The organism is Methylobacillus pratensis, from assembly GCF_054072455.1.
Map to the genome: position 1 here is coordinate 57187 of NZ_JBSUSR010000005.1, position 115343 is coordinate 172529.

102 protein-coding genes (2 of these 102 only partly in view) are annotated in these 115343 nt (G+C 58.5%); 39 read left to right on the top strand and 63 right to left on the bottom strand.

Annotation, left to right across the window (positions count from 1 at the left end):
- From pqqE to gyrA, 10 genes are all read right to left on the bottom strand, one after another.
- Nucleotides 1–594, bottom strand: partial view of a pyrroloquinoline quinone biosynthesis protein PqqE gene (gene pqqE / locus ACW4YW_RS11230; RefSeq protein ID WP_457137623.1) — the beginning only. It extends 600 nt beyond the left edge of the window; 594 of the gene's 1194 nt are visible here — the first part of the coding sequence; it begins with the start codon at nucleotides 592–594; its stop codon lies off the left edge, out of view.
- 38 nt (nucleotides 595–632) lie between these two features.
- On the bottom strand, nucleotides 633–953 hold the full coding sequence (pqqD, locus tag ACW4YW_RS11235) for a pyrroloquinoline quinone biosynthesis peptide chaperone PqqD (RefSeq protein ID WP_457137624.1): 321 nt from the start codon (nucleotides 951–953) through the stop codon (nucleotides 633–635).
- Nucleotides 925–1677, bottom strand: a complete 753-nt coding sequence (pqqC, locus tag ACW4YW_RS11240) for a pyrroloquinoline-quinone synthase PqqC (protein ID WP_457137625.1) — start codon at nucleotides 1675–1677, stop codon at nucleotides 925–927. The genes pqqD and pqqC overlap by 29 nt, the downstream gene beginning before the upstream one ends.
- Before the next feature lie 9 nt (nucleotides 1678–1686).
- The gene (gene pqqB / locus ACW4YW_RS11245; RefSeq protein WP_457137626.1) at nucleotides 1687–2604 is read right to left on the bottom strand and encodes a pyrroloquinoline quinone biosynthesis protein PqqB; all 918 of its coding nucleotides are present in this window, start codon (nucleotides 2602–2604) and stop codon (nucleotides 1687–1689) included.
- An 87-nt stretch (nucleotides 2605–2691) separates the two neighbouring features.
- Nucleotides 2692–2763, bottom strand: coding sequence for a pyrroloquinoline quinone precursor peptide PqqA (gene pqqA, locus ACW4YW_RS11250; protein ID WP_081774944.1), 72 nt, complete (start codon nucleotides 2761–2763; stop codon nucleotides 2692–2694).
- A 485-nt stretch (nucleotides 2764–3248) separates the two neighbouring features.
- A complete protein-coding gene (hisC, locus tag ACW4YW_RS11255; protein ID WP_457137627.1) occupies nucleotides 3249–4358 on the bottom strand; it encodes a histidinol-phosphate transaminase in 1110 nt (369 codons plus the stop codon).
- 44 nt (nucleotides 4359–4402) lie between these two features.
- The gene (locus ACW4YW_RS11260; protein ID WP_457137628.1) at nucleotides 4403–5560 is read right to left on the bottom strand and encodes a diguanylate cyclase domain-containing protein; all 1158 of its coding nucleotides are present in this window, start codon (nucleotides 5558–5560) and stop codon (nucleotides 4403–4405) included.
- Nucleotides 5561–5702: 142 nt separating this feature from the next.
- Nucleotides 5703–6770, bottom strand: a complete 1068-nt coding sequence (pheA, locus tag ACW4YW_RS11265) for a prephenate dehydratase (RefSeq protein ID WP_457137629.1) — start codon at nucleotides 6768–6770, stop codon at nucleotides 5703–5705.
- Nucleotides 6771–6781: 11 nt separating this feature from the next.
- A complete protein-coding gene (gene serC, locus ACW4YW_RS11270) occupies nucleotides 6782–7864 on the bottom strand; it encodes a 3-phosphoserine/phosphohydroxythreonine transaminase (protein ID WP_457137630.1) in 1083 nt (360 codons plus the stop codon).
- 17 nt (nucleotides 7865–7881) lie between these two features.
- A complete protein-coding gene (gene gyrA, locus ACW4YW_RS11275) occupies nucleotides 7882–10440 on the bottom strand; it encodes a DNA gyrase subunit A (protein ID WP_457137631.1) in 2559 nt (852 codons plus the stop codon).
- Between the two features lie 237 nt (nucleotides 10441–10677).
- Between gyrA and ACW4YW_RS11280 the strand changes: the two genes are divergently transcribed.
- The gene (locus tag ACW4YW_RS11280) at nucleotides 10678–11280 is read left to right on the top strand and encodes a peroxiredoxin (RefSeq protein ID WP_407993619.1); all 603 of its coding nucleotides are present in this window, start codon (nucleotides 10678–10680) and stop codon (nucleotides 11278–11280) included.
- A 78-nt stretch (nucleotides 11281–11358) separates the two neighbouring features.
- Here ACW4YW_RS11280 and ACW4YW_RS11285 read toward each other — a convergent pair whose 3' ends face one another.
- The 23 genes from ACW4YW_RS11285 to ACW4YW_RS11395 form a co-directional block, all read right to left on the bottom strand.
- Nucleotides 11359–11580, bottom strand: coding sequence for a hypothetical protein (locus ACW4YW_RS11285; protein WP_457137632.1), 222 nt, complete (start codon nucleotides 11578–11580; stop codon nucleotides 11359–11361).
- Nucleotides 11581–11620: 40 nt separating this feature from the next.
- On the bottom strand, nucleotides 11621–11911 hold the full coding sequence (locus tag ACW4YW_RS11290; RefSeq protein WP_457137633.1) for a sll1863 family stress response protein: 291 nt from the start codon (nucleotides 11909–11911) through the stop codon (nucleotides 11621–11623).
- Nucleotides 11912–11989: 78 nt separating this feature from the next.
- A complete protein-coding gene (locus ACW4YW_RS11295) occupies nucleotides 11990–13162 on the bottom strand; it encodes an O-succinylhomoserine sulfhydrylase (protein ID WP_457137634.1) in 1173 nt (390 codons plus the stop codon).
- A gap of 201 nt (nucleotides 13163–13363) precedes the next feature.
- Entirely contained in the window at nucleotides 13364–14899 is a 1536-nt protein-coding gene (gene purF, locus ACW4YW_RS11300; RefSeq protein WP_457137635.1) for an amidophosphoribosyltransferase, read from the bottom strand.
- A gap of 58 nt (nucleotides 14900–14957) precedes the next feature.
- On the bottom strand, nucleotides 14958–15449 hold the full coding sequence (locus ACW4YW_RS11305) for a CvpA family protein (protein ID WP_457137636.1): 492 nt from the start codon (nucleotides 15447–15449) through the stop codon (nucleotides 14958–14960).
- Between the two features lie 2 nt (nucleotides 15450–15451).
- Nucleotides 15452–16129: an SPOR domain-containing protein gene (locus ACW4YW_RS11310; protein ID WP_457137637.1), complete on the bottom strand. Its 678-nt coding sequence runs from the start codon at nucleotides 16127–16129 to the stop codon at nucleotides 15452–15454.
- Between the two features lie 25 nt (nucleotides 16130–16154).
- Nucleotides 16155–17456 (bottom strand): bifunctional tetrahydrofolate synthase/dihydrofolate synthase, encoded by a 1302-nt coding sequence (folC, locus tag ACW4YW_RS11315; RefSeq protein ID WP_457137638.1) that lies wholly within the window; start codon nucleotides 17454–17456, stop codon nucleotides 16155–16157.
- A 15-nt stretch (nucleotides 17457–17471) separates the two neighbouring features.
- A complete protein-coding gene (gene accD, locus ACW4YW_RS11320; protein WP_457137639.1) occupies nucleotides 17472–18341 on the bottom strand; it encodes an acetyl-CoA carboxylase, carboxyltransferase subunit beta in 870 nt (289 codons plus the stop codon).
- Nucleotides 18342–18443: 102 nt separating this feature from the next.
- Nucleotides 18444–19250, bottom strand: coding sequence for a tryptophan synthase subunit alpha (gene trpA, locus ACW4YW_RS11325; RefSeq protein WP_457137640.1), 807 nt, complete (start codon nucleotides 19248–19250; stop codon nucleotides 18444–18446).
- Between the two features lie 13 nt (nucleotides 19251–19263).
- The gene (gene trpB, locus ACW4YW_RS11330; RefSeq protein WP_457137641.1) at nucleotides 19264–20466 is read right to left on the bottom strand and encodes a tryptophan synthase subunit beta; all 1203 of its coding nucleotides are present in this window, start codon (nucleotides 20464–20466) and stop codon (nucleotides 19264–19266) included.
- Nucleotides 20453–21076, bottom strand: coding sequence for a phosphoribosylanthranilate isomerase (locus tag ACW4YW_RS11335; protein ID WP_457137642.1), 624 nt, complete (start codon nucleotides 21074–21076; stop codon nucleotides 20453–20455). The genes trpB and ACW4YW_RS11335 overlap by 14 nt, the downstream gene beginning before the upstream one ends.
- A 77-nt stretch (nucleotides 21077–21153) precedes the next feature.
- The gene (gene truA, locus ACW4YW_RS11340) at nucleotides 21154–21939 is read right to left on the bottom strand and encodes a tRNA pseudouridine(38-40) synthase TruA (RefSeq protein ID WP_457137643.1); all 786 of its coding nucleotides are present in this window, start codon (nucleotides 21937–21939) and stop codon (nucleotides 21154–21156) included.
- Between the two features lie 128 nt (nucleotides 21940–22067).
- Nucleotides 22068–25208 (bottom strand): FimV/HubP family polar landmark protein, encoded by a 3141-nt coding sequence (locus ACW4YW_RS11345; RefSeq protein WP_457137644.1) that lies wholly within the window; start codon nucleotides 25206–25208, stop codon nucleotides 22068–22070.
- Nucleotides 25209–25365: 157 nt separating this feature from the next.
- Nucleotides 25366–26478: an aspartate-semialdehyde dehydrogenase gene (gene asd / locus ACW4YW_RS11350; RefSeq protein WP_457137802.1), complete on the bottom strand. Its 1113-nt coding sequence runs from the start codon at nucleotides 26476–26478 to the stop codon at nucleotides 25366–25368.
- A 57-nt stretch (nucleotides 26479–26535) separates the two neighbouring features.
- The gene (gene leuB, locus ACW4YW_RS11355; protein WP_457137645.1) at nucleotides 26536–27591 is read right to left on the bottom strand and encodes a 3-isopropylmalate dehydrogenase; all 1056 of its coding nucleotides are present in this window, start codon (nucleotides 27589–27591) and stop codon (nucleotides 26536–26538) included.
- A gap of 79 nt (nucleotides 27592–27670) precedes the next feature.
- On the bottom strand, nucleotides 27671–28309 hold the full coding sequence (gene leuD / locus ACW4YW_RS11360; RefSeq protein WP_457137646.1) for a 3-isopropylmalate dehydratase small subunit: 639 nt from the start codon (nucleotides 28307–28309) through the stop codon (nucleotides 27671–27673).
- 21 nt (nucleotides 28310–28330) lie between these two features.
- Nucleotides 28331–28441, bottom strand: coding sequence for an entericidin A/B family lipoprotein (locus ACW4YW_RS11365; protein ID WP_457137803.1), 111 nt, complete (start codon nucleotides 28439–28441; stop codon nucleotides 28331–28333).
- A gap of 26 nt (nucleotides 28442–28467) precedes the next feature.
- Nucleotides 28468–29874: a 3-isopropylmalate dehydratase large subunit gene (leuC, locus tag ACW4YW_RS11370; RefSeq protein ID WP_457137647.1), complete on the bottom strand. Its 1407-nt coding sequence runs from the start codon at nucleotides 29872–29874 to the stop codon at nucleotides 28468–28470.
- Nucleotides 29875–29944: 70 nt separating this feature from the next.
- Complete coding sequence (locus tag ACW4YW_RS11375) at nucleotides 29945–30439, bottom strand: YajQ family cyclic di-GMP-binding protein (protein ID WP_457137648.1); 495 nt, start codon at nucleotides 30437–30439, stop codon at nucleotides 29945–29947.
- A gap of 92 nt (nucleotides 30440–30531) precedes the next feature.
- Complete coding sequence (ppnP, locus tag ACW4YW_RS11380; protein ID WP_457137649.1) at nucleotides 30532–30843, bottom strand: pyrimidine/purine nucleoside phosphorylase; 312 nt, start codon at nucleotides 30841–30843, stop codon at nucleotides 30532–30534.
- 24 nt (nucleotides 30844–30867) lie between these two features.
- Nucleotides 30868–32091 (bottom strand): argininosuccinate synthase, encoded by a 1224-nt coding sequence (locus ACW4YW_RS11385; RefSeq protein ID WP_457137650.1) that lies wholly within the window; start codon nucleotides 32089–32091, stop codon nucleotides 30868–30870.
- Nucleotides 32092–32132: 41 nt separating this feature from the next.
- A complete protein-coding gene (gene argF, locus ACW4YW_RS11390) occupies nucleotides 32133–33053 on the bottom strand; it encodes an ornithine carbamoyltransferase (RefSeq protein WP_407993637.1) in 921 nt (306 codons plus the stop codon).
- Nucleotides 33054–33072: 19 nt separating this feature from the next.
- The gene (locus ACW4YW_RS11395) at nucleotides 33073–34251 is read right to left on the bottom strand and encodes an acetylornithine transaminase (protein ID WP_457137651.1); all 1179 of its coding nucleotides are present in this window, start codon (nucleotides 34249–34251) and stop codon (nucleotides 33073–33075) included.
- 439 nt (nucleotides 34252–34690) lie between these two features.
- Between ACW4YW_RS11395 and ACW4YW_RS11400 the strand changes: the two genes are divergently transcribed.
- The 3 genes from ACW4YW_RS11400 (at nucleotide 34691) to ACW4YW_RS11410 (ending at nucleotide 37506) form a co-directional block, all read left to right on the top strand.
- Nucleotides 34691–35815, top strand: coding sequence for an aromatic ring-hydroxylating oxygenase subunit alpha (locus ACW4YW_RS11400; protein ID WP_457137652.1), 1125 nt, complete (start codon nucleotides 34691–34693; stop codon nucleotides 35813–35815).
- Between the two features lie 66 nt (nucleotides 35816–35881).
- The gene (locus ACW4YW_RS11405) at nucleotides 35882–36757 is read left to right on the top strand and encodes a DMT family transporter (RefSeq protein WP_457137653.1); all 876 of its coding nucleotides are present in this window, start codon (nucleotides 35882–35884) and stop codon (nucleotides 36755–36757) included.
- Nucleotides 36758–36795: 38 nt separating this feature from the next.
- On the top strand, nucleotides 36796–37506 hold the full coding sequence (locus tag ACW4YW_RS11410; protein WP_457137654.1) for a hypothetical protein: 711 nt from the start codon (nucleotides 36796–36798) through the stop codon (nucleotides 37504–37506).
- A gap of 4 nt (nucleotides 37507–37510) precedes the next feature.
- Here the strand turns inward: ACW4YW_RS11410 and ACW4YW_RS11415 are convergent, their stop codons facing one another.
- From ACW4YW_RS11415 to ACW4YW_RS11425, 3 genes are read right to left on the bottom strand one after another with little or no spacing between them, the layout of a single operon-like run.
- Complete coding sequence (locus tag ACW4YW_RS11415; protein WP_407993642.1) at nucleotides 37511–38152, bottom strand: response regulator; 642 nt, start codon at nucleotides 38150–38152, stop codon at nucleotides 37511–37513.
- Complete coding sequence (locus tag ACW4YW_RS11420; protein ID WP_457137655.1) at nucleotides 38149–39867, bottom strand: PAS domain S-box protein; 1719 nt, start codon at nucleotides 39865–39867, stop codon at nucleotides 38149–38151. The genes ACW4YW_RS11415 and ACW4YW_RS11420 overlap by 4 nt, the downstream gene beginning before the upstream one ends.
- Complete coding sequence (locus tag ACW4YW_RS11425; protein ID WP_457137656.1) at nucleotides 39864–40853, bottom strand: integron integrase; 990 nt, start codon at nucleotides 40851–40853, stop codon at nucleotides 39864–39866. Before ACW4YW_RS11425 ends, ACW4YW_RS11420 begins: the two co-directional genes overlap by 4 nt.
- Nucleotides 40854–41004: 151 nt before the next feature.
- Between ACW4YW_RS11425 and ACW4YW_RS11430 the strand changes: the two genes are divergently transcribed.
- The 10 genes from ACW4YW_RS11430 (at nucleotide 41005) to ACW4YW_RS11475 (ending at nucleotide 47705) form a co-directional block, all read left to right on the top strand.
- Nucleotides 41005–41820: a hypothetical protein gene (locus ACW4YW_RS11430; protein WP_457137657.1), complete on the top strand. Its 816-nt coding sequence runs from the start codon at nucleotides 41005–41007 to the stop codon at nucleotides 41818–41820.
- A 198-nt stretch (nucleotides 41821–42018) separates the two neighbouring features.
- The gene (locus ACW4YW_RS11435) at nucleotides 42019–42555 is read left to right on the top strand and encodes a hypothetical protein (RefSeq protein WP_457137658.1); all 537 of its coding nucleotides are present in this window, start codon (nucleotides 42019–42021) and stop codon (nucleotides 42553–42555) included.
- A gap of 393 nt (nucleotides 42556–42948) precedes the next feature.
- Nucleotides 42949–43608 (top strand): hypothetical protein, encoded by a 660-nt coding sequence (locus tag ACW4YW_RS11440; protein ID WP_457137659.1) that lies wholly within the window; start codon nucleotides 42949–42951, stop codon nucleotides 43606–43608.
- A gap of 51 nt (nucleotides 43609–43659) precedes the next feature.
- On the top strand, nucleotides 43660–44058 hold the full coding sequence (locus ACW4YW_RS11445; protein WP_457137660.1) for a penicillin-binding transpeptidase domain-containing protein: 399 nt from the start codon (nucleotides 43660–43662) through the stop codon (nucleotides 44056–44058).
- Nucleotides 44059–44312: 254 nt separating this feature from the next.
- On the top strand, nucleotides 44313–44468 hold the full coding sequence (locus ACW4YW_RS11450; RefSeq protein WP_457137661.1) for a hypothetical protein: 156 nt from the start codon (nucleotides 44313–44315) through the stop codon (nucleotides 44466–44468).
- 5 nt (nucleotides 44469–44473) lie between these two features.
- Nucleotides 44474–45082, top strand: a complete 609-nt coding sequence (locus ACW4YW_RS11455) for a DUF2238 domain-containing protein (protein WP_457137662.1) — start codon at nucleotides 44474–44476, stop codon at nucleotides 45080–45082.
- A 9-nt stretch (nucleotides 45083–45091) separates the two neighbouring features.
- Nucleotides 45092–45592: a hypothetical protein gene (locus tag ACW4YW_RS11460; protein WP_457137663.1), complete on the top strand. Its 501-nt coding sequence runs from the start codon at nucleotides 45092–45094 to the stop codon at nucleotides 45590–45592.
- A 53-nt stretch (nucleotides 45593–45645) separates the two neighbouring features.
- Nucleotides 45646–46329 carry a hypothetical protein gene (locus ACW4YW_RS11465; protein ID WP_457137664.1) on the top strand — a complete coding sequence of 228 codons (684 nt, stop codon included), beginning with the start codon at nucleotides 45646–45648 and terminating at the stop codon, nucleotides 46327–46329.
- 113 nt (nucleotides 46330–46442) lie between these two features.
- Nucleotides 46443–47045 carry a M15 family metallopeptidase gene (locus ACW4YW_RS11470; protein WP_457137665.1) on the top strand — a complete coding sequence of 201 codons (603 nt, stop codon included), beginning with the start codon at nucleotides 46443–46445 and terminating at the stop codon, nucleotides 47043–47045.
- Between the two features lie 48 nt (nucleotides 47046–47093).
- Nucleotides 47094–47705 (top strand): hypothetical protein, encoded by a 612-nt coding sequence (locus tag ACW4YW_RS11475; protein ID WP_457137666.1) that lies wholly within the window; start codon nucleotides 47094–47096, stop codon nucleotides 47703–47705.
- A 25-nt stretch (nucleotides 47706–47730) separates the two neighbouring features.
- Here ACW4YW_RS11475 and ACW4YW_RS11480 read toward each other — a convergent pair whose 3' ends face one another.
- Complete coding sequence (locus tag ACW4YW_RS11480; protein ID WP_457137667.1) at nucleotides 47731–49596, bottom strand: PQQ-dependent dehydrogenase, methanol/ethanol family; 1866 nt, start codon at nucleotides 49594–49596, stop codon at nucleotides 47731–47733.
- 249 nt (nucleotides 49597–49845) lie between these two features.
- Here ACW4YW_RS11480 and ACW4YW_RS11485 point away from each other — a divergent pair, with 249 nt between their 5' ends.
- The 4 genes from ACW4YW_RS11485 to ACW4YW_RS11500 all read left to right on the top strand — a co-directional run bounded on the left by ACW4YW_RS11485 (nucleotide 49846) and on the right by ACW4YW_RS11500 (nucleotide 54004).
- Complete coding sequence (locus tag ACW4YW_RS11485) at nucleotides 49846–50526, top strand: PEP-CTERM sorting domain-containing protein (RefSeq protein WP_457137668.1); 681 nt, start codon at nucleotides 49846–49848, stop codon at nucleotides 50524–50526.
- Nucleotides 50527–50736: 210 nt separating this feature from the next.
- Nucleotides 50737–51321, top strand: a complete 585-nt coding sequence (locus tag ACW4YW_RS11490; RefSeq protein WP_457137669.1) for a tetratricopeptide repeat protein — start codon at nucleotides 50737–50739, stop codon at nucleotides 51319–51321.
- Nucleotides 51322–51365: 44 nt separating this feature from the next.
- Nucleotides 51366–52202 (top strand): hypothetical protein, encoded by an 837-nt coding sequence (locus ACW4YW_RS11495; protein WP_407997090.1) that lies wholly within the window; start codon nucleotides 51366–51368, stop codon nucleotides 52200–52202.
- Between the two features lie 167 nt (nucleotides 52203–52369).
- Entirely contained in the window at nucleotides 52370–54004 is a 1635-nt protein-coding gene (locus tag ACW4YW_RS11500; protein WP_457137670.1) for a Na/Pi cotransporter family protein, read from the top strand.
- Here the strand turns inward: ACW4YW_RS11500 and ACW4YW_RS11505 are convergent.
- On the bottom strand, nucleotides 54001–55134 hold the full coding sequence (locus ACW4YW_RS11505; protein ID WP_457137671.1) for a methyltransferase: 1134 nt from the start codon (nucleotides 55132–55134) through the stop codon (nucleotides 54001–54003). The two genes, ACW4YW_RS11500 and ACW4YW_RS11505, sit on opposite strands and share 4 nt — an antisense overlap.
- Before the next feature lie 113 nt (nucleotides 55135–55247).
- Between ACW4YW_RS11505 and ACW4YW_RS11510 the strand changes: the two genes are divergently transcribed.
- The 3 genes from ACW4YW_RS11510 to ACW4YW_RS11520 all read left to right on the top strand — a co-directional run bounded on the left by ACW4YW_RS11510 (nucleotide 55248) and on the right by ACW4YW_RS11520 (nucleotide 57990).
- Nucleotides 55248–56564, top strand: coding sequence for a PQQ-dependent sugar dehydrogenase (locus tag ACW4YW_RS11510; protein ID WP_457137672.1), 1317 nt, complete (start codon nucleotides 55248–55250; stop codon nucleotides 56562–56564).
- A gap of 125 nt (nucleotides 56565–56689) precedes the next feature.
- Nucleotides 56690–57235 carry a DUF3828 domain-containing protein gene (locus ACW4YW_RS11515; RefSeq protein ID WP_457137673.1) on the top strand — a complete coding sequence of 182 codons (546 nt, stop codon included), beginning with the start codon at nucleotides 56690–56692 and terminating at the stop codon, nucleotides 57233–57235.
- A gap of 131 nt (nucleotides 57236–57366) precedes the next feature.
- Complete coding sequence (locus ACW4YW_RS11520; protein WP_457137674.1) at nucleotides 57367–57990, top strand: HD-GYP domain-containing protein; 624 nt, start codon at nucleotides 57367–57369, stop codon at nucleotides 57988–57990.
- Nucleotides 57991–58101: 111 nt separating this feature from the next.
- On the opposite strand, the gene glnE is transcribed toward ACW4YW_RS11520, so the two are convergent.
- Nucleotides 58102–60846 carry a bifunctional [glutamate--ammonia ligase]-adenylyl-L-tyrosine phosphorylase/[glutamate--ammonia-ligase] adenylyltransferase gene (gene glnE, locus ACW4YW_RS11525; RefSeq protein ID WP_457137675.1) on the bottom strand — a complete coding sequence of 915 codons (2745 nt, stop codon included), beginning with the start codon at nucleotides 60844–60846 and terminating at the stop codon, nucleotides 58102–58104.
- A 99-nt stretch (nucleotides 60847–60945) separates the two neighbouring features.
- Here glnE and acs point away from each other — a divergent pair, with 99 nt between their 5' ends.
- Nucleotides 60946–62910 carry an acetate--CoA ligase gene (gene acs, locus ACW4YW_RS11530; protein ID WP_457137676.1) on the top strand — a complete coding sequence of 655 codons (1965 nt, stop codon included), beginning with the start codon at nucleotides 60946–60948 and terminating at the stop codon, nucleotides 62908–62910.
- Nucleotides 62911–62978: 68 nt separating this feature from the next.
- On the opposite strand, the gene ACW4YW_RS11535 is transcribed toward acs, so the two are convergent.
- Both ACW4YW_RS11535 and mtlD read right to left on the bottom strand, forming a co-directional pair.
- Complete coding sequence (locus ACW4YW_RS11535; protein ID WP_457137677.1) at nucleotides 62979–63329, bottom strand: TIGR01244 family sulfur transferase; 351 nt, start codon at nucleotides 63327–63329, stop codon at nucleotides 62979–62981.
- 75 nt (nucleotides 63330–63404) lie between these two features.
- Nucleotides 63405–65591 (bottom strand): bifunctional mannitol-1-phosphate dehydrogenase/phosphatase, encoded by a 2187-nt coding sequence (gene mtlD, locus ACW4YW_RS11540; RefSeq protein ID WP_457137678.1) that lies wholly within the window; start codon nucleotides 65589–65591, stop codon nucleotides 63405–63407.
- Nucleotides 65592–65991: 400 nt separating this feature from the next.
- On the opposite strand from mtlD, the gene ACW4YW_RS11545 reads away from it, so the two are divergent.
- Nucleotides 65992–66687: an MBL fold metallo-hydrolase gene (locus ACW4YW_RS11545; RefSeq protein ID WP_457137804.1), complete on the top strand. Its 696-nt coding sequence runs from the start codon at nucleotides 65992–65994 to the stop codon at nucleotides 66685–66687.
- Nucleotides 66688–66769: 82 nt separating this feature from the next.
- Nucleotides 66770–67486: a Crp/Fnr family transcriptional regulator gene (locus ACW4YW_RS11550; RefSeq protein ID WP_457137679.1), complete on the top strand. Its 717-nt coding sequence runs from the start codon at nucleotides 66770–66772 to the stop codon at nucleotides 67484–67486.
- Nucleotides 67487–67507: 21 nt separating this feature from the next.
- On the opposite strand, the gene ACW4YW_RS11555 is transcribed toward ACW4YW_RS11550, so the two are convergent.
- Genes ACW4YW_RS11555 through ACW4YW_RS11570 form a run of 4 tightly spaced genes read right to left on the bottom strand, consistent with a single transcriptional unit; the run spans nucleotide 67508 to nucleotide 71323 of the window.
- Complete coding sequence (locus ACW4YW_RS11555; protein ID WP_457137680.1) at nucleotides 67508–68164, bottom strand: hypothetical protein; 657 nt, start codon at nucleotides 68162–68164, stop codon at nucleotides 67508–67510.
- An 11-nt stretch (nucleotides 68165–68175) separates the two neighbouring features.
- Complete coding sequence (locus tag ACW4YW_RS11560; protein ID WP_457137681.1) at nucleotides 68176–68541, bottom strand: response regulator; 366 nt, start codon at nucleotides 68539–68541, stop codon at nucleotides 68176–68178.
- A gap of 15 nt (nucleotides 68542–68556) precedes the next feature.
- Nucleotides 68557–70728, bottom strand: a complete 2172-nt coding sequence (locus ACW4YW_RS11565; RefSeq protein WP_457137682.1) for an ATP-binding protein — start codon at nucleotides 70726–70728, stop codon at nucleotides 68557–68559.
- Complete coding sequence (locus ACW4YW_RS11570) at nucleotides 70703–71323, bottom strand: biliverdin-producing heme oxygenase (RefSeq protein WP_457137683.1); 621 nt, start codon at nucleotides 71321–71323, stop codon at nucleotides 70703–70705. The genes ACW4YW_RS11565 and ACW4YW_RS11570 overlap by 26 nt, the downstream gene beginning before the upstream one ends.
- Nucleotides 71324–71579: 256 nt before the next feature.
- Between ACW4YW_RS11570 and ACW4YW_RS11575 the strand changes: the two genes are divergently transcribed.
- From ACW4YW_RS11575 to ACW4YW_RS11585, 3 genes are read left to right on the top strand one after another with little or no spacing between them, the layout of a single operon-like run.
- Nucleotides 71580–73154 (top strand): peptide chain release factor 3, encoded by a 1575-nt coding sequence (locus ACW4YW_RS11575; RefSeq protein WP_457137684.1) that lies wholly within the window; start codon nucleotides 71580–71582, stop codon nucleotides 73152–73154.
- A 6-nt stretch (nucleotides 73155–73160) separates the two neighbouring features.
- Nucleotides 73161–73553, top strand: coding sequence for a YchJ family protein (locus tag ACW4YW_RS11580; RefSeq protein WP_457137685.1), 393 nt, complete (start codon nucleotides 73161–73163; stop codon nucleotides 73551–73553).
- Nucleotide 73554: 1 nt separating this feature from the next.
- On the top strand, nucleotides 73555–74718 hold the full coding sequence (locus ACW4YW_RS11585) for a glycosyltransferase family 4 protein (RefSeq protein ID WP_457137686.1): 1164 nt from the start codon (nucleotides 73555–73557) through the stop codon (nucleotides 74716–74718).
- Between the two features lie 123 nt (nucleotides 74719–74841).
- Here ACW4YW_RS11585 and ACW4YW_RS11590 read toward each other — a convergent pair whose 3' ends face one another.
- Together ACW4YW_RS11590 and ACW4YW_RS11595 are read right to left on the bottom strand one after the other, a co-directional pair.
- Nucleotides 74842–76239 (bottom strand): ATP-binding protein, encoded by a 1398-nt coding sequence (locus tag ACW4YW_RS11590; protein ID WP_457137687.1) that lies wholly within the window; start codon nucleotides 76237–76239, stop codon nucleotides 74842–74844.
- A gap of 2 nt (nucleotides 76240–76241) precedes the next feature.
- Entirely contained in the window at nucleotides 76242–76928 is a 687-nt protein-coding gene (locus ACW4YW_RS11595; RefSeq protein WP_407993677.1) for a response regulator transcription factor, read from the bottom strand.
- A gap of 167 nt (nucleotides 76929–77095) precedes the next feature.
- Between ACW4YW_RS11595 and ACW4YW_RS11600 the strand changes: the two genes are divergently transcribed.
- Both ACW4YW_RS11600 and ACW4YW_RS11605 read left to right on the top strand, forming a co-directional pair.
- Complete coding sequence (locus ACW4YW_RS11600; protein ID WP_457137688.1) at nucleotides 77096–77644, top strand: Spy/CpxP family protein refolding chaperone; 549 nt, start codon at nucleotides 77096–77098, stop codon at nucleotides 77642–77644.
- Nucleotides 77645–77867: 223 nt separating this feature from the next.
- On the top strand, nucleotides 77868–78470 hold the full coding sequence (locus ACW4YW_RS11605; RefSeq protein ID WP_457137689.1) for an EF-hand domain-containing protein: 603 nt from the start codon (nucleotides 77868–77870) through the stop codon (nucleotides 78468–78470).
- A gap of 76 nt (nucleotides 78471–78546) precedes the next feature.
- On the opposite strand, the gene ACW4YW_RS11610 is transcribed toward ACW4YW_RS11605, so the two are convergent.
- From ACW4YW_RS11610 to ACW4YW_RS11635, 6 genes are all read right to left on the bottom strand, one after another.
- Complete coding sequence (locus ACW4YW_RS11610; protein ID WP_457137805.1) at nucleotides 78547–78828, bottom strand: type II toxin-antitoxin system RelE family toxin; 282 nt, start codon at nucleotides 78826–78828, stop codon at nucleotides 78547–78549.
- The gene (locus ACW4YW_RS11615; RefSeq protein ID WP_457137690.1) at nucleotides 78818–79066 is read right to left on the bottom strand and encodes a type II toxin-antitoxin system Phd/YefM family antitoxin; all 249 of its coding nucleotides are present in this window, start codon (nucleotides 79064–79066) and stop codon (nucleotides 78818–78820) included. Before ACW4YW_RS11615 ends, ACW4YW_RS11610 begins: the two co-directional genes overlap by 11 nt.
- A 295-nt stretch (nucleotides 79067–79361) precedes the next feature.
- The gene (locus ACW4YW_RS11620) at nucleotides 79362–80006 is read right to left on the bottom strand and encodes a hypothetical protein (protein WP_457137691.1); all 645 of its coding nucleotides are present in this window, start codon (nucleotides 80004–80006) and stop codon (nucleotides 79362–79364) included.
- Between the two features lie 1024 nt (nucleotides 80007–81030).
- Nucleotides 81031–81618 carry a hypothetical protein gene (locus ACW4YW_RS11625; protein WP_457137692.1) on the bottom strand — a complete coding sequence of 196 codons (588 nt, stop codon included), beginning with the start codon at nucleotides 81616–81618 and terminating at the stop codon, nucleotides 81031–81033.
- 213 nt (nucleotides 81619–81831) lie between these two features.
- Nucleotides 81832–82398: a hypothetical protein gene (locus ACW4YW_RS11630; protein WP_457137693.1), complete on the bottom strand. Its 567-nt coding sequence runs from the start codon at nucleotides 82396–82398 to the stop codon at nucleotides 81832–81834.
- A gap of 194 nt (nucleotides 82399–82592) precedes the next feature.
- Nucleotides 82593–84506 (bottom strand): ATP-binding cassette domain-containing protein, encoded by a 1914-nt coding sequence (locus tag ACW4YW_RS11635; protein WP_457137694.1) that lies wholly within the window; start codon nucleotides 84504–84506, stop codon nucleotides 82593–82595.
- Nucleotides 84507–84715: 209 nt separating this feature from the next.
- Here ACW4YW_RS11635 and ACW4YW_RS11640 point away from each other — a divergent pair, with 209 nt between their 5' ends.
- The 6 genes from ACW4YW_RS11640 to ACW4YW_RS11665 all read left to right on the top strand — a co-directional run bounded on the left by ACW4YW_RS11640 (nucleotide 84716) and on the right by ACW4YW_RS11665 (nucleotide 95768).
- Nucleotides 84716–88570 (top strand): YhdP family protein, encoded by a 3855-nt coding sequence (locus tag ACW4YW_RS11640; RefSeq protein WP_457137695.1) that lies wholly within the window; start codon nucleotides 84716–84718, stop codon nucleotides 88568–88570.
- Between the two features lie 64 nt (nucleotides 88571–88634).
- Nucleotides 88635–89492: a carbon-nitrogen hydrolase family protein gene (locus tag ACW4YW_RS11645; RefSeq protein ID WP_457137696.1), complete on the top strand. Its 858-nt coding sequence runs from the start codon at nucleotides 88635–88637 to the stop codon at nucleotides 89490–89492.
- 232 nt (nucleotides 89493–89724) lie between these two features.
- On the top strand, nucleotides 89725–91200 hold the full coding sequence (tldD, locus tag ACW4YW_RS11650; protein ID WP_457137697.1) for a metalloprotease TldD: 1476 nt from the start codon (nucleotides 89725–89727) through the stop codon (nucleotides 91198–91200).
- An 80-nt stretch (nucleotides 91201–91280) separates the two neighbouring features.
- Entirely contained in the window at nucleotides 91281–91556 is a 276-nt protein-coding gene (locus tag ACW4YW_RS11655; protein ID WP_457137698.1) for a DUF2934 domain-containing protein, read from the top strand.
- 167 nt (nucleotides 91557–91723) lie between these two features.
- Nucleotides 91724–95128 (top strand): transcription-repair coupling factor, encoded by a 3405-nt coding sequence (gene mfd, locus ACW4YW_RS11660; RefSeq protein WP_457137699.1) that lies wholly within the window; start codon nucleotides 91724–91726, stop codon nucleotides 95126–95128.
- Nucleotide 95129: 1 nt separating this feature from the next.
- The gene (locus tag ACW4YW_RS11665; protein ID WP_457137700.1) at nucleotides 95130–95768 is read left to right on the top strand and encodes a DedA family protein; all 639 of its coding nucleotides are present in this window, start codon (nucleotides 95130–95132) and stop codon (nucleotides 95766–95768) included.
- A 123-nt stretch (nucleotides 95769–95891) separates the two neighbouring features.
- On the opposite strand, the gene ACW4YW_RS11670 is transcribed toward ACW4YW_RS11665, so the two are convergent.
- The 5 genes from ACW4YW_RS11670 to ACW4YW_RS11690 all read right to left on the bottom strand — a co-directional run bounded on the left by ACW4YW_RS11670 (nucleotide 95892) and on the right by ACW4YW_RS11690 (nucleotide 105460).
- Nucleotides 95892–96797, bottom strand: coding sequence for a choice-of-anchor A family protein (locus ACW4YW_RS11670; RefSeq protein ID WP_457137701.1), 906 nt, complete (start codon nucleotides 96795–96797; stop codon nucleotides 95892–95894).
- 262 nt (nucleotides 96798–97059) lie between these two features.
- Nucleotides 97060–100455, bottom strand: coding sequence for a UvrD-helicase domain-containing protein (locus ACW4YW_RS11675; RefSeq protein WP_457137702.1), 3396 nt, complete (start codon nucleotides 100453–100455; stop codon nucleotides 97060–97062).
- On the bottom strand, nucleotides 100452–103232 hold the full coding sequence (locus tag ACW4YW_RS11680; RefSeq protein ID WP_457137703.1) for a PD-(D/E)XK nuclease family protein: 2781 nt from the start codon (nucleotides 103230–103232) through the stop codon (nucleotides 100452–100454). Before ACW4YW_RS11680 ends, ACW4YW_RS11675 begins: the two co-directional genes overlap by 4 nt.
- A 125-nt stretch (nucleotides 103233–103357) precedes the next feature.
- Nucleotides 103358–104401 carry a M48 family metallopeptidase gene (locus ACW4YW_RS11685; protein WP_457137704.1) on the bottom strand — a complete coding sequence of 348 codons (1044 nt, stop codon included), beginning with the start codon at nucleotides 104399–104401 and terminating at the stop codon, nucleotides 103358–103360.
- Between the two features lie 21 nt (nucleotides 104402–104422).
- Entirely contained in the window at nucleotides 104423–105460 is a 1038-nt protein-coding gene (locus ACW4YW_RS11690) for a YjgN family protein (protein ID WP_457137705.1), read from the bottom strand.
- 164 nt (nucleotides 105461–105624) lie between these two features.
- On the opposite strand from ACW4YW_RS11690, the gene greB reads away from it, so the two are divergent.
- The 3 genes from greB to efp are packed head-to-tail and all read left to right on the top strand — an operon-like array spanning nucleotide 105625 to nucleotide 107848.
- Nucleotides 105625–106122 (top strand): transcription elongation factor GreB, encoded by a 498-nt coding sequence (greB, locus tag ACW4YW_RS11695; RefSeq protein WP_457137706.1) that lies wholly within the window; start codon nucleotides 105625–105627, stop codon nucleotides 106120–106122.
- A gap of 8 nt (nucleotides 106123–106130) precedes the next feature.
- Nucleotides 106131–107231, top strand: a complete 1101-nt coding sequence (gene earP / locus ACW4YW_RS11700) for an elongation factor P maturation arginine rhamnosyltransferase EarP (RefSeq protein ID WP_457137707.1) — start codon at nucleotides 106131–106133, stop codon at nucleotides 107229–107231.
- Nucleotides 107232–107290: 59 nt separating this feature from the next.
- Nucleotides 107291–107848, top strand: coding sequence for an elongation factor P (gene efp, locus ACW4YW_RS11705; RefSeq protein WP_457137708.1), 558 nt, complete (start codon nucleotides 107291–107293; stop codon nucleotides 107846–107848).
- A gap of 58 nt (nucleotides 107849–107906) precedes the next feature.
- Here efp and ACW4YW_RS11710 read toward each other — a convergent pair whose 3' ends face one another.
- The 4 genes from ACW4YW_RS11710 to ACW4YW_RS11725 form a co-directional block, all read right to left on the bottom strand.
- Nucleotides 107907–108545: a hypothetical protein gene (locus ACW4YW_RS11710; protein WP_457137709.1), complete on the bottom strand. Its 639-nt coding sequence runs from the start codon at nucleotides 108543–108545 to the stop codon at nucleotides 107907–107909.
- An 11-nt stretch (nucleotides 108546–108556) separates the two neighbouring features.
- Complete coding sequence (locus ACW4YW_RS11715) at nucleotides 108557–109774, bottom strand: ammonium transporter (RefSeq protein WP_457137710.1); 1218 nt, start codon at nucleotides 109772–109774, stop codon at nucleotides 108557–108559.
- Nucleotides 109775–109983: 209 nt separating this feature from the next.
- Nucleotides 109984–110928, bottom strand: coding sequence for a TIGR03915 family putative DNA repair protein (locus ACW4YW_RS11720; RefSeq protein WP_457137711.1), 945 nt, complete (start codon nucleotides 110926–110928; stop codon nucleotides 109984–109986).
- A 12-nt stretch (nucleotides 110929–110940) separates the two neighbouring features.
- Nucleotides 110941–112176: a putative DNA modification/repair radical SAM protein gene (locus ACW4YW_RS11725; protein ID WP_457137712.1), complete on the bottom strand. Its 1236-nt coding sequence runs from the start codon at nucleotides 112174–112176 to the stop codon at nucleotides 110941–110943.
- A 150-nt stretch (nucleotides 112177–112326) separates the two neighbouring features.
- Here ACW4YW_RS11725 and ACW4YW_RS11730 point away from each other — a divergent pair, with 150 nt between their 5' ends.
- Nucleotides 112327–114966, top strand: a complete 2640-nt coding sequence (locus ACW4YW_RS11730; RefSeq protein ID WP_457137713.1) for a chemotaxis protein CheW — start codon at nucleotides 112327–112329, stop codon at nucleotides 114964–114966.
- 26 nt (nucleotides 114967–114992) lie between these two features.
- Here ACW4YW_RS11730 and ACW4YW_RS11735 read toward each other — a convergent pair whose 3' ends face one another.
- Nucleotides 114993–115343, bottom strand: the final stretch of a protein-coding gene (locus tag ACW4YW_RS11735) for a M48 family metallopeptidase (RefSeq protein WP_457137714.1). It continues 351 nt past the right edge of the window; only the last 351 of its 702 coding nucleotides appear in the window; the start codon falls outside the window, past its right edge; it ends in the stop codon at nucleotides 114993–114995.

Genomic DNA, 115343 nt, shown 5'->3' on the forward strand with positions numbered 1-115343 from the left:
ATACTGGGTATTCGCCAGTTCAACGAAATCCGCCCCCAGCGCTTCCGCCATCTCGAGGATTTCCTTGACGTGCTTGATGTTGAAGCGGTGGATCACGACGTTGAGCACCATGGGATAGCCATGGGCCTTGATCATGGCCGCGACTTTTTTCTTCAGCTCGAAGGTGCGGGTGCCGGTGATGAAATTGTTGATTTCCTCGGTGATGTCGTGCATGGAAAGCTGGATATGGTCCAGCCCGCCCGCCTTGAAGGCGCTGATGCGCTTTTCAGTGAGTCCCACTCCGGAAGTGATGAGGTTGGTGTAATAGCCAAGGCGGCCGGCCTCGGCGACAATGTCCTCGATATCGTCGCGCAGGAGCGGCTCCCCGCCGGAAATGCCCAGTTGCAATGCGCCAAGCTTGCGCGCATCGCGCAGGGCTTGTATCCATTGCTCGGTGCTCAGCTCGTTCTTGGTGTGCTTGTCGTAATCCGTGGGGTTGTAGCAGAAGGCGCAATGCAAGGGGCAGCGATACGTCACCTCGGCCAGCAGCCACAGGGGCTGGGTGTTGGTCTTGGAGGCGGCAACGCCGTTGTTTTGTTGAACCGGTGTACTCATGTTTTCTGCTCCTTCCGCAATGCGCCTGCCACAGGCCGCTAATTACGCTTTTCCAGCCAGGCCTTTTCCAGTGCGAGGTCAAGCATGGCAACCACATCGGCCTCGATGTCCGCCACGTCGGGAAAGGCGGCCTGCACATCGGCCACGATGTCAGCGACGCTGCGCTGGCCGTCCACGCGCTTGATGACTTCGCCCGCCCCGCCATTGAGCTTGATCATGCCCTCGGGAAACAGCAGCACGTAGCATTGCTGCGCTTCTTCCCATTGGAAACGGTAATGGCGCGCGATGGCATAAATATCACCTGAGGAGACGACGCTGGCGTTATCTGCCTTATCGTGGTTGTCTGAGATAGTCGACATGTTGTTCTACCTTGATATTGGTTGAGGCGAGCATAATGGCATCGGCAATGACCCACAGCACATCCAGCTTGAATTGCAGGATATCCAGCGCCTTTTCCTGTAACTCACGGCTCTGGCTGAAGTAATCCAGGGTCACGGCAAGCCCTTGCTCGACATCGCGCCTGGCTTCGGTCAGGCGCTTCTTGAAATAGACCAGCCCTTCTTCCTTTACCCAGGGATACATGCTGGGCCAGGAGCTGATGCGCTGTTGATGGATATGCGGCGCAAACAGTTCGGTCAGGGAGGAACATACCGACTCCTGCCATGGCCGTTGCTTGGCAAAATTGACATAGGCATCCACGGCAAACCTTACGCCGGGTGCGACGAACTTGAGGGAAGTCACGTCTTCGCGGCTCAGGCCGACTGCCTGGCCGAGCTGTATCCATGCCTCGATGCCGCCGACGTTATTTGCATCTCCGTCATGGTCGATAATGCGCTGTATCCAGCCCTTGCGGATTTCCTTGTCCGGGCAGTTGGACATGATGGCCGCGTCTTTCTGCGGGATGCTGATCTGGTAATAGAAGCGGTTGGCGACCCAGCATTGCAATTGTTCGCGCGTGAGTTTGCCTTCGTACATCATCACGTGGAACGGATGGTAGATATGGTATCCCCTGCCCTTGTCGCGCAGTTGCTGTTCGAACTCTTCGCGGGTCCAGGGAGTGTTGCCTATCACAGGTGCGTTCATGCCGTTCTCCTAGAGAATAATGTCCAGGCCGTCATAGGCGACCTCGATACCATGTTTTGTCAGTTCTGCGCGCTCTGCGGAATCCTCGCGCAGAATCGGGTTGGTGTTGTTGATATGGATCAGCACACGGCGCGCATTGGGGTAGGAATCCAGCACCTCGATCATGCCGCCGGGGCCCGACTGTGGGTTATGGCCGATGTCGCGGGCTCTCTTGGTCATCAGGCCCATATCGATCATTTCGGTATTGGTCCAGAACGTGCCGTCCACCATGATGCAGTCCGCCTGCTCCATTAGGGCTGGCAGGTGAGGCTCGATCTCGCCTAGGCCTGGCGCATAGAAAGCCTTCTTGCCATGGTTAAGATCTTCGATCAGCACGCCGATGGTGTCGCCTGGATGCGGATCGTTACGATGCGGCGAATACGGCGGCGCTGCACTTTTCAGGGCTACGGCAGTAAAACGCAAGCCGGGCGCATTTTCCACGCTGAAGCTGTTTTTCCCGTCAATCGGGATGTCGTGGCGGTTCACGCCGCAATAATGGCCGAGAATATTGAGCAAGGGGTTACCGGTGGTCAGGTCCTGGTACACCATGTCGGTACAGTAAATCTCGCGCTTGACCTGGCCCTCGCGCAACATCAGCAGGCCCGTCGTATGGTCGATCTGCGCGTCTATCAGCACGATGCCCACGATCCCGCTATCGCGGATCGCACGGCCAGGCTGCAATGGAGCAAATTCCTGGATTTGCTGCAGAATATCTGGAGAAGTGTTGAACAGCACCCAGTTGATGCCGTCGGCGCTGACGCAGATGGAAGACTGCGTGCGTTTTTTTGCCTTGATCGTGCCTTTGCGCAGGCCATCGCAATTCGGGCAATTGCAGTTCCATTGCGGGAAACCGCCGCCTGCTGCCGATCCTAGAACATGAATATGCATATCAGCCTTTTTATAGAATTCGATTTTTGCTGATGAACTGCCGGGAACCTCGGTCCCCGGCTATCGTGTCACTTACAATCGACTCGCTTAGCGATTGCAAACGTACATAGTGACTTCAAAACCGAAACGCATTTCAGTAACTTCTGGCTTGGTCCACATAATACTCTCCTTTAAATTGATTGATTTATATCGCTGCCGCCGGGCAAAAACGCCTGACGACAACGTGAGTGCATTGTGCAATGAGGACGCCTCAGGAAACAGTGCGAAAACACCGAAAGTCATCTCATGATTATCATGAGTCAAACAAGGAGAACCAAGCCCTAAGAGCCTGTTCAATGTCTTTTCATGGGCACGTTGCCCCGGCAAGGTGGGTGATGCAAGGCGCAAACCGCAGACGGGCTCATTGCCCGGCGAGGATTTGCAACGCAGCAGCGGCTATCTTGCCGGAGCAACCCAAAGGGCATGGCCCTAAAACTCATCCGCTCGGCGTTGCAGTCCTTGCCAAGGCAAATAAGCATTACCTGCAGACTGCGTCTTGATCGAACGCGTTTTAGGGCCATGCGTGCCCCATGAAAAGACATTGAACAGGCTCTCACAAGGGCCGGAAAGCAATCAGGCCTCTTGCGAGGCCTGACGATGGGGAATTAAGCGCGCGTTTTCAATATGTGTTCAAGTACTTCGAGGAAACGCGCATTTTCCGCGTGCAAGCCGATGCTTACCCGTAGGTAGTCCGGCATTTCATATGCCGCAACCGGCCTCACGATCACGCCGTGCTTGAGCAGTTGCTGATACACCTCCCCGGCCTGCGCCACGTGGAAGCTGACGAAGTTGCCATACGAGGGAACATAGCTCAAACCGAGCCGGGCCAAGCCTTGCGTGACCTGCACCATGCCGGCCTGGTTCAGCGCATAACTGCGCTCGACAAATTCATCATCCTCCAGTGCGGCCACAGCCGCCGCCTGGGCAACGCTATTGACGTTGAACGGCTGGCGCACCCGGTTCATCAAATCCGCAATTCCAGGCGAAGTAACGCCAAAGCCGACGCGTAGGCCTGCCAAGCCATATGCCTTGGACAAGGTCCTGGAAATCAGCAGGTTATCGAACTCAGCCAACCAGGAAAATGCTTCGGACTTGAGATCGGCGGCAAGATATTCGTCATAAGCCTCATCCAACACCGCCAATACCTGTTTGGGCACCTTGGCGAGGAAGTCGCGCAAGGCTTGCTTGCCAAGCAAGGTGCCGGTCGGATTGTTGGGATTGGCAATGAAGACGATACGGGTCTTGTCCGTAATTGCCGCCAACATGGCATCCAGGTCGTGGCCGAAATCGCGGGCAGGCACGCTGATGCCGGTCGCCCCCGTGGCCTGTGTCACCAAGGCATAGACTGCGAACGCATGCTGGGCGTATACAGCCTCTGTCCCAGGCGTAAGGAACGCACGGGCGGCAAGCTCAAGGATGTCGTTGGAACCGTTGCCGAATACCAGTTGATCCGGCTGCAGCTTGAATTTGCGGCATACACAGTCGCGCAGGGCAAAGCTATTACCGTCAGGATAGCGTGCGATATCCTCCAGCGCCTCCTGCATGGCTTCATAAGCCTTGGGGCTGACGCCCAATGGATTTTCATTGGAAGCCAGTTTGATGATGGCCTCCGGCTTGAGCCCCATCTCCCGTGCAAGCTCGGTAATCGGCTTGCCCGGCTGGTAAGGCGCAATCGCGCGAATGTTGGACGGCGCGAGGTCGCACAGCCTGGTCACGATAGTATTCCTTTGAACATGGTATTGAATTCGAACACGGGCGATCAAGCGTAGCTTGATTCGCGCCTGCCCTCGCGCTTGGCGTCATACATGGCATGATCCGCGCGCCTGATGACGTCTACCGCCGACACATCCCGGTACGGGAAAACACAGATGCCGATGCTGGCGGACAGGTCGCGGATCGGCGGCAAGCCGTCGAGGATGATGGGCGCCAGGAACTGCCGTTTCAATTTCTCGGCCAGAATGTCGGCGGCTTCCGCATTGCCGATATCGCGTGCCAGCACGAAGAACTCGTCGCCGCCCAATCGTGCCAGGGTATCCGCCTCGCGCATGGTGTATTTCAGGCGCGTCGCCACCTCTTTCAGCACGATGTCGCCAATGAGGTGACCGTAGGTATCGTTGATCGGCTTGAACTTGTCCAGGTCGATGAACAAGCCGGCGCAGACCTGGTTGTTACGTGAAGAGAAATTGATCGCCTGCTCGATGCGGTCAAGCAGCAATTCACGGTTGGGCAAGCCGGTCAGGCGGTCGTGCAGCGCCCGCTCCTGCTGGCGCTGGCGCTCGTTGTCCAGGTCCTTCTCGCGCAAGAACAATTCCCGGCTCTGCTTTTCCGACACATAGCTGGCGAAGCCTCCGACAATATTCGCGGAGAGGATGAATACGTCATAAATCAGCACCTGTAACGGCGGCAGCGACCTCAGGAACAGGAACATGATGTTGAACACCAAGAATAGTACGATGCCGACCAGGGTTGAGTTGAAAAACCGCAATCCCGAGAAGGTATACGTCCAGAACACCATGACCACCAGGCCGGTATAGTAGAAATTGATGGCGGCCACGGGCATGTAGCTCACCTGGGCCAGCAGACCCAAGCCGCTGAACAAGGCGACCACCGCCAGGAACAGCTGGTTGTACTTGAGGAAATGCCGATAGAAGGAAAGCCAGAACACCGCAAAGAACAGCATCACGGCCATGGTGCGGATATACCAGACATGGACGAACGCATCCGGCTTGACGAATAACGGGTCGAGCAAGCCGTAGAGCATGGTCATGACGGCCCCGACCACCAGGGCCAAGCGTGAATGCCTGCGCAGGCTGGAAATGGCATGCAACTGATAAAGCGCTTCCAGCCGCTCGTTCTCGAAACTCAGCGTCCATTTGCGTAGCGAAGCAGACCATAACAAGTTCTGGCTAATCGGCATACTCCCCCTTCAACAACAGATCATTTCCCCGATAATTCGCAAGCACGCACTAGCCGCCCCAAACTTCCGGAACGAGGCAACGAGATACTATCATGCAGCTTGCGCTAACTCCGCGCCAGACGTTGCATCTGGCACACCCGCATCATATTACGGCAACCGGGTAAGAACCAAGCACCTTGAGCAAGGAAGCACGCTGTTCAAGTTCGTACAATGCCTTTGCCACCTTGGGGTCCTGATAATGCCCTTCGATATCCACGAAGAACACGTACTCCCAGATGCCCAGCTTGGAAGGGCGCGACTCGAACTTGCTCATATCAACGCCATGTTGCGCCAGGGGCGCGAGCAGGCCGACCACGGCGCCGGGCACGTTCTTGGCAGCCAGCAACAAGGAGGTCTTGTCCTTGCCAGAAGGCTCGACCTCATGTGTGGCGAGGACGAGAAAGCGCGTCACGTTCTTGGGATCGTCCTCGATATTCTCAGCTAGGACGGCCAGGTCGAATATCTCGGCAGCGCGCTGGCTGGCTATCGCCACCGCAAACGTATCCTGCCTCGCCAGCTCTGCCGCCTGGGCATTGCTGCCGGTGCTGACCCGCTCGATCCCGCCCAGGTTGAGGTTGAGCCATTCATGGCATTGCCCCAGGGACTGGGCATGAGAATAGACGCGCTTGATTTCGCCGTCGGCCTGCTTGCTGCGCAATAGGCAATGATGGATCGGTAAGGTGATTTCGCCGCAGATATGCAGACTGGTGGTAGTCAACAAGTCCAGGGTGCGTCCTACCGCGCCTTCGGTGGAGTTTTCCACTGGCACGACGGCATAATCCGCGCTGCCGGATTCCACCATGCGAAATACTTCATCGATGGAAATACACGGCCTGGGAGAGCTCAGCCCGCCAAACTGCTTGTTGGCCGCCTCCTCGCTGAAGGTGCCTTGCGGACCAAGGAAGGCCACGGACAGCTCGCGCTCCAATGCGCGGCAATTGGACATCACGCTGCGGAAAATGCCTGTCACCGCCTCTGCAGACAACGGCCCGGTATTCTTCTCGAGCAGGCGGCGCAACACTTGCGCCTCGCGTTCGGGGCGGTAGACCGGCCCCTCGCCCTTGAGCGCGCCGATCTCGCGCGCCAGTGCAGCCCGAGCATTGATCAGTTTGAGCAGTTGCTCGTCAATCGCATCGATCTGGTCGCGGCAACCTTTTAGGATATCACTCATGCAGACCTCTCTTAACCGTGGGCGCGCTCGAAATCCTGCATGAAGCCGACCAATGCCTGCACGCCTTCCAACGGCATGGCATTGTAGATGGATGCGCGCATGCCGCCGAGCAAGCGGTGGCCCTTGAGCTGCAACAAGCCGCGGGCTTGCGCCTGCTTGAGGAATTCCGCATCCAGGACGCTATCCTTGAGCGTGAACGGAATATTCATGCGCGAGCGGTTTTCCAGTGCGATCGGCGAATTGTAGAAATCCGTGCTGTCGAGATAATCGTACAGCAAGGCCGATTTCTTGATATTGAACTTCTCGATGGCAGCCAGGCCGCCCTTGGCCTTCAACCACTTGAATACCAAGCCTGCGATATAGATGCCGTAGGTCGGCGGCGTGTTGTACATCGACTCGTTGTCCGCATGCACCTTGTAATCGAACATGGTCGGCGTGCCGGGCAAGGTCTCGCCGATGAGGTCTTCGCGCACGATGACGATGGTCAACCCGGCCGGGCCGATGTTCTTCTGGGCGCCCGCGTAGATCAGGCCGTACTGGCTCACGTCCACGGGACGGGAAAGAATGTGCGAGGACATATCCACCACCAGCGGCACATCGCCAACTTGCGGCGTCCAGAACATCTCCAGCCCGCCTATCGTTTCGTTGGAGGTGTAATGCAGGAACGCAGCATCCGGATTAGGCTTCCATTGCGATTGCAGCGGCACCTGCCGATATTGCTGCCCGGCAGCGGAAGCCACGATATTGACCTCGCAGTACCTGGATGCCTCCTCTATCGCCTTCTGCGCCCAGATGCCGGTATCCAGATAATCCGCCATCTTCTTGCCGCGCAGCAGGTTCATGGGGATCATGGAAAACTGCGCATGCGCCCCGCCCTGCAGGAACAAAACCTTGTAATTGGCGGGAATCCCCAGCAGTTCGCGTAGATCGGCCTCGGCTTCTTGCGCAATGCTGATGAACTCCTTGCCGCGATGGCTCATTTCCATCACCGACATGCCGGAGCCATGCCAGTCCAGCATTTCCTCGCTGGCTTGTTGCAATACTTCCTTGGGAAGCACTGCGGGACCTGCAGAAAAATTATAGATTTGCGTCATCAATATCCTACTCGGCCTTATTCGTCAGCGGTTTCGTTGTCGTCATCGGTTTCCACCACCTTTTCCAGGCCGGAGAGCTTCTCGCCTTCGCCCAGGTTGATCAAGGTCACGCCCTGGGTGGCACGGCCAAGCTCGCGGATCTCCTTCACGCGGGTGCGGATCAGCACGCCACCGGTGGTGATCAGCATGATCTCGTCGTCGTCGCCTACCAGGCGGGCACCTACCACCACGCCGTTGCGCTCGCTGGTCGCAATCGCCTTCACGCCCTGCGTACCGCGACCGGAATGACGGAAATCGGCCAGGACGGTGCGCTTGCCGTAGCCATTTTCAGTGGCCACCAACACGGTTTGCTTGTCGTTATCGGCGATCAGCAGGGAAATCACCTGCTGCTTAGCCTGAAGTTTCATGCCGCGCACGCCGCGCGCTGCACGGCCCATCGCCCGCACGTCCTCTTCATCGAACCAGACCGCCTTGCCGCCGTTGGAAACGAGGACGATGTCGTTCACGCCGTTGGTGACCTCGGCCCCGATCAGGTAATCGCCATCATCCAGGTTCAGCGCAATAATGCCGGAACGGCGTGGGTTGGAGAACTCAATCAGTGCCGTTTTCTTGACGGTGCCCTTGGCAGTCGCCATGAACACATAATGATTTTCGTCAAACTCCTTGACCGGCAGGATGGCATTGATCTTTTCGCCCTCCTCCAACGGGAACAGGTTGACGATCGGCTTGCCGCGGCTGATGCGGCTGCCTTGCGGCACTTCGTAGACCTTGAGCCAGTAGACACGGCCGCGGCTCGAGAAGCACAGGATGTAGTCGTGCGTATTCGCCACGAACATCTTGTCGATGAAATCGTCTTCCTTGGTGGCCGCCGCCTGCTTGCCGCGGCCGCCGCGGCGTTGCGCACGGTACTCTTCCAGCGGCTGCGATTTCACATAGCCGGTATGCGACAGCGTCACCACCACATCCTGCGGCGTAATCAGGTCTTCGAGCGAAAGGTCCTGCGCATTGTGCACAATCTCGCTGCGGCGTTTGTCGCCGAACTGGTTGAGGATGGCTGCCAGCTCTTCCACAATGATTTGCGTCACGCGCTCGGACTTGGCTAGGATATCAAGCAAGTCGGCAATGATATCCATGACCTCCTTGTATTCGTTGACGATCTTGTCCTGCTCCAGGCCGGTCAAGCGTTGCAGGCGCATCTGCAGGATTTCCTGCGCCTGCACGTCGGACAATCTGTAGCCATTCGGGGTCAGGCCGAAATCGACGGACAGGCCTTCAGGACGCGAAGCCTCCATGGCCGCGCGCTTGAGCATTTCCTCGACCACGGGCGAGTTCCAGGTGCGCGCCATCAGTTCGCGCTTGGCTTCCGGCGGCGTCGGTGCGGCCTTGATCAGGGCAATCATCTCGTCCACGTTGGCCAGCGCCACTGCCAGGCCTTCGAGCACGTGGCCGCGCTCGCGCGCCTTGCGCAATTCGTAGACGGTACGACGCGTCACCACTTCGCGGCGGTGGCGCAGGAAGGCTTCCAGCATCTGCTTGAGGTTGAGCAGGCGCGGCTGGCCGTCCAGCAGCGCCACCATGTTCATGCCGAAGGTGTCCTGGAGCTGGGTCTGCTTGTAAAGGTTGTTGAGCACCACCTCGGGGACTTCGCCGCGCTTGAGCTCGATCACGACACGCATGCCGGACTTGTCGGACTCGTCGCGCAGGTCGGAAATGCCCTCGATCTTCTTCTCGTTGACTAGCTCGGCAATTTTCTCAACGAAGGTCTTCTTGTTGACCTGGTACGGCAGCTCATCCACGATCAAGGCCTGGCGGTTGCCCTTTTCCAGGTCCTCCACGTGGGTGCGGCCGCGCATGACGACACGGCCCCGGCCAGTACGGTAGCCTTCACGCACGCCTACCGTGCCGTAGATGATGCCGGCGGTCGGGAAGTCGGGCGCCGGGATGATCTCGATCAGTTCATCCACCGTGGTTTCCGGGTTCTTGAGCAGCGCCAGACAGCCTGCAATCACTTCGTTGAGGTTGTGCGGCGGGATATTGGTCGCCATGCCGACTGCAATACCGGAACTGCCGTTGATGAGCAGGTTCGGGATGCGCGCCGGCATGATGAGGGGTTCGTGCTCGGAGCCGTCGTAGTTCGGCCCGAAATCAACCGTTTCCTTGTCGATGTCGGCCAGCAATTCGTGCGCGATCCGCGCCATGCGGATTTCGGTATACCGCATCGCGGCGGCATTGTCGCCGTCCACCGAGCCGAAGTTGCCCTGGCCGTCCACCAGCATATAGCGCAAGGAGAAATCCTGCGCCATACGGACGATGGTGTCGTATACCGCGGTATCGCCGTGCGGGTGGTATTTACCGATGACGTCGCCGACAATACGTGCGGATTTCTTGTAAGGCCTGTTCCAGTCGTTGCTGAGCTCGTGCATCGCAAAAAGAACGCGGCGATGCACGGGCTTCAGGCCGTCACGCACATCCGGCAACGCACGCCCCACGATCACGCTCATCGCGTAATCGAGATAGGAGCGACGCATTTCGTCTTCGAGGCTGATAGGGAGGGTTTCTTTGGCGAACTGATCCATTATTTGCTATCGGCTTTAAAATGGCTTAAAGCCATGGATTCTAGCACGATACGCCCGGCAAAGCATGCCGGGATTTAGTCCTTGATCTTGCAGAGGATTCCAGGCTTGGCGCTGCCAGCAGGCTCAACCGCGACCTTGGCATCCATGTCGGCGATTGCAAAAATTAATTAGAAATTTACCCGGAGTTGCTTTAGGCTAACGCGTTTCGAACAACTTAACGATAAAAGGAGAAAGCACATGGCCGTTTTAGTTGGCAAACCAGCTCCCGATTTCACTGCTGCCGCAGTACTGGGTGACAATTCCATCAAGGAAGACTTCAACCTTTCCCAACACATCAAGGGCAAGCCTGCCGTTATCTTCTTTTACCCACTCGATTTCACTTTCGTCTGCCCTTCCGAGCTGATCGCCTTTGATCACCGCCTGGAGGATTTCAAGTCGCGCGGCGTCGAAGTCATTGGCGTTTCCATCGACTCCCACTTCAGCCACCTGGCCTGGAAGAATACGCCGGTGGACAAGGGCGGCATCGGCAAGGTTGGCTATCCATTGGTAGCGGACATCCGTCACGAGATCGCCAAGGCTTACGACGTTGAGTCTGATGGCGGCGTCGCCTACCGCGGCTCCTTCCTCATCAACAAGGAAGGCGTTGTCGTGCACCAGGTGGTAAACGACCTGCCGTTAGGCCGCGACATTGATGAAATGTTGCGCATGGTGGATGCCCTGCAGTTCTTCGAAGAGCATGGCGAAGTCTGCCCAGCAGGCTGGAAGAAAGGCAAGGCCGGCATGAACGCTTCCCCTGAAGGCGTTGCCAAGTACCTGGCAGAAAACGCCTCCGCACTGTAAATTCAGCAGGACGGCGCAATAAAAAAACGGGACTCGATGTCCCGTTTTTTTATTGGCTACAGCACAAATTGCCTTCGGCTACTTCTTGCGTACACCCAAGGCTACGACTGCAATCCCTGCCACAATCGCGACGATGCCCAGCACTTCGGGAATCGCCACATCGTTCTCAACCTCGGCGGTTGCCTTCAACGGCCCGATCTGCGCCACCGTTTCCTCCGTAGTAAAGCTGAAACCCTTGTAAACCAACGCTGCAGCGCCCAATACGATCAGCAACACGCCAACAATTATCGATGTTTTCATCGCGGCCTCCTCGCCTGTGGTCAAGAATCTGGATTATGGTTTATTCGTTGAATTTCTTGCGTGCCTCGGCAATGGCATGCTTGATGGCTTCCCATGCCTCGTCGCTGCCCTTCTTGAGCTCCTTCCAGGCTTCTCCTGCCGACGCCTGGATTTCGCCGAGCTTCACCTTGGCTTCTTCGCGCTTTTCCTTCAAGTTGGCAATCTGCTCATCGTATTTGACGCGCAGCTCAGCATCGGCCTTGCGCACCTTGGCTTCCAGCACGTCGATATCCGCACTCCACTCGTCGAGCTGTGTTTTCAGCTTTTCAACGTATTCATCTTTCAAGCTCATATTGTTCTCCTTATCTGATCAAACGATTCATGCACTGTCATTATGACAGGCTTACGCTGCAATAGTGCCCGGTTAATCCTAGCTGCTGAGCCAGGCGAGGTCGGCCTTGAGATCGTCGATATGCTCCAGGCCGACGGCAATGCGCACCAGGCCGTCGCCGACACCCGCCGCCGCCCTGGCTTCAGGGCTGACGCGGCTGTGGGTGGTCGTGGCCGGATGCGTAATCGTGCTTTTCGCGTCCCCGAGGTTCGCCGTGATCGAGATCATCCTGGTGGCATCGATCAAATGCCAGGCCGCAGGCTGGCCGCCCTTGACGTCGAACGACACAATGGCGCCGCCGCTCTTCTGTTGCTTCTGCGCCAACGCATATTGCGGATGGGACGGCAGCCCGGGGTAGTACACACGTTCGACCCGCGGTTGCTGTTCCAGCCACTGGGCGAGCGCCAAAGCATTGCGCGCATGGGCCTCCATGCGCACATGCAAGGTCTCCAGCCCCTTGAGGAACACCCAGGCATTGAACGCGCTCATGGTGGGACCAGCCGTGCGCAAGAAGCCGTAGACCGGTTCCAGCACGTCCTTGCGGCCCAATACCGCGCCGCCCAGGCAGCGCCCCTGCCCGTCGATGTACTTGGTGGCGGAATGCACCACGATATCCGCGCCGAGCTCCAGGGGCTTCTGCAATGCAGGCGTGCAAAAGCAGTTATCCACGGCAAGCAGCGCTCCGGCCTGGTGCGCAATCTCGGCTACCGCCGCAATATCGCAGATTTCGGTCAGCGGGTTGGAGGGCGTCTCCAGGAAGAACAGCTTGGTATTAGGCTTGACCGCCGCTTTCCATGCCTCCGGATCGGAAAGCTGAACGAAGGTGGTTTCCAACCCCCAGCGCTTGAGGATATTGCTGAATAATTGCACCGATGTGCCGAAAATGCTGCGCGAAGCAACCACATGGTCGCCGGCGGAACACACGCCCATGACGCACGCAAGGATGGCCGACATGCCGGAAGAAGTCGCCACGCAAAATTCCGCCCCTTCCAGTGCCGCTAGCTTGTTCTGGAACATGCTGACGGTAGGATTGGTAAAGCGTGAATAGATATTGCCCGGCTCCTGGCCGCCAAAGCGCGCGGCAGCCTGTGCGGCATTTTCGAATACGAAACTGGATGTCAGGAACATGGCCTCGGAGTTCTCCCCGAATGGCGTGTGCTCGCTACCTGCACGCACGCTCAATGTTTCTGCATGCCATTCATGCTGACTCATACTTCTTACCTTCCCGCCCGCTATCGGGCTCAATAACAAAAAGGACGGGCATAAAAAAACCCGCTGTAGCGCCTGGGCTAAAACGGGTTTTTCAATATCAACTCGCTTTAGCAGTATTTATATTGCGCCCGCAAGCTGAGTGCTACTTCTCCTCAAATCGGCGCATGGGTTGATATTAGTCCCGCCAGGGCCCGGCGTCAACTATACCAGCTCCTCCTCTTCGGTCCCGACGAGGTTGAGGTCAAGCTGGGTGATCGAATTGGCCGGGCGCTTCTGCGCGGCACCGTCGCCCCGCACCGTTTCCGCACGCGCCAGGTAGGCTTCGTCGATATCACCGGTGATGTACTTGCCGTCAAAACAGGAGCAATCGAATACCTCGATGTCGGGGTTGCTCTTCTGCACGGCGCTGATCAAGGCATCCAGATCCTGGTAGATCAAGGCGTCTGCGCCGATTTCCGCGCAGATTTCCTCATCCGTGCGCCCGGTGGCCAACAGCTCGCTGCGCGAAGGCATATCGATGCCATAGACGTTGGGATAACGCACCGGAGGCGCGGCAGAGGCGAAGAACACCTTGCTCGCGCCGGCATCACGCGCCATCTGCACGATCTGCTGGGAAGTGGTTCCCCGCACGATGGAGTCGTCCACCAACAGCACGTTCTTGCCCTGGAACTCCATGCCGATGGGGTTGAGCTTCTGGCGTACCGATTTCTTGCGCAAGGCCTGCCCGGGCATGATGAAGGTACGGCCAATGTAGCGGTTCTTGATGAAGCCCTCGCGATAGGTCAGGTTGAGCTTGTTCGCCAGCTCCAGCGCACTCGGGCGACTGGTATCCGGAATCGGGATCACCACGTCGATCTTCAAGTGCTTCCACTCGCGTGCGATCTTGTCGGCCAGGCTTTCGCCCATGTGCAAACGGGTCTGGTAGACGGAAACGTTGTCGATGACGGAGTCGGGGCGCGCCAGATAGACGTACTCGAAAATACAAGGGGATAGCTGCGGCGCCTCGGCACATTGGCGCGAGAAGAAATTGCCGTCCAGGTCGATGAAAATCGCTTCTCCCGGCTCGACATCGCGCACCAGCGTGAAGCCTAGCACGTCCAGCGCCACGCTTTCGGAAGCGACAATATACTCGGTGCCCTGCTCGGATTCGTTCTTGCCGATGACCAGGGGGCGGATGCCATGCGGATCGCGGAATGCCAGCAGGCCGAAATTCGCGATCATGGCCACTACGGCATAAGCGCCGCGGCAGCGCTTGTGCACGCCGGCCACAGCCTCGAAAATCATGTCGGTATTGAGGACCGCGTTGTGCGAGGAGGTCTCGATCTCGTGCGCAAGCACATTCAGCAGCACTTCGGAATCGGAACTGGTATTGATGTGGCGCAAGTCCTGCCTGAACATCTCCTGCTTGAGCTGGGCGGAATTGGTCAGGTTGCCGTTATGCCCCAGCACGATGCCGAATGGGGAGTTCACGTAGAAAGGCTGGGCTTCCGCCGCGGACGAGGAGCCGGCGGTGGGATAGCGCACGTGGGCGATGCCCGCGTTGCCGATCAGGCTGCGCATATGCCGTGTCCGGAATACGTCCTGGACCAGGCCGTTGTTTTTATGCATGAAGAAGGTATTGCCATCGCAGGTAACAATCCCCGCAGCATCCTGGCCCCGATGCTGCAAGACCAGGAGCCCATCGTACAGCAGCTGGTTGACTGGGTTTTTACCGACTACACCGATAATTCCACACATGAGCTATATGCCTTAGAAACGAAAATCTGGAATAACTAGACAAGCCATTGGCCTCAATCTAGTCGTATTTAATATGTTTTGCAATATCCTGCGGAAACCAGGGCAGGATGCCGACGACCATTGCCTCCAGTGGCGCGCTGAACATCGCATTGCGCCAACGCGGATCTTGCGGCAGCGACGTCAGGCCTGCCAACAGCACCAGCGTCAGTATAATCAGCAGCCCACGGGCGAACCCGAAGAGGCCGCCCAGCCCCCTATCGAGGGCGCTCAGGCCTATGGTCTTGAATATTTGCGCAATCGCGATCGCCAGCAGGCTACACACCAATAATGTGGACAAAAACAAAATTAAAAAGGCCGCAAGGAATTTCAACTCTTCCGCCGGGATGGAATCGGGCAGCATGGTCGACACTTCCACGGTGTACAGCTTGGCTACCACGAATGCAATGACCCAGGCTGCCAGCGCCAGCACCTCGCGCACAAACCCGCGCATCATGCTGAGCAGGACGGAAACGCCCATGATCACCAGCACTGCGTAGTCAAAGCCGGTCATTGCTATTTGTTGCTGATGACCATTCCGGACAAACCGGCCGCCTTGACCTTGCCCAACGCCTGCTCGGCAGCTTCACGGCTGGCAAACGGCCCGACACGCAGCCGGGTTTTGTCGCCACTGGCAGTGGCGATGACCTCGGTATGCGACTTCAGGCCCTGGCCTGATAGCTTATCCTGCAAATTCTTGACATTGATCGGGTCGGAAAATACGCCGATCTGCACCAGGAAGCTGCCTGTAGCGGCTGGCTTGGCTTCGGCGGGCTTTTGCTTTGCCGGTTCGGCTTTCGGCGCTTCGGACTTGTGAGGCTCGGCTTTTGGAGCAACAGGCTTAGCGTCAGGCTTGGCTGCTTCCTTCCTTGCCGACTCCTGCTTGGGCGCAGGCGGCACAGGGGCTTCAAAGTCGGGTTCCGTATCCGGCGATTCCGGCGCGGACAATACAGGTTCGGTGACGACCTCCTCTACAGGCTCCCCCTGGGGAGCCACCTTGGAGGTGAACTCAGGGCCGTCCTGGCTGGGAATGTTGATCGCGATTTCCTGCGGCGGGGTCTTGCTGCTGCGGTCATCAAGCACCATCGGCAGGATGGTGACCATCAGCAGCACCAATGCGATGGCCCCTACCAGGCGCCTGCGCGCACGTTTCTTGAACTGAAGTTCCTGATCACTCGACTGGTCAGATGCCATCAAAAATCCTACTATCCTTGTTGAGTCAGTGCGCCGCTATCTCTGCAGAACCGGATATGGCAAGCTCGCGCATGATATCGGCCACAGTGAAGAACGAACCAAAGACGATAATTCTATCATTTTCGCCTGCATCGTTACAGGCTTGCCGATAAGCAGCGCTGACATCGGCATGAATGGATACCGTGCCGGATGCCTCCTGCGCCAGCACGCATTCACGCAGCTGCGCGGCGCCAGCGCCCCGGCCATGCGCCACCTTGGCGATATACCAGGCATCGATATGAGGTGCGGTCGCCTGCACCACTCCTGGAATGTCCTTATCGGCCAGCATGGAAAACACCGCCAGCGTGCGCCCAGCAACCGGATGCTGTGCGAGATTGGAGGCCAGCGCCCAGGCGGCATGCGGGTTATGGGCGACATCCAGGATCACTTGCGGCTGCTGGCGGCACAGCTGGAAGCGGCCATTGAGGGCAACACCCTGCAATCCCTGCCGCATGTGTTGCAGCGTCGCTGGCAATACTTCCTGCAAGGCATCGACGGCATTGACGACGCAAGCCGCGTTATTGAGCTGGAACTCGCCCGCCAAGGCGGGCAGGGGCAACAGGTGCTCATGGATTGTCGAACGGTAAAGCCAGCCGGCCCCTTGCGGCTGGAAGCGGAATTCCCTGCCGATCAGGCGCAGATCGGCGCCGATTTCGGCAGCATGGGCCTGGAGAGACGATGGCGGATGGTCGTCGCCGCATATTGCCGGGATGCCGCTGCGGAACACCCCCGCCTTCTCCCGCCCTATGCACTCGCGGTCATTGCCGAGGAAATCCATATGGTCCAGGTCCACGCTGGTGACGATGCTGCACACCGGCGAAAATACATTGACGGCATCCAGGCGGCCGCCCAGGCCGACCTCCAATATCGCCACATCGACATTCGCTTTCACCATGCTCCAAACGGCAGCCAAGGTGCCGAATTCGAAATAGGTCAATGCGGTTTCATGGCGCGCCTGCTCTATCGCCTCAAAAGCCTCGACCAGCACGGCATCTTCAGCCTCGATCCCGCCGATGCGCACGCGCTCGTTATAGCGTACAAAATGCGGAGAGGTATAGCAGCCGACCTTGTAGCCGGCTGCCTGGTAAATGCTTTCCAGCATGGCGCAGGTCGAGCCTTTGCCGTTGGTGCCCGCCACGATCACGATGGGGAATTGCGGATGCAGCCCCAGGCGCTGGCGGACCAGCTCGACGCGCTCCAGCCCCATCTCGATGGAGGCCGGATGCAATGCCTCGATATAAGCAAGCCAGCCCGCTAAGTCACGAGTGGCAGGAAAAAAGGATGTCACAGGAGATTGAATGGGTTACGCCGCGCTTGCAGGAATACGCATAAAGCTGGTCATCAGGGTCGCCAATTTGTCGCGCATTTCACGCCTGTCGACAATCATATCGATTGCGCCATGCTCCAACAGGAACTCAGAGCGCTGAAACCCTTCCGGCAGCGTTTCGCGCACGGTCTGCTCAATCACGCGCGGACCGGCAAAGCCGATCAACGCTTGCGGCTCGGCAATGATCACGTCGCCCAGCATGGCAAAGCTCGCCGACACCCCGCCCATGGTCGGGTCGGTCAACACCGAGATATAAGGCAGGCCGGCCTTGCTCAGCTTGGTCAGTGCGGCGCTGGTCTTGGCCATTTGCATCAGGGAGAACAAGCCTTCCTGCATACGCGCGCCGCCGCTGGCCGATACGCAGATGAACGCGGTATTGTTGTCAATTGCGGCCTGCACGCCGCGGGCAAAACGCTCGCCCACGACCGAGCCCATGGAGCCGCCCATGAACTTGAACTCGAATGCCGCAGCCACCACGCCCACCGTCTTGATGCTGCCTTGCATGACGATCAGCGAGTCGGTTTCATCCATCTCTGCCTGCGTGGCCTTCAAGCGGTCGACATAACGCTTGCTGTCCTTGAACTTGAGCGGGTCGACCGGCTGGACTTCCATGCCGATCTCGGAACGCCCTTCCGCATCCAGCAGGAAATTCAGGCGCGTACGCGCAGAGATGCGGTTATGGTAGGAACACTTGGGGCAAACCTCGGCATTGCTTTCCAGGTCGGTACGGTACAGCACCGATTCGCATGAAGGGCATTTGCTCCACAATCCCTCCGGCACGGTCTTGCGGCTATTGCCCGCCGGGCGGTTGATCTTGGGAGGCAGAAGTTTTTGCAACCAGCTCATGGTTTATCCTTTACTCAGAAATGAAGCGGCCGACGATGATCGCCAGCCCCCTACTTTCAACTTGCTTTCATTCAAGCAGGCGGTCCTGCCTGCTTTCAATGATTAATTCTTCGTATCGTCAATAGCGAGACGCATGCTATGCGCCAATTTCGCCACGTTGCCCAGCAAATCACCCTCGCTTGAGTTTTCGATTTCCTGAATCATGCGGCTGCCGATCACCACGGCATCGGCCACTTCGGCCACCGATTTTGCCGTGGCGGCATCGCGCACGCCAAAACCAACGCCGATGGGCAGATCAGTCTGGCCGCGGATCGCCTTCACCTTAGACCCGACCTCGACAATATCCAGGTTCTTGGAGCCGGTAACGCCCTTGAGCGACACATAATAAACAAAACCCGCAGCCTGGTGCACGATCATGTCGACGCGGCTGATCTCGGAGGTAGGCGACAGCAGGAATATCGGGTCCAGCTGTTGGGCTTTCAGTACCTTGACGAAATCCTGGCACTCCTCTGGCGGATAGTCTACCGTCAGCACGCCGTCCACGCCCGCGGCATGGGCGCGCTCGGCAAACTGCGCCTGCCCCATGGCCTCTATGGGGTTGGCATATCCCATCAACACGACCGGCGTCTTGTCATCGGTGAGGCGGAACTCGCGCACCATGTCCAGCACATCGCCGAGGCCGACCTTGTGCGCCAGGGCGCGCTCGGTGGCACGCTGGATGACGGGGCCGTCCGCCATGGGGTCGGAGAATGGCACGCCCAGCTCGATGATGTCGGAGCCGGACTGCACCAGGGCATGCATCAATGCCACGGTATGCTTAGGGTGGGGATCGCCCGCAGTGATATAGGGGATCAGGGCTTTCTTGCCTTGCGACTTGAGGGCCGCAAAAGTTGCTTGAATACGAGACATGTGAAAAACCAGCTTACAGAGTGATGCCAGCCAGGCTGGCTACGGTGTTGATATCCTTGTCGCCGCGTCCGGACAGGTTGACCAGCAACGCCTGGTCAGGCGACATGGTCGCTGCGAGCTTCATCGCATAGGCCAGGGCATGGCTGGATTCCAGCGCAGGGATGATGCCTTCGGTACGGCACAGCGTATGGAACGCCTCCATGGCCTCATCGTCCGTGATCGCGACGTATTCGGCACGCTTGATATCCTTGAGCCATGCATGTTCAGGGCCGACCCCAGGATAATCCAGCCCGGCCGAAACCGAATGCGTCTCGATGATCTGGCCGTTCTCGTCCTGCATCAGGTAGGTACGGTTGCCGTGCAGCACGCCGGCAGGACTGTTGGCGGTCAAAGGCGCGGCATGCTTACCGGTTTCGATGCCGTGACCGGCAGCTTCGACACCGATCAGGCGCACCCCTTCCACATCGATGTAGGGATAGAAAATACCCATGGCGTTGGAGCCGCCGCCGACACAGGCGATCACCGCATCCGGCTGGCGGCCGATCATTTCCTGCATCTGCTGCTTGGCTTCGATGCCGATCACCGCCTGGAAGTCGCGCACCATCATGGGATAAGGATGAGGGCCTGCAACGGTGCCGATAATATAGAAAGTATTCGAGATGTTGGTTACCCAGTCGCGCATGGCTTCATTGAGCGCATCCTTGAGGGTCTTGGAGCCGCTTTCCACCGGCACAACGGTTGCGCCCAGCAGCTTCATTCGATAGACATTGGGCGCCTGGCGTTTGACGTCTTCCGAACCCATATACACGACACACTCAAGGCCCAGGCGGGCTGCAATCGTGGCTGTGGCCACGCCATGCTGTCCCGCACCGGTCTCGGCGATTACGCGCGGCTTGCCCATGCGCTTGGCGAGCAACGCCTGGCCGATTGTATTGTTCACCTTGTGGGCGCCGGTGTGGTTCAAATCCTCGCGCTTGAGGTAAATCCTCGCGCCACCGGCTTTCTGCGTCAGGCGCTCGGCATAGTAAACCGGGCTGGGGCGCCCAACAAAATGCTTGAGGTCGTAGGCGAATTCGGCAAGGAACTCGGGATCGTGGCGATAGCGCTCATACATGACGCGCAACTCTTCAAGCGCCTCAACCAGCGTCTCGGCCACAAAAATACCGCCATAAGGGCCAAAATGGCCACGCTCATCCGGCATGTCATAAAGCTGCATTCTTTACTCCTTGCATGAACGCGGCAATCTTGCCCGCATCCTTGATTCCTTTGGTTTGTTCGACTCCGCCGCTGACGTCGACCGCATAAGGTCGCACCTGGCGGATGGCCTCTGTCACGTTGTCAGGGTTCAGTCCGCCTGCCAGCACGACGGACACTGGCAATTGACGCGGGACCAGGCCCCAGTCAAACACCTGCCCCGTGCCGCCTGCCACGCCTGGCAAATAGGCGTCCAGCAATAGCGAGCGGGCATCGTGGTATTGAGTGGCGTATTGTAGCAAATTTGTATCATTCTTGACGCGGACCGCCTTCATATAAGGCACGCCGTAAAGCCGGCAAGCCTCGGGAGCCTCGTCGCCATGGAACTGCAATAGATCAAGCCTGACCTTGGCGAGCACCGCCTCTATTTCGCTTGGCGCCGCATCGACGAACAAGCCGACGATGCTGACAAAAGGCGGCAGCGCGGCAACGATTTCTCCAGCCCGCTGCAAATCGACATTCCTGGGGCTAGGCCGGTAGAACACCAGCCCGATGGCATCGCAGCCATGCTCGACGGCGGCTAGCGCATCCTCGACGCGGGTAATTCCGCAAATTTTGACACGGGTTCTCAAACTAAAAAAAGCACCTGTCCTTGAAAGGCGCTAGGGTACCTCAAAGCCGGCCCCCTGTCACAAAAATCCTGATGCTCTCAGGCAATGCCGAGCTGCAATTTTCGCTCAGTCCCGGGCAACCCCCAGCGGGCGTCATAGCCCACCCCGGTCAGGTAAAGGCCGTCAGGCGAAAAGGTGGGGGGCGAAAGCGTACGGTCCTGCGCCGCGAGCAACTCCGCCATGAAGGCGGGGGGATATTTCCCCTTGCCGATATAGACCAGCGCTCCCACCATATTGCGCACCTGGTGGTGCAGGAAGGCATTGGCGCAGAAATCGAATACCAGGCTGCTGCCAAAGGCGCTGACCGAGGCACGGTGCATGGTCTTGACCGGCGACTTCGCCTGGCATTCCGCCGCACGGAACGCGCTGAAATCATGCTGCCCCTGCAAATAGGCCATGGCTTCCTGCATCGCCTGCAGGTCGAGCGGCTGATGAAACCACCCCGCCTTTCCCGCCATCACCGCTGGGGCCACTGGCTGGTTGATGAGCCAGTATTGATAACTGCGCTGGTAGGCATCGAACCGGGCATGAAAACGCGCATCCACTTCGTTCGCCCATAAAACGCGCACGCCTCTTGGCAGCCTGGTGTTCACGCCACGCACCCAGGCATTTTGCGGCCGCACAGCCATCGTATCGAAATGCACGACCTGAGACAGGGCGTGAACCCCGGTATCAGTACGCCCGGCAGCGGAGACCCTCACCTCGTGGCCAGCCAGCTGCGATAATGCGGATTCCAGGGCATCCTGCACGGCGAGCCCGTTGGGCTGGCTCTGCCAGCCGCAAAAGCCGGCACCGTCATATTCAATCCCCAACGCCAGCCTCATACGCTGCCACCCTGCTCCAGATACTTGTTCATGGCGCTATTTTACCCTTGCCTGCCATCGTGTTTGAGCGGCATGCCAATAAAAAAGCCGGGCAATGCCCGGCTTTGCATGGAAGGCTGGCGCATTAATCAGGCAAGGCTATCCAGGATAGACTGGGCCTTTTGCTTTTGCCGCGGACCACCCTCTTTCAGGATTTCCTCGAGCAATTCGCGCGCGCCTTCGTTGTCCCCCATATCCATGTAGGCAGTCACCAGATCCAGCTTGGTGTCCACATCGGCCGACTCTTCAACCTCGCCTTCTGCAGCCAGGCTTTCCGTTTCTGCCGAGTCGCCCGCAACATCCAGGCTGATGCCGGAAAGGTCGATATCTGCGGTGCTAGCCGGAGCAGGCTCATCCTCGTCAATATCGAGATCGAAATCTGGAAATACGATCTCTTCTTCCTGGTCCGCTGGCGTCTCCGTTGCACTGCCACTGCTATCCGAGTCGCCGCCATCTAGGTCTATCTCGGCAAAATTGAAATCGGGCGCCGCATCATCCTCTGCCTCACCCGCCTCAGGAAGCGTTCCAGCAGTATCCTGGCCATCGCCCAGCAACTCGGACAAATCGTCGTCACCCGCTGCCGCTTCAAGCTCTGTTGAGGCCGGCTCTTCAGCGAAACTGATTTCCGGCAGGTCAAAATCGATATCGGGCAGGCCGTCATCCTCTACGTTGTCGCTCTCTGCGGCAGGGCTTTCGGTCGCAGGGTTGGGAAGCTCGATTTCCGGCAATTCGATCTCGGGCAAGCCCAGGTCGACATCGGGAGTTTGCAACGGCGAATCTGCCGGCTGCGGCTGACTGTCCACTTCATCCAGCTCGGGAATGAAGAACTCGGGCACGGCATCGGCATCCAATTCGGTTGCCGCATCCTCATCCGTTTCATTGCCAGGCAATTCCGGTAAGTCAAAGTCCGGGATTGCAGCATCAAGCTCTGCAATATCCAGTTGCAAGCTGTTCTTGGCCGGCGGCTCAGGCAAGTCAAGCGTGAAATCCATGCTGTTGCCCGCATGCTGGTCGGCGGCATCTGCCTCCACTGCCTGGGTACCGTCCAGCGAAGTGGCATCCAAGTCGAAATCAAGCGCCGGCAAGTCGCGCTCTTCTGCCTGGCCGTCATCCGCCCCGCTGACAGGCGCATCGTCAACAGCAGAGTCTTGTCCGTCCTTTTCATCCAACAGGCTGCTGCCGGCTGCAATAGCGGCACCGGCAAGCGCAGCGTTGGTGAATGCCGTATGTTGATCGCGCGCAGCCTGCTGCTCAGAATCGCCGGTTTGGGACACGTCGTGCGCGGGCAATGATGCGGGACGCTCGACTATATTGTCTTCCGAATACAGGGGGTTGTCCGGCTCCAGCTTGCGCCCCATTGCGGCAACCTTGCCCCAGATGGGATCGGCTGCGCCCAATGTGGTATAGATTTCGCCCGCGACCGTTTCGAATGCGGAAGTATCGTTACGCGCCGCATAAATCTCGAGCAGCTTGAGATGCAGTTCGTGGCGCTGAGGTTCCTTGACGATCGCATCCTTGAGGATTTCCTCAGCCTGCGCATCGCGCCCATATGCCATATAGACTTCAGCCTCGGCAATGGGGTCGACGTCGTGCGTATCGATCATGCCGCCGGTATTCTGGGAGAAGTCGTTGAGGAAGGAGGTATCCCCTGTATTGACGGTGGCACCGGCGGTATTGCCGAACACGGTATTGGGCTTGAGCCCGCCGGCCGTCTGGATTCCCCTTTCGAAACTGTCCAGCTCGCGCTTGCGTTTGTTGCGCATATATAGCCAGCCGCCGAGCAATAAGACGATACCGCCGGCAGCCAACGCGAGCGGCAATGGATCATCGCCGACCAGCTCGTCAAACAAGCTGGGTTCTTCCGCTGCCGGAGCAACAGGTGCAGGCGCCGGTTGAGGTTCCGGCTTCACAGGTTCCGCCTCGTCGCCTGCCGGTGCGGCATCAGTGGCAGGCTCCTGTGCGGCAGGCTCTGCCGCAGGTGCAGCGGCTTCAGGTTCAGGCTGTGGCTCTGGCGTTTCTGCAGGAGGAGGTGCCGGAGTTTCCTCAGGCTTGACGGGAGGCGCGTCGCCGTTCTGCAGGTTAGCCAACGCCTGGTTCTTGATTGCCAGCAGCTTCTGCATGTCGGCGATTTGCTTCTCGAGCATCGCAGCACGCTCGACCGCCTCCTTCAAGCTTTTGTCCTTGGCAGTGAGCTCTTCCTGCATGGCATTCAATTGCGCCTGGCTGGCATTGTTGCTGGAAAGCCTGACCACGTCACGGGAAGCGTCGGCAGGCGGCGCAGCACGGTCAGTCGCTGGAGAGGAAATGCGTCCAGATGCCGATTGTTGCGCTCCGCCATCGGTTGAAGGCGCTGACTCGGCAGCCAGGTCAGCCAGGCGGTTGCGATAGGCGTTCCAGTCAGCGGTCTGTACCCTGACCTCCCGCGTTGCCTCGGCAGGTGTGAGTTGTTGCAGCTCGCTTGCGCTCGGCACGCGCAATATCTGCCCCACCTTCAGGCGGTTCATGTTCTTGCCGGCAAAGGCATCCTCGTTGGCGCGGTACAGCCCGACCAGCATCTGGTCAAGGCTGACGCCCTGCACCTGGTGCTCTCGCGCAATCGCGCTCAAGGTGTCCCCGCTGGCGGTGGTATAGCTTTGCGACGCGGAGCTTTGTGCTGGGGCAACTGGTTCTGGAGCGGCTCTTGCTGGGGTTTGAGTCGGTGCCGATGGGCGTTGGGTAGCTGTATTGGCGGGCTGAGGAGTCTGTGCCGGGGTAGCGGCGGGTGCAGGGATGGCAGGCGCCGCGCTCGGCGGCAGTTGCACGCCATTGTAGACCTGCGCCTGGTTGTTGTAGCCGGGCGGGTCGAGCAATACGGTGTATTCGCGCAGCAAGCGGCCAGTTGCCCAATCGACCTGGATCAGCATATCCAGGAAAGGGTCACTGATGGCCTGCGACGACGTGAGCTTGAGTACGGGGGCGCCATCGGCGCGCTTGCTCACATCGACCTTGATGGCATTGTGGATTGCCGTGCGTTCCACGCCCTGGACATTGTAGGCTTCCTGTGGTGCGATGGCCGCCGTCAACGTCGCCAGTTCATCCGGCGTAGTGGAGAGAAGTTCAATTTCAGCAGAAAGCGGCTCACCAAGTCCGGATGTCACGGTCAAGCGGCCCAGGCCTGCAGCCTCGCCCACCATTGGCGCAAACGCCAACAACATGGCAAGTGCGACCCCCTTTAGTTTGGACTTATGCACTATTCCACCCTTATCAACTTTTAAATAGCATTATTAAGCTAACATCAATCAGTTACCGTTTCAAGCTAATACATAACTTTACATTCTCAATGCCAGCCCAGGCAGCACAGGGCGGCTGCATCCCCTGGAACCAAGATCGCCAGGGTGCAGAACGCAATCAGGCTTCCACCAGGATGCGCAGCATGCGGCGCAACGGCTCTGCGGCGCCCCATAACAACTGGTCGCCCACGGTGAAGGCGGAGAGATAGTCGCCGCCCATGCCCATCTTGCGCAGGCGCCCAACCGGGGTCTGCAAGGTGCCGGTCACCGCTGCGGGGCTCAAGCGCTTCATGGTCGCATCGCGCTCGTTGGGCACGACTTCCGCCCATGGGTTGGCTTCTGCCAACATATCGGCTATCTCATCCAACGGCACATCTTGCTTCAACTTGATAGTCAAGGCCTGGGAGTGGCAGCGCATCGCGCCAATGCGCACGCATAATCCATCGATCACGATAGGATTGGCCTCGCGTCCCAAAATCTTGTTGGTTTCCGCCATGCCCTTCCATTCTTCCTTGCTCTGGCCGTTGCCCAAGTCCTTGTCTATCCATGGGATCAGGCTGCCGGCAAGCGGAACGCCGAAATGGTCGACCGGCAATTCGGCGCTACGCAGGGTATCCGCCACCTTGCGGTCAATATCCAGGATGGCCGAGGACGGGTCTTGCAACTCGGATGCGACACCGGCATGCACCACGCCCATCTGCTTGATGAGTTCGCGCATGTTCTGTGCGCCGGCGCCGGAAGCAGCCTGGTAGGTCATGGCAGTCGCCCACTCGACCAGGTCGGCCTTGAACAGCCCGTTCAAAGCCATCAGCATCAGAGAGACGGTACAGTTGCCGCCGATCCAGTTGCGCCCGCCTGCCGACAATGCCTGCTTGATTACGTCCAGATTGACGGGATCCAGGATAACCACGGCATCCTTTTCCATGCGCAGTGTGGAGGCGGCATCGATCCAGTGGCCCTGCCAGCCTTCGGCGCGCAGCTTGGGGAAGATGTCGCTGGTATAGTCGCCGCCCTGGCAGGAAACGATGATGTCCATGGCCTTGAGCTCGGCAAGCGACTTCGCATCCTTGAGCGGAGGCGTGTCGCGGCCAATCGCAGGGCCTGCGCCGCCAGTCTGCGAGGTGGTGAAGAATATGGGCTCGATATCCTTGAAGTCGCCTTCCGCCATCATGCGCTGCATGAGCACGGAACCCACCATGCCCCGCCAGCCGACAAACCCTACTTTGAACATCATCTCTTCCTGGTTAAGTGGCCCTGTACGGGCCTATCGTTGTGTCTGATTTTACGATTATAGCGCCGCTACAACCGCATCGCCCATTTCGCTGCACTTGACCTTGTTGGTGCCCTCGGTCCAGATATCCGCTGTGCGGTATCCCTGCTGCAGCGCTTTCTTTACAGCGTTTTCCACGCGGCTGGCATTGGCTTCGTCATTGAAGGTGTAGCGCAACATCATGGCGGCGGAAAGAATGGTCGCCAGCGGGTTGGCAATATCCTTGCCTGCAATATCCGGCGCGGAACCGTGGCTAGGCTCGTACATGCCCTTGTTGTCCTGGTCCAGCGATGCGGAAGGCAGCATGCCGATGGAGCCGGTCAACATGGAGGCCTCGTCCGAGAGAATATCGCCAAAGATGTTGCCGGTGACCATCACGTCGAATTGCTTGGGCGCACGGATCAATTGCATCGCGGCATTATCAACATACATGTGGCTGAGCTCGACATCCGGATACTCCTTCGCCACCTCGATCATCACCTGGCGCCAGAGTTCGGTGGTTTCCAGCACGTTGGCCTTGTCCACGGAACAGACTTTCTTGTTGCGTTTCTGCGCGATGCTGAACGCCACATGCGCGATGCGGCGGATTTCGGATTCGTTGTAGCGCATGGTGTTGACGCCTTCGCGCTCGCCGTTGTCCAGCGTGGAAATACCGCGCGGCTGGCCGAAATAGATGTCGCCGGTCAGTTCGCGCACGATCATGATGTCCAAGCCGGAAACCACTTCCGGCTTCAGTGTGGATGCAGAGGCCAACTCGGGATACAACAAGGCGGGACGCAGGTTGGCGAACAGGTTGAGTTCCTTGCGGATACGCAGCAGGCCGCGCTCAGGACGCTTGTCGCGCGGCAGGGTATCGTATTTCCAGTCGCCCACCGCGCCGAGCAGCACGGCATCGGCCTCCTTGGCAAGATTGAGCGTCGCCTCGGGCAACGGGTCGCCTGCCGCCTCGTAGCCTGCGCCGCCGATCGGCGCTTCCTGCAACTCCAAGTTGAGATCAAGCGCCTTCAGAACCTTGACGGCTTGCGCCACAATTTCAGGACCAATGCCGTCACCCGGCAATACCGCAATCTTCATAAACGTGTTCCCAGATATTGAATTGATTTGAACAGAAGCAATCCATGCCGCGCCCTATGGCAGGCAGCATGGATCATGGTTAATTGAACAGCCAGGGCTGCACGGCCTTGTGCTTGGCTTCAAACGCCTTGATGTCGGACACGTGCTGCAAGGTCAGGCCGATATCGTCGAGACCGTTCAACAGGCAATGCTTGCGGAACGGGTCTATCTCGAACGCATAGCTTTTGCCGCTAGGCGTCTGCACGGTTTGCGTCTGCAGGTCGACCAGCAAGTGATAACCCTCGTTGGGCTCGACTTCCTTGAACAGGCTATCGACGATTTCCGCATCCAGGACAATCGGCAGGATGCCGTTCTTGAAGCAGTTGTTGAAAAAGATGTCGGCAAAGCTCGGGGCGATGATGGCGCGGAAGCCGTAATCGAGCAGCGCCCACGGCGCATGCTCGCGGCTGGAACCACAGCCGAAATTCTCGCGCGTCAGCAGGATGCTGGCGCCCTGGTAGCGCGGGTAGTTGAGCGGAAAATCGGGATTCAACGGCCGATTGCTGTTGTCCATGCCCGGCTCGCCCTGGTCCAGATAGCGCCATTCATCGAAAGCGTTGGGGCCAAAGCCCGCGCGCTTGATCGACTTCAGGAACTGCTTGGGGATGATGGCGTCGGTATCGACATTGGCGCGATCCAACGGGGCCACCAATCCATTCAACTGGGTAAATGCTTGCATATTGATCCAATAAACGATTCGTTACTTGGTTGATTTCTGTATGGCTTCGCCGGCCTTTTCGATGTCCTTGCCCACGCCGTTGATGGTATTGCACGCGGCCAGGGCCATCGCCAGCAATGACATGGCCGCCATCCTGAACACTTGTCGCATGGCCTGGCTCAATTCAGCAATTGGCGCACATCGACGAAGTGGCCAGTCACCGCCGCGGCAGCCGCCATTTCAGGACTCACAAGGTGAGTACGCCCGCCCGCGCCCTGCCGTCCCTCGAAATTACGGTTCGAGGTGGAAGCGCAACGCTCGCCCGGCTCCAGCCGGTCGGCATTCATCGCTAGGCACATGGAGCAGCCGGGCTCACGCCATTCGAAACCGGCTTCCTTGAAAATCTTGTCCAGGCCTTCCTGCTCTGCCTGCGCCTTCACCAGGCCGGAACCCGGCACCACCATCGCCAGCTTGACGTTGGGCGCGACATGCTTGCCCTTGGCCACGGCCGCGGCGGCACGCAAGTCCTCGATGCGGGAATTGGTGCAGGAGCCGATGAACACTTTGTCGATCGGGATTTCCGAGATCGGGGTATTGGCCTGCAAGCCCATGTACTGCAAGGCGCGCTCCATGCCGCTGCGCTTGGTCGGGTCGTTTTCCTTGGTTGGGTCTGGCACAATGCCGTTGACCGCCGTTACCATTTCGGGAGAAGTACCCCACGTGACCTGCGGCTCGATTTCCTCAGCCTTGAGTTCTACCAGGGCATCGAACTTGGCGCCCTCGTCGCTATGCAAGGTGCGCCAGTAGGCCACTGCCGCATCCCATTGCTCCGGCTTGGGCGCATAGGGACGGCCCTTGACGTAATCGATGGTGATGTCGTCCACGGCCACCATGCCGGCGCGCGCGCCCGCTTCGATCGCCATGTTGCACAATGTCATGCGCCCTTCCATGCTCAGGCCGCGAATCGCCGAGCCTGCGAACTCGATCGCATAACCGGTGCCGCCCGCGGTGCCGATCTTGCCAATGATCGCCAATGCAATGTCCTTGGCGGTGACGCCGGAGCCAAGCTGGCCTTCCACACGCACCTGCATGGCCTTGGATTTCTTCTGCACCAGGCACTGGGTCGCCATCACGTGCTCGACTTCTGAAGTGCCGATGCCGTGCGCCAACGCGCCAAACGCGCCGTGAGTGCTGGTATGGGAGTCGCCGCAGACCACGGTCATGCCAGGCAAGGTCGCGCCCTGCTCCGGCCCCATGACGTGCACGATGCCCTGACGCGCATCGCCCATCCTGAATTCGGTCACGCCGAAATCGCTACAGTTCTGGTCCAGCGTTTCCACCTGCAGGCGCGAGATCGGATCGGCAATACCCTGGCTGCGGTCGGTGGTGGGCACGTTGTGGTCAGGCACCGCCAGCACGGAACTGATGCGCCATAGCTTGCGGCCGGCCATCTTCAGGCCTTCGAACGCCTGCGGGCTGGTCACCTCATGCACCAGGTGGCGGTCGATATAGATCAACGCGGCACCGTTTTCCTCACGCACCACGTGGGAATCAAATAATTTGTCGTAAAGCGTTTTGGCTGACATACGATCCTTCTAATCCTGCTGATACAGTCCGTTTAACGTCACTAGACGGCTTATGGTTGAATCCGGCCGCTCAATCGCGGAAGTTGCCGAACTGCAACGGGAAATCCGTGATGGACTTCCTGACGAAGGCGATCGCCTCCTGCAACACATCGCGCTTGGCGCCGGTCACACGCACTTCGTCGCCCTGGATGCTGGCCTGCACCTTCAGCCCGCTGTCCTTGAGCAGCTTGACGATTTTCTTCGCCAACTCGGCGTCGATGCCAGCCTTGATCTTCAGCACCTGCTTGACCTTGTTGCCGGAAATCTTCTGCACGTCCTGGTGATCCAGGCGCTTGGCGCTGTCGGCCTCCTTCTTTTCCATCGCGGGCAGAAGGATGGCCTTGATCTGGTCGAGCTGGAAATCCGAGTCGCCAAGCAAGGTGATCAGGCTATCCTTTTCGTTCAGCTCGACACTCGCGCTGGTGCCCTTGAAGTCATAGCGGTTGGTGATCTGGCGACCAGCGACATCCACCGCATTCTTCAATGCGACCATATCGACTTCAGAAGAAATATCAAATGAAGGCATCGTTATCCATCCTCATCCAAATTCAACGCTGCATGCCGGTAAGCCCGGCATGCAGAGATTTAAATACTCAACAAATACAGGTGCTGCGACGCTTATTCGAAATGACAGACGTAATCCAGCGTTTCCGTCACTTCAATGTCGAAGCTGGAGTTGCCCGGCACAGTAAATTTCTCGCCTGCGCCATACGTCTTCCAATCGCTTTCGCCATTGAGGCGCACCTTGCAGGCGCCGCTGTTGATTTCCATCAACTCGGGAGAACCGGTATTGAAGGTCAGCGTGCTGGGGAAAATCACGCCTACGGTCGCACGAGTGCCATTCGGGAACAGCACGGTATGGCTGACACACTTACCATCGAAATACACATTGGCTTTTTTCTTGACGCTCACATTGTCGAACTGGGCCACGATGCTTCTCCTAAAATTAGTTGGTTACTGCTTGTTGTTGCGCAGGTTGGCAGCAATGCGCATGCGCAAGGCATTCAGCTTGATGAAGCCGCCCGCATCACGGTGGTCGTAGGCGCCTGCGTCGTCCTCGAAGGTCGCGATGTTCGGATCGAACAGCGAATCCGTCTTGGAATCGCGGCCGGTCACGATCACATTGCCCTTATACAGCTTGAGCTTGACCCAGCCGTTGACGGTCTGCTGGGTATGGTCGATTAACGCCTGCAGAGCAACACGCTCAGGACTCCACCAGTAGCCGTTGTAGATCATGCTCGCATAGCGCGGCATCAGGTCGTCCTTGAGGTGCGCGACTTCGCGGTCGAGGGTGATGGACTCGATCGCGCGATGCGCCTTGAGCAGGATGGTGCCGCCCGGGGTTTCGTAACAGCCGCGCGACTTCATGCCGACGTAACGGTTTTCCACCAGGTCGAGACGGCCGATGCCATGCTTGCCGCCCAGGCGATTCAGTTCCGCGAGCAATTCGTGCGGCTTCAATGCCTTGCCATTCAATGAGATGGGGTCGCCATTGCGATATTCAATCTCCAGATATTCGGCTTCGTCCGGCGCGCTCTCGGGCGATACTGTCCAACGCCACATATCTTCCTCAGCTTCCGCAGCCGGGTTTTCCAGGTGACGGCCTTCGTAGGAAATATGCAGCAGGTTGGCGTCCATGCTGTACGGACTGCCACCCTGGCGGTGCTTCATCTCTACCGGGATACCGTGCTGCTCGGCATAGGCCAGCAGCTTCTCGCGGCTGAGCAAATCCCATTCGCGCCATGGCGCGATGACCTTGACGCCGGGCTTGAGCGCATAGGCGCCCAGCTCGAAGCGCACCTGGTCGTTGCCCTTGCCGGTAGCGCCGTGAGAAATGGCATCGGCGCCGGTTTCATTGGCAATCTCGATCAGGCGCTTGGCAATCAACGGACGGGCGATGGAAGTGCCCAGCAGGTATTCACCTTCATATACGGTGTTGGCACGGAACATCGGAAACACGAAGTCGCGCACGAACTCCTCGCGCAGGTCGTCGATATAGATTTCCTTGACACCGAATTTCTTGGCCTTTTCGCGTGCAGGCTCCAGCTCCTCGCCCTGGCCGATATCCGCGGTAAAGGTCACCACCTCGCACTGATAGGTATCCTGCAGCCATTTCAGGATCACGGAGGTATCCAGGCCGCCGGAATAGGCCAGCACGACTTTCTTCACATCACTCATTTCGCTATTTCTTTCTCGATTAAATCCAGTTCAACCCAGGTTTATGCCTGCACCTTGCCCAGCAGCAAATACTCCATCAATGCCTTCTGCACGTGCAGCCGGTTCTCGGCCTCTTCCCACACAACGGACTGCGGGCCGTCGATCACGGCGGCCTCGACCTCCTCGCCGCGGTGCGCGGGCAGGCAGTGCATGAACAAGGCGTCCTTGCCCGCGACGCGCATCATGTCGGCATCCACCTGCCAGTCGTGGAAGTCACGGCGGCGCTCTTCGTTTTCCGCCTCGAAGCCCATCGACGTCCAGACATCGGTAGTGACGAGATCGGCACCGCGTGCGGCCTCCATCGGGTCGGTGAATTCCTCGTAATGGTCGGTGCCATAGAGGTTGGCGCGTTCCGGCTCGACTTCATATCCCGGCGGTGTCGATACATGCACATTGAAATCCAGCACCTCGGCCGCCTGCAGCCAGGTGTTGCAGACGTTGTTCGAGTCACCGATCCAGGCCACGGTCTTGCCCTTGATCGAGCCGCGATGCTCGATATAGGTGAAGATATCGGCGAGGATCTGACAGGGATGGTATTCATTGGTCAAGCCGTTGATGACCGGCACGCGCGAATTCGCGGCAAAACGCTCGATGATCTCCTGCTCGAAGGTACGGATCATGACGATGTCGCTCATGCGCGAGATGACTTGCGCCGCATCTTCCACCGGTTCGCCGCGCCCCAGTTGGGAATCACGCGTGTTGAGGTAGATGGCGGAGCCGCCCAACTGTTGCATGCCAGCCTCGAACGACAGTCGCGTGCGGGTGCTGGCCTTCTCGAAAATCATCACCAGGGTGCGGTCGGTCAGCGGCCAGTATTGCTGGTAGGCCTTGAACTGCTCCTTGATCCAGCGCGTGCGGTCAAAAATATGCGCCAGCTCGTCCGCATTCAGGTCGTTGAACTGCAAGAAATGTTTGATTGCCATAACGTTTATATTCCCGCGATCAAGCCAAAAACTTCTTGATTAAAGGTGCCAGGATGTCCACCACTTGCTGTGCTTCCTGCTCGCTCATGACGAGCGGCGGCAACAGGCGGATCACTTTCTCTGCCGTCACATTGATGAGCAAGCCTGCTTCAAGCGCCTGCTTGACCAGTTCTGCACAAGGGCGGTCCAGCTCTATGCCGATCATCAGGCCCGCATTGCGGATCACGCTGACGCCGGCCACGCCTTGCAGGCTGGCAGCAAAAGCCTCGCGTATGTAATTGCCCAATTGCTCGGCATGCGCGAGCAGGCCGTCGGACTCGATGATGTCCAGCGTCGCCAGTGCCGCGCTGCAGGCCAGCGGGTTGCCGCCAAAAGTGGAGCCGTGCTTGCCGTAGGTAAACACTTCCGCAGCCGGGCCATGGGCCAGACAGGCGCCGATGGGCACGCCCGAGCCCAGCCCCTTGGCCAGGGTCATGACGTCAGGCACCACATCAGTGTGCTGAAATGCGAACCAAGTGCCGGTACGCGCCACGCCGCTTTGCACTTCGTCCAGCATCAGCAGCCAGCCATGGGTATCGCAAATCTTGCGCAAGCCCTTGAAATACGCCGCCGAGTCGCGCGGCACATTGATACCGCCCTCGCCCTGGATAGGCTCGAGAAGGATGGCAACGACGTTCTTGTTGTGCTGCGCCACCTGGCGCACGGCATCGAGGTCATCGAACGGCACGCGGATGAAGCCGCTCACCAATGGCTCGAAACCGGCCTGGGTCTTGCGGTTGCCCGTGGCGGAAAGCGTTGCCAGGGTACGGCCATGGAACGCGCGCTCCATGACGATGATTTCAGGGTTCTCTACGCCCTTGTTGTGCCCATAGAGGCGTGCAAGCTTGATGGCGGCCTCGTTGGCCTCGCAACCGGAATTACAGACAAACACCTTGTCCATGCCGGAAACTTCGCACAACTTGTCCGCAAGCCTGGCCTGCTCGGCAATGCCGTAGACATTCGAAACATGGATCAAGCGGCCGGCCTGCTCGCTGATGGCGGCCACCAGGCGGGGATGGGCATGGCCCAGGCCATTGACCGCGATCCCGGCCAGTGCGTCCAGGTAACGCTTGCCCTCGGTATCCCAAAGCCAGGCGCCTTCCCCCTTGGTGAAGGTGACAGGCTGGCGGGCATAGGTATTCATCAAATGTTCGGACATTGCAGTATCTAGCCTTTACGTTGGATACAAGCTTAAAAACAAAAACGGCGGCACCAGCCGCCGTTTACAGCATCATGCGGCACTCTCAGCGGTCGAGCGCGCGCTTTTTCAGCAGTCGGATGGCTGCCAGCAGAGCAATACCAGTTGCTACCTTGCGCACTACAGTCTTCATGAGGTCACCGTCGAAATTCTTAAACAATGGAAACCCGGCCCAAACTCACTACTGCACCGGACTTTGCCAAGCTTTCGAGCTAGGCAAATATTTTTACTTCAAGAGCTCGAGAGTAGCGCAAATCCCGGATTTAGGCAAGAATTAGGCAAGAGGATTTATGCATTCAAACCCATGCAATGATGCAAAGCTGGTTTCAAAATCCTTGGGTTTAGGGCAGAATCCAATGTTCGCCCAAATTCAAGATATTTACTCGCAACCCTGCATTATATGGTGTCTCTAGCCACAGTTACCAAGATGCCCGATCAGGGCCATGATGCGCGACTCAGCACTCAGTTGCCGGTCTCCTGGTACACGGACCCTGCCGTTTACGCCCTTGAGCAGCAACACCTCTTTGCCAACTCCCCTCATTATATTGGCCACGAACTCATGGTCCCAGAGGTCGGCAGCTACCACGCCCTGTCGTGGATGAACAATGCCAAGGCGCTGGTCCGCAACGAAAACGGCATTGAACTGATCAGCAATGTCTGCCGCCACCGGCAGGCACTCATGCTCAAGGGCAGCGGCAAGACCAAGAACATCATCTGCCCCTTGCACCGCTGGACCTACGATACCCGCGGCCAGTTGCTGGGCGCGCCGCATTTCAAAGAAAACCCCTGCCTCAACCTTAACAAGTCTTCGCTGAAGAGCTGGCAGGGCCTGTTGTTCGACAGCAAGCGCGACATTGCGCAGGACTTGCAAAAGCTGGGCTGCAAGCAGGACTTCGACTTCACCGGATATATGCTCAACCGCGTGATGGTGGATGAATACAACTTCAACTGGAAAACCTTCATCGAGGTCTACCTCGAAGACTACCATGTCGGCCCCTTCCATCCCGGCCTAGGCCACTTCGTCGATTGCGAGGACCTCAACTGGGAGTTCGGCGACTGGTACAGCGTGCAGACGGTGGGCGTGCACAAGGCCCTACAGAAATCCGGCTCCTTGATATACGACAACTGGCACAATGAAGTGCTGCGCTACAACAAGCAGCAGCCGCCCAAGTACGGCGCGATCTGGATGGTGTACTACCCGTTCCTCATGATCGAGTGGTACCCGAACACGCTGGTGGTCTCCAATATCATTCCGCGCGGGCCGAACGCCTGCACCAATGTGGTCGAGTTCTACTATCCCGAGGATATTGCCCTGTTCGAGGAAGAATTCATTGCGGCGCAACAGGCGGCATATACCGAAACCGCCGTGGAAGACATGGAAATCTGCCAGCGCATGCATGACGGCCGCCATGCGCTGGCCGCTCAGGGCATCGATGAGCGCGGCCCCTACCAGCACCCGATGGAAACCGGGATGCAGCATTTCCATGCCTGGCTGCACAAGCAACTGGACCCGCATCTGAAATAACCCTCTCCAGGCAGACCATTGCCTGCTCAATATTTGGGCCTGCACGCCAGGCCGGAAAGACGAACCTTGAACCTACCCAGACTCGGCAGCCTGTGGATGCTGGTTGCCGCTTTCTTTTTTGCCATCATGGGCGTTCTGGTCAAGCTGGGGGCGGCAAAATTCAGCAGCGCGGAACTGGTGTTCTACCGCTCGCTGTTCGGCCTGCTGTTCATCGTCGTCGTCGCGCGCTACCGGCAGGTTTCGCTCAAGACACACCTTCTCAACACGCATATGAAGCGCGCGATTCTCGGTTTCGCCTCGCTGATCTGCTTTTTCTTCGCCATCAGCGAATTGCCGCTCGCCACCGCCATCACGCTCAACTACACCTCTCCCTTGTTCCTGGCGATGGCCCTGCCGTTCATGCTGCACGAAAAACCGCGCAAGATCCTGCTGCTCGCCGTAGTGCTCGGCTTCGTCGGCGTCGCCTTGTTGCTCAAGCCCAGCCTGCACATGGATGAGCTGATCGCGGGCGCCATCGGCCTGCTCTCGGGCGCGATGGCGGGCATCGTATACGTCCATGTCACCCAGCTTGGCCGTGCCGGCGAGCCGGACTGGCGCACGGTGTTTTACTTCACCCTAGTCTGCACCATAGGTGGCGGTTTATGGATGCTGTTCTATCGCTTCACGCCGCTGGACTGGCCGGACCTGCCGCTGCTGTTGGGGCTGGGCGTATCGGCCACCATCGCCCAGCTTGCCCTGACCCGCGCCTACCGTACCGGCAGCCCGCTCGTGGTCGGTAGCCTGGCCTATACCACAGTGGTACTGGCCAGCCTGTTCGGTATCCTGATCTGGAACGAAACATTGTCCTCGGACCGCTGGCTCGCTGTCGGCCTGATCATCCTCAGCGGCATCATCAGCGTATGCGCGACACCCAAACCGAATAAAGACACCCAGGCCAAATAAAGGTTAAACTTTAGCCCGATGCGTCCGTAGAAGATGAAATGAACCCCTCGCCTTCCCGCCATATTGCCGGCATTGCATGCAACGCGCTGCTAAGCTTGATGCTGGCAGGCTGCATGGGCGGGCCCATCGCGCAGCAAGTGGCCTCATCCCTGCTGATGCGCGCTGCGGACCAGGCGACTTCCAATGCCTACGACGCATATTTGTTGAAAGATCCTTCACCCTCCAATCCAAGTCATGAATCCAGCATGACGGCTGCCATTCCCGGCCATGGCGGCGCCAGTCGCGCAGTTTCACAGCCGCCACAACTGGACGAATACTGGAGTGCCTTCCTCAATGCAGGCTTTACCGAGATCAAGCCTTCTGCAGAACCCTTGCCTGAGCATGCAACCAGCGCATCAAAAGACGAGGGCCACGCCATGACTGCGAGCGACCTCGTTGTGGTCGAGGTCTGGAGCATGCTGGTGGGAGAAGAGAAAGCCGCCGTCCTGGAACAGGCCAGGCTGCGCGGCAACGATATATCGCATCTGCAAGACTTGACCCAATGGCAGATGGCGGTAGGCGCCTCCATCGCCTCGCCGCAATCGCCGGTCACCTTTCTGGTGCCTCCCGAACTTGGCCGCATCAGCAGCGGCCAGGAGTTGCTCGTGGAAATATCCGGGCAGAACGACCTGAACATTGCGCGCTACCTCATGCAGCCGCAACGCGCCTTCAAGCAGGCCTCAGGCCAGCCTGCAGCCAACCAGCCCTGAATATTTAAGGATCAATCAAGCCGGACCGCATTGCGATCAGGGCGATCTCTGCCGAATTGTTGGCATTGAGCTTCTGCTTGATATTGTAGAGGTGCGTGCCGACAGTACGCGGCGAGAGGGACAAGGTGTCGGCGATTTCGTTGGTTGTCTTGCCCTTGGCCAGGGCCATGAACACCTCGAACTCGCGGTCGGAGAGGATATCCACCGGGTTCTGCTGCCCGGAAATCTGCTGGATCGCCATTTGCTGGGCCACATTGGCCTCAAGATACATCTTGCCGCCCGCCACGGTATGTATCGCCTTGATCAGCTCCTCGGCCGCGCTGCGCTTGGTCAAGTAGCCCATCGCACCCGCGTTCAGCACGCGCTTGGGATGCACCGAATCCTCATGCGCGGACAATACCAGGACGCGCGCATGCTCATCCTTGGCCCGAATGCGGTCTATCGCCTCCAGACCGCCTATGCCCGGCATGGTGATATCCATCACCACCACATCCGGCTGATGCTCCTGGTACAGTTTGATGGCCTGTTCGCCGCTCTCCGCCTCGGCAATCACCTGGATCGCCTGGTCCGACTCAAGCAGCAGCTTGAACCCCATGCGCACCACGGCATGGTCATCCACCAGCATTACCTTGATTGCTGCACTCATGACACTACTCTCTCCGGAATCGTCACCGATATGGTGGAACCCTGGCCCGGCAAGGAGTCAATGCTGAAACTGCCATACAGGGCCTGGGTACGCTCGCGCATCCCCAGCAGGCCGAAATGGCGGTTCTGGTCCACATTGCACATATTCATGCCGATGCCATTGTCCTTGATCAAAAGTGTGAGGGTACCATTTTCATGGCGTGAAAGGCTGATATCGATACGGTCTCCCCGCGCATGGCGCAAGGCGTTGGTCACGGATTCCTGCACAATGCGATAGAGGTTGATGTTCAGGCTTTCCCCCAGCAAATCCAGCTTGCCCTGCAATTCCAGGTTGAACTTCACGTTCGGGTTCTGCGCCTGCCAATCGGCGACGGCGTCGCGCAAGGCCTCGGACAAGCCCAGGTTGTCCAGCGAACCGGGGCGCAAGTGGCGGATGATGTTATGCATGCCATCGTAAATGTGGTTGGCTGCCGAGACGATGGTTTGCGCGCTGCTTTCTATGCTCGGCATATCCTGCCTGGCCTTGTTCGCGATCGCCACGGCAAAGGTCTTGATCGCGGTGACGTACTGCCCGAGCTCGTCGTGCAGTTCGCGTGCCAGGCTGCGGCGCTCGTCCTCGATATGGCGCTGGATCAGGTGCGTCAGTTGGCGGTTTTCCTCCAGCTTGCGGGCAGTTTCCTCCGCCAGCTTGCGCTCGGTGATGTCGCGCATGCTGCAAATCTCGCCGATCAGCTCGCCGGTTTTCGGGTCCATCAGCGGCGCGGCGGAAAGCGACACATCGAGCAGCTTGCCGTCGCGCGCCACCCGCTGCGTGTCGTAATGCTCCACCAGGCCATTCGACAGCATGTTCGCCATGTTGCGCTCCAGCTCGCTCTCGTGGTTAGGCGGCATTAGCAACTCGGCAGACCTGCCGATGATGTCCGCCGGCGCATAACCGAACATGCGCTGCGCTGCGGGGTTCCAGAAGGAAATATTGCCGTTGAGGTCGTGAATCATGATCGCATCCGCGCTCTGCTGCACGATCAGCGCAAGACGGCGGTTTTCCTCGGTGCGCTCGCGCAAAGACTCGCCCATCAGGTTGAAATTCTGCGCAATACGTGAGAACTCGGGCACCTTGAACATGGGCAGCCTAACGTCCAGGTTGCCCTGCTCCACAGCGGAAATCGCCTTGAGGATATCGTTCGCGGGCCTGAGCCAGCGCCCCAGCATCCAGTAAATCAAGGCGTTGAGTACGAAGAAGAACCCGGTCTCGATCCAGAGCAGGTTCTGGAACGAAGCCCAGGATTCACGGATCGCCCCAGCCGCATCGGACGCCACCACCAGCATGCCGAAGCGGATGCGGCGCGACACCACCTCCGGCTCAGGCTCCACCATGCGGGCAAACCAGCGCGGTGGCGTTTCATTGGCGCGATACGTGGATGGCGGCGACTGGTACATCAACTCGCCCTGCGCGTTGTAGAGGAAAATCTCGCTGCTGCGCACGTGCCCGAGCGATTGTAGAAAGGTATGCATCACGTCATGCGTATAGCCCCACTCCGGGTTCTGCCGCGAATTGATGATAACCGTGTCAAGCAGTTGTACCGTCACACGCGTCGCCGCCTCCACACTCTCCTCGGTGGAAATGCGCATGCCCTTGATCACCACATAACCCACCGCCACCATCAACAGCAGCAGCAGAGTGGTAATGAGGAGATTGAATCTGACACGTAAGCTCATAGTAAATTATCCAATGGACTGCTCACCCCGCGCGCGCCCTTGTTCAATACATGGGTATACATCATTGTTGTCGAAACATCGCTGTGCCCCAACAGCTCCTGCACAGTACGGATATCGTAACCTCTCTCAAGCAAATGAGTGGCGAAACTATGGCGAAACGTATGCGGTGTCGCATGCTTGGCGATACCGGCATCCACCACAGCCTGCCTCACCGCACGCTGAATTGCCTGGTCCTGCACATGGTGGCGCCTTGCCTGCCCTGCCTCACCATCATGCGTATCAGTCGACAACCGCGCAGAAGGAAACACATATTGCCACCCCCATTCCCGGTTTGCATTCGGATACTTGCGCTGCAACGCATGGGGCAGATATACCGCACCATGTCCTGCCGACAAATCCTGCTCGTGCAATACCTTCACCCTCTTCAAATGCTCCCGCAAAGGTTTCACCAATACCTGTGGCAACATTGTCACCCGGTCTTTAAATCCCTTGCCGTCCCGAATCAGAATCTCGCCACGGGCAAAATCCACATCCTTCACCCGCAACCGCAACACCTCCAAAATCCGCATCCCCGTGCCATATAACAAACAGACAACCAGATGATGGGTTCCGCTCAAGCGCGCCAATATCTGCTGAACCTCCTCAACCGCCAGTACAACCGGCAATCGCCTGGGCGGTTTTACACGCTCCACCTTATCCAGCCATGGCAACTTGATATGCAGCACCTCTTTATACAAAAACAACAATGCACTTTTCGCCTGATTCTGCGTTGAAGCAGATACCTTGCCCTCAACTGCAAGGTAAGTTAAAAACTGCTCAACCTCGGCAGCACCCAGTTCCCTCGGGTGCCGCTTGCCAAAATGCAAAATGTACCGTTTAATCCAGTCAACATAAGCCTGCTCAGTGCGGATGCTGTAATGCTTGAGGCGGATTTTACCCCGCACCTGATCGAGCAGTTTTGGGGATGAATTATTCGACGGATGCATTTTTAAAATTTAGGCCGCACTAAAAAATACTAACTTAATGATTACACCATACATAAAATTAAATATCATCAACCCAAAAACCCATTTGACGGAAAATAAAGCGTCAAATGGGATGGCTACTTTGCGTTAGGCAGCGAAGGGGGATCATCGCGTGTCATCCAATCTTGACCGCTACAAAAAGGACTTCGAGAGGCTCCTGCGCGACTCGGTGCTTATTGAGCAGTCGTTTGCGCATGCCTGCTACGGCCAAGAGTACGAAGCGGCGGTGTTGAAATCTTGCAAAGGCGACAAGGATACTGCTAAGAAGCACATGGACGCACTCCCCAATTTCAGTACTGCCTACCAGTCGTGGTATTCCGAATGCTTGGCACTGATCAAGCAACTTCTTCCAGACCGCTTGAACGACTTTGTTCGCCTGTATGAGAAGCCGAAAGGCCGAAAAGATATTGGGTTCGAAAATTACCGTATCGAAGATGCATTACAGGGACTACGGATAACGAGGTATGGAAACGAGGTGGTCGCAGACTCGAAATCTGCTATGCCTCACTTACAGCAACAGGTAGCCATACTCAAATCGATAAAGTCCAGGTTCGAAAGTTCGCTCTTCGATATCCGTCAGCTTGTGCAAGCGGACCTGTTGGATTCCGAACTGGATGCTGCCCGAGAGCTACTCAAGCATAAGTTCATGCGTGCTGCCGGCGCGGTCGCAGGCGTCGTGCTGGAAAAGCACCTAAATGAGGTTTGCGTGGCACACAACATCAGACTCACAAAGAAGCACCCGACTATCGCTGACCTCAACGACGCGCTGAAGAACGCGGATGTCATCGAGACTCCCCAATGGAGGTTTCACCAGCATCTCGGTGACATACGCAACCTTTGTGATCACAATAAGAAAACTGATCCAACGCCGACGGAAGTTCACGATCTAATCGAAGGTGTCGCTAAGGTGACCAAGATGGTCTTCTAGTCGCTGCCTAACAATTCATTCAAGCCGACGCCGCTTCGCGACGCGGCTTAATTCAGGCTTTAGGTTACTTACCGAATGTCACGCAAACGGATAAAAGACGACGTTCAAGCCCGGGTTCTGACTCGGTCGCGTAGGCGCTGCTGCATTTGCTTTGGCCTGAACCGAGACACTTCCATCAAGCAGGGGCAGATTGCTCACTTGGACAAGGATTCAAGCAACGATGCCGAGGACAACTTGGCATTCTTGTGTTTGGATTGCCATGATCGGTACGACAGCAAAACGAGTCAAAGCAAGAATTTCACTATCGGAGAGGTCAAGGGCTTCCGCGCAGAGCTTGATACAGCTCTTGACTCAGCCTTCTCTAAGGACGTGAGATTCGGTGAAGCCGTAGCTGCCGCAACAGAAGGTATCAACGGCCAATACATTCGGGTAGATGGCGGCTCTAGCAGCGCAGAGCTAACTGTTCGGCAGCTGCCTAATGGCGACATTCGAGTGATTGGAGAGGCGCTTTGGGGTGCCAACCGTGAGCATGGCCCCAACATTGGCACCTTGGATTTCTTGGCCGATTTGGATGGCAACGTGGCTATCTTTGAGGATCATCTACTCGGCGACGACCGGCCTTACCGCGCTTGCCTCATCTTTGCGAATGAGTTGCTTGAAGTCGACGAGGATAATCCCGGCGGTTACTTTGGTATGAATGTTTCTTTCGCGGGGACATATGTCAAAGCAACCTAACAATTCATTCAAGCCGACGCCATTTCGCGGCGCAGCTTAATTCAGGCATTGCAGATAGCTCATTCAATTATTGTCACTAAGGCCCAGACGATTGTCGCGACTCGTTCCGTTGACTGCACAATTAACAAACTGCCAACCGCAAACGTTGGCGGTAAACTAAACTGCTTAGCTACCGGTGGAATGCAGGCTAAGTTACCCATTTGGGTTCGCCAGTTTGAAGATGTATTGCAAACAGTCAGGGCGATAGCGTTGCTCCGCTAAAGTTTTTTGGCAGGCTCTGGACTGCTTGCCGTATCGTAGTTTGCCGGTTAAGTTTAATTGAGCGTTGATGCCGCTGCTCATGTCAGACAGTACGGAAATGCGGGGTTCTACGCCATATGCGATAGGAGATTTATGCGAAACTTGCTTGATTTTAGTTCTGGCTCGGCAATTCTGACGACATTGCTGATCCTGGTGCTGATGTCTGTGATAATGGTCGGCATCCGTCTTATTTTCATGCAGACTTTTCAGCGCCGGCGCGAGCGTGAAAACCGTCAGATCAACGAACGATTAAAGGTCCTTATCGCAGCCTACAAAGTGCTGGGCGGTTCCTTTACTGGTGAACTGGCGGTTGATCCTGCTCATTTGCGTGATTTGCGGCAGTCTGTTGGTGCAGTGGATGATTTGAACGCCATTGCCAGCACTTCCGAGCGCCGCAGGCGTATCCGCGATGCTGTTGAATCGGCGTTATCAGATATTGTTTTGCTGGGCACGGAAGAACAGGTTCGGCTGGCGGCGCAGGCTGCTAACGATATGGTGGCAGGGAAAAATATCGAAACCGCCGCACTGGTGGTTTCATTGCGTAATTTTATTCGTCAGTCCCTGGATTTAACCCCCATCCCGGCAGACATCACAGTCCCTAGCCAAGGGCCGATACGCGTTGTTACAAGCGGTAACAGTGGTAAACGAAGCGGCGAGCCTGGTGGCGGTAAAGGCGGCGGTGGAAATGACGGCGGCAGTGCTTCCGACGGCATTGTACTGACTGGTAGCAGCCAGGTAAGCGACACACCCTGATATCAATATCGCCTATCGTTGGCATACTTATTTTGTTCAGCATCCAGGCCCATGCCGCTGATTGGGAAGACAGCTAGATTTGCGGAGCTATTCAAAAACACCCATGTGGACGGCACGTTCGTGCTCTACGACGTCACCGCCCAGCGGTTGGTTGGTTATGATCGGGCGCGCGCTCATACCAGGTTCGTTCCGGCCTCGACTTTCAAGATTCCCAACACGCTCATTGGGCTTTCTGTGAATGCGGTTAGCAGTGTTGACGAAGTTCTCCCCTATGGCGGGCGCCCTCAACCTTTCACAGACTGGGAGAGAAACATGAGCCTGCGCGAGGCGGTCGCGCTTTCCAATGTGGCCATCTACCGAGAGCTTGCCTGGCGCATATGCGCGAAACGCTTTCCTAAATCGGTTACGGGAATGGTGAAATCGGCGCCAGCGTTGATACCTTCTAGCTGACTGGCACGCTTAGGATAAGCGCAGTAGAGCAAAGCCAGTTTCTAGCCCGGCTGTCCAAGGCACTGGGATTCTGTGAGAAAACTAAACATGCTTAACGATGCGCTCGAGCGTTAATCATCAAAAAAGAAACCAATGACACAACATCGTTACCTAGTCGCATTGAAGCATTTGGCAGACTCGAACGGAGTATGCTGGAAATCCAATCGTGACATGATCGGGTTTTGCTGTATGTGCTTAAGGCCTATAATCCCGCCATGCCAAAAAAATACAAAGACATCTTCAACCTCAGCGTCGCAACCATCCTGGGCACCATCACCGGCCTGACGCTCGACAATCTGCTGCTGGGCGCCGTGGTGGGCATTGCCCTCGGGATTGTGTTTTCCTTATTCAACAAGCCTGACCAAGATTGAGCCATATGCGACTTCGTTGGCTGCAGCTTGGCAGCCTGCTCCTGCTTGCAGCCTTGGTAGCCTCAGGCATCCGCCCCTACGACCGGATCACCTGGCTGATGGAAGTGCTGCCGGTGCTGATCGTGCTGCCTATCTTGTGGGCAAGCTACCGCAACTACCCGTTGACCACACTGCTCTACGGCTTGATCTTCCTGCATGCATTGGTGCTGATCATGGGCGGTGCCTATAGCTATGCACGCGTCCCTCTGGGTTTCGAGATGGCGCACTGGCTGGGGCTGGAACGCAATCCTTACGACAAGATCGGGCATTTCATGCAGGGCTTCGTACCGGCGATTGCCGTACGGGAAATCCTGCTGCGTGGCGCCTATGTGCGCGGAAGAAAGATGCTGGCATTCCTGACCTTGAGCGTCGTGCTTGCGATCAGCGCATCCTACGAACTGATCGAATGGGCCGCGGCATTGATCATGGGTCAAGGCGCAGACGAGTTTCTCGGCACGCAGGGCTATGAATGGGATACGCAGTCCGACATGTGGTTTGCGCTATTGGGAGGCGCTTTTGCATTGTTGCTGCTGTCTCCCTTGCATGACCGCGCCCTAGCGCGGCTGAGAAAATAGGCTGGGCCTATGATAAAAAGATTAAGTTCGATTGCCGTCATATGCTGCCTCGCTGCAGCCCAGGCCTGGGCTGCAGCGCCCAAAGCGCTTGAGGCACAGGTTGAGCATTTGGCAGCCTTGCTCAGCGACGGGTTTGCCGTAGGCTACCCAGAGGCTACGCAAATACAGGTATTGTCGAGATACGGTCACGAAACCACGACATTGGCGGTATTCACCTTGGAAGGATTCGGCGGCGGCAATAACTTCCGCCAATATCTCGCGGCGTTCAGCAGCGAAAGCGGGACAGGCAAGCCCTATTACAGCCTGCTCGACGTCATCCCGATCGGCGCCGGCGGCTGGCGCAGCATCGTCGGCCTGCAGGCAAAGATGGCAGGCCGGACCAAGCAGGGCGGCGTACTATTCACCATGCCCATGATGGAGAACCTCTCCGATGACGCGGTCAATTTCCCCAGCAAGAAGGCCAGCATCCGCCTGCTGCTGGAAAACGGCCGGCTGCGGGAGTTGAAATAGCCGGACAATCGGGCGATGATGCATGCTAGCTCGTAGAAGGAAACTTAACCGGCATGCCCCTCACAGACCAGCAGAAAATCGCGCTTTTCGACCGCATTTGGCAGGAATACGTCATGACCCACGGCCTGGGCGGCATGGCGAAAAGCGACTTTGACGCATTGCTGCTATGGGAATACGCCCAGGCAGTGCAGAGCGCCGACACATTCCACTTAAGCTCGGCATTCCGCATTCGCGAATCGCGCGCCAAGAGCCTGCTGGAAAGCGCCGCGATCAAGTTCGGCCAGCTGACGGAGGCCGAGGCCTGGCTGCAATTGCTCGATGCCCTGGCCAGCGTGGACTACCATGTGGAGAGCGTGGAAAAAGGCCAGATGCGCTTCCACCTGAAAACGCCATTGTTGTTCCGCCACCTGCAAAACCAGGCCAGGCTGGCGGATGACAGCCTGAGCTTCAATGCGGCATCGGAATACGTGATCGGCAACCTCGCCACGCTCTACCGCATCCTGGACCGTTGCTGGGAAGAACAGGCGTTTGGCCCGGAATGGCGCGGAAAACCGCTGGAACAAGCCCGAGAGAAGATCCGCACCATTATCGGCAACATCGGCCGCCATATTGCAGAAAACCACTTGGAAGAACTGAAGTCCCATAAGAAATCACGGCTGCCCGCCATATTGGAATACGGCAGCAAGCTCAGCGGCATTGGCGGATTCATCAAAACGCTGTTGAGCGCATCCTCCTGAACACGAACGGCTGCATCCAGCAGCCTGCCTTAGCCGGCGCCCACCCAATTAAAGATATACCCATATCATCATTTCTACCCTATGATGTGAGCAAAGACATCAGGGAGCGCATCATGACGATGGACGAGATGATCAAGGCCGTGCAGAAGACGCTGGGCGTGCAAGTCGACGGCAAGGCAGGCCCTGAAACCTGGGGCGCGATTTACCGCCGGTTGTTGCCGCAAGCATCCCCTGCCGCCGCTCCAGCTCCCGACCTCGCCGACCCGCAAAGCGAAAAGCATATCGCCACGTTATTGCCCGAAATCAAGCCCCTGGCCCGCGCCTTGATTGAAAAGGCGGCGAATGCGGGCATCCGTATCCGTGTCATCAGCGGCTTGCGCACCTATGCGGAACAGGATGCGCTGTATGCCCAAGGACGGACCACAGCTGGCAATATCGTCACCAATGCGCGCGGAGGCTATTCCAACCACAATTTCGGCATCGCATTCGATATCGGAGTATTCGAAGGCAACCGCTATTTGGGAGATTCCCCTAAATACAAGGCCGTGGGCGTACTCGGCGAGGAGCTTGGACTGGAATGGGGCGGCAACTGGAAGACCATCGTCGACCAGCCGCATTTCCAGCTCAGGCCCGTATGGGCCTTGAACCTTCCCGAACGCCAGATGCTGGCTGAACTTAGGCAGCGCCAATCTGCCGGCACTGCAGTATTCGCCTAGTAAGCTAGTACGATAAATGAGCTTAATTAAGATAAAGAGAGCTTAGCCATGAGTGAAAACAGGACAGGCAGCTGGTGGCAGACCATCCCAGGGATACTGACGGCCATCGCCGGCATCGTCACCGCATTGACAGGCCTGGTGGTGGCATTGCAGCAAACCGGATGGTTTGGCAAGCCGGAGCCCGCGGCGACATCGCCGGCCCAGCCCCCATCCGCTGCGAGCCAACAGGCGGAAAACGCGCAACCCGCATCTTCACGTCCGGCGCCGGCAACCGCAGCAGCCACTGCGGATATCCAGCTTCCCGATGGCAATGCCGTGCAGATGGATAGCGGCACCGGCTATCAGTTCCGCTACACCGTTCTTTCCGCCACGGCCACGCCTGAACCATCCAACCAGCAACGCCTTCGGCTCAATATTCGCGCCTGGACCAGCGCGGCGGGCGGGCTGAATTTCTGGAGCGATTCGTTCCGGCTGGTGATCGGCGACATGCGCCTCAAGCCCAGCAACATGCTCAATGAACTGGTAGCGCGTGATGAAACCAAGGATGCCTTGATTGAATTCGTCATCGCTGGCGATATCCGTGCCGCCACCCTCGCCATCACTGTCGGGGGCCTGGACTTTTCCGGCAACCAGCGCGAACTCAAGCTCACATGGCAATAGCGCATCAGCACCGCTTTCGGTATACCTATAGCGCAAATACGTTCAGCGCACCGCTCCCGGGCGCGGCATTGTAGCGGCCGAGCTCCCGGAACGCACCCGCAGTGCCCGCCCCATCGCTATCGCCACTCAAGCCCTGGTTGAGCGCAATCCCGGCCCAGCCGCCGATGCCTGAGAAAACCGCAATATATTGCCTGCCGCGATGCTGGTAGGTCATGGGGTTGCCCACAATCCCCGAGCCAACCTGGAAGCGCCATAATTCCTTGCCATTGCGTGCATCCAGGGCCTTGAACCATCGGTCCAGCGTGCCGTAGAACACCAGCTGACCCGCAGTGGCCAAGGCCCCGCTCCACACCGCGAATTTCTCGCGGTTGTACCAGACCGGCTTAGCCTTGAGCGCATCCCAGGCCATGAAGGCGCCCATGTCGCCGTCCGGCCCCGGCTGCATGGTCAGGCTCGCGCCGGCCCACGGCTGGCCGGCGACATACTTGGCTTCCACGGCCTCGTAAGTCATGCACAAGTGGTTCATTGGCACGTAAAACCAGTCGTTTTTCGGGGAATATGCCGCAGGCTGTATATTCTTGACCCCGAGCGCCGACGGGCAGATTGCCGTGGTTTCCTGGTCCTCATGCGTGGAATAACGGCCATCCTTGAGCGGAATCCCGGTCTGCAGGTCAATGCCACTCGCCCAGTTGACGAAAGGGTGCATTTTGCCTGCCGCCAGCAATTTTCCGGTCTGACGGTCCAGGGTATAGGCAAAGCCGTTGCGGTCGAAATGCGTCGCCAGTTTTTGTCCGCCGTGATCCCAGAGAATCAATTCATTGACGCTGTCGTAATCCCATTCATCATGGGGCGTCAGCTGGTAGCCCCAGCGCGCCATGCCGGTATCCAGATCGCGCGCAAACAACGTCATGGCCCATTTGTTGTCCCCTGGCCGGATATCCGGATTCCACACCGAGGGATTGCCCGTGCCGTAATACACCAGGTTGAACTTAGGGTCATAGGAAAACCATCCCCAGACCGGGCCTCCCCCGTGCTGCCAGCCATTGGCGGCCGCCTGCGGCTTGAGCCAGGTCCTGACTCCCAATTCGGTCTCGGGGAACTTGAGCCGTTCCCTGGGCAAGGCGCGGAACGAACCTCCCTCCTTGTTGCCGCCGGCGACGTCCTCGTAGGCCGAGAGCGCGTTGTAATGCGGATTGTCTGCATTGAGGTCCGGCCCGATCAACACGTCGCTATCCGGCCCGGTGCTGTAGGCTTTCCATTGCAATTGGCCATCCTGCAACGCGTAAGCCGCAAGAAAGCAACGCACGCCGAACTCGCCTCCGCTGCACCCCGTGAGCACCTTGTCGCGGAAGACATAAGGCGCATTGGTATTGGTGGCGCCAATCCTGGGGTCGTTCACCTGCACTTCCCATACCTTGTGCCCATCGCGGCTGTCCAGTGCCAGCAATAGGCCGTTGTTCTGCTGCAGCAATACCTTGCCGTCGCCGTACGCCAAGCCGCGGCTCACGTTGTCGCAGCAGAGGATGGCCTCGATATCGCTGGATTGCTTGGGGAAATAGGCCCAGAGAATCTTCCGGTCATGATCCAGATCCAGCGCATAGACATTATTGGGAAACGCCGTATGCACATACATCACGTTCCCCACCACCAACGGCGCCCCTTCATGCCCGCGTTGCACGCCGGTGGAAAAACTCCATGCGAGTTTGAGCCGGGAGACATTGCGATAGTTGACTTGGTTAAGGCGGCTGTAGCCCTGGTTGTAGTAATCCTTGCGCGGGCTTGCCCATTGGCGGTCGTCACTCATGAGCGTTTGCAGCGTATCTGCCGCAAATGCCGAAGCAGCGGGAGCAAGGCACAGGTAAAGGCTAACGAGAGAAGAGAATATCCGCATCCCGAACCCAACGTTCTATAAGACTTGTGGATGACAGGGAAAAGCAAAAACACCTGTTTCGATCAAGCAAAGGTAAATTGTGTTGACACATGAAGAAAAATAAACATAATACAAATCATTCTTATTTGTATGACAGATAGGAACTCGCCAGCCCATGCTTGTGCTCATTGCAAGACAGCTAGCGAAGATGTCCGGATTTTCATTGGGAGAGTCCGGTTGATCATTCTCAAAACTAAGGAAACTAACAAAATGAACATGACATCCGTTCGTGCCATCATCGGCGCCAGCCTTCTTGCCGTAGCCAGCCTCGCTCAAGCGAATGCGACTCACGAAAGCTTTATCGACATTGCAGACTCCGTCTCCTTCGACGGTTGGAACCAACTCAACCGCAACCGTGTGGATGCAAACGGCAATGCTGACGCATTGACTTCCGCACAACTGGCCGCCGGTACCGCTGGCAATGTGGCAGGCTCAGGCGATGCACTGCTGACGCTGATCTCCGGTTCTTACTATCCTGCCGGTGCTGGTCTTTATGGTGACGGTTCTATTACGTTCACCGACAATACTATTGCCAGCAACATCGGCTCCATCGCGTTCCAGGGCATTATCAACGACTTTGACGGTTCGTTTGGCGGCACCCCGTTCTCCTTGAGCCTGAGCTACAACGGTGGCGACCAAGCCCTTGCCGGCACATTGGTCAACTTCGTTGATACCGGCACCGCTGCTGACTACTACTATTTCTCTTGGGACCTGAGCGGCATCTCCACTCCGATCACTTCCTACACCTTGAACTTCAACATCGGCTTCTCCCAGTCGCTGGCTTTCCAGATCGACCAAGTTGCCGCCGTACCTGAGCCATCCACCTATGCAATGCTCATGCTGGGTCTGGGTGCTGTAGGCTTCGCAGCGCGCCGCCGCAAGCAAGCCTAATCGGCTGCTCAAGCGCTACTGCAGCATATGCAGTAGCGCTTTTCCCTCCTCTCCTAAAAATCTTGGGACAACCACCTCGGCAGTGAGGTGAAAATCTAGACTTGCCCCCGCTCGAATTATCGCTATAGAATTGGTATAAGTTCATGCTTAATTATCAACAATAAGCATGTCATGAGTGCGTTGATTTAAAAAAGAATAACTCAAACACCAATGAAGAATTTTCTTATATTTCTGACTATATTAGTCATTACGTTCGGTTGCGCGTCTAGTCCGAACAAGCAAACCGTCCGTATCTGCGACGAACAAGGTTGTTCAGACCGTCCCCGTAGCGAATCCACCTTCGTCCCTGAATCCTCCATCTCGCCAGAAGAAAAGCAGAAGATCGAGCAACTCACCGCACTGGCAGAGAAAGACCCGCGCGCAGCTTTTGATCTTGGATTGCGGTATTTCCGTGGCGATGGCATCACCCGCAACTCATATCAAGCACTGACCTGGATGCGTCATGCAGCAGAGCGTGGCGACGTCGACGCCCAACTGGCAGTCGGCCGTTTCTACCTGATGGGCCTGGAAGAGATGGGCTCCGATCCTGCCGAGGCTGAATCCTGGCTGAGCATGGCCGCCGGCAAGGGCAACCAGGAAGCGCAAACGCTGCTGAAACAGGCACAGGAAGCCAAGAGAAATGAAGTGGAATACCGCCGGTGGCTGAATCTTTACCGGCCTTACTGGTACGGATATTGGCATAGCGGCTATACCTACCGCAGCTATTGGCGCGGATCTTCCTGGTATTTTTATTGATACGCCCACGATTACCTCAACCCCCAACCTTAGCGAGAATGAGCATGTTCAAGAAAAAACTTAATCTGGCAATGGTGTTGCTACCATTGACACTGGCTGGCTGCGTCAGCACCGATGGCCCCGGCCTGGGCGGTATGCTGTCCACCGGTTCATCGCCGACCGCAGCCTCCGGCGCAGCGGCTGGCAGCACCAGTGCCGATGCAAACTCCAACCTCGAGCGCTGCAAAGCCCCGCTTGGCACCATTGCCATGGATGACGGCCGCGACAAGGAATGGTTTACCACTTTCGGTTCCGCCACAAAAGTCACCAGCATCGAGCCCCTATTGCGTTTGGCGGTGCAGCAGTCGAACTGCTTCGTGATCACCGCTATCGGCAACAGCCGTACTGACGGCCGTATCTCCGCCATCACCGACAAGCAACGCAACTCCGGCGAATTCCGCGCTGGATCCAACCAGCAAAAAGGCCAGCGCGTAGCTGCCGACTACTTCCTTGAACCAGCGATCATCATCGACAACGACTCCACCGGTAAAATCGCAGGCGCCCTGGGCAGCCTGATCGGCAACGGCGTAGGCACATTGGCTGGCTCTCTGGAATCCAAGGTATCTGTCGTGACATTGTCTTTGTACGATATCCGCTCCTCCGTGCAAATTGGCATCGCGGAAGGCAATGCCACCGCCACTAATTATGGTGCCGCACTCGGCGCCTTTGGCGGCGGCGCAGCAGGCAGCCTCGGCGGCTTCTCCCGCACGCCCGAAGGCAAGGCGACGGTCGCCGCATTCGTGGATGCCTACAACAAAATGGTAGTTTCACTGCGCCACTACAAGGCACAGGAAGTTGAAGGCGGCCTGGGCACAGGCGGCAAATTGAAGGTCGGCAAGTAAGTCATTTGCCAATCACATCCAGGGAGAATGCCGATCGGCATTCTCCCTTTTCATTTCCATCCCCCATTTTCCAGACTGCGTCCCTAGCAACCCCAGCTAAGAGATGGCACAACATCACTTCGGGTTAAACTAATGTTTTCCCTGCATACAGAGGCATCAACAATTTAATGTGGTCTGATCTCTTCATGGGCCTGGGGGCGATCGGCCTCATGCTGCTGGGCATAGACTGGATGACGCGCGGCCTGAAGACTGCGGCAGGTCCAAGCTTCATGCAACTATTGCAACGCTGGACCGGCACACCGCTACAAGGCATTTTCATCGGCGGCGTGAGTACGCTCGCGGTACAGTCTTCCACCGCGATTACCGTGGCGACCATCGGCTTCGCCAACGCCAATATTCTCTCGCTGTCCGCCGCGGCTTTTGTCATCTACGGCAGCAACCTCGGCAGCTCCCTGAGCGCATGGCTGGTGGCAGTCGTCGGCGGAAGCATTAAGCTGGACGACTTGGCGCTGCCCATCCTCGGCATTGCCGTCATGCTCAAGTTGTTCAGCAAGCAAACCCGCCGGCAAGGCATCGGGGAGGCGTTTACCGGCTTCGCGCTGCTGTTTCTCGGACTGGGCTACCTCAAGACCAGCTTCGACTCCGCCTTTGTCAACGTCGACTTCGCCTACCTCACCAGCCTGGGCGTATGGGGCATCCTACTTTCCATGCTCGCAGGCATTTTGCTCACGGTGGTCATGCAGGCGTCACTGGCCGTCATCGCCCTCGTCGTCACCGCGGTATCCACCGGCGCCGTCCCGCTGGAAATCGGGGCCGCCGTGGTCATCGGCTCCAATGTCGGCACGACATCGACAGCACTACTGGCAACCCTGGCGGCCACCGCAACCGCCAAGCGCGTCGCCAGCCTGCACGTGCTATTCAACGTACTCACCGCGATCGTGGCTTTGCTGTTGCTGAAGCCATTGCTCTGGGGAATCCAGGAAATGGCCCAATTGATCTTCAACGACACACAGCCGCAATTCATCCTCGCCTTGTTCCACACCATGTTCAATGTCTTGGGCGTGGTGCTCATGTACCCCCTGACGCCCCCGCTGCTGCGCTGGCTGGGCACCAAATTCAAGACGCCCACCCACCTTGGCTCCTTCAGCCTGGATCAATCCAGCCTGGCGATTCCCAGCCTCGCGATCAAGGCCATGAGTCTGGAAGGCATGCGCGCCGGACAATTAATCGCGCGCCTGGCGCTGATGATGGGGCAACGGCACGAACTGGACTCCCAGCTGCTGGAAGATAACAAGCAGATTCTGCAGAACCTGCATCACTATATTGCGCAGCTTGCCCAGCAAGGCATGTCGGCAGAAGAGGCCGAGCTGCTCAACCAGCTCGTGCAGAACCAGCTGCGCCTTTCCATGGCGCTGCAACTATTGCCCAGCCTAGCGCGGCACTTGGACCAGGACAGGACTGCTTTCGAATTGGAAATCCCCTACTGGCAAGCATTAAGCAGCAGCCCATTGCCTCCTGACCGGGCGGCGTTGCGTCGTGCCTACCGGCAATTCGTGCGGGAGCGCCAGCAGAAAAAACAGCTCATTTTCCAGGATGTGCTGCATGAACGCCGCGGCCAGGAATCGGGAGGCGACGACCTGCTCAAGCTGGCGGAAACGCGGCGTTTCAACCAGCAGCTGACCAAGGCCCTGCTCGCGTTCGATAAGCTACAGGCCAGCTTCGATAAGCAGGCCCCGGCAATCGATGAAGTACTAGAAGATGAACTAATAGAAAATACAGATCCGCCCCAAGCCGCCGCCTAAACGGCAGCGAGCCGCCACAATGACGTGACCTCGGCCGACCTGGCCTGGTGCAGCGGATCGGCCTGGTCGCTGGCACGGCGATGCCGAGGCCGTATATCCAGCTTTTCGATCACCTTGAGTCCGGCCTCTTCAAACATTGCTAACAGCTGCTCTCGGGTGCGCAATCCCAGGTGCTCGGCAATATCGGACAGGATCAGCCAGGCTTCCCCGCCAGGCGCCAGGTGGGCCGAGGCGCCATTGAGGAACCCTTTGAGCATCGCACTGACAGGATCATAAATCGCATACTCGATGGCGGCATTGGCCTTTGCCGCTATCCAGGGCGGATTGCAGACGATCAGCGGCGCCTTGCCTGGCGGGAACAGGTTGCACTCCATCACTTCCACCTGCGCCTCCAGGCCCAGCCTTTGCACATTCTCCCGCGCGCATGCCAAGGCGCGGACGTCCTGGTCGGTGGCAATAACTTTCCGCACGCCCCGCTTCGCCAGCACCGCCGCCAGCACGCCGCTGCCGGTGCCGATGTCGAATGCCAGGGCGTTATCCGGCAACGGTGCCTGGGCCACCAGGTCGACATATTCGCCGCGCACCGGCGAAAACACGCCGTAATGCGGGTGGATCCGCGCGCCCAGCGCTGCCACCTCCACGCCCTTCTTGCGCCATTCGTATGCGCCAATCACGCCTTGCAGTTCGCGTAGCGATACCACGGAAGGTTGTCCTGCATCGCCATAAGCCTGCAGGCAGGCCTCTCTCACGTCGGGTGCACGCCGCAAGGCGATGGTATAGTCCTGGTCCAGTTCCACCAGCAGCATCCCCAGCACGCGCGCACGCTGCGCCTGCGCTTGCCGGTGCAGGTTGAATGCTTCCACGGGCTGGACGGAAGTCTTGGCCGGCTTGCGATCCACCCGCCTCGCCATTGCCTGCAGCAGCTGGCGGGCATTCTGGAAGTCGCCTCGCCACAGCAGCGCCGTTCCTTCGCAAGCCAGGCGGTAGGCATGGTCCGCCTTGATGCTGTCATCCGCTACTTGCACCCGCGCCGGCGGCTTGCTATGGTTTTCAGATCGCCACAGCGCCTGGCGGGATTGTGCGCCCTCCTGCCAGAGGACAAGCGTATCAGCGAGGGAGGATGTGCTCAAATCAGAACTTTCTTGATGCGGGATGCGTCATTAAACTGCAGAATCAAAATAAATCTAGCGCTCATTATAGAGCATGACCGCCCCCCACCCGGATGCCATAAAGGACAATTACCATGCATCGACTATTGCTTCCTGCCTTGATTACACTATCCCTCGCTGCCTGCGGCGATGTTGCCAAGCTGCCTGTCTCCGCCGGCACCGGCATCAAGCCCGAACTGCCGGAACCCCGCAGCAGCCTGATCCCCACAGTGCATGTCGCCACAGCGGTAGGTTGGGCCGAGGGGGCCGCGCCCACGTCTGCGGAAGGCACTGCGGTCAAGGCATTCGCCAAGGGCCTAGACCATCCCCGCTGGCTCTACCAATTGCCCAACGGCGACATTCTTGTCGCGGAAACCAACAGCCCGCCCAAGGAAGGCGGCGGCTTCAGCCTGCGCGCCTGGTTTGCCGGGAAATTCATGGCGCGCGCCGGTGCCGGCACCCCGAGCGCCAACCGCATCACCCTGTTGCGCGATACCGACGACGACGGGGTGGCCGACCAGCGCTCGGTCTTTCTCAAGGACCTGCACTCGCCCTTCGGCATGGCGTTGATCGGCAATACGTTTTATGTTGCCAATGCAGACGCCGTGGTGACCTTCCCGTACCAGGAGGGCGCTAACGAAATCAGCGCCCCGCCCACCAAGCTGGTCGCCCTGCCGGGCCTACCCCTTAACCACCACTGGACCAAGAACCTGATCGCCAGCCAGGACGGCAGCAAGCTGTACGTCACTGTCGGCTCCAACAGCAATATCGGGGAAAACGGCATGGACATCGAACAAGGCCGCGCTGCCATCTGGGAGGTGGACGCCAAAACGGGAGACCACCGTATTTTCGCCTCGGGACTGCGCAACCCCAACGGCCTGGCCTGGGAGCCGGATAGCGGCGCGCTGTGGACCGCAGTCAACGAACGGGACGAAATCGGCAGCGACCTGGTGCCGGACTACATCACCTCGGTACAGGAAGGAGGCTTTTATGGCTGGCCCTACAGCTACTATGGCGACCACGTCGACGTGCGCGTGCAGCCGCAAAAGCCGGAACTGGTTGCCCAGGCCATTGCCCCCGACTATGCGCTAGGCCCGCATACGGCCTCACTGGGCTTGGCCGCAGCCAAAGGCAACAAGCTGCCTGAACAGTTTGCCAACGGCATGTTCGTCGGACAGCACGGTTCGTGGAACCGCAAGCCGAGCAGCGGTTACAAGGTATTGTTCGTGCCGTTTGCCGACGGCAAGCCCTCCGACTTTCCTGTCGATGTGCTCACCGGCTTCCTGAACGAGAAAGGCGAAGCCCAAGGCCGCCCGGTAGGAGTGCTGGTGGACCAGAAAGGCGCATTGCTGGTGGCTGACGACGTGGGCAATACCGTCTGGCGAGTAACGTCATCGTCGTCAGCAAATTAATGAGGCAGGATACGGATTTTTTCCTGATCTAGCGGCAAGCCCTAATCAGGGCTTGCCTGCGCTTTTCCCGACATGCTCTAATGCGCCATCTTGACTCGTCGCTGCATTAACCGGAGCCGCATAACATGATCAGGCAATTTCTCTCCATTGCACTCGGCCTCAGCTTGCTGGGCACCTTGCCGGTCAATGCGGCAAAATCGGAAAAGGACGAGGCGCGGGAAGCGGCGATACGTTTTTTTGACGACTATGCCGCGCTGCAGAAGAACGACAAGGTAGTGGGCTTGCCGAACATGCAGCAGCTCGATGCCATTTCCCAGCACTTCATCCCGAAATTGCACCGCATTTTCTATATCTCGCTGCGCGAGCAGCATCGTTGCCGGACCAGGGACAAGGTCACACCATGGTCCAGCGGCGACCTATTCACCTCCAATGATGCCGGTTTCACCAGCTTCACTATCGCACCCAGCATCCCGAACCAGTTCGGACGCCAGTCGACCGTCCATTTCAGCCTGGAAAAAGACGGCAAGGTGCAGCGCTGGGACGACGAGGTCATCCTGCGCAAGGAAAACGGCCAATGGATGATTTACGATATTGAATACCATGCCCCGTTTGCCGCCCAAAAAACCGGCAAGAGCCTGCAATCCATCATCGACAAGAACCCTGCCTGCTGAATTCAGCTATTTCAATCAATAGATGCCTATGTTAATGTACGCGCCTGATGTTTAGGTTACGTAATATTTAGCTTCAAACGGATTTAGATTGATAGTAGCACTATCTGCAACGCGCTTTCAGGGGATCGGTTTTGGCATATAGTGCATCGACCGCAGTCGCTCCCTCCTCCTTCGAGTCTTATCTTGCCGAATCCACACAGGCGCTGTTCGTCGCCCTGGATGAGCGGGATGCCTATACCCACCAGCATTGCGACCGGGTCTCGCTACTTGCGCACGAGATTGGCGTGGCATGCGGATTGAGCCAGAAGGAGCTTGACCTCATTGCCGTGGGCGCGCGGTTTCACGACATCGGCAAGATCGGCATCCCGGATAGCGTCCTGCTCAAGCCTGGGCCATTGGATGCCGAGGAATGGCGCATCATGAAGATGCACCCCGTGAAGGGCGAGCGCCTGTTCCGCAATACCCTGCATCCCCAGGCGCATCAAGTCGCCAACATCATCCGCCATCACCATGAGTGCTTCGACGGCAGCGGCTACCCGGACGGCTTATCCGGCGACGAAATTCCGCTGGCTTCCCGCATTATGCTGATCGCCGACGCCTATGACGCGATGGCGACGACGCGGCCCTACCATCGGGCACGTTGCCATCGCGAGATCATAGGCATCCTGGCTTCGGAGGAAGGCATCAAGACCGACCCCGACGTGCTCTCCCGCTTCATGCGGGTAATTGCGCATAGCCAGGCGCGCGTGGACTAAGAGCAGTTAACAACACTCTCCTGCCGTCGTTGCCGTATCGCTTGTACTGTCTGCGACAGAGCGCCTAGCCGAGTTTTGTCATTCGCTCTAAACAGCTAGGCACCTAGCCCACTAGCCGCCCTCCTCGCCAAACACCTGTTGCCACAAGCGCCGTACGGCTGACACTTCCTGCTCCACCTTTGCCAGCGGCACGCGCGCCTTCTGGTCGCCCTGCAGCCGGATGGCATGCTGGCGGCGCCGGTAATCGCGGTATGCCTGCGCCACCTCGTGCGCCAGCGCCGCATCCACCAGGCCCAGCCCGCCCAGGATGTCGAGCAATGCGATATTGCCCAGGTTGCGCGTCAGCTCGGGATATTGCGGCGCATGCGCCAACACCAGGTATTGCACGATGAACTCGACATCCACAATCCCGCCGCGGTCATGCTTCAGGTCGAACAATTCGCCATGGTTGGGATGGGCCTGGTGCATCTTCTGCCGCATCGCCACGACTTCGGCCGAGAGTGCCTGATTGTCGCGCGGCTGGCGCAACACGTTTTCGCGGATGCGCTCGAAGATGGCGCCGATCTCCTGGCTGCCTGCGCAAAACCTGGCCCGCGTCAGCGCCTGGTGCTCCCAGACCCAGGCCTTTTCCTGCTGGTAGGTTTCAAACGCCTGCACCGAGCTCACCAGCAGCCCGCTCGCCCCATCAGGGCGCAACTGCATGTCGGTTTCATAGAGGGTGCCGGCCGGGGTCATGCTGCTGAGCCAGGTGTTGACGCGCTGCCCGAGCTTGGCATACACCTCGCCGGCCTCGGGCGCTTCATCGTCGTAAAGGAAGATGATATCCAGATCGGAAGCGTAGCCCAGCTCCTTGCCGCCCAGCTTGCCGTAGCCGATGACGGCAAACAGGGGGTCTTCGCGGTGACGGTGGCGCAGGCTGGGCCAGATGGCCTTGATGGCCACGTCCAATATGATGTCAGCCAGCGCACTCAGGTAGTCCGATAGCGTCTCCAGCGCAAGCTCTCCCGCCACGTCCTTGGCAGCGAAGCGGAACACGGCGGCATGCTTGAAATGCCGCATTTCATCCATTTGCCGCTCCACGTCGCCGGAGAGCAGCCTCACCCGCTGCTCCAGGTCCGCATGCATGGCGGCAAAATCGGGCGCGGCATAGAGGTTGCGCGTATCGAGCAATTCGTCCAGCAGTATCGGGTGCTGGGTCAGGTACTGCGCAAGCCAGGGGCTAGCGCTGACGATGCGCGTCACCAGCGTCAGCGCCGAGGGATATTCCGCCAGCAGCGCAAGGTAGCTCGCCCGGCGGCAGATGCTGTCCAGCAGGTCGGCGACCCGGATCAGCGCCTGGTCCGGATTGGCCTCCTGCGCCGCCTCCTTGATCGCCAGCGGAATCAGGGTATCGAAACGCTGCCGGCTGAGTTCCGGCAATTGCTTGTAGCGCGGGCTGTCGTGCAGGCTGAGCAGCTTGCGCAGCGTCTCGGCCGGCTCCTGGTAATTGAGCTGCGCCATGGCCTCGATAGCTTCCTCGCCCTCGCCCATTCTTCGCCACAGGGCCGTTTCGCGCTGTAGCGGCACTTCTTGCTCGGATCGCTCCTCCGCCGGGTCGCTGAACACTTCCTCGAAATGCCGCTGCACCACGCTGCGGTGCTGCTCGAGCACCTTGAGGAAAGCGCTCCACTCCTCGTAACCCATGCCCAGCGCGATGCGCTGCCGACTTTCCTCGTTTACCGGCAAATCCTGGGTTTGCGTGTCCTCGAGGTATTGCAGCCTGTGCTCCAGGTTGCGCAGGAAAATATATGCCTGTTTCAATTCCTCTACCGCACTCGCAGGCAGCAGGCCTTTTTCCTCCAGCAGGCGCAACACCGACAAGGTAGGCTTGATCTGCAGGCTGGCATCGCGGCCGCCGCGGATCAACTGGAACACCTGGGCGATAAATTCCACCTCGCGGATGCCGCCGCGCCCCAGCTTGATGTTGTCGTGCATGTCGCGCCGGTTGACGTCGCGCTGTATCTGCACCTTGAGATCGCGCATGGAGGAAAACGCGCCGAAATCGAGATACTTGCGGAATACGAACGGGCGCAGCAACTCGCTCAAGCCTTGGTCCGGCCCCGCGACCACTCTGCCCTTGATCCAGGCATAACGCTCCCATTCACGCCCCTGGTTCTGGTAGTACTCTTCCAGCATCGCAAAGCTGCAAGCCAGCGGCCCTTCCGAACCGTAAGGCCGCAGCCGCATGTCGACGCGGAAGACGAAGCCGTCCTCGGTGATCTCGTCAATCGCCGCGATCAGGCGCTTGGCCAGCCGCGTGAAGAATTCGACATTGCCGATTGACTTGTCGCCGTTGGTTTCGCCATCCTCGGCAAACGCGAAGATCAGGTCGATATCCGAAGAGACGTTGAGTTCGTGCCCGCCCAGCTTTCCCATGCCCACCACAGTGAAATGCTGGCGCTCGCCGCTTTCCTCGCCGACAGGTTCGCCATATTGTGCTTCCAGCCAGGGTGTAATGTGAAACAAGGCGAATTGCAGGCTGATCTCCGCCAATGCGCTCACTACCTGCATCACTTCGTCCAGTCCCCCGAGGCCGTTGAGGTCCCGCACGATCAGGCGCAGCATGACGCGCTGACGCAGCTTGCGCAATGCGCGCTTGAGACTAGCATCGTCCACCACGTCCTGGCTATCCAGCCATGCCTGCATTTCCGTAGCTGTCCATGCCTGGTGCAAGCCAGCGTCCAGCTCCGACAGCAGCCCGGCATCGCTATTGACCAGCCGGGCAATGAACGGGCTGCACTTGGCGGCATGCAGCAAATATTGTTCATCCTGCGATAAGTCTGTATCTGTCTGCAAAATCTGTGATAGTGTGCGCATCTTGAAATTGTAAATGAAATGTTATAATTCGTTTCCTAACGTTACGGGTGCCTTGGCACCGATAGCATCGCCTCATTATAGAGTTTTGAAGGAGCATTTATGTCGTCCATTGAATCCGTGCTGACGGAAACGCGCGTTTTCGCGCCGCATGAAGCATTCCGCCAAGCCGCCACCGTGTCGGGTTTATCAGGCTACCAGGCCTTGTGCGATGCGGCTGAGCAGGATTACACCGGCTTCTGGGCCGATCTTGCCCGGCAGGAAATCACCTGGCAGACCCCATTCAACGACGTGCTGGACGAATCAGACGCTCCGTTCTATCGCTGGTTTGCCGACGGCAAGCTCAATGCCTCCTACAACTGTATAGACCGCCACCTGGAAAAACGCGCCAACAAGATCGCCTTGATCTTCGAAGCGGACAATGGCGACGTCACGAACATTAGCTACAAGGAGCTGCACCAGCGCGTATGCCGCTTCGCCAATGCCTTGAAAAAGCAAGGGATAGGCAAGGGCGACCGCGTCATCATCTACCTGCCGATGAGCATAGAAGCCATCGTCGCCATGCAGGCCTGCGCCCGTATCGGCGCCATCCACTCCGTGGTGTTCGGCGGCTTCTCCGCCAAGAGCCTGCACGAACGCATCGTCGATGTCGGCGCCAAGCTGGTCATCACTGCCGATGGCGGCGTACGTGGCGGCAAGCCGGTAGCGCTCAAGCCGGCGGTTGACGAGGCACTGGCCCTGGGCGGCTGCGAAGCCGTCGAGAAAGTCATCGTCTACAAGCGCGCAGGCGTGGATATTGCCTGGAATGCGCAACGCGATTTATGGTGGCATGAAGTCGAAGCAGCCGAGAGCGACTATTGCGAACCTACCTGGGTGGATGCCGAGCACCCGCTGTTCATTCTTTATACTTCCGGCTCCACGGGCACGCCCAAGGGCGTCCAGCACTCCACCGGGGGCTACCTGCTCGGCGCCATCATGAGCATGAAATGGGTGTTCGACCACAAAGCCACGGATATCTTCTGGTGCACTGCAGACGTGGGCTGGATCACCGGCCACAGCTATGTCGCCTACGGCCCCTTGGCGCTCGGCAGTACCCAAGTGGTGTTCGAGGGGGTGCCCACCTATCCTGATGCGGGCCGCTTCTGGCAGATGATAGAGCGCCACAAGGTCAGCATCTTCTACACCGCGCCCACCGCCATCCGCTCGCTGATCAAGCTGGGTAGCGAACTGCCGAACAAGTACGACCTCTCCAGCCTGCGCCTGCTTGGCACCGTGGGAGAGCCGATCAATCCCGAAGCCTGGATGTGGTACCACAAGGTGGTCGGCAAGGAGCGCTGCCCGATCGCCGATACCTGGTGGCAGACCGAGACCGGCTCGCACATGATCGCCCCGCTGCCCGGCGCCATTGATCTCAAGCCCGGCTCCTGCACCCGCCCCCTGCCCGGCATCATCATGGATATCGTCGAGGAGGACGGCAAGCATATCGAAGGCACCGGCGGCGGCCTGCTGGTGGTGAAAAAGCCCTGGCCCTCCATGATCCGCAACATCTGGGGCAACCCAGAACGCTTCAGGAAAGCCTATTTCCCCGAAGAACTCAAGGGACTGTACCTGGCCGGCGATTCCGCTCACCGAGACGAGGACGGCTATTTCTGGATCATGGGCCGCATCGACGATGTGCTCAACGTCTCCGGCCACCGCCTGGGCACCATGGAAATCGAGTCTGCGCTGGTAGCCAACCCCTTGGTGGCCGAAGCCGCGATTGTAGGCAGGCCCCATGACATCAAGGGCGAATCCATCGTGGCCTACGTGGTGCTCAAGGGCGAGCGCCCGGAAGGCGAATCCGCCAAGGCCATCGCGGCACAGTTGCGCGACTGGGTCGGCAAGGAAATCGGCCCGATCGCCAAACCGGATGAAATCCGTTTCGGCGAGAACCTGCCCAAGACCCGCTCGGGCAAGATCATGCGCCGCCTGTTGCGCTCCCTGGCTAAAGGCGAGGAAATCACCTCGGACATTTCCACGCTGGACAACCCCGCCATCCTCGAGCAACTCAAGCAGGCGGCAGGCTAGAAGCAGGTCAAATGAAAAACAAAAACGGCATCCGAGGATGCCGTTTTTATTTAATCGTACCAGCTTACTTATTGCTCAGTCTTGGCCAATGCCTGCTGATAGATATTCACCGCACGTGTCCCAAGCTTGCAGAATCCCAGGATAGGGACAGGCAGGCTGGGCAACAGCCCGGCCAACTCGTCCACCTGGGCATAAGTCAACTGGCCGGGCACCACAGGGATATGCACGTACTGGAGGCCATTGGCTTCGGCAGCCTGGCGGATTTCCTCGCTGCTGGGCTGCTCGGCGCCGCCCTCCCCATCCGGCCGGTTGTTGATGATGGTCTTGAAGCCGGCCGCAGCAGCCTCGGCTACTTGGTCGACTGTCAATTGCGGGCAACTGCTGAACTGGTCGCTGATGGTCTTGGTGGTAAGCGTCATCTTCCTGTGTTTCCTCCTGTAAGGTAATGTCCAATATACCACAGGAGGCGGAGCCTCCTCGGTATCAGGCGGACTTCAGGACGCCAACTCCTCCGCATAGTTATAGCTCAGCGGCCATTGCCAGTGGGCCGAGGCAGGGTTGGTCAGCTGCCGCAAATGCTCGGCGATACGCTCGATCAATGCCGCGTCCTGTTGTGGATCCAGGCCCTGGTAGGGCTTGCCGTGGTAGTCGCCGCTGAAGGCCAGCACATCGGCAACGGCAGCGTTCGCCTCGAACAAGGCCTTGATGCGCTGGCATTCCTTGTCCTCGGGCGTGACGAGGCGCAACGAATACAAAATGCCCAGCGCTGCGCCGAACTCCAGCATGGGGGTTTGAATGCCGTGGCGCGCGGCCAGTTCGATGCTGCCCATGATGCGCTCCTTGCGTTGCAGCTTGCGCAACGGGTCGCGCCCGATACGGCGGCATGGGTCCTTGAAGGAAGCCTTGCACCGTGCGATGAAGCTGTTGACAAACGAGGTATTGATGTATTCCGCCAATGCTGGGTTTTCCTGCAGCATCGCGGGCTTGATCTCGTTGTTCACCAGGCGCTTCACCAGCATGACGACGCGCTCGTCCCCCATGCCCTGCCCGATGGTCTGGTAGCCCAGCAGGCTGGCATACCAGGCGATGATGGCATGCGTGCCGTTCAGCAGCCGGTTCTTGATCGCCTGGATCTCGGCGATATTGTCCACGGTCTGCACCTGGCGCAGGCGTTCCAGTATCTTGCCGCCCTTCTTGGCGTACAGCACCATGTCCGGCCCGCTTTCAAACAAGGTGACTCCCAGCTGGTCCAATGCGCGGTTGAGGTGCGAGGCATGCCGTAGCTGGCTCACGATCTTACCGAGCACCGGCTCCGCTAGCAGAACCGGCTCCTGGTGCGCGGGTGCCGCACTGCCGCTAGGCGTCAGTGCCTTTTGCTGGGCGTGCTTCTCAAAACTAGCGAAATTAATCCTGGCCTGCTTCAATAGAATTTCTTTCGGTATTTTTGACACCATGCGGTTGACGACCGTTTCGGTAAAGCACGCCGTTTCCATGATCTGTTCCGCCTGCGCTTCGCCCAGCATGCGCAGCATGGCTTCCCTCACCTGCCGCCTGACGAAGGCCGCCCCGCTCAACTTGTTGAGTATGACGAGGATGGTCAACGGACCGGCACCGTTCTGGTAGCGTGCGATCAACCCTTTGGCAATCATCGCCGCCTGTTGCTTGATGGCGGATTCCGGCAAGCACAGGCCGACGATTTCCGAAATCGCATACATTTCGCACACCGCCGCCTCGTCCGCCATGTCGATCAACCGGATGCGGTCTATGGTCTGGTGAAAGGCTAGGTTGCCGTAATGCACATCGTACTTGCCGAACGCGTTGACCAGGCTGCGCAGGGTCGCATTATTGCTTGCGCCGATGATTTCATGCGGCCGGGTATAGCCGTCCCAGTGCGAGAATATCTGCGCCAGGTAGCCGCCGCCCATCGCGCCAAAGCCATGGATGCCCGCACGCATGTTGTTGACGGTCTGCGGGAACGCATCCGTCAGCTTGGGCTTGGGCAGGTTGGGCGTGAACCTGACCAGGTCGGCCAGGAAATCCGGCATGCGGTCATAGGCCTGGTAGGCCAGCTGCTTGATCTCGGGCCGCGGCTCCTTGATATCCTTGATCAATATCGGCAGGCCGCCGGCTCCCGAGGCGGAACGCAGGCCATTTTCCGAATCTTCGAACATCAGGCAATGCTCGGGCAGGCAATTCAGTTCCTTGGCCGCCGTATGGAATATCTCGGGATGCGGCTTGCCCTGTTTCACCTCGTCGCCGCAGACCGTGATGTCGAAATACTTCATGACGTTGGCGTTGATCAGGTATTCCTCGGCAATCGCCCGGCGGCTTGAGGTGGCGACCGCCATCAACAGGCCGTTGCGCTTGAGGCGCTCGAGGATTTCATACAGCCCCGGCTTGACCGGTACTCCATGCTTGCGCACATGCGCCAGCTCCAGCTCGTCCGCGCGCTTGCGGATCGCGGCATAGGGATAATCGTCGCCGTAACGGCTCTTGGCGAGCTCTTCCGCCTTCTTGGCGCTCAGGCCCAGGGAGCCGAGCAGGATTTCATCGCTGATGGTTTCGCCGAACAATTCGGCGGAAGCTTGCTTGATGGTGGTGAATCGGAGACGTTCAGTATCGAACATGGTGCCGTCCATATCGAAGATGGCGGCATGGATGAGTCTTTCCTTGAAAATCATTAAAAATCCTTAACGCTGATGATGATGCGGGTTCACCTCGGGTGTGAAATGAATGATGACTTTTTTACCATAACATATTTTTCGTTACTGTTCGGCTATTTGGTCTTTCGATTCAATCTGATGCGATGCAGGACATGGGGAATTTGGCAGGAAGCTAACGATCAAGGAAACGCTTTGCTTGTAGGACTGGAACAACGTTTCACCGGTTTATCCGGTTGTTTTCGCGGGCCGTCATAAACTGGTGGAAAAAATTCCGGAGATAGCCGAACAAAAACCTTATCCAGGCGAAGATCGGCCAGGAACATACTCCAGCCAACCGTTGTCTCCTACAGTGTCCGTTTGAGATCGAAATGCTTGCCCCGAGGATAAACCGAAAACAATCAAGAAAGGAGCCTCAATGATATTCAGGCAACTGTTTGACCAGGAATCCTCCACCTACACTTACCTGCTCGGCGATGAGGCCAGCAAGGAGGCATTGCTGATCGACCCTGTAGATTCAGGGCTCCATCACTACCTCACATTGCTGGAACAATATGGCCTGGTGCTGAAATACTCGCTGGAAACCCATGTGCATGCCGACCATATCACTGCAAGCGGCCTGCTGCGCCAGGAGACCAATACGCTCACGGGCATTGGCAGCCGCTGCAATGCCTTGCCTGCCGACCTGCAACTGCAGCATGGGGACCAGCTCAGTCTGGGGCAGCACATCATCCACGTGCTAGCGACCCCTGGCCACACGGCGGGCAGCGTCAGCTATCTGGTGGATGACCGCGTATTCACCGGGGACTCCCTGCTGATCAACGGCTGCGGGCGGACTGATTTCCAGGGAGGCGACGCCGGCGCGCTCTACGACAGTATCACTCAAAAGCTGTTCACTTTGCCGGACGAGACACTGGTCTACCCGGGGCATGACTACCAGGGCTATCGCATCAGCGCCATCGGCCAGGAAAAGGCCATCAATCCGAGGCTTGCCGGAAAATCCCGTGACGAATTCATTGCCATCATGCAGGCGCTCGACCTGCCCAAGCCAGAGATGATCGACATTGCGGTGCCAGCCAACCGCAGGCTGGGAATAGAGTCCCTGCCTCACGGTTGAGCAAGCATGTTTGAAGCAAGCAGCCAGGAGCTTTCCTGGAAATAACCCCAACCACTTCCACGAGGAAACATGTATGGATGAAATGAGCGAGTACCTACGGCAGCAAAAAGCCTTCAAAACCCACCAGCCTGAGGAAGTCGCTTTTATCGAACAACTCAAGCAGCGCCAGCTCACCTTGCCGGCAGCCAAGCTGATCATGGAAGAAGGCACCAGCTCGACACAGCTCTACACCTTGCTGGACGGCTGGGCCTACCGCTACCGTACCTTGAAGAACGGCAACCGACAGATCCTCAATTTCCTGTTGCCCGGAGATTTGATCGGGTTGCAGCAGAACCTGCTGGAAAACAGCGACAGCAGCGTGCAATCCCTGACGCCCGTGACACTGTGCGAGCTGGACAAGAACAGCCTCTGGTCGCTCTACGAACGTCACCCTTCGCTGGCATACGACATTACCTGGCTATGTGCGCAGGAAGAGCATATCGTCGACGACAACCTGGTCAACGTAGGCGCGCGCAATGGCTTGGAGAGGATTGCCATGCTGCTGCTGCACCTCTACAAGCGCTATAAGTCCATCTATCCTACGCCCGGAAAAACGATCCCCTTTCCATTGACGCAACAGGAAATCGCCGACTCGCTGGGACTGTCGCTTGCCCATACCAACAAGACCTTGCGCAAACTGGAAAAGCTCGGGCTGCACAGCATCAACAACAACTCGCTGACCATCTACGATGAAAAAATGCTCTCCAGCCTGGCGGATTATTTCTACTCACCGGTCAAGCCGCGCCCCTTGCTTTGCTAGGCAGCTGTCCGGGCTCTTAGGTCATACCCAACTGAAACTGGCCCATTCCGAGCCGAACTTCAGCCGGAACCCGCCGGCGTTTGCGACGGCCTCCAACGCAAACTTGTCGATGATGCGCGCATGGGCTTTGACCTTGCCTTTTGCCTGATTGACGTCATAAAAAGGCCGGGTGATCTGGACGCACATGGACCTGGGCTCTTTTTGCTCGAGGCGCAAAGTCGCAGGTTCGTTCAACTGGTCCTCGAAATAACACAGCAAGGCAAGCCAGGCGTAGAGGAAAGGTTGCTGCCGCACTTCTTCAAGGTCCTGGATGTCGCTCGGCACATAGTCCATCTTGATGTCACGCAAAGCCAACGGCGCCGTCATCAGCGCGATGCCTTGGCGCAATATCTCGGCAGGGATGGCAAGGCCGCTGGCTTCGGGCTCCCATGCCTGCAAGGCGCGGATGCCGGTCACCGCCTCGGCCAGCTGTTGATCGATGCGCTCCACCGGCTCGCCGAGTGCCGCCTTGCTGCTTTCGCCTTTCGTCAGCAGGCGCCTGACGATGGAAGCGCTCATGCGGGCAATCGAGATCGGCCCGACAAGCCCGTGCCGCAATGTCGGGAATACCCGCATGAATATCTCATGCTTGATGCCGGCCACCAGCCACTGCTGCTGTATCGCTGTCAGAGATTCCATGGATGGCCTAGTCAAAAGGATTGCAATATGCGTTCGAGGTTATTCATGTCCAGCGGCTTCTCCAGGTAGAAGTCAAACAGCTCGCTAGCCTCCTTGTCCAGCTCGGCCTGGGCATAGCCGCTGACCGCGACAAACTTGGGCACCCGGCCGGTGGCCAAGGCCCTCAGTTGCTTGATCAGCGCGACGCCCGGGATGTCAGGCAGGTTCAAGTCCATGAACACCACGTCGTAATCGCGCTGGGAAAGCGCCTGCGGCGCTTCTGCGCCCGCCATGACATAATTCGCTTCGCAACCCAGCATTTCCAGCAGCTCCTTGAAAGTTTCCGCCGCTGCCTGGTAATCCTCGATAATCAATGCCTGCCGCACTTGCCTGTTCAATCCTGCTCCTTTTCGCTACTTGCGTAGCGGTAACTCCACATTGAATACAATTTCCCCGTCCTGGTAGCGGTAGCTGATTTCCCCGCCATGCCCCCTCACAATCTCGTTGGCGATATAGAGCCCGAGGCCGAGACCGTTGCGGTTGCGCATATTGAGCTGTTCCTGCCGCTTGAACGGGTTGAACAGGCCTTCCACCGCGCCCGCATCGATCGGCGCGCCCGCGTTATGCACGCTGATATTGAACGCATCCCCGGCGCGCCACATCCTCACCCTCACCCGTCGGCCTGATTCGCCATGGTGCCGCGCATTGCTGATCAGGTTGGCGATCGCCTGTGCGACCCGGTCAGGGTCGACCTGCGCAGTGACCTGGGTCTCGATGTCTGTTTCCATGCTGACGTCGGGATAGGCAGTGAGGTTTTCCTCCACCAGGTCATGCAGCAGCGCGGAAACATCCGTCTCGATAAAACCCAGGTTCAGGCCCAGGCCTGTTTGCAGACGTGCCATGTCCAGCACCTGGTTCACCAGGCGCTGCATGCGGCTGCTTGAATTCTTGATCCGGGCGCTCATGCGTGAGGAACCGGACTGCATTTCCATCAATTGTGCCGCCATGCTGATGGAATTCAAGGGGTCGCGCAGATCATGCCCCAGGATCGCCATGAGCTGCAGGCGCGTCCGCTCGGTTTCCGCATTGCGCGCATTGCACACCTTGAGCAGTTCGTGCTGCAGGTCGCGGGCGTCAGCCAGGTCGGCGGCGCTCCAGGGTTCGGCCTGGCCCTTGACGGTTTCCTTCCATTCGTCAAACGAGCCGCGCGGCGTCAGCCTGGGTCCGAGGGGGCCCGGCTTGTAATGCTTTTCCGGCTTGCCGCCCCAACTGATGGTATGGATTTGCTCACGCCGCAGCAATACGACCCAGCTGGCATTCACCTTGTCTATATTGAAGGCCAGCAAGCCGCAGAACCTTTCGGTTACGGCATCCAGCACCGGCGGCATTTCAGCAAGGGTGGAGACATGGTAGAAATCCCTGGCCTCCAGGCCCTGGTTGAGCCATTGCACCAGCTGGCGCCCGAGCTCTTGCGGAATACCTTCCGTCGCATAGGTTTTATCGCCGTAGCTGACCACCATGGCGTCGCAGGCAATCAATTCCCTGAGCCGCTCCAGGCTGGAAAATAGGGCTGTCGACAAGTCGTCGGATTCCAGGAATTTCATCACCAGGCTCGCACGGTGGTGGCTGCTGGCAATCTGCCTGTCCGCGCTCAAGCGCGTTTCGATATGCTGGATGGCGCTGGCGAGGATATGGCAGAGCACGTCACAGGCCATGCGCACGGAATACGGCACTTGGTACGCGGACATATGGTGACAGGCCATCATGCCCCAGAGCTTGCCGTTGAGCACGATCGAAACGCTCATGGAAGCCCCGACGCCCATGTTGCGCAGGTATTCGATATGGATAGGCGACACGCTGCGCAGCACGCTGCGACTCATGTCCAGCGGCGGCGTATCCGCAGCCTTGACGACCGGCACCGGTTGGCCGTCGACGTCGGCAATCAGACGCAGGGTGTTTTCCACGTACATACGCCTTGCCTGGGCAGGGATGTCGCTTGCGGGATAGCGCCTGCCGACCAGGCTGTCGAGATCCTCACGCTTCGCTTCGGCCACGATGTCGCCGCTGTCGTCATGGCGGAAGCGGTAGGCCATCACGCGGTCGAACCCGGTCAGGCCGCGAAACTCCTCGGCAGCGACGTTGAGCAGGCTATCTATGCTGCGCTGGCTCTTGATCGCATTGATCGCTTTCTGCGCCTTCACGGAATAAATATTGATGTTCTTGTCGCCATTGAGGCGCAACTCGAACTCGGCAATGATGCATCTCTGGTTTACATGCAACACTAGGTCGAATTTCCGGCCCTGCACTTCCAGCTCATGGGTCTGTGCCAGACCCTCGATCACCACCACGTCCTGCGTGTATTCCTTGATCAATTGATAGGCTGCGGCAGCATGGGGCATATGGAAGGGCTGCAACGCTTCGCCGATCCTGGGCAGGGCGCCCAGCACGGCGTTGGCGCCGCTGCTGTAGTGGCGCAGGTGCCCCTCGAAGTCAAAGGCCAGCAGCACGCCATGCGGCTGGATCAGGCCCGGGATGTGGATGGGCTCCTGGTCGCAATTATCAAGCGTAACGCTGGCGAGGCTCATGCCGCTCCTTGGTTGCAGACTGCATGACCAACGAGAAATAATGGAACGCCTCGATAGCGCCCTGCTCTGCTTCCTGCAACGTCTGTTCGTTATCCAATGCCTGTTCGATCGTCGACCGGAACGTTCGCCACCGGCCTGCGCTCGCCTGGCTGCGCGCAGAGAAGAAATGCATCGGGCAGGAAGGGGATTGCATATGGCGCAGGCGCTGGTAAAGCACGCTGACCCCGAGATAAGAGCCCTCGATGACATACTGGGCGCCCCATGGTACTCCTGGGCCTGCCGGCAGGCTAAAGCCGGCTATGTCCTCGGACTCCGCATCTTCGAGCATATGCGCCGATTCCAGATCTTGCCGCAATGCGTCTATGCACAAGCGGTTGTAGCCCAGCATCGGTGCGGAAAAGCCACTCACGCCGGCCAATACCGCGTTCACCCCGGCCAACCAGCGATAGCTGAGTTTCAAGTGGGCGATATAATCCTGCTGGCTGGGGGCAAGGCCAGCTAACGGCAACGCACTGTCGATATTGCGATGCAGTGCGGCGATGGCCTGCCTCAACCTTGATAAAACCTCTAGAGCCTGATTGTTATTGTTACTCACGCTGCCCCCTGGTTTTTATAAGCTGCAAAGTGCATTATAGAAAAACCATATACTTAGCAATATGTCTTTTCACATAATGAATGTCGATGACGTATATCTTACCCCCTTGCAGCGACGTTATGTTTTTATCATTTTTTCATTACTTTTTGTAGTGAGCGCAGCAAGCACGGCATCATACCCGCGAAAACATAAATAAAAACGGAACTGCCGCGCAAAAAGGTAAAATAAGCCTTTTGCCCAAATCCCCAATTTAGATATGTCCAGTTTCAGCTCAGAAGTCCAACGCCGCCGCACCTTTGCGATCATCTCCCACCCGGATGCGGGTAAAACCACGCTCACCGAAAAACTGCTCTGGTTCGGCGGCGCCATCCAGGTGGCGGGTGAAGTACGCGGGCGCAAGGCGGCGCGCCATGCCACTTCGGACTGGATGGAGCTGGAAAAGCAGCGCGGCATCTCCGTCACCTCCTCCGTCATGCAGTTCCCCTACCGCGAGCACATGATCAACCTGCTCGACACGCCGGGCCACGACGATTTCTCGGAAGACACTTACCGCACGCTTACCGCCGTGGATTCCGCCGTGATGGTGATCGACTCGGTCAACGGCGTGGAAGCCCAGACCATCAAGCTGCTCAACGTCTGCCGCATGCGCGACACCCCGATCCTCACCTTCATCAACAAGCTGGATCGCGAATCGCGCGCACCGATTGAGTTATTGGACGAGATCGAATCCACGCTGGGCATGCAGTGCGCCCCGATGACCTGGCCGATCGGCATGGGCAAGAGCTTCCGCGGCGTCTACCATTTGTACAACGACACCATCAGCTTCTTCGACCCGCATGCGGAGAAAGGCACGGCCGAAATCATCCAGGGCCTGGACAATCCGCGCCTGGACGAATTGATCGGCTCCCAGGCCGACGACCTGCGCGTGGATGTCGAACTGGTCCGCGGCGCCTCCAATGCGTTCGACAAGCAGGCCTACCTCGACGGCAAGCAGACGCCGGTGTTCTTCGGCTCGGCCATCAACAACTTCGGCGTGCAATCCCTGCTCGACGCAGTGGTAGACCTATCGCCCTCGCCGTTGCCGCGCAATACCGCCAGCCGCAGCGTTGACCCCAAGGAAGAAAAATTCTCCGGCTTCGTGTTCAAGATCCAGGCCAACATGGACCCCAAGCACCGCGACCGCATCGCCTTCCTGCGCATCTGCTCGGGCCGCTTCGAACGCGGCATGAAGATCAAGCAGGTCGCAAGCGGCAAGACATTATCGGTGAACAACGCCATCACCTTCATGGCGCAAGACCGCACCACCATGGACGAAGCCTATTCCGGCGACATCATCGGCATCCCCAACCACGGCACGGTCAAGCTCGGCGATACTTTTTCCGAAGGCGAGAACCTCAAGTTCATCGGCATTCCGTCCTTCGCGCCTGAGTATTTCCGCCGCGCACGCATCAAGAACCCGATGAAGATGAAGCAATTGCAGATCGGCCTCAAGCAACTGGCCGAGGAAGGCGCTTCGCAGTTATTCCGCCCGTTGCTCTCCAACGACCTCATCCTGGGCGCCATCGGCTTGTTGCAGTTCGACGTGGTGGCGCACCGCCTCGAACATGAATACGGCGTGGATGTCGCATTTGAAAGTTACGATTGCGCCACTGCACGCTGGCTGCGCGGTTCGGATGCCGATCTCAAGGCGATTGCCGACAAGTACGGCTTCAACGTCGCGCTGGACGGCAACGAGGAATACGTCTATCTCGCCCCCAACCGCGTCAACCTGCAAATGGCGCAGGAACGTTATCCCGACATCGAATTCCTCGAAACCCGCGAGATTTTCTGAGCCACGATGAAACACACCGCTCCCTGTCCTTGTGAAAGCGGCGCCGCCTACGAGCGGTGCTGCAAGCGCTGGCACCAGGGAGAGTCAGCGCCTGATGCCGAAGCGCTCATGCGCTCGCGCTACGCGGCCTATGTGTTAGGTCTAAATGATTACTTGCTGCATACCTGGCACCCCTCCACGCGCCCTGCCTCGTTGCATGACGAAGCGGGCCCCCAGCCACCGAAATGGATCGGCCTCAAGGTCGTACGGCATGAGGCAACCGGCGGCGACCGAGCTATTGTCGAGTTCATTGCCCGCTACAAGGTAAACGGCAAGGCGGAAAAACTGCACGAGAATAGCCGCTTTGTGCGCGAACATGGGCAATGGCTGTACGTGGACGGCGACTTCATCGGGGACTGACATGAACATCCTCTTCATCCACCAGAACTTCCCCGGGCAATTCCGCCATATTGCCCAAGCCCTGGTCGATGAAGGCGGACATCAATTGCTGAGCCTGTGCGAAGCCCATGCCCCCGGCATGCAGGGCGTGCATGCCTACCTGGCGCCCGTGGAAGAGCACGTGATCCGCGGCCAGAGCGTCGCTCGCGCGCTATTGCATTTGAAAGAAAATGGCTACCGGCCCGACATCATCGTCGCCCATATGGGCTGGGGCGAGGCGATCTATCCCAAGGACATCTACCCCGGCGTGCCGCTGGTCACGTTCTTCGAGTTCTTTTACCAACCGACAGGCGCCGATGCCGGTTTCGACCCCGAATATCCGCTCGCGCTGGACGACTTCCTGCGCATCCGCACCAAGAACATCACCAACCTGCTCTCGCTGCATGCCGCCGACATCGGCATCAGCCCCACAGCTTGGCAGCGTAGCCTTTACCCGCAGGAATACCAGCACAAGATCCGGCTGATCCATGAAGGCATAGACACCGATGCCGCCTGCCCCGCCCCCACCGCCTGGCTGCAGATCGGTTCGGGCCTGAAGCTCACACGCAAGGACGAAGTGGTCACCTACGTGTCGCGCAACCTCGAGCCATACCGCGGCTTTCACGTCTTCATGCGCGCCTTGCCGGAAATTCTCAGGCGCAGGCCCAAGTGCCATGTATTGATCGTGGGGGGCGACGACGTCAGCTACGGCCGCAAGCTGCCGCCGGGGGAAACCTACCGGGCAAAGCTGTTGCAGGAAGTGCCTGGCCTGGACCTTAGCCGCGTGCATTTTCTCGGCAAGCTGCCCTACCAGCAATACCTGCGCGTACTGCAAGTATCTTCGGCGCACGTCTACCTCACCGTACCTTTCGTACTGTCGTGGTCGATGCTGGAAGCCATGGCCGCAGGCTGCCTGGTGATAGGCTCGCGCACCGCGCCGGTGGAGGAAGTGATTCGCCATGAGGAGAACGGGTTGCTGGTGGATTTTTTCTCCGGCGAACAACTCGCGGATGCCATAGACCGGGTATTGGCAGCGCCAGACCAACTGCAATCCATGCGCGACGCCGCACGCGCCACCATCATTGAGCGCTATCCCTTGAGCCAAGGCATCTCGGCCTACCGCCAACTGTTCAACGAACTGCTATAAGGCGCCGACAATGTCCTTCTGATGATGTCGCTCTGCCTTGCTGCGCTCCTGCTTGCGGCAGAATCGCTTCACTGGGCGTTGTTGGCGAACCCAAGGCATAGAATATAGCCAGCCAGGCATTGCTCAAGCCACCGGCAACGAGATTTCCACCACCAAGCCGCCGCCCTGGCGGTTTTGCAGCCTGATCTTGCCGCCGTGCAGGTCCAGCACCTGCTTGGTGATGGCCAGCCCCAGGCCGTGCCCGCTGACGTTGCCAGCGCTATCGGCGCGGTAGAATGGCTGGAAAATATTGTCGAGCTCGGTTTCAGGGATGCCAGACCCGCGATCCGACACCAGCACCGTCAGGCCCCCTTCCCTGCGCTGGGTCTCCAGGCTGACCTCGCTATAGTCGGGACTGTACTTGATGGCGTTGCGCAGCACGTTTTCCAGCGCGCGGTACAACAGGTCCGGCTGCGCCTCTATTTCAGCGTCTGCCTCGATCCGGCTCTGGATATCCACATGCTTGGCCGAAGCTTCGAAACGCGCATCCTCGACCACGCCTTCCAGCAACTCGCTGAGCATGATCCTTTCCTTCTTCACCGCCATGATGCCCGACTCGAGCCGGGACAGTTCCAGCACCTCGCCCAGCAATTTATCCATGCGCATGGATTCCATCTCGATACGGTCCAGGGTATCCCCCAGCCGTTCCGGATTCTGCTTGGCAAGGCCAATGCCCATCTGCAGGCGCGCCAAGGGGGAGCGCATTTCGTGCGAGACGTAATGCAACAGGCGTTTCTGCCCCTGCATGAGGGCATGCAGCTGCTCGGTCATGCGGTCGAAACCACGCCCCAGGTCTGCCAGCTCGTCGCGCCGCCTGCCCATGGCCGGGCTGACCTTGTCCTTGAGGTTGCCTCCAGCCACGCGTGCAAACGCGACGCGCAACTCCTTGATCGGCTTGGAAACATACCAGGCCAGCAATGCGGCAAACACCAGGCTGGCAATCAGGCCTGCCCATACCGGCGTCCAGGGAAACATGGGGCCGTGCGGATCGGGTGGGCCACCCATCCTGCCGGGCGGCCCGGGAGGATGACGATCTCCGTACATTGCGTGCGGGGGCGGCATAGCGCCGAAGCCGGGCCCCATGCGGCGCCCATCCAGGGTGAACAGCCGGATGGCCTTGCCTTCGCTATCGTGCCCGACGGCGACCCCGCGCCCGGAATGCAATATCTCCTCGATGCCAGCAGGCAACGGGCGCTGCAACAGTTCCTGCCCAGCCTCATCGACGGCGAAAACCTGGGGCATCTGCCGCTGCGACCATAGCCGCAACAAATCCGACAACCCGGCCTCCCCGCCATAATGCAAGGCGCCCTTCGCCGCCTCCAGCAATGCCATTTCCATCGGCCCGCTGCGCAGCAATTCGCGCGCCTGCCTTTCGCTGGCCTGCTGCTGCGCGGAAATCCAGAAAAACAGGCTCACCCCGATGATGGAGGCCATCTGTGCGAGCACGAAAAAGGAGAAGAATTTCCAGAACAGGCGGCCCATGGCTATTCTTTAATCAGCTGGTAACCCATGCGGTAGACGGTTTGGATGCATTGACGGCCGTCGGCAAGCGTACCCAGCTTCTGGCGTATGCTGCTCAGATGCACGTCGATAGTACGGTCAAAACGCGACAACGGCCGTCCCAGGCCCAGTGTTGACAGATCATTCTTGCTGACCACGCGCCCGGCCTGCCTGACCAGGACCTCCAGCAGGTTGAACTCGGTGCTGGTCAGGTTCACAGACTGGCCCGCCCACTCGACCAGGCGCCGCTCCGGCCAGAGCGTTAATGGCCCCACGGCGATATGATGGGCCTGCGGCTGTTGGTCGGTCGGCACGATGCGGCGCAGGATGGCGCGGATGCGCGCCACCAGTTCACGCGGGGTGCAAGGCTTGGGCACGTAATCGTCGGCCCCGAGCTCCAGGCCGACAATCCGGTGCTCATCATCGCCCTTGGCGGTGAGCATCAATACCGGCACGTTGCTGGAAGCGCGAATGCGCCGCAGCACCTCTATGCCGTTGAGCTTGGGCATCATGACATCCAGCACGATCAGCGCCGGCTTGAGCGACTCGGCATAGACAACCCCGGTTTCGCCATCGTGCGCGCACTCCACGTCAAACCCCTCCTGCACGAGGTATTCCCTGATCAGGTTGACCAGCTCCACGTCGTCGTCGATCAATAATACTTTAGCCATAAGATTCTGAATGCTGAGATTTTGAATAGTATTTTCGCAATCACATCATAACGATTCGCCTGTGCCGGCGACATGCCCGGCCGCCTACTTTTACCTATCTTTACCCCTGGTTAACAGCATCTAACAACTCGCGGCAGCAGAATTTCTCCCATTGGACCACACCTACCGTGAATAGAAAGGACGCACATGAACACCCGCATCATCCCATCCATGATCCTCATGGCAGCATTCGCAATATCAAGCACATGGGCCAACGCCGAGCCCCCGTTGCGCGAAGACGGCCCGCCAAGGCCGGGCCCCGGCTTTATCCAGGAAGCCCCGGGCTTTGCCCTGCCGCCCACCTTGCCGGCCTGGAACTCAGCGAGGCGCAGGAAGATAAAATATTCTATCTCCTGCATGCCGAAGCGCCCGCAATACGCAACAACTTCAAGCAGCAACGCAAGCTGCGCGAGGAAATAGACAAACTGGGCACTGCGCCCAGCTTCGATGAAAAGAAAGCCAGGCAATTGGCCGCAGAACTCGCGCGCGTACAAAGCGATGCGATCTTCTCGAGGATCAGCACTGAATCTCGCATTCGCGCCCTGCTCACGCCGGAGCAACTTGGCAAGCTGGATGAAAGAAAAGAGCTGGGCAAGCGCCGCCCCGACCTCCGCCCATTCCCTGCAAGCAAGCCGTGGGAAGGCCGCCCGAAAGAGGATCGCCCCAGGCCCATTTAATCACTCAATGCAACGATCTTGGCTACTTGCCCTGTCGCAACAGGGCAAGTAGCACGGCCAAGCAAAACAACAACGCCAGGAGCGTTTTTTTAGAGAACGAGGGTTTACACAGCTTTACCCGGCTTTACACCTCGCAGGCAAAAAATAAGCGCATCATGTCCGTTAGAAACTCCAGGAGCCGGGCAACCGCCCGGCCGACAGCGCGACCAATCAGGAGAACAACATGATCAACAGCATTTCCGGCAACGCATCCCAGATTGCCAGCTCGATTTTCAGCAAGCTGGACACCAGCAACAAAGGCTATATCGAACAAGCGGATCTGCAATCCGTGCTCAGCAAACTGAATGGCAACGACGACAGCAGCGATGCGGACGAATTGTTCAGCTCACTGGATAGCGACAGCGATGGCAAGCTGACGGAATCGGAACTCAGCAGCGGCATCAGCAACCTGCTGAGCGAACTGAACAGTCAGTTCAACAATGCTCGCGTGCAAGGCGGCATGCCACCTCCACCACCCCCGCAAAACGAAGAGGACGATGAAGACTATACCCAGGAAGAACTGGAAAGCATTGCCTCCACTACATCTGATACCAACCTCGCCAGCTTGACGAGCAGCGTCGCCGCCAATTTCGAGGCTGCTGACACCAACCAGGACGGCAAGGTAAGCGCCAAGGAAGCAATGGAATACCAACGCCAGAACGATAGCAACCAGGCAAAACAGCAGGAGGCAAACAGCATCAACCGGCAGATCGGGCAGTTGATTGCGGCGTATGGCAACAGCAGTGATGATACAAGCGTTAGTAACTCGTTTAGCCTAGCAGCCTGATGCACATATCCAAAACCAAAGACACCTTTAAAAGTGCCTTTGGTTTCATTCTCAGCTATTGCCCTGGAGCTACTCGCTAGCGATTTGCCGCGGCCTTATATACCGCGTTACGCTCACGCTTGCCAACGGCCACCACAATGACAATCAACTCATTGTCACGGACTTCATACACAAGCCGATAGCCAACGCTACGCAGCTTGATCTTGTAACGATCTTTTTGGCCGCTTAATTTGGCAGCAGACACACGCGGATTCTCTAGCCGCTCCGCAAGCTTGGTCTTGAATTGCTCGCGAGTATTGTTGTCGAGCCTGCGCCACTCCTTCAAAGCCTCCTCCAGAAAACCCAGCTTAAATCTCATCAAGCTGGACTCTGATCACAGGCTGTCCCTCACGTGCATCCGCAATAGCATTCAACTCCAAGTCTTCAAGCTTCTCAAGCAAGGCCTCGTAAGCTTTAGCAGGAACGCAGTAAAAGGCAGGAGCATTCCGATTGAGAATCGCAACTGGGAAACCCTCCCCAGCAGCGACGGTGCCCATGGGATTCTTTTTCAGCTCGGAAATACTTGCGGTGGTTTCAGCTAATATCAAGTTGGACATGATCATTCCAAGGCCTATTTAACGATATGGATAATAGTGCCTTTAAATAGTCTTATCAATATTAATTGCTAACAGGTAAGCAAAAAGGGCTATATCAAACTAGCGGATCTACAATCCATCCTTAACATGCTGAACGGCAGCGATAAAAGGTAATCTTTAAGGAAGCAATGGAATACCAACTTAAGGAAGCAATGGAATACCAACGCCAGAATGGCAGCAACCAAGCAAACTGTAAGGCATCCCGCTAGAACAATTAGTTGGGCCGTTTATCGCGATATCTCTATGCATTGAGAGATTATTCAGCCTGTTCTTTATCTTCAAAATACTCTGGCCTCAAATGAGTTCCAATGATTTCGATGACTCCCTCTCTTGGAGTCCGATTCCATTCAAAAAGATCGAGCTCTTTAATGTAGTCAAACACCTTTGGAACTGCATTCAAAATTGGGTTGACTAAATCGGGCGTAATGGCGTCCCAAAAGGTCATGACCTGCTGCCAGTCTAAGCTACCACGGTGTGCGCAGATAGTATTTCTTATCTCAATAATCATCTTTGACGTTTGCTTCTTTGCCTCGGTGTAGGACCTAAGCAACTCCTTTGCTTGTTCTTTTTCTTCGACCGTAATTTCTCTCCAGCCCTGCCGCTCTCTAGGATCAAATGTTGGAGCACGCATTACGATTGCTTGAAGCCTGTCAAAAACTTCTATTAGTGACCGAACCTCGATTACGACGTATTTTAGTAACAATTTCTTTCCGTACTCGTCACCTTCCTTTAAGTACATGCGGTTTAACGCTTGTAGATCATCCCAGATATGTTGCACTTGAATTACAAGGCCGGATGCTTCATTTCCTGGGAACCACGCGTCCTGACCCCTTTCATGCACAGGATGAAATGTCTTTACCTCTCGACGCTGAGCCTCAATGATTTCGTCTAGCTCTTTCATTTCCCTACGGAGCTCAACCTAAATTAATCCACACTGCGAAGCGGCATCGGCTTGAATGAATTGTTATATTAACTATCACGATCATGAAGGGAGCCATCGCTGCCAAGCCAAACGCCATCACTTATATACACTTCGCCGCTCGGATCACTAGCCAGCATAGGACGCAGCCGCATGGTCAGATCTTTCAATCTTCACCAGCCAATATCCTCTAACCTACCACTCCAGTCTTCCACGTCAATACCTTGCTCTGCTCATCGAAGAAATGTGGAATGCGGACAATCTTTTACGCGATTTACTACCAAGCCATGTTTTACTGGGCTGATATAGACATCATCCATATGCGCTCGATCATCCCGTTCATCTCTTATTAAATGTTCCCAATGCCGTCTTTACCATAGCCGCGTTCTGTTCTGTTTTGGCGAGTAGCGCTACGATATATCGTTGTTTTTGCGTTCAAGGCAATTCACCGTGAAAAAATACGTGCCTTCTGGATGTCATGCGCGGCGACAGTCCATCTTGATGTTTAATGCCAAATTCATAACAGCGCACTGCAAGCGAGTGCGCCCTACATGGGTTAACTCATAACGGCTAACGTCAAGTTCAGTGTGACCGGAACGGAACAGGTTTTTGCGCAACAAAATGTGCGAAGCACATTGCGCAAAAACCTGCAGAATGTAGGACATCTACTGCAACGCCTTGTTAGGCGCCTTTTAGTAATTAGGTGCTTGTTGAAAGTGTAGAAGTCTAGCCACCCGCTTTTTCGACACCAGCTTCATAACCCGTTCTATAGAAGTAATCGACCGGATCAGCACTCGGTGGATGCGTACCGGGACGAGGTGGTACTGATGGAATAGTACCTCGGACAGATTTATATCCTTTCACGTATCCATCTTTCCACGCTTGGTTGCACTGCTCTGAAGTTGCCATTTCAGTCCTTATTTAAAATTGGATGATGGTTTTTGAAGCCTAACGCCTGAATTAAGCCGCGCCGCGAAGCGGCGTCAGCTTGAATGAATTGTTAGCCTTAAGCCGGTGATGGCTCGTGGACAGCGATGACATCTGTGATATCTACCACACCGCGGTTGACCTGAGCGACTTTGCGCTCCGTCGCGGAGTCTGACTCCTCAGAGCCATGCCGAATCGGGTACCAGTTGCTGAGCTTTTCAACATAAGCAATGACGTTGGTGTGTATGCGGTTATGGCTCAATGACATTTGAGGGTGACGTATGTCTTTGCCTTGAGTCCTTATCAGGTAAAGGATCAAGTACATGCATAGTGCTTGTGCAACGTTGTTGCGATATGTTCCGGCATCTTGAACTTTCTGAAAATCGGAAATTGATACCCGTGATCCATTTGAGGCCATTCTCAGATAATAGTCTTCATTTTCGTAATAGATGAAGTATGGATCTAGGCTTGGGTGACTAATCATCACTTCTATGGCTTGCCCGCCCAGCCAGTCGCGTGGCCGGTTTCTCAGACTGTCAGACACCATCACGACCCTTCCCGATTGTGTTATGAGAAGAACAGACGCACCCATCTGTTTGAGAGTGTCGTCAATCTGTCTCTGGGCTTGATCTGCTTGAGATTCACGTTTCTTGAAGATGCCGAACACAATGCTCCCCCTTGTGGCTGCTGTTGAAGGCTAACTATATTTAGACAGTTGCATCGTATTTGATGAGCTAGAGCTAAGTCAATGCAACTTCTAGTGGTTTCAATATCAACAAGCCAGGCATGATAATTTAGACCGCCTAAAATTTACGGATGGGAATAATTCGCTTGCTTCAATCCATATAGCCTTTCAACGGTCCAGCAAGAAGACCTGCCTCTACTCGCTCGCAAACGCCTCACACAACATACTGAGCAACGCCCCCAGCATCGGCACCAACTCCTCCTTGTCGAATGGCGCTTCTTCATCCGTCGCGGCGATCACGAAGGCCATCAGCACTTTCTCGATATCCTGGCGGTAATTCATCCAGTGCTCGGCTTCGGCATCGCCTATCAGCTGGTATTTATGGTTGCCCGATTCGATGATTTCGGCCAGTTCCTCGTTTTCCAGCTCGGCAAACAATGATCGCGCAATAGTGATAGCGGCCGTCTTATAGTCAGGCTCAATGCCTTCGTCCCCCAACGGCAGCGTCAGGTAGGTATAGGCCAGCATCGCGTACGCCTGGTACACAGCCAGCATGTCGAAGTTTTCCACGCGCTCGTCGGCAGGCGAGCGGCCGGCCTGCTGGATCACGCGGAAAGTAATGTAACAGGCCAGATAAGTCGAGGCTTCGAGAACATCATAATCTTCCAGATTGGTGCTGGGCGGCTCGCCTGCATTAGTGCGCGCCTCGTTGAGGCACAAGGCGTAAGTCAGGCTGAGCCTTTGGGAATATTGGATTTCCATGGTTTTCCTTCGTGGTTCTTGTGGCGGCGTCTAGTGTGCTGTCCCGTCAATATTTGCATGAAATGAAAGCGACGCATTCGTTCTTCTGGCAAGGCGCAAACCAAAGCGATAGTCGTTGCTATCGCGCGGATTTGCAACGCCGGCAGGGGGATGAATGCACGCTTTCATATGCAAGTGATTGACGGGACAGTGCACTAATTGATTTCAGGCAAGGCTTCGAGCTGTTCGTGCAGGCCCAGCCAACGCTCCTCGGCATTGGTCAGTTGCTGCTCCAGCTCGGCCTGGCGCTTCTGCAGGGTTTGCAGGCGGGTTTTGTCCGCTTCCTGGTATAGCTCGGGCGCGGCCAAGGCTTGTTCCAGCTGGTTCTTTTCCGGCTGCCAGGCGGCCATTTTCTTTTCTATCTGCTCCAGCTCTTTCAGCAATGGCCTGCGTTCCTGCAACCTTGCATGGCGTTCCGCCTTGTTCTGCGCGCGTGCATTGGGCGCCGCCTCGGGCCTGGTTTTTTCTTCCTTGGTCTTGTCACGCAGGCGCTGCTCATTGAGCCAGTTGCGGTAATCTTCGAGGTCGCCGTCGAACTCCTGCACCTTGCCGTCCGCGACCAGCAGGAAGCGGTCGCAGGTGGCGCGCAGCAGGGCTCGGTCATGCGAAACCAGCACCATGCCGCCCTGGTAGTCCTGCAGGGCCATGGTCAGGGCATGGCGCATTTCCAGGTCGAGATGGTTGGTCGGCTCGTCCAGCAACAGCAGGTTGGGACGCTGCCAGATCAGCAATGCCAATGCCAGCCTGGATTTTTCACCGCCGGAAAACGCGCCGACCGCACTGGTGGCCATGTCGCCGCGAAAATCGAAACCGCCGAGGTAGTTGCGGTGCTCCTGCTCGCGCGTCTCGGGGTCCAGGCGCAGCATGTGCTGCAACGGCGATTCGTCGGCGCGCAGTTGTTCGAGCTGGTGCTGGGCGAAGTAGCCCAGGCGTAAATCCTTGCCTTCCACCCGTTTGCCTTGCAGGGGCGTCATGGCATTGGCAAGCAGCTTGATCAGGGTGGACTTGCCTGCGCCATTGCGGCCAAGCAGCCCGACCCGCTCGCCGGGGCGCAAGGTCAGCACGATGCGCTGCAATATCAGCGTGGATTGGGCGGTTTGATCATACCCCGCATCGGCCTCGTCCAGCACCAGTAACGGATCTGGCGCGGCCAACGGCTCCCGGAAACTGAAACTGAACGGGCTGTCCACATGTGCCGCATTGATCAGCTCCATGCGCTCCAACATCTTGATGCGGCTTTGCGCCTGCCTGGCCTTGGTGGCCTGAGCGCGGAAGCGGTCGATATATTTCTGCAAGTGCGCCACTTCACGCTGTTGCCGCTCGTAATTCGCCTGCTGTTGCGCCAGCCGTTCGGCGCGCTGGCGCTCGAAATCGGAATAGCCGCCGCGGTACAACGTAAGCTTCTGCTGCTCGATATGCGCAATGTGGTTGACGATGGCATCGAGGAAATCGCGGTCGTGCGAGATCAGCAGCAAGGTGCCGCGGTAATCCTTGAGCCAGTTTTCCAGCCAGATCACGGCGTCGAGGTCGAGGTGATTGGTGGGCTCGTCGAGCAGCAGCAGGTCGGAGCGGCTCATCAGCGCGCGGGCAAGGTTGAGCCGCACGCGCCAGCCGCCGGAGAAATCGGAAACCGGCCTGGCCAGGTCGGCCGAGCCGAACCCCAGGCCATGCAACAGCTCCGCCGCACGCGCACGCGCGGAATAGCCTTCGATCTCGCCCAGGCGGGCATGCAACTCGCCGACCTTCTCGCCCTCCCCGGCCGCTTCGGCCTCGCGTAGCGCTGCCTCGACCTGCCTGAGCTCGACGTCGCCGTCCAGGCTGAATTCGATCGCGGCATCGGCGAGCGCCGGGGTTTCCTGGGCGACATGCGCAATGGTCCAGTGGGCGGGGATTTCCAGTTCGCCCGACTCGGGGTGCAGTTCGCCGCGCAACATGGCGAATACGCTGGACTTGCCTGCGCCATTCGCACCGGTCAGGCCGACTTTGTGGCCAGGATGAAGCTGGAAGCTTGCACCTTCGACCAGGCACTTCACTCCACGGTATAATTTGATGTTTTTTAGCTGAATCAAGAACTTTTACTCGGTCATACCCTATGCAAGATAGACGCTTGCAGGGAATATATTGTCAACAATTGTTATTGTAAGCCAATCCTGGCAACTTTCGCCCTTCAAGCGTTGACCAACTACAGTGCCGATGAAATACTCTAGGCATACTCAAAACATGCTGCTCACAGGCACAATTCGTGCGGATTCCGGCGATGATGGTGCAATAAAACAATATGGTCAAAAAGTCCCTGCTATGGTGTTACCGCGCCACCCTTGCCCTGCTATGGTTCGCCATCATTGCATTCTCCATCATCGTCCTCAGCCTGCGCTACCTCATCCTGCCCAATATTGGCGAATACCGCGAACGCATTGCCGCCAAGGTCAGCGAGGCATTGGGCCAGACCGTGACCATCAAGCAACTGCATGCAAGCTGGAGCGGATTGAACCCGCATCTATCCTTGCGCGACATCGATATTTACGATGCCGAGCAGCGCGTCGCGCTCTCTTTCCAACATATCGAGGCCAGCGTGTCGTGGCTGAGCATTGCCCTGCTGGAGCCGCGCCTCAGCTCGCTCGTCATCCACGAACCGGCATTGAGCATCCGCCGGGAAACGGACGGCACGGTCTATATCGCCGGCATTGCAACCGGCGGCCCGTCCAAGCCGGACTTCGCCAATTGGCTGCTGCGCCAGGCCAGCATTGATGTGAGCAATGCCAGCATCACCTGGCATGACGACTTGCGCCAAGCCCCGCCGCTGAGCCTGGAAAAACTCAACCTGCATATCGAAAACCCAGCCTGGAGCAGCCTGGTTGGCCACCACCGCTTCGGATTGCAGGCCGTCCCTTCGGTGGCGGCTTCCGGGCCGATCGATGTACGCGGCAACCTCTACGGCAAGGACATCAGCAGGCCAGGCGACTGGCGCGGCACATTGTATGCCAGCGCCGACGGCACCGATATCGCCGCCTGGCATCAATGGCTGCCGGCCAACCTGATCGATATCCGCCAAGGCTACGGCGCTACGCGTGCATGGCTGGAATTCGCCAATGGCGAACCCAAGAAGCTCGTGAGCGACATGATCCTGCACAATGTCGTCAGCCATATTATCCAGGACCAGCCTGAAACCAGGCTGGAGAAGCTCTCCGGCAGGCTGACCTGGATCAAGCACAACGACGGCCAGGAGCTGGTGGCCGAAAACCTCAAGATCGTCACGCCCAGCGGCCTGGACATGCAGAACGGCCAGGTTGCGTTGCGTGAACGGCACGCGGGCGAAAAGCAATCGCTCGAAGGCAACATCGCACTGGATGAAATATCGCTGCCTTCCGCCTACCTCCTAGCATCCCACCTGCCACTGCCGGAAAAGCTCAAACAGGCCCTGGAAGAGATCAAGCCCGCGGGCGACCTGCACAAGTTCAGCCTGGAATGGACCAGCCATGGCGGCTTTCCGGAAAAATACAAGCTGCGCACGCAATTCAGCGACCTGGGCATGCAGCCCTACATGAAGATTCCCGGCTTCAAGCAATTGAGCGGCACCATCAACGCTGACGAGGATGGCGGCAACCTCACGCTCAACTCGCGCAACGCGGAGCTTGAGTTCAAGGACATCCTGCGCTGGCCGTTGCCGGTGGACAAGCTCACCGGGCAGGTGAAATGGAAAACCAACGACGGCAAGCCGGAAGTGCGCGTCAGCAATCTCAACATTGCCAACCGGCATCTCGCGGGCGCCATCAACGCCAGCTTCCAGCACGATCCCTCCAAGGGCGGCTTGCTGGAGCTGATCGGCAAGTTCAACCGCGTGGATGGCCAGTATGCGCGCTTCTATTATCCCTTGTTGCTGGGCGAGCATACCCTGTCATGGCTGGACGATTCCATCCTGGGCGGCAAGAGCGAGGACGTCAGCGTCGTCATCAAGGGCAACCTGCGCCAATTCCCTTTCGCCGGCAACAAGAACGGCCTGTTCCAAGTCAAGGCCAAGATTCACGACGGCGAGCTCAAGTTCGCCCCGGAATGGCCGAAGATCGAGAATATCGCCCTCGACATGCTGTTCGAGGGCAACCGCATGGAATTGAACGCCAACAAGGGCGCTACGCTGGGCACCCAAGTGGTCAGGAGCAAGGTGGTGATTCCGGACCTGGCGTCGCACGAGCCGCTCCTGAGCGTGGTGAGCGAAGGCCAGGGCCCGATCAGCAACGGCATCCAGTACCTCAACTCCAGCCCGCTGGTCGAGATCACGGGCGGCTTCACCCAAGGCCTGCAAACCAGCGGCAACGGCAAGCTGGCGCTGGATTTGCAGATTCCCCTGCATGACGTCAACACCACCAAGGTCAAGGGCAGCTACACCATCATCAACGGCAGCCTCTCCAGCGACGACACGCCGCCGCTGAGCCGCATCAACGGCAAGCTGGACTTCACGGAAAACGGAGTACGCGGCCAAAACCTGGGCACTTGGGTATACGGCGGCCCGGCACAGGTCAGCCTCAATTCGGGCAAGGATAAGTCCGTCCGCATCACGGCACGCGGACAAGTCAGCGACGCCGGCCTGCGCTCCAGCTTCGGCAATGGCGTCTTCGACCGCATATTCGGTACCGCGGACTGGAACGGCACGATCAATGTCAGCCCTACCGGCGTCAATATCGCCATCGACTCCAACCTGCAAGGCATGACGTCGAGCCTGCCCTTCCCGCTCAACAAGGCCATGAACGACAACGTGCCGCTGCGCATCGAGAAAAAGCAACCCAATCCCAACCAGGACAATATTAGCATCAGCTACGGCAACAACCTCGGCGCCTTGTTCGCCCGCAGCAAGCAGGGCAACGGCGACTGGAAAATCGAGCGCGGAGACATCGGCTTTAACGTAGCGCCCATCCTCGCCCAGCAGGCAGGCATCACGGTGCACGGCAAGATCGAGCACCTGGATGTGGACGAATGGCGGGAGCTGGCAAACAGCACCAAGGGCGGCAAACAGCAAGCCGGCAACAGTGTCGACATCCGCAAGATAGACCTCGATATCAACAAGTTGGACGTGTTTGACCGCCGTATCAACGACCTCAAGCTGGCCGCCACCGCGATCAAGGACGGCTGGCAGATGCAGGCGCAAAGCAAGGAAATGACCGGCGATATCCAGTGGCTGAGCCAGGGCAGCGGCAAAGTGCTGGCCCGCCTCAAACGCCTGAGCATTCCCTCCTCGACGCCGGATACCGCCATGTTGCGCACGCAGGGCCAATTCAGCCAGCAAAGCAATGTCAGCGAATATCCCTCGCTGGACATCGTCGCCGAGAGCTTCGAGTATGGCGCCAAGCAGCTGGGGAAACTGGAGCTGCTCGCCAACGAGCACAACAATGACTGGAGCATAGAAAAACTGCGCATTTCATCCCCGGAAAGCGAGCTGAATGCTGATGGCGAATGGCACAACTGGAAGCGCTCCCCCAACACCCGCCTCAACATCAACTGGAAAATCAGCAACGTAGGCAAGACGCTGGAACGCTTCGGCTACCCCAATGCCATCAAGGACGGCAACGCCAACCTCACCGGCCAGCTCAAGTGGCCCGGCAGCCCGCACGACTTTGAAACCACCAAGCTGAGCGGCGACCTCCAGCTCGACGTGCGCAAAGGGCAGATCCTCAAGATACAGCCCGGCGTCGGCCGCCTGTTCAGCGTGCTGACATTGCAGAACCTGCCGCGCCGCCTTACTTTCGATTTCCGCGACGTGTTCAGCAGCGGCTTTGCCTTCGACAAGATCGGCGCCAACGTACGTATAGACAACGGCATCATGCGCAGCGACGATTTCCGCCTGGAAGGCCCTACCGCCCTGGTGCAAATGACCGGGGAAACCGACCTGCAGAAGGAGACCCAGCACCTCAAGGTCAAGGTGACGCCCTATGTCAGCGACAGCCTCTCGATTGCGGCGCTTGCAGGCGGCCCTGTCGTGGGCGCCGCCACCTACCTCGCGCAGAAACTGCTGAAGGACCCGCTGAACCAGATCGCCTCCTCGGAATACGAGTTCGTCGGCACCTGGGACAACCCGGTGGAAATCAAGGCAAGCAGCAAGCGGGACAATGCCAACCAGGCGCCGCTGCCGCTGGGCAGGTGACTGGCAGCTCATACAAATGCAACAAACCAAGCCGATAATTCGTACTCCGTCCGGAAACTAACACATGGCCATCAAATCAAGAGAAAAAGTTGCCAAGAGCAAGACCAAGAACTCCATCCCCGGGATCAACCGCATCGCTGCCATCCAGATGGCATCCGGGCCTTATGTCGCCGCCAACCTGAGCGAAGCGGAACGCCTGATCGAGATTGCCGTCAACATGGGCGCCAAGCTGGTCGCCCTGCCGGAATACTTCGCCATCATGGGACTCAAGGATACCGACAAGGTCGCTGTCCGTGAAAAAGAGGGCAGCGGCCCGATCCAGCGCTTTCTCTCGAAAACGGCAAAAAAACACCAGGTCTGGATCATCGGCGGCTCCGTCCCGCTGGAATGCGACAACCCGGAAAAGGTCCGCAACGCCTGCCTGGTATACGACGACAAGGGCAAGCAGGTAGCGCGCTACGACAAGATACACTTGTTCGGCTTCGAAAAAGGCCAGGAACACTACCAGGAAAAGAAGACCATAGAGCCCGGGAGCAAAGTCGTCACCTTGGACACCCCCTTTGGCAAGCTTGGGCTTTCCATCTGCTACGACTTGCGCTTTCCCGAGCTGTACCGCGCCATGGGGGATGTCGACATCATCGCCGTACCCTCGGCCTTTACCGAGACGACGGGCAAGGCCCACTGGGAAACCTTGATCAGGGCACGCGCGATCGAGAACCTCTGTTACGTGATTGCGCCGGGCCAAGGCGGCTATCATGCTTCCGGTCGCGAAACCCACGGCAACAGCATGATCGTGGACCCCTGGGGCGTGGTGCAGGACAGGCTGCCGCGCGGGTCTGGCATCGTGATCTCCTCCATCAACACCGCCTACCTGAAGAGCCTGCGCAAGAGCTTGCCGGCATTGAAGCACCGCAAGTTTTAAAGATACAAAACCTTCCTGGAATTGTTGCTATGCCGCGGACCTGCTTGTATTGTCTGCGGCATAGCGGCTAGTCAGAATCACTTCACTGAGTTTTGTCGGTGACGTGAATTGCCTGGCTTGAAAAACAGCCAAACAGCTCAATATCTTGATCATCATTTACAGAAAATACTTATGTTCCGCCATCCCGGCGGGCTGTTATGATGGTATCAATCAACCTTGAAGACGTTCCGCCATGAAACCCGATACATTACCGACCGCCTCCAGCCCCGCCATCGACTCGCATTTCCATACTGCGACAGAAGCCCTGCTCAACCCTAGCGGCCTGGATGTCGGCCACTTGCAGGGCGTCATCAGCAATATCATGTCGCACCAGGTGGATTACGCCGACCTGTACTTCCAATACAGCCGTGCGGAAAGCTGGGGATTGGAAGAAGGCCAGGTCAAGTCGGGCAATTTCAGCATCGACCAAGGCGTAGGCGTGCGTGCGGTAAGCGGCGAGAAAACCGCATTCGCCTATTCCGACGATATCAACCTGGCAGCCTTGAAACAGGCAGCCACCGCCACCCGCGCCATCGCCGCGCTCGGTGAGGAAAAGCAGGGACAGGCCGTGCAGCGCATCAGCGCGCCCCAGCTCTACCTGCCGCAAGACCCCATTGCATCGCTAAGCGCCGAGGCCAAGGTCAAGCTGCTGGAGCGCCTGGAGCTGTATGCACGCAAGGCGGATCCGCGCATCACACAGGTCATGGCCTCGGTCGCAGGCGAATACGAAGTGGTCATGGTGGCGCGCCACGATGGCGTCATGGCGGCTGACGTACGCCCCTTGGTGCGGCTCTCCATCCAAGTGATCGCCGAGCAGAACGGCAGGCGCGAGCAAGGTTCCGCCGGCGGCGGCGGCCGCTTCGACTACAGCTATTTCACCGACGAGGTGTTGCAGGATTACGCACAAAAAGCCGTGCACCAAGCACTGGTGAACCTGGAGGCGCGCCCTGCCCCCGCGGGCAGCATGACGGTCGTCCTTGGCGCCGGCTGGCCCGGCATCCTGCTGCACGAGGCCATCGGCCACGGCCTGGAAGGCGACTTCAACCGCAAGGGCAGTTCTGCATTCAGCAACGCGATTGGCCAGCAGGTCGCAGCCAAGGGCCTGACCGTGGTCGATGACGGCACTATCAGCAACCGCCGCGGCTCGCTCAATATCGACGACGAAGGCAACCCCACCCAGCGCACCGTACTGATCGAGGACGGCATCCTGCGCGGCTATCTCCAGGACAGCCTCAATGCCCGCCTCATGAACATGGCGCTCACAGGCAACGCCCGCCGCGAATCCTACGCCCATATCCCCATGCCGCGCATGACCAATACCTACATGCTCAACGGCGACATGGCGCCCGAGGAAATCATCAAGTCGGTGAAGAGGGGGCTGTATGCCGCCAACTTCGGCGGCGGCCAGGTGGACATCACCAGCGGCAAGTTCGTGTTTTCCGCTGCCGAGGCATGGATGATCGAGGACGGCAAGCTCGCCTACCCGGTCAAGGGCGCCACCTTGATCGGCAACGGCCCTGACGTGCTCACGCGCGTGTCCATGATCGGCAACGACATGGCGCTCGATAGCGGCGTCGGCACCTGCGGCAAGGAAGGCCAGAGCGTCCCGGTCGGCGTCGGCCAGCCCACCCTGCGCATAGACGGCTTGACGGTAGGCGGAACGGTTTAATATGATGGGAGATGAAGGTTACCGCCTTCGCCTCCCACCCCAAGCAGCATGGAAGTCCCGACCACAAGAAAGGAACCGAAATGGCTACACCCAAGAGTACCCCTGCAAAAAAACCCGCAACCCCCAAGGCTGTGACGGCAAAACCGGCAGCGCCGAAGAAAACCACCACTACCAGGAAGGCCAGCACGAGCAAGGCCAAGCTTACCGATACAGTGACCCAGATCAGCGCCGAAGAACGCTACCGCATGGTGGAGGTTGCCGCCTACTTCCTTGCCGAACGCAATAGTTTCGCTGGCAGCCCGGTGGAATACTGGACGGCTGCCGAAGCGCAAATCACCAAGCTGCTCAGCAAATAACCCTGCAAATCCCGGCTCCCGGCATGTCCGCAAGCGGACAGCCTGGAATGCCATTTGTGCTATTTGGAATATCCGCCGCGCGCAATCACGCCTGACGCTGGTATTAGCCTGCCCAGCAGGTGAAAAGGCTATAATAAGCCGTTTATTCAATACGTCACGGCAAAGCAATGCAGTTTTCCCTGCCCATCCCGGCACCCGGCCAAACTAACCGGATCAATCCACTCACGCCCGGCACCGATAGCCTGGCGCTAGCACAACTCTCCATCCAGCGCATACAGGCATCGGCCAAGACGCCTATCGTCGTCATCACTTCGAACGCCTTCGATGCGCAACGCCTGCTGGAAGAGATTCCCTGGTATGCGCCGCAGTTGCGCGTACACCTGCTGCCGGACTGGGAAACCCTGCCGTACGACCACTTCTCGCCGCATCCGGACCTGATCTCGGAACGGCTGGCGACGCTGTACCAGATCAGCCAGAACAGTTGCGATATCGTACTCGTGCCGATATCGACCGCACTGCTGCGCCTGCCGCCCAATGCCTACCTGGCAGCCCATACCTTCCTGTTGAAAAAAGGGCAGACGCTCGACATCGAAGCCTTGCGCAGCCAATGCGCCGATGCGGGCTACCACCATGTCAGCCAGGTCATGAGCCCCGGTGAGTTCAGCGTGCGCGGCGGCCTCATCGACCTGTTCCCGATGGGCAGCGCCCTGCCTTACCGCCTGGATCTCTTCGATGACGAAATCGAGACCATCCGCACCTTCGATGTCGATACCCAGCGCAGCTTCTACCCGGTGGCCGATATCCGCCTGCTGCCGGCCAAGGAATTCCCGTTGGATGAAACCGGCATCGCCCGCTTCCGCCAGAACTTCCGCGAAGTGTTCGAGGGCGACCCCTCGCGCAGCCGCATCTATAAGGACGTTTCCAAGGGCATCGCCAGCGGCGGCATCGAATGGTACCTGCCGTTGTTTTTCGAACAGACCGCGACGCTGCTGGATTACGTCCCGCCAGACGCCCTGCTGTGCCTGCATGGCAACCTAGACCAGGCATCGCAGGCTTTCTGGCACGACGCGCAATCACGTTACCGCCAGCTGGCGCACGACCCTGAGCGCCCCATCCTCAAGCCGGAAATCCTGCTGATCAAGGCAGACGAGTTCTTCAGCCAGAGCCATGCCTGGGCCAGGCTGCAACTGAACCTGGATGCGGAAAAGAAACTGCCCGCGCTCGAAGTGGAGCGCCGCTCCGAACAACCGCTGCATAAGCTGGAGGACTATATCCGCCGCTTCAAGGGCCGCATCCTGATTGCAGCTGAAAGCCTGGGCCGCCGCGAAACCATGGCGCAGCTTTTCAACGACCATGGCATCCAGTTCGACACCTGCGAGGACTGGCAGAGCTTCCAGGCCGGCACCGCCCACGTCATGCTGGGCATCAGCCCCTTGCATGGCGGCTTCAGGCTGGACGACGTTACCGTCATTACCGAAGCCGAGCTTTACGCCAACACCGTCCGCCAGCAGCGCCGCCGCGACAAGGAAAAGCAGCGCAATACCGAAGGCATGCTCAAGGACCTTTCCGAGCTGCGCGAGCATGACCCGGTGGTGCACGAACAGCATGGCGTAGGCCGCTACCGAGGTCTGGTCAATATCGACTTCGGCGAAGGCGAGACCGAGTTCCTGCTGCTCGAATATGCCGGCGACGACAAGCTCTACGTGCCGGTATCGCAACTGTTCCTGATCTCGCGCTATTCCGGCGGCCCGCCCGAATCCGCACCATTGCACCGCCTGGGCAGCGGCCACTGGGAAAAGGCCAAGAAAAAAGCCTTGAAGCAGGTGCGCGACACTGCCGCGGAATTGCTCAACCTCTACGCCCAGCGCGCGGCGCGCAAAGGCCATGCCTTCAAGCTCGGCCTGCATGACTACGAGGCGTTTGCCGAAGGCTTCCCGTTTGAGGAAACCGCCGACCAGCTTGCCGCGATCGAGGCCGTTATCGGCGACATGCAGTCCGGACGCCCCATGGATAGGCTGGTCTGCGGCGATGTTGGCTTCGGCAAGACCGAAGTGGCCTTGCGCGCCGCCTTCGTCGCCGTCATGGGCGGCAGGCAGGTCGCCGTGCTGGTACCGACGACGCTATTGGCCGAACAGCACTTCAACAACTTCAGCGACCGCTTCGCCGACTGGCCGGTCAAGATCACCGAAATCTCCCGCTTCCGTACCGCAAAGGAACAAGCGCAGGCGCTCAAGGGCCTGGAAGACGGCAGCATCGACATCGTCATCGGCACCCACCGCCTGATCCAGAAAGACGTCAAGTTCAAGAACCTCGGCCTGGTGATCCTCGACGAGGAACACCGCTTCGGCGTGCGGCAGAAGGAACAGCTCAAGGCTCTGCGCGCCGAAGTGGACGTATTGACGCTGACCGCGACGCCGATCCCGCGCACCTTGTCGATGGCAATGGAAGGCCTGCGCGAGTTTTCGGTGATCGCCACGCCGCCGCAGAAGCGCCTGGCGATCAAGACCTTCGCCACCCATTATTCCGAAGGCATCATCCGCGAAGCCGCCATGCGCGAATTCAAGCGCGGCGGCCAGGTATATTTCCTGCACAACGAGGTGGACACCATCTTCGTCATGAAGGAAAAACTGGAAAAAATCCTGCCCGAGGCCCGCATCGGCATCGCCCACGGCCAGCTACGAGAGCGCGAGCTGGAGCACGTGATGCGCGACTTCTACCAGCAGCGCTTCAACCTGCTGCTGTGCACCACCATCATCGAGACTGGCATCGACGTACCGACGGCCAACACCATTATCATGAACCGTGCCGACATGTTCGGCCTCGCGCAACTGCACCAGCTGCGCGGGCGCGTGGGCCGCTCGCACCACCAGGCCTATGCCTACCTGCTGACCGACCCCGACCGCAACATCACGCCGCAAGCGCAAAAGCGCCTGGACGCCATCCAGCTGCTCGAAGACCTGGGCGCCGGCTTCCACTTGGCCATGCACGACCTCGAAATCCGCGGCGCGGGAGAACTATTGGGCGACAGCCAAAGCGGAGAAATGCAGGAAATCGGCTTCACCCTCTATTCCGACATGCTCAACCATGCCGTGAAACAGCTCAAGGCAGGCAAGGAGCCGGACCTCTCGGCCCCGCTCGGCGTCACCACCGAAATCAACCTTCATACGCCTGCATTATTACCGAACGACTATTGCCCGGACGTGCATGAACGCCTAGTGCTCTACAAGCGCCTGGCCAATTGCAACGACGACGATGAGCTGGACACGATGCAGGAAGAGCTGATCGACCGTTTCGGATTGCTGCCGGAACAAGGCGAGGCATTGATGGCCTGCCACCGCTTGCGCATTGCCGCCAAGCCGTTGGGCATCAACAAGATCGATGCCAGCGATTCCGCGATACAGCTACATTTCGCGCCGAGCACCGACCTCGACCCGACCAAGCTCATCACGCTGCTGCAACGCGACCGCCGCTGCCGCATGAACGGGCCGGACAAGCTCAGGGTTACGGTACAATACCCCGGCATTTTGCCCCGTACCGACTTCATCAAGAATTTACTAAAGGAACTTGCCTGACATGCTGGAAAAAATCATTGCAAGCGTCGCCGCCTGGATCATCGGCATCATCTCGACCATGGGCTATGGCGGTATCGTGTTGCTGATGGCGATCGAATCTGCCTGCATCCCATTGCCCTCCGAAATCATCATGCCGTTTGCAGGCTATCTGGTGTTTACGGGCGAACTCACATTATGGGGTGTGGCACTGGCTGGGGCTGTGGGCTGCGTGGTCGGCTCCATTCCCGCTTATTACCTAGGCATGTTCGGCGGCCGTCCGTTGGTGGAGAAATACGGCAAGTGGGTACTGATCTCGCATCACGACCTGCACCTGGCCGACCGCTGGTTTGCAAAATATGGCGACATCATCATTTTCATCGGCCGCCTGCTGCCTGCTGTGCGCACCTTCATCGCCTTCCCTGCCGGTGTGGCACGTATGCATCTAGGCAAGTTTATTGCCTATACCTTCGTCGGCTCCCTGATCTGGTGCTTCCTGCTGGCTTATGCCGGCATGAAATTCGGCCAGCACTGGGAGTCGCTGGAGGTTTACTTCCACCAGTTCCATATCGTGCTGGTCGTCGTTGGCGTCATCTTTGCCGTGTGGTACGTCAGGCGCCACTTCAAGGCCATCCGCCGGGTACACCAGCACGACCACCATTAATCCGGACTGCATCCCGGCAAAACGGATAGAGAAACGCAAACGCCAGAAAGGAAAAAAGCGTGGGTAATGCTACCCCACGCCTTTCTCCTCCTCTATCCCCCCCGGGATTCAGACGGTCAGACCTTACACGGTCAACATCTTCCTACGACGCTTGGCTGTCACGAGGATAACAGTCAGGCCTGCCAGCAGCAGGGCGTAGTGATGTGGTTCTGGCACTGCAGTCGTGATTGCCACGAACCCGTTATTAGCTCCCAAAGTCAGGGCATTGTTCCAGTTATTGGCTACTACGGTACCATTGACTGTACCGCTGCCGCCAGTAATCGTGGCATTGGTAGCCAGGATGCTCGCGCTCAAATTGATACCGCCCAGGTTAACCGTAGTAGCGTCGTAGAAATTGAGCAGGACATTATAGTCGCCGAAAGTGCTCCAGCCAGCGGTCAATGCAGCGTAATCGCCGGATATGTTCAGGATCAACGTCGCGCCGGAAGCAATGCTGCTGAAGTTCCAATTGTTGATGGACCCCAGATCGCTGCTGCTAAGCGTGAAATACTCGATTGCCGAGTTGGTGCCGGTCAGATAACCGCCAGTACCATATTTGTATTCGACACTGCCAGTCGCTGTCGTGCCGTACAGGCTGCTGGAAAGCGCGCTCAGGCTGGACTTAGCTGCGGCAAAATCTATGGGTGCAGCGCCATTGCTGTAATTGTTGTAACTATCCCATTGCGGGGCATTCACAGTGCCACCTACCCAGGTAACGCCAGTGATGCCGTTGTAAGTTTTCGTCAAATTGCCGCCGACTACAGCGGCATAGTCATTACCATTGGAATTGGCAATTCCAGAATTAGTCAAATTGGCATTGCCGCCCACTGCCACTGCGCCGCCTATCGTGCTCCAGCCCCACTGGGAGGTTTGGTAATTATCAAACACGAACACGTTGTAATTGGAAGCAACCCCGAGATCAATCGTGCCCGCAGCGGCCGGAGCAGAGATTGCTGCCAATACTGCCAACATACTTAACTTCGTTTTCATCTTTCAGTTTTCCTATAGTGGGGTTACGTTCGCTTTACTATAAGCAACCCCTGTACCAATCTTTGCCGACAGTATGCCAGAGTAGGGATTAATTGATAAATATATTTAAAATTCAATATCTTAAAAGTTAACGATTATATATTTTCAATTTAAAACGACTGCTTTTGGTTAGAGACCATGCCAACAGATATGACAAAATTTCCACACATCCATCCAAATTCTGACAATGTTTGTCATGATTTCGTCAATCTTGCCTCCACCTTCAAGGCAACTCGCAGAGTTTGCCCAACGCCATGAAATAAATCGCCTTGCGGATCGTGATTCCCTCATCCGCAAACAACGCAGCATAACCGGCCAATTGGGCTTCGTACGCCGAAGCGGCATTCAATATCATTTCAGCGTCCGCATCGGCAGGCAGCCGTGTCGACTTATAATCGATAATCCAACGCTCGCCGTCCTCGACAAAGCACCGGTCCACGACTTGCTGCTTGAAGCCTGCATCGCCGACATGGCCGATAGCAAGCTCGGCTGCCGCCTGCGGACGAGCCGACAATACCCAGCGGCCATCCCGGCTTTGCAGGGTAAGTTCCAGCAACTGCAGCACCTGGTTTGCCGCCGCTTGTGCCGCATCATGCTGATGGCCTTGCCGGACCAGCCAGCGCGTCATCGCAGGCTTCAGGCTTGGCAGGCGGGCAAGCCAGTCATCAAGGTCGGGGGCGGCAGCGACCATTTCCACATATTTATGCGCCAGCGTGCCGATATGGGCCTCCAAGCCTGCCTGTCTGCCCAATACCGGTACTTCGCCGTGCGGCTGGCCGGAAGCAACGGCCTCATGCCTGCTCTCGGCATAGATGGCGGGCATCCCCGCCTGCGCCACCCTGAGCAGCTTGGGGATGAAATCGGCCAGCAACGGGCCTGGGCTTGTGTCGTTCGCAGCCTGGGCATCTTGTGCCACGATTTCCAGGAATTCGCCCGCCAGATGCGGCCAGAGCAAATCAAGGAAGGTGCCGCCGGCAGGCTTGAGCTCTCCCTTGGCATTTGGGGTAACGCTGCCAAGCAAATGCAGGCACCGCTCAGTGCGGGTCGCCGCGACATAGAGTACGCGCGCGCTTTCATTATCCGCGCGTTCCTTTTCCAGCATTTTCAGATAGCTGTATGGACTGGGTTCGTCACGCCCCGCTGCGCCCTTGGGAATGAAAGGGGCAGTGACCAGCTCGGTGCTGACGCCCACCTCGGTCTCCACTGCCACTTCTTCCCACAGCAACAATGGCGTTTCTCCGTTACGGGGGCGGCGCTCCAATCCCGGCAAGATAACGGTATCGAATTCCAGACCCTTGGACTTGTGGATGGTCATGAACTGCAATTGGCCGTTGGCTGCCACATCCGGCGCGGCGTAGAGTTTTTCCACCTCCTGCACCAGGCGCTCCAGGCTGAAGCGACCTTGTTGGTCAAGCTGGTCCACCAGCGAGAAAAAGGCTTCCACGTCGGCAATATCGCCCGGCTGCCACAGGCATTGCGCGCCGCCCAACATCAGCCAAGCGCTCTCCAGCCACCGGCTCAAGGGCATGCGTCCCTGCTGCCCAAGGACTTCCGCCAGTACGTGCACCACATGCTGGCTGCGTTGGCGGCCGTCTTCGCTCATCGCGGCCAGCAAGCCGGCATCATGCAACAATGACCAGACCGTGCGATAGCGCTCACGCCCGGCCAATGCGTGCAGGTCGGCAAGCCGTAGGCCGCACCAGGGCGCGCGCAATATCGCCAGCCAGTTGACGCGATCGGCACGCTGCAGCAATGCGTGGGTCAGGGCCAGCAGGTCCTGCACGCTCTGGCGCCCGGCAAGCTGCTCGATTTCCACCGCCTGGAAATGCAGCTCTGGATGGTGACGGCGGATTTCCGCCACCAATGTTTCAAGATGCGCGCGTGCCCGCACCAATACCGCAATGCTCGCGCCGGGCTTGCTTGCCCAGGTGTTGCGTATGATCTCGATCACCTCGGCCGCCTCGCGGATGCGCAGGGCCTCGGCGTCCTCGTCCGCTCCGCAGATCAACGGATGCACCGTCACGCCGGCACCCGCCTCATGCTCGCGGGTCGCCACGAACTCGCGGTAGCGGATTGCGCCCTGCACCACGCTGTCATCGGCTGGGAACACATGCCGGAACGTGGTATTGATCCAGTCCACCACGGGCGGCGAAGAACGGTTGTTGCGGCAAAGCTGCAGGCGCTCGAGCCGCAGCTCGCCTATGCCCTCCTCAGCCACTTCGAGGAACAGGCCGACGTTGGCCTTGCGGAAGCGGTAAATCGACTGCATCGGGTCGCCGACGGCGAACAGGGTCCGCCCGTCACCGGGCGTCCACCCCTGCGTCATCCGCTGCAACAGTTTGACCTGGTCCGGGCTGGTATCTTGGAACTCGTCCACCAGCAAATGGCTGATCTCATAATCCAGCTTCAAGGCCAGCTCACTGGGCGCATTGTCCTCATTGCCCAATGCCCGTAACGCGCGCTGCGACACCTCGACGAAATCGACCTCTCCCGCCTGCTGGAACACCAGCCACAATTGCGCCACGGCGATGTTCAACAACTGCGCCAGCGCCGCCACCATCTGCCAGCTTTGCCCGTCCTGCCGCAACGGCAGGCTGCGCAGGCGCTGCAAGGCTGCTTCCGCGCCCAAGCTCTGCTGCAAGGTGGCAATGATCTCGGCAAACTGCTCCTTGAACGGCTTGGATTCCGGCGTGGGCGGAAAGCCGTTCTTGACGGTGACTGTCTTGCGCAATGTGCCAGTGCCGGTCAGCAGTAAGTCGCAAAGCGCCAGCCATGCCGGCAATGCCTGCGGCGCGGCGGGCAATGGCGTTTCCCAATCTAGCAACAAGGCTTGGGGTACGTCGCAGGCCAGGTTGTCGGCGGCATACCGCGCCACCGGCATCAAGGCGCTTTGCAAGCGCCCCGGCAATAGGTTGGCAGCAGCTTGCAGGTCTTGGGCGATCAAGTGCTCCAGCGCCCGCTCGGCAGCCTGCTGCAGGTCACCGTGGTTGGCGTAATCCAGCCACTGGTCGCGCTTGCCCAGCATATCAACCAGCAGGCCCGTGAGTTTCTGCACGTCGTTGTCGACATAGCTCAGCGCAAGCCTTACCGCCTCGCCCAGGCCGTCTTCATCCACCAGGGCAAGCGTGCGCTCGGCGGCAAGCCGGTAATGCGCGCTGGCATCCTCGCTGATCGCAGGCTGGCTGCCGAAGCGGCTCAACAACGGCATCTGCCGCGCCAGGTGGCCGGATAAGGAGTCGATCGTGAAAATCCTCAGCCGCGAGGGATTGTCCAGCAACTGCCAGTCCAGGCTGGCCGCATGCTGCAATGCCGCCACTCCCAGCCTGAAGGTCTGCTGCTTGTGCGCCGCCTGCGGCATGTCGCCGCCCGCTGCCATGAGCAGGCTGTCGAGAATGCGCGAGCGCATCTCGGCGGCCGCCTTGTTGGTGAAGGTGATCGCAATGATCTGCTCGGGCGCCGATACGGTGGTGAGGAGGCGCAGGAAACGCTGGGTCAACAACTCGGTCTTGCCGGCGCCGGCAGGCGCTTCCACGATGAAGGACGCCAGCTCGAGCGCCCGCTCGCGGCTGACGCGGTCCAGCTCCAGCAAATCCAAGGCTTGGCCCGTCGCTTGCATCATTGCTGCTCCCCCTGCTGCATATGCTCGAACTGCAGCCGCCTTTCCGGCAGGCGCAGCAAGGGCAACACTTCGCAATAGGCAAGCTCCTTTTCGTCCTGCACCAGGACTGACGCCTCGCCGCGCTTCAACTCATCCACCACCGCGGTGATGCTGCCGCGCCAGTGCGCCAGCACGCTGTGCCAATCGGGGAAATCCGCCTCGGGAAAGATTTCCCGCGTCTTCTTGTCGTCCAGCACCGGCATCGACGGCAGCACGTTTTCGCTGGAAAGCCCGGCAAACCCATGCTCTTCCAGCTTGACTATGGCAAAGGCGATAGCGGAGACCTCGGCGCTGTCGCCGCCCGTGCTGCCTGCTCCCGCATCTGCCGGGTCAGGCGATGACAGCACGAACGCGGCATAGACCGGCAGTTGCGGTTCGGTGATGCGGTTTTGCGCCCAGTTGCGGGTATCGGGCTTGCGGCCGGTCTTGTAGTCGATGACGATGCGGCTGCCGTTTTCCAAGCGGTCGATGCGGTCGATGATCAGGGTGATCTCCACCCCTTCGATAACCACTTTCTGCTGCTGCTCGCTCGCCAGCACGGTGAACGGCTGCTCGCGCATTTTCTCCAAGGCCAGCCAGCCCCTGAGCAAACGGGTCAAGCGTATGGTTTCCAGCCCGGCGAATGCGTCGCTCAATACTTCGCCACAGGTTTCCATATAAGTAGCCAAGGCGGACTGCACGGCTTCGGCAAGCGCCTGTTCGAGTTGCAATTCTTCCATCGCCTGCAGGTCGTGCAGGCCTCTCCCGCGCCAGAAATGCTCCAGCACCAGGTGCACGAGCGTGCCTCGCTCTGCCGCATCCAGGCCGTTGACAGGAGTCTTCAGCGCGCGCGCATGCAAGCGGTACTGGAAATAGGCCCAGGCCGGGCAAACCGCCTGCGCCTTGAGCAGGCCGGTGCCGCCAGAGATATGCTCCCCTTCCGCGACTGGCGGCGCCTGGCGGTCATCCAGCTGCTCAATTCGTTTGGCATCATGTTCAGCCAGCATTTGCGCCAGGCTCTGGCTGGTCTCCGGCATATCGTCCTGCAGCGGAATCGCCTGCACCAAGGGGCTCAGGCGCAGTTCGCGCTCGCCTTCGCGCGCTGCGCTCGAGAACACGACGTGACGGGCGCTATGCAGCAGGCGCTGATGGATCACCTGGGCAAATGCGGCCTGCACAGCACTATCGGCGTTGGGCACGCCATGCTGGCGTTGCATCGCGGCCGGCAGCAAGGGGTTGGGCCGCGGCGGCGGCGGCCAGCTATGGTCATTCATGCCCATCACCCACAAGCCGTGCAGCGGCTCGCTGACGCTTTCCAGCATCCCCATCACCTGCAGCCGTACCTCGCCTTCCGCTTCCGGTTGGTAGATCTGCTCCTGCACCAGCTCGCGCAACCTTGCCAATGCCTGGGAAAAGGAGACCGGCTGCTGCAGCACATCCAGCGCAGCCAGCGCCTGCAAGATCTTGTCGAAAGCCTGGATGGCCTGGAATTCGAAGCTGGACAGGCTGCGCTGCTTGCCCGGCCACTCCAGCGCCTCAAGGGTACGCTGCATGACGTCGACCCAGACCGAGGGCAGCTGCTGGCCGGACTGGCTTTGCAGAATGTCCAGCGCTGCGTTGATGTGCGCCTGCAAGCCGGACAATGACAATGGCGCCTTCTCGCTGCCCGCTTCGCGCCGGATGAATCGCACCAGGCGCGGCATATTGATGGACAACGGCAGCCATTCCCGCATGCGCGCATCCAGCTGGGCGCGGGCATCCGCCTCGGTCACGGCATGCGACCAATAAGGTTGCTGCAGCAACTGGGAGAAATCCTGCTGTTCTACCTTGTCCCGGTGCCTGTACTGGCTGAAGAACCGCAGCAGCTCAAGCGCAGTCTGCACCACCTGCTCCCGGTGCAAGGGCTGCCCCAGGGAAAAATCATATTGCCGCGGCGCCTCCACCATGGCAGGCCGCACCCATGAGGGGTGAAGCGCATCGTCGAGCAAGCGTGCCAGCGTGCCTCGCAGCTTGGACAGCTCAGGCACCGCGATGCCGATGCGCGCTCCGGGCTTTTCGGCCAGTTGCCGTTTCGCCCAGGCAACGGCGGCGCGACACTCCGCCTCCTGGTCAGCCAGCAGCACGCGCCGGACATGGCCTGGCTCAGCCAGCCCGGTGTGGTGCAGCAGCACATCGACACCGCGCTGCTGCAATACTTCGCGCAACCGCGCCATTTGCGGCGTAATACGGTCAAAGCCCGCGAACGCGATCCTATCCGGCAGGCGCCCCGCTCCGTCCGCCAGCATGTCGATCTGCCAATCAAGATAACGCGCGGCCTCCATCCAGCCGCCCTGCCTGCAACGTGACACGAACTCGCGCCGCCAGGCGAGGAACTGGCGCGTTTCCTCGCTGTACCCGGCATCGGGCAAAGGCAAACGCCACTCCAGCAATAACTGGTTTGCCTCCTGCGCCATGGCTGCCAGCCCCTTGACGTCGAACAACTCGCCAGCCACCTCGGCTGCCAGCATATCCTTGATCACCACCTCCCACAGCATGCGCTCCTGCACATTGCTCAGCACGCCCTGCGGCGCCTGCTGCACGTCCAGCCCGCCCGTCAGCATGGCTTCCTCGAACAAGGCGTCCAGCCACTGGCTGACCGTCATGGTGTTCAACAGCGTCCATTGCTTCATGCCCCGGGCCGACTGCGCCCTGGCATGGTCGAACTGCAATGCACGCGCCAGCCGCGCCGTGGCGCAAAGAATTAGGTGGTCGGTACTCATCAGCGGGATTTTACTTGATTATGCATCGGCATTGAGGACTTAGCGCGGCCAACAAGGCTCAGCGAAGCGATCCTGGCCAGACGTTCTATGGTGATACGGCAAGCAGAACAACACTGCTAGGAGGTTTAGTTTGCCGCTCTTGCTTCAATTCCGCAATCTGCGGGCAAACCGTTCTTGAAAGGCTCAATACGCGCTGCCGTATCGGGATGCGAGGAAAGCATCTCCGGCACTCTGCCGCCCTTGGCCTGGCGTTGCAGGGTGGTCAGTATTTCCGCAAATGCACTTGGAGGAATGCAGGCTTGCCGCAATGTTGCCAGGGCGTAGGCATCGGCCTCGGTTTCCATGCTGCGGGAGTAATTGAGCTGTAACAGCACTGCAGGCAGGCCTGAGGCCAGCGCGTCGAAATCGCCGGTCAGCGCTACCAGCACCAGTCCCGACAATGTCGCCTGCAAGGCGTGGCGCAGGGAGTGGCGCCGCTGCACATGCCCTAGTTCGTGCGCGAGCACGGCCAGCACCTGGTCGTCGCTGCGGCTCAATGCCACCAGCTCGTCGGTGACCACGATGATGCCGCCCGGCAGTGCCATGGCATTGGCGCCGATGTCACCGCCGCGTCGGAACTCCAACCGATGGGACGGGCAACTTTCCTGGCGGGCGCAGAATGCAGCCAAGGCCTGTTCCAAGGCCTGCCGGCGTTCGGGCTTCAGCCTGGTCGGCTTGAAATAGCCGTACTTGTGGTCCATGGCCTTGAGCACCTGTTCCCCCAGGCCGGATTCCGTACCCGCAGGCACCATGCGCGCCACCTGCTCCGCGGCCAGCGGCACGCCGTAGCGTATCATTCCCCAGCCGGCGAGCACGGCCAGCAACAATGCAAACAGCACCCAGGCCAGGTGGTTTTCAATGAAATGCAGCAGGCGCCAGAAATGGTTGCCCGCAGGCAGGCGCAAGCTGTCGAAGGCGGCATGGTCCCGCGTTTCCAGGCGGCCACCGTCCGGCAACTCGATGACGCGCCTGGCGCTGCCTACCGGTGCCTGCGGCCGGATTGCCGCGAGCAGGAAACGCTCGGGTTCGCCGCCGATACCAAAGCTCAGGTGCTGCACTTCAAGCGTCACCAGCACCGGCTTAGCATCGGCAGTGATGCCGTCAAAATAATCCGCTTCAAAAACGCGCATGACAGGCCAATGTTCCTGGAATTATCCCAGGGCAAGCTCGACGTCGAACATCTCGCCAATTTCCTCGCCCGCGGCCTTGACTTCCGCCTTTTTCTCGCCGACGAAATGCGCGAAATCGGTCTCGCCCACCAGACTCAGGCGCTCGGCATGGTAGCGCATGGTGCGGATTTGCGCCCATGGCGTCAGTAAGCCGAGCGAAAGCACGATCAGCAACAGGTTGGTGGCATAGAGCCAGACCAGGTCGCGCGAGCGCAGGTTGGCGTTGAACCCGACATGCTTGACGCGCGTGCCGTTCCAGACCAAGTTGAGCAAACGCGCGCGCAGGAAGGCCCCGCAAATAGTCAGGATCAGCAGGTAGATGAATATCAAGGGCACGATGGCTTGCTGCATGCTTTCCCGAGCCCAGCCATCGGCTTTATTGACGTTCAGCAAGCCGATAGACAGACCTGCCACCAATAAAAGCCCCACCAGCAGCAGTAAGGCTTTCAGGTATGCGAAGTAAAAGTCCTTCACCTTGAAACCAGCAGTGAAGGGGGTTCTGCCGAAGCGGTGCCCTTCGGCCAGGAAGCGGTTGCGCCGCTGGGAAATGAAGGGGTAAAGCAGGCCCAGCGTCAGCACCATCAGTATCGGCAACAAGATGTAATACAGCACTGCGTCCCATAGCCTGCCCTTGAAATCGAAGCGCAAGCCGCGATAGCTAGAGTTGCGCGCGTTGAAGGTCAACGAGCGCACAATGATCCAGGGCAGGAAGATAATAAAGGCAATGATAAACACACCGGACAATACGGGAGAAATCTCGGCGCTGATCGAATACAGGACGAACAAGCCGAAAGCAAGAAAGCGTCCTTTGAGGATGGCGACCGGTGAAGCGTGATAGTCGAAGGCGACGCCGTCGATAAAGGTGTGCTGGTAGAAGTATTTCTTGCGCCTCACCTTGGCCCAGGCGGAATAAATACCCAATGTCAGGATGCTCAGCAGCAGGTTGACGATCCAGATGCCGAAATACTCGCCCGCCCTGCCTGTGAACACGACAGGCGTTTTTTGCTCCCCACTCATCATGAGACTCCCTTAATTTATTGTTGCTGTTATATAAATTGATGATGCCTGCCTTGCCTGCAAGGCAGGGTTGAGCTTACCTCCAAAGCTCATGCTCATGCAATGGCTACGGCTTTTCACACCGGCTCGCTTGACAGCCGGCGCCTTGCCGCCTAATTTGCGAGCCTATGGCAGAGCAGAAAAACTACATTACGCCGGAAGGCTATGCGCGCCTCAAGGACGAGTTCGAGCAACTCTACAAAATTGAGCGCCCCAAGGTCGTCAGCGATGTCGCCTGGGCGGCAAGCAACGGCGACCGCAGCGAGAACGGCGATTACATCTACGGCAAGAAGCGCCTGCGCCAGATCGACTCCCGGCTGCGCTTCCTCATGAAGCGCATGGACATTGCCGTGGTCGTGGATCCGGCGCAGCAGCAGGACTTGGAGAAAATCTATTTCGGCGCATGGGTCGAGCTCTACTCCATCGACAAGGACAGCGAGCACCATTACCGCATCGTCGGCCAGGACGAACTCGAGCCGGGCAAGGGCTATATCAGCTGGATATCGCCGCTCGCCCGCGCGCTGCTCGGCAAGCAGCCCGGGGACGTGATCCGCGTGGAGACGCCGGCCGGGGAAGAAAGCTTCGAGGTCGTCGACGTGAGCTACCATGCACCCGGGCAAGGCTGACTGACGCCATGCGCTGGGACATCTTTTGCAGCATCGTCGACAACTACGGCGACATCGGCGTCTGCTGGCGCCTGGCCAGGCAATTGGCGCACGAGCACGGAATAAAAGTCAGGCTGTGGATAGACCGGCCCGAAATCGCCGCCAAGCTGGTCCAGGGGTTGGACCCGGCACTGGCGTCGCAGGAAATCTCTGGCGTGGAAATCCGCCACTGGACTGCGCCATTCCCGCAAGCGGATGTTGCCGATGTCGTGATCGAGGCATTCGGCTGCGCATTGCCGGACCCCTACCTGCGCGCCATGCAGGATGCCCGGCCGGTATGGGTCAACCTAGAATACCTGAGCGCGGAACAATGGGTGGACGATTTCCATGCCCGGCCTTCCCCGCACCCGCAGCTTAGCTTGACCAAGCACTTCTTCTTTCCCGGGTTCAGCCCGGCCTCCGGCGGATTGCTGCGCGAAGGCCGCCTGCTGGCAGAACGCGCGCGCTTCCAGCAGAGTCCGGCCTTGCAGGCGGCCTTCTGGCAGAGCCTGGGCATCATGCCGCAGCATGCTTATACCGTCAGCCTGTTCTGCTACCCGCATGCGCCGGTGGATTCCTTGCTGGAAGCCATGGCGGAAGCGGATAAGCCGGTCCTCTGCATTATTCCCCACGGCCCTGTTGCCGATCATGCCATGCGTTGGCTGGAAAAACAGGAAAATCAAGGCGGGCTCAGGATTGCCACCGTCCCCTTTCTCCCGCAGGACCGCTACGACCAGTTGCTGTGGGCCTGCGACCTCAATTTCGTGCGCGGCGAGGACAGCTGGGTCAGAGCATTATGGGCGGGCAAGCCCATGATCTGGCAGCCCTACCTGCAAGCGGAGGACGCCCACCTCGCCAAGCTGGAAGCCTTCCTGCAACGCTATTGTCAAGATAGTCCGTCAGACTTGGCGATCCACATCATGGCGGCCCATCGCGCATGGAACCGGTCCGGCTTCACCGCCTCGGCCTGGCAGGCGCTGCTCACCGCCCTGCCCGGGTGGCAGCGGCAGGCCCAGGACTATGCCCAGGCATGTACAAAACAAACCGACTTGGCCGCTAAGCTGGTGATTTACTGTAAGAAATTTTTTTAATTTTCGGGTATAATGCGCGACTTTTTACACTTCACCATTTTTAAGTCCCAGGACATCACATGAAAACAGCTCAGGAACTTCGCGTAGGCAACGTATTTATGGTAGGCAACGACCCCATGGTCGTGCTGAAGGCCGAATACAGCAAATCGGGCCGCAACTCCTCCGTGGTCAAGATGAAATTCAAGAATCTGCTCACCGAGTCCCCGAGCGAAGCAGTCTACAAGGCTGATGACAAGTTCGACGTGGTCGTGCTGGAAAAGAAGGAAGTGACCTATTCCTACTTCGCCGACCCCATGTACGTGTTCATGGACTCCGAATACAACCAGTACGAAGTTGAAGCGGAAACCATGGAAGACGCGCTCAAGTTCCTGGAAGACGGCATGGAGTGCGAAGTGGTGTTCTACAATGGCAAGCCCATCTCCGTCGAGCTGCCAAACTCCGTCGTACGCGAAATCACCTACACCGAACCAGCCGTCAAGGGCGACACTTCCGGCAAGGTCATGAAGCCGGCCAAGATCAACACCGGCTTCGAACTGCCAGTGCCATTGTTCTGTGACATCGGCGACAAGATCGAAATCGACACCCGCACGCTGGAATACAAGAACCGCGTGAAGTAAGACCGATTGGCTATATTGAAAAGGGAGCATTAGCTCCCTTTTTTATTGGCCTCTTCATCTACAACAAATCATGCACCTTGAAACTCAGGTGCTGTCCTTGAATCTCGGCCTGGCGGATCGCCTGTGCCAATAATTGGTCAGCCCTGACCGGCCCCAGGGCTTCGCACATCACGACATAGGCCTGGTTGATGAACGACCGCAGCAGGTCGAGGCTATAGCTATGGGGCAGCGCGGGGTTATGGCCCGCCAGCCATTCATGCAATTCCTGCTGGCGCACGCCTTCGAATTTCTGCCTGTCGAGCTGCTGCAGCAGGCGGTTGCGCACCGCGCCCTGCAATGCCGGGTCGACAAGCAATAGCATGGCCTGCAGCAGGATGACGAACATGCTGGTTTTATCATCCGCGCTCAAGCTTGTCGTGCGTTGCGCCGTTGCCACGCTGCCTGACTGGGCACCTGGGTCCGGCAGAAGTTGGCCTTCAGGCAACTCCATCGCGCCGATAACGGCACGCAGCATCTGGCCGCGCTGCGCCTTGAGCGCCGGCCTGGTGCAGCACCTGGCGATGAATCCGCTCAGGGCGAAGACCGGCTGCCCGGCATATTCCCGCTCCCATAGCGCCACCGCAGGCAGCAACTCCTCGTCGTTGAGAAACGGCCTGAGCCCGGTAAAAATTGCGCGGCGGCGTAGCACGATATCCATGGATTAGGTGCTCAGAGCCGGTTGAGCTGCTGGACGTGTTCGCGCTGGTAGGCGGCATCGCGATTGAACTCGGGATAGCCCACTTCGCCGTGCTCCGTGATGTCCAGCCCGCGCTGTTCGTGCATGGTGCTGACACGCAAGCCTATGGTGCGAGCCAGCACCCCGTACATCAGCAACGCACAGGGGAAAACCCAGACAAAAGCCACGGCCACCCCGATCAACTGCACGATGACCTGGTTGAGGTCGAACATATCGCCCTTGAGGAACAATCCGGCCGCAATCGTGCCCCATACGCCGCTGAAGCCATGCACGGCCACCGCGCCGACCACGTCATCCAGCCTGGCTTTCTCCAGCGCCCAAACGCCGAACAGCGTGACAATGCCGCCCACGAAACCGGTCAGTACCGCATACGGCACATCCATGCTGGCGCAACCCGCGGTAATCGCCACCAGCCCGCCCAGGCTGCCGTTGACCACGTAGGCCATCAGTACCGGCTGGCGCATGGCCAGCGCGGTCAGTAATGCGCCCACCGCCCCTGCGGCGCCGGCCATATGCGTATTCAGGAGAATCGGGCCGATCTCGCTGCCTGCCGCCAGCGTGCTGCCGCCGTTGAAGCCAAACCAGCCGAACCAGAGCAGGAAGCCGCCCATCGCCACCAGGCTAAGGTTGTGTCCCGGGATCATGTGCACCTCGCCCTTGCTGCCAAAGCGCCCCAACCTCGGGCCAAGCACCATGATCCCCGCCAACGCGCACCACGCGCCGACCGAATGCACCACGGTGGAGCCGGCAAAATCGATGAAACCCATCTGCTTGAGCCAGCCATGCTCATTCCAGGCCCAGCTGCCGAACACCGGGTAGATCAAGGCCATGATGCCGCAGGCGCCCAGCAAGTAAGCGACGAAACTCGTGCGCTCGGCCATGGCGCCGCTCACGATCGTCGCTGCCGTCGCCGCGAACATCACCTGGAAGAACAGCATGCTAGCGGTCCAGTCGTCGCCGTAGGCCAAGGCGAAATGGTCCGTGCCGATCCAGCCGCTGGGGTTGCCGCCGAACATCAGGCCGTATCCCACCAGCCAGAACAACAATGCCCCGACCGCCAGGTCCATATAGTTCTTCATCATGACATTCACGGCGTTCTTGGCGCGCGCCATGCCGCTCTCCAGCATGGCGAACCCGGCCTGCATCATGAATACCAGCGCGCCGGAAATCGCCACCCAGACGCTATCCATGGCCTGCGCCTGGGATACATCCTCACTTGCAAACGCAGCAGGGAGGCCAAGAAAGTACAGGCAGAAAAAAACGGATAGCGGGAACAGGAATATTGGCATGGCAGCTTCTTATGGTTGTTCGCGTTTGCGGATTACCCGAGCAAAAGCACGAAAAATGCCAGCCTCAGCATTTGCTGCCTTACCGGCTTGCTATCGCATCCTGGATACCCTTATTCATTTCGGTCGGGGATATCGGGGCGCCGCGGGTTTCGCCGGTAGCCGACAACCTTGCGCCTGGGCGGCTCGGGCGCCCTTTCCAGCATCGCCTGCGTGCGCGTTCCCGCGTCTGCGATCAACGCTGTGATCAGCTCCGCCTCGGGCAGGTTGTGCCAATATTTTTTCGGCATTTCCTTTTGCATGGCCTTGAGCTTGAGGCGCGCGGGATTGAATATATGCCGGTAATAGCTCAGCCACAGCGCTTCGCCGGCATCCTCCGCGGGCAGCGCCTCTTGCTTGCCTCCAGGCAGGAAATGCAGCGTGCCGCCGTCCCAGCGCATGCCCATGCGCGGGCTCATGATGGTCCAGTCCATTGCGGCAAAACGCCCGATGAAGAAAGGCGCGATCGCCGCCATGATGTGGTGCTCCGGCTCGAACCAGGCAAGATAGCGCGGCCGCCCCTCCACCATGGCCTCGCGGAAACGGACGAACGCCGTCATTTTGTGCATGTCGCGCCGCACCGCCTTGACCATGGAATTCAGGCGGGCAATATCGGCATCCCCTGCCAGCCTCATCAGGCCGCGCTCCCGCTGCAAGCGCCATAGCACCCGGTAAAGCAAGCCAAAGCGCTCCGGCGCCCGGTGCAGGATCACCGGGCGCACCAGCTCGACGAATTGGCGCGGCACCATCAGGCGCGCGCTGTCGGCAGGCTGCCCTTCTGAAATGGCTGGCGGCGCAATATCTGCGCTTTTTGCCGAGGCGGCAATGAGCGATTGAGCGCCAGCCAAGTTCGCTTCCTCATCCGCCATCGCCAGAAAATCTTCCTGAACCGCCTCGTCTGCGGCCGGCCTCACGTACCAGTCCACCTGCTGCGGCGCGACGCCTTGGGCAACCAGCCGCCGCGCCGCGGCGCGCCAGCCTTCGATATCGGTTTCATCCTTGAGATAAACATTGTGCATATGGTCTTTGCTCTACATGAACAACCCCAGTTGCTGCGGGGCCGTACGCGTGTCCTTGAGCCGCGCCGACAGGCTGGCGGCGTCCAGCGTCGCGCCGGGATGATGGTCCGGCAATTGGATAAACGGCAGCATGCGGTTGATCGGGGCATGCATGCGCACCAGGTCATCCAGCCGCACTGCGCGCACGCGGCGGGCAGCCAGGATGCGCTGCACGTTGCGCACCCCCAGGCCCGGCACGCGCAGCAACGTGGACTTGGGCGCACGGTTGAGGTCGACGGGAAACATGGCGCGGTTCTGCAGCGCCCATGCCGTCTTGGGGTCCATGTCCAGCGCCAGCATGCCTTGTTCGCCGGTGATGATTTCATGCGACTCGAACCCGTAGAAGCGCATCAGCCAGTCCGCCTGGTACAGCCTGTGTTCCCGCACGAGCGGCGGCGACTGCAACGGCAATACCGGGCTCGCATCGGGGATGGGGCTGAACGCGGAATAGTAGACGCGCCGCAAGCGGTAGCGCCCATACAGGTCGGCGCTGGTGCTCAGTATCGTCCTGTCGTCCGTGGCGTCCGCCCCGACGATCATTTGCGTGCTTTGTCCGCCCGGGGAGAATTTCGGCGGGCGCTTGCCGCTGGCGGTCTTGTCCTTGCCCGCGTCAATGCGTTCGCGCAGCCGCGCCATCGAAATGCGGATCGCCGCACCGTCCTTTTCCGGCGCCAGCGCGGACAGGCTTGCCGCCGTCGGCAGCTCGATATTGATGCTCAGCCGATCCGCATAGCGCCCTGCGCGCGCCAGCAATTCCGGGTCGGCATCCGGGATGGTTTTCAGGTGGATATACCCGCGGAAGCCATGCTCCTCGCGCAGGATGCGCGCCACCTCGACCACCTGCTCCATGGTGTAGTCCGGGCTCTGGATGATGCCCGAACTCAGGAACAGGCCCTCGATATAGTTGCGGCGGTAAAACGCCAGCGTCAGCTGCACCACCTCGTCTATGCTGAAGCGCGCCCGCGGCACGTTGCTGCTTACCCGGTTGACGCAGTAGACGCAGTCGTACAGGCAAAAATTGGTGAGCAATATTTTCAGCAGGGAAATGCAGCGGCCGTCCGGCGCGTAGCTGTGGCAAATCCCCGTGCCCGTGGTCGAGCCTATGCCCTTGCCGTCCCGCGAGTTGCGCCGCTCGGTGCCGCTGGAGGCGCATGAGGCGTCGTATTTGGCGGCGTCGGCCAGTATTTCGAGTTTCTGTTTGACCTGCATCCGCATATTGTACGTTCGTACAATAAATTTGCCTACTCCCTGGCTAAGCGCACTTCGATCTTCGGGAGAAATCAAGGATCAATCCGGGCCGTAATCGTGGGCATGATAATTGCTGATCTGGAGGTAGGCATCCCTACAAGAAAGCAAAGCATGACCACCGCAAACCACAATATCCCTGCCATGACGCAAAGCATGAGCAGCCTCAACCGCTACCGCGAATCGTTGCAGCAGTTGCAAAGCACATGGGACAACCTATCCCTGCTCAGCCAGCTTTCCGGCACGGGCACCGACATGAGCGAGACGCGCCAGGCATTCGGCAAGGTCACGACCGACGTGCTGGACAGCCTGGCCCAGGAAACCCTGAACAAGACCATCACGGCGATCACGGCAAAGGCCCAGGTGGCGGTGGATATCGTGGTGCGCAACCTGTTCGAGCGCACGGCGGACATCGGCTTTCTTTCCACAGACGACAATCTCAGCAATTTCCTCGACAAGCACCTTGCGGGCAGCGCCGACGAGGATGACTACATGCTGCTGCGCGAACGCTTCAGCGAGTATGTCCAGAAGTACTCGGTGTACTTCAACGTGATCCTGCTTGATGCAGGCGGCAACATTTTGGTGCAGCTGGATGAAGACAACCCGGCCAGGCAATCGCACGACCCCTTGATCAAGGAAGCCCTGCATTCCGACGAGCCCTATGTCGAGGTGTTCCGTCACAGCGACTTATCGCCCGGGCAGGATGCCAGCCTGATCTACGCCCGCCGGGTATGCCACGACGACAGCGACACCGCGTTGGGCGTGCTCTGCCTCTGCTTCAAGTTTGAAAATGAAATGGACGGCATCTTCAAGGACCTGATCCGCAAGAACGAATGGTGCGTGGGCTTGCTGCTGGACGAGAATGACCGGGTCGTCGCCAGCAGCGACCACTACCAGATTCCGCTGGGCGCCCCGCTGGAGCATGCCCAGGGCCAGGACTGGATACTCACGCGCTTCGCCGGCAGGCTCTATCTTGCCGTCACGCGTGAAACCAAAGGCTATCAGGGCTACATGGGCCCAGGCTGGCGCGGCCATGTGATGATCCCGCTCGAGCATGCCTTCGAGGACAATGTCGCCAATATCATCGCCGGCATCGACAGCAAGCTGCTGAAGAAAGTCATGCGCAGCCCGCTGTTGTTCTCATCGACCCTGCTCGGCATTCCCAAGCAGGCCGCCACCATCCAGAGCAAGCTCAACCAATCGGTATGGAACGGCAATATCTGGCAAAAGCGCGACGCCAGCCACAATGCGCAGCAGAACAACTTCTCCAAGATGCTGTTGTGGGAAATCAGCAATACCGGCTTCAAGACGCAGAACGTGGTGGAAAAGACGGTGGCCGACCTCTATCAGACCGTGGTGGCCGTGATGCTGGAAAACTCGCGCTTTTTCGCCTCGCTGGCAGTGGACATCATGGACCGCAACCTGTACGAGCGCGCCAACGACTGCCGCTGGTGGGCGTTGACCGCGACCTTCCAGCGCCTGCTGTCCCAGCCGGAACTCAGCATGCAGGAGAAAAATGCGATCACCAAGGTGCTGGTCTACATCAACAAGGCCTACACGGTGTACTCCAACCTGGTCGTCTTCGACCGCCACGGCTGTATCGTGGCGGCCTCCAACCCGGCCTATCAACGGCTGGTGGGCGAAACCATCACCGCCGACTGGGTCAAGGCGGCATTGCAATTGCGCCATTCGCAAGACTACGTCGTATCCGATTTTGAGCCCAGCCCGCTCTATGGCAACCAGCCCACCTACATCTATGCCGCCGCCATCCGCCACCAGGAGCAGACCGTGGGCGGTATCGGCATCGTGTTCGACAGCACGCCGCAGTTTTCCGCCATGCTTGCGGACGCCCTGCCCCGCGGCGCGGACAACAATGCCGTCAAAGGCAGCTTCACGCTCTACGTCGATGAGAAACTGCGCGTAATCTCATCCACCTCGCGCGATTTCGCCGTCGGCAGCCACTTCGCCGTGCATCCGGAGTTGTGCAAACTGACGCCGGGAAGCACTGGCTTCGATATCGCGCTCTACAATGGCCACTACTACGCCGTGGGCGCGCGCTCATCGGCCGGATACCGTGAATACAAGGGCGCCGGCGACAGCTACAAGAACCACGTGACCGCGCTAATCTTCATCCCGCTGGGCAAGGCCGCGGACATCAACGCCATGATAGATTCGGAAAATCTGCTGCAGCATAACCAGTTCAAGCCCGCAAGCAACCAGGCCGCCGCCGCGGATGCCGAGGAATACGCCACCTTCTACATCGGCAAGCACTGGCTCGGCCTGCCCGCCTCGCACATTGTAGAAGCGGTACAGGCCAACAACATCAAGCCGTTGCCCGACACCTCATCGGTACTGGAAGGTATGCTCAAGCATGAAGACAATGTCGTACCGGTGCTCAACCTCGCCCGGCTGACCGGCATAGACTTCCAGCCGCCCGAGCAGGACAAGCAGATCGTCATTGTCCAGGCCGGCCCCAAGCTGCCCAAGTTCGGCCTGCTGGTGAGCGCGCTGGGAGAAATCCCCGCCATCGCCCCCAACGCGATCGAGCCGCTCTCGGCCTTCTTCGCAACCATCAACATCCCGGCCGAAGGCATTGCCAAGGTGATGACGGAAAAAGGCGAAAACCTGCTGATCCTGCTATCGGCCGTCAACCTGATCACGCGCATCAGCGAAGCAGCGCAGCAGGTGAATACAAACAACCATTCAAATAATCGACTTGATGATATGGATCATCTCATTGAAGAAGCGGCATAACCGATTTATAAATTAAGCTTTCTCAATCAACTCAAAGGTAATGCATTTAATTCCGCTCTGGCCTCTCGCCAAGCGGGATAATGCTGATCAAGCAGTGAAATGAAACGTTCACTGTGTGTCGGCTCAATAAGATGAATCATCTCGTGCACGATCACGTATTCAAGCAGGTCTCGCGGCTTCTTGATCAGCTCTGTATTAATGCGAATGTGGGCACGCTGATGGTTGCAACTTCCCCATTTGGTTTTCATGCGCTGTAAAAAGTAGCCAGCCACCTTGACTCCAATGCGCTGCTCCCACTCTGCAATCAAGGGTGGTATTGCATCGTGTAGCAACGATCGTTGCCACCTCTGATAAATCGCCTCACACCTTTCCTTATC

Bases quoted from the DNA above. Each gene is read 5' to 3' on its own strand.
- ACW4YW_RS11640 (WP_457137695.1), top strand. From the start codon at position 84,716: ATGGTCAAAAAGTCCCTGCTATGGTGTTACCGCGCCACCCTTGCCCTG.
- ACW4YW_RS11495 (WP_407997090.1), top strand. From the start codon at position 51,366: ATGTTCAAGAAAAAACTTAATCTGGCAATGGTGTTGCTACCATTGACA.
- ACW4YW_RS11445 (WP_457137660.1), top strand. From the start codon at position 43,660: ATGCCGCTGATTGGGAAGACAGCTAGATTTGCGGAGCTATTCAAAAAC.
- ACW4YW_RS11425 (WP_457137656.1), bottom strand. From the start codon at position 40,853: ATGCATCCGTCGAATAATTCATCCCCAAAACTGCTCGATCAGGTGCGG.
- pqqD (WP_457137624.1), bottom strand. From the start codon at position 953: ATGTCGACTATCTCAGACAACCACGATAAGGCAGATAACGCCAGCGTC.
- ACW4YW_RS11395 (WP_457137651.1), bottom strand. From the start codon at position 34,251: ATGTCCGAACATTTGATGAATACCTATGCCCGCCAGCCTGTCACCTTC.
- ACW4YW_RS11510 (WP_457137672.1), top strand. From the start codon at position 55,248: ATGCATCGACTATTGCTTCCTGCCTTGATTACACTATCCCTCGCTGCC.
- leuC (WP_457137647.1), bottom strand. From the start codon at position 29,874: ATGTCAGCCAAAACGCTTTACGACAAATTATTTGATTCCCACGTGGTG.
- ACW4YW_RS11610 (WP_457137805.1), bottom strand. From the start codon at position 78,828: ATGAGATTTAAGCTGGGTTTTCTGGAGGAGGCTTTGAAGGAGTGGCGC.
- ACW4YW_RS11310 (WP_457137637.1), bottom strand. From the start codon at position 16,129: ATGGCATCTGACCAGTCGAGTGATCAGGAACTTCAGTTCAAGAAACGT.
- ACW4YW_RS11305 (WP_457137636.1), bottom strand. From the start codon at position 15,449: ATGACCGGCTTTGACTACGCAGTGCTGGTGATCATGGGCGTTTCCGTC.
- ACW4YW_RS11590 (WP_457137687.1), bottom strand. From the start codon at position 76,239: ATGGGCCGCCTGTTCTGGAAATTCTTCTCCTTTTTCGTGCTCGCACAG.
- ACW4YW_RS11420 (WP_457137655.1), bottom strand. From the start codon at position 39,867: ATGAGCTTACGTGTCAGATTCAATCTCCTCATTACCACTCTGCTGCTG.
- gyrA (WP_457137631.1), bottom strand. From the start codon at position 10,440: ATGGATCAGTTCGCCAAAGAAACCCTCCCTATCAGCCTCGAAGACGAA.
- serC (WP_457137630.1), bottom strand. From the start codon at position 7,864: ATGACGCAAATCTATAATTTTTCTGCAGGTCCCGCAGTGCTTCCCAAG.
- earP (WP_457137707.1), top strand. From the start codon at position 106,131: ATGCGCTGGGACATCTTTTGCAGCATCGTCGACAACTACGGCGACATC.
- ACW4YW_RS11400 (WP_457137652.1), top strand. From the start codon at position 34,691: ATGGTGTCTCTAGCCACAGTTACCAAGATGCCCGATCAGGGCCATGAT.
- ACW4YW_RS11730 (WP_457137713.1), top strand. From the start codon at position 112,327: ATGACCACCGCAAACCACAATATCCCTGCCATGACGCAAAGCATGAGC.
- pqqB (WP_457137626.1), bottom strand. From the start codon at position 2,604: ATGCATATTCATGTTCTAGGATCGGCAGCAGGCGGCGGTTTCCCGCAA.
- ACW4YW_RS11475 (WP_457137666.1), top strand. From the start codon at position 47,094: ATGAGTGAAAACAGGACAGGCAGCTGGTGGCAGACCATCCCAGGGATA.
- ACW4YW_RS11690 (WP_457137705.1), bottom strand. From the start codon at position 105,460: ATGATGAGTGGGGAGCAAAAAACGCCTGTCGTGTTCACAGGCAGGGCG.
- asd (WP_457137802.1), bottom strand. From the start codon at position 26,478: ATGTTCAAAGTAGGGTTTGTCGGCTGGCGGGGCATGGTGGGTTCCGTG.
- ACW4YW_RS11375 (WP_457137648.1), bottom strand. From the start codon at position 30,439: ATGCCTTCATTTGATATTTCTTCTGAAGTCGATATGGTCGCATTGAAG.
- ACW4YW_RS11485 (WP_457137668.1), top strand. From the start codon at position 49,846: ATGAACATGACATCCGTTCGTGCCATCATCGGCGCCAGCCTTCTTGCC.
- ACW4YW_RS11605 (WP_457137689.1), top strand. From the start codon at position 77,868: ATGATCAACAGCATTTCCGGCAACGCATCCCAGATTGCCAGCTCGATT.
- leuD (WP_457137646.1), bottom strand. From the start codon at position 28,309: ATGCAAGCATTTACCCAGTTGAATGGATTGGTGGCCCCGTTGGATCGC.
- glnE (WP_457137675.1), bottom strand. From the start codon at position 60,846: ATGCGCACACTATCACAGATTTTGCAGACAGATACAGACTTATCGCAG.
- purF (WP_457137635.1), bottom strand. From the start codon at position 14,899: ATGTGTGGAATTATCGGTGTAGTCGGTAAAAACCCAGTCAACCAGCTG.
- ACW4YW_RS11365 (WP_457137803.1), bottom strand. From the start codon at position 28,441: ATGGCGGCCATGTCATTGCTGGCGATGGCCCTGGCCGCGTGCAATACC.
- ACW4YW_RS11410 (WP_457137654.1), top strand. From the start codon at position 36,796: ATGAACCCCTCGCCTTCCCGCCATATTGCCGGCATTGCATGCAACGCG.
- ACW4YW_RS11645 (WP_457137696.1), top strand. From the start codon at position 88,635: ATGGCCATCAAATCAAGAGAAAAAGTTGCCAAGAGCAAGACCAAGAAC.
- leuB (WP_457137645.1), bottom strand. From the start codon at position 27,591: ATGAAGATTGCGGTATTGCCGGGTGACGGCATTGGTCCTGAAATTGTG.
- trpB (WP_457137641.1), bottom strand. From the start codon at position 20,466: ATGCAGCTTTATGACATGCCGGATGAGCGTGGCCATTTTGGCCCTTAT.
- ACW4YW_RS11615 (WP_457137690.1), bottom strand. From the start codon at position 79,066: ATGTCCAACTTGATATTAGCTGAAACCACCGCAAGTATTTCCGAGCTG.
- ACW4YW_RS11710 (WP_457137709.1), bottom strand. From the start codon at position 108,545: ATGGATATCGTGCTACGCCGCCGCGCAATTTTTACCGGGCTCAGGCCG.
- ACW4YW_RS11720 (WP_457137711.1), bottom strand. From the start codon at position 110,928: ATGCACAATGTTTATCTCAAGGATGAAACCGATATCGAAGGCTGGCGC.
- ACW4YW_RS11595 (WP_407993677.1), bottom strand. From the start codon at position 76,928: ATGGCTAAAGTATTATTGATCGACGACGACGTGGAGCTGGTCAACCTG.
- trpA (WP_457137640.1), bottom strand. From the start codon at position 19,250: ATGTCTCGTATTCAAGCAACTTTTGCGGCCCTCAAGTCGCAAGGCAAG.
- mtlD (WP_457137678.1), bottom strand. From the start codon at position 65,591: ATGATTTTCAAGGAAAGACTCATCCATGCCGCCATCTTCGATATGGAC.
- ACW4YW_RS11665 (WP_457137700.1), top strand. From the start codon at position 95,130: ATGCTGGAAAAAATCATTGCAAGCGTCGCCGCCTGGATCATCGGCATC.
- ACW4YW_RS11285 (WP_457137632.1), bottom strand. From the start codon at position 11,580: ATGAAAACATCGATAATTGTTGGCGTGTTGCTGATCGTATTGGGCGCT.
- ACW4YW_RS11465 (WP_457137664.1), top strand. From the start codon at position 45,646: ATGCCCCTCACAGACCAGCAGAAAATCGCGCTTTTCGACCGCATTTGG.
- truA (WP_457137643.1), bottom strand. From the start codon at position 21,939: ATGAGGCTGGCGTTGGGGATTGAATATGACGGTGCCGGCTTTTGCGGC.
- efp (WP_457137708.1), top strand. From the start codon at position 107,291: ATGAAAACAGCTCAGGAACTTCGCGTAGGCAACGTATTTATGGTAGGC.
- ACW4YW_RS11715 (WP_457137710.1), bottom strand. From the start codon at position 109,774: ATGGATAGCGTCTGGGTGGCGATTTCCGGCGCGCTGGTATTCATGATG.
- tldD (WP_457137697.1), top strand. From the start codon at position 89,725: ATGAAACCCGATACATTACCGACCGCCTCCAGCCCCGCCATCGACTCG.
- ACW4YW_RS11385 (WP_457137650.1), bottom strand. From the start codon at position 32,091: ATGAGTGATGTGAAGAAAGTCGTGCTGGCCTATTCCGGCGGCCTGGAT.
- ACW4YW_RS11480 (WP_457137667.1), bottom strand. From the start codon at position 49,596: ATGCGGATATTCTCTTCTCTCGTTAGCCTTTACCTGTGCCTTGCTCCC.
- ACW4YW_RS11295 (WP_457137634.1), bottom strand. From the start codon at position 13,162: ATGAGTCAGCATGAATGGCATGCAGAAACATTGAGCGTGCGTGCAGGT.
- ACW4YW_RS11535 (WP_457137677.1), bottom strand. From the start codon at position 63,329: ATGACGCTTACCACCAAGACCATCAGCGACCAGTTCAGCAGTTGCCCG.
- ACW4YW_RS11575 (WP_457137684.1), top strand. From the start codon at position 71,580: ATGTCCAGTTTCAGCTCAGAAGTCCAACGCCGCCGCACCTTTGCGATC.
- ACW4YW_RS11515 (WP_457137673.1), top strand. From the start codon at position 56,690: ATGATCAGGCAATTTCTCTCCATTGCACTCGGCCTCAGCTTGCTGGGC.
- ACW4YW_RS11555 (WP_457137680.1), bottom strand. From the start codon at position 68,164: ATGGAATCTCTGACAGCGATACAGCAGCAGTGGCTGGTGGCCGGCATC.
- ACW4YW_RS11455 (WP_457137662.1), top strand. From the start codon at position 44,474: ATGCGACTTCGTTGGCTGCAGCTTGGCAGCCTGCTCCTGCTTGCAGCC.
- ACW4YW_RS11280 (WP_407993619.1), top strand. From the start codon at position 10,678: ATGGCCGTTTTAGTTGGCAAACCAGCTCCCGATTTCACTGCTGCCGCA.
- ACW4YW_RS11440 (WP_457137659.1), top strand. From the start codon at position 42,949: ATGCGAAACTTGCTTGATTTTAGTTCTGGCTCGGCAATTCTGACGACA.
- ACW4YW_RS11415 (WP_407993642.1), bottom strand. From the start codon at position 38,152: ATGAGTGCAGCAATCAAGGTAATGCTGGTGGATGACCATGCCGTGGTG.
- ACW4YW_RS11725 (WP_457137712.1), bottom strand. From the start codon at position 112,176: ATGCAGGTCAAACAGAAACTCGAAATACTGGCCGACGCCGCCAAATAC.
- ACW4YW_RS11500 (WP_457137670.1), top strand. From the start codon at position 52,370: ATGTGGTCTGATCTCTTCATGGGCCTGGGGGCGATCGGCCTCATGCTG.
- ACW4YW_RS11655 (WP_457137698.1), top strand. From the start codon at position 91,281: ATGGCTACACCCAAGAGTACCCCTGCAAAAAAACCCGCAACCCCCAAG.
- ACW4YW_RS11585 (WP_457137686.1), top strand. From the start codon at position 73,555: ATGAACATCCTCTTCATCCACCAGAACTTCCCCGGGCAATTCCGCCAT.
- ACW4YW_RS11460 (WP_457137663.1), top strand. From the start codon at position 45,092: ATGATAAAAAGATTAAGTTCGATTGCCGTCATATGCTGCCTCGCTGCA.
- pqqC (WP_457137625.1), bottom strand. From the start codon at position 1,677: ATGAACGCACCTGTGATAGGCAACACTCCCTGGACCCGCGAAGAGTTC.
- ACW4YW_RS11550 (WP_457137679.1), top strand. From the start codon at position 66,770: ATGAGCGAGTACCTACGGCAGCAAAAAGCCTTCAAAACCCACCAGCCT.
- ACW4YW_RS11260 (WP_457137628.1), bottom strand. From the start codon at position 5,560: ATGCCGATTAGCCAGAACTTGTTATGGTCTGCTTCGCTACGCAAATGG.
- ACW4YW_RS11620 (WP_457137691.1), bottom strand. From the start codon at position 80,006: ATGAAAGAGCTAGACGAAATCATTGAGGCTCAGCGTCGAGAGGTAAAG.
- accD (WP_457137639.1), bottom strand. From the start codon at position 18,341: ATGAGCTGGTTGCAAAAACTTCTGCCTCCCAAGATCAACCGCCCGGCG.
- ACW4YW_RS11470 (WP_457137665.1), top strand. From the start codon at position 46,443: ATGACGATGGACGAGATGATCAAGGCCGTGCAGAAGACGCTGGGCGTG.
- ACW4YW_RS11490 (WP_457137669.1), top strand. From the start codon at position 50,737: ATGAAGAATTTTCTTATATTTCTGACTATATTAGTCATTACGTTCGGT.
- ACW4YW_RS11630 (WP_457137693.1), bottom strand. From the start codon at position 82,398: ATGGAAATCCAATATTCCCAAAGGCTCAGCCTGACTTACGCCTTGTGC.
- ACW4YW_RS11680 (WP_457137703.1), bottom strand. From the start codon at position 103,232: ATGAGTACCGACCACCTAATTCTTTGCGCCACGGCGCGGCTGGCGCGT.
- ACW4YW_RS11685 (WP_457137704.1), bottom strand. From the start codon at position 104,401: ATGCGCGTTTTTGAAGCGGATTATTTTGACGGCATCACTGCCGATGCT.
- ACW4YW_RS11675 (WP_457137702.1), bottom strand. From the start codon at position 100,455: ATGATGCAAGCGACGGGCCAAGCCTTGGATTTGCTGGAGCTGGACCGC.
- ACW4YW_RS11565 (WP_457137682.1), bottom strand. From the start codon at position 70,728: ATGAGCCTCGCCAGCGTTACGCTTGATAATTGCGACCAGGAGCCCATC.
- argF (WP_407993637.1), bottom strand. From the start codon at position 33,053: ATGGCAATCAAACATTTCTTGCAGTTCAACGACCTGAATGCGGACGAG.
- ACW4YW_RS11670 (WP_457137701.1), bottom strand. From the start codon at position 96,797: ATGAAAACGAAGTTAAGTATGTTGGCAGTATTGGCAGCAATCTCTGCT.
- greB (WP_457137706.1), top strand. From the start codon at position 105,625: ATGGCAGAGCAGAAAAACTACATTACGCCGGAAGGCTATGCGCGCCTC.
- ACW4YW_RS11290 (WP_457137633.1), bottom strand. From the start codon at position 11,911: ATGAGCTTGAAAGATGAATACGTTGAAAAGCTGAAAACACAGCTCGAC.
- acs (WP_457137676.1), top strand. From the start codon at position 60,946: ATGTCGTCCATTGAATCCGTGCTGACGGAAACGCGCGTTTTCGCGCCG.
- mfd (WP_457137699.1), top strand. From the start codon at position 91,724: ATGCAGTTTTCCCTGCCCATCCCGGCACCCGGCCAAACTAACCGGATC.
- ACW4YW_RS11450 (WP_457137661.1), top strand. From the start codon at position 44,313: ATGCCAAAAAAATACAAAGACATCTTCAACCTCAGCGTCGCAACCATC.
- ACW4YW_RS11580 (WP_457137685.1), top strand. From the start codon at position 73,161: ATGAAACACACCGCTCCCTGTCCTTGTGAAAGCGGCGCCGCCTACGAG.
- pheA (WP_457137629.1), bottom strand. From the start codon at position 6,770: ATGAGTGATATCCTAAAAGGTTGCCGCGACCAGATCGATGCGATTGAC.